This window comes from Ensifer sp. D2-11 (assembly GCF_054161295.1).
Genome location: NZ_CP096436.1, coordinates 1 through 115,343 on the forward strand (window position 1 = coordinate 1; position 115,343 = coordinate 115,343).

Below are 115,343 nucleotides of genomic sequence, written 5' to 3' on the forward strand. Positions count from 1 at the left end.
GTAGCTCAAGCAGGTCGCGCGACCGTCGTGCGCCGGGTCGCATCTCCGCCCGCCACGATCTCGCGCAGTTCATCCTCAGTCATCGTCTCCTGCTCCAGAAGCAGCTTCGCCGCCCGTTCAAGGGTGGGTCGCTGCTCCTTGAGCAGCGCAACGGTCCGGTCAAACGCGTTCTCCACGATCCTACGGACCTGCTCGTCGATGATGGCAGCAGTCGCCTCGGAGTAATCGCGCTCGCGGGGGCCATAGAGCGGCTCGGGGGTCAGGAGTGAGCGGCGATCCCGCTCGAGCGCTACATGCCCCAGGTCCTCGGTCATGCCGTAGCGGCGACGATGGCCCGCGCAATGTCGGTGACCTTGACCAAGTCGTCGGCCGCACCCGTCGACAGGTGGCTGAAGGCGATCCATTCCGCAGCGCGGCCGCCGAGCAGCGCCGCCATCTTGTTCTCTAGCTCCTCTTTCGTCATTAGGAAACGGTCTTCGGTGGGTCGCTGGATCGTGTAGCCGAGCGAACCTATGCCGCGCGGGATGATCGAGACCTTGTGAACGGGGTCGACCCCGGGCAACGCCATAGCGACGAGCGCGTGGTCCGTTTCGTGATAGGCGACAATCTCGCGCTCTCTCGGATTGAGCAGGCGATTGCGCTTCTCTAGCCCCGCAACGATCCGCTTTATGGCGTTGTTGAAGTCTGCCATGGTCACGGCTTCGGCCTTGCGCCGCGTTGCCAGTAGCGCTGCTTCATTGACGAGATTGGCGAGATCCGCTCCCGTAAAACCCGGCGTCAATGCGGCTATCTGCTCCGACTTGACGTCGGCAGCGAGTTTGGCTCGCTTCAAATGCACATCCAGGATTTGCATGCGGCCGTGCTTGTCCGGGCGGTCGACGAGGACCTGCCGATCGAAGCGTCCGGCGCGCAACAGCGCCGGATCCAGAATTTCGGGTCTGTTGGTGGCGCCGAGGAGGACGAGTCCGGCCGAGGGGTCAAAGCCGTCGAGTTCGACCAGCAGCTGGTTGAGGGTCTGCTCCTTTTCGTCATGCCCGCCTGCCATCGGGCCAATTCCCCTGGCACGGCCGAGCGCGTCGAGCTCGTCGATGAAGATGATGGTCGGCGCTTTGGAACGCGCCTGTTCGAATAGATCGCGCACCCGGGCCGCACCTACCCCGACGAACATCTCCACGAATTCAGAACCGGAGATCGAGAAGAAGGGCACCCCTGCCTCGCCGGCGACCGCTCGTGCCTCGGCGCGCGCTAAGTGTGATGCGAGCCGTTTCGCAGGCCGCCGTCAGGCACGGCAGCTTGCCCCCCGCGCGCGCCGGCGTCATCGTTGCTTTCCCTGGCGAAGGAGTCGTTTGATCCGCCAATCCAGGCAGCGGAAAGGGCGAGCGCCGCGGCGACGTATATCATGCTTGCCGGTACCCACATGATCAGACCGGCAAGCTGCTGATCCTCGAGAGCCGACAGGCCCCAGCTTGCAGCGCCGGCGCCCTGACTGCGGTAGAGCGGCTCACGCGCGAAAGAGAGCAGGATGCCAAGGAAGCCAGAGTGAAGCGTGGTCGCGAAAAGATAGAAGATGGCGGCGCCGTAATGCTGCCGGCCGCGCCCGAAAAGCAGCGCCCACCAGAAGATGAGGGCGGTGCAGAAGAAGCTTAGATGCTGAAGCCAGTGAACAGGCGTTTCGGCCAGTGCGGCATCGTAGAGGCGCGGCGCGTGCCAGAGCCACAGAGTCGCGCCATGCAGGCCGGTCGCGACGAGCTGATTGGTCGCCGCCTTCCGGATTGAAAGAAGGACGACGCTGCGAACGAGTGCTCGGCCGACCGACGCTCGGAGCTTCTGCGGCAAGGACCAGAGCAGAGGCGCGAGCGGCTTCGACAGGACGAAGAGCGGTGCGGCGATCACCATCAGTATCTCGTGTTCGATCATATGGGCGGTGAAGAGCTGCGTCGCCAGCCTATCCAGCGGCGACACGAGCGCAGCCGCCAGGAAGAGCCAGCCGACGGCAAAGCATACGGCCCGCTGTAGGTGGATCGTCTGGCCTCTTGCCGATGCGGACCATAACCTGCGCATGCCGACGGCGTATGCCAGGGCGCTTAGCGCGAGCGGCAGTACGACAAACAGATAGTTCCATGGATCTCCGGCTTCGGCGCCAGTCTCATGGGCTTGCGCATCGGCCGCCATGATCGTGAACAGTGCGGCAACGACGATCCTCATCGCTCGCACCCCGTGAGAAAGAGATTGGCCGATGCGTGCAGCAGAATGACCAGGGTGAAGAGCACCGCGGAAGCAGTCCCGAGCAGCGCCACGAATCCATAGGGGCGGTTTTCGTCCTGTCCGAAGGGGCGAGGGCCGTCCTTCGCCAGCCAGGCACGCCAGGACAGCAGGCCGGAGAGGGCGCTGACGAGTGCGAGCGCCAGCCCGGCGACGAGGACGAGAGGAATGCCGGTGCTGCAGGTGAGCCCTGGCAGCATGTAGTTGAGCTGGGTGCTGATCAGCCAGGCCGCAGGGCTGACATAAAGCCCGGAGGACGGAAGTCCCTGGCGAAGCAGCCTTGCGATCATAGCCTCGGCACCCAATAGAGGACGAAATAGGTAGGCAGCCAGGATAGGACGACGAAGTTCCAGTAGAACGCATTGTCCTCGACATCGCTGAAGCGTCTGCCGAAGCCGTGGCGGGTGAACATCAGCACCGTGACGATGACGGTGTCGACGACATCCGTGACGAGATGGGCAGCGTGGAGGCCGAGAATGGTCCAGAGCAGCGAACCGTAGGCGTTGAAGTCCCATCGCACCGGCAGCAGCGCGAATTCCATGACGCGGGCGCCGGTGAGCAGCACGCCGATGCCGCTCATCAGGACCAGCAGTATCCGCACTCTGAAAAGGTTTTCCTGGCGCGCGGCGGCCTCCGTCAGAAAATTGGGCACGAGGCTCGCCACCATCAGGAGGGTGAAAATGCCCGACCAGAGCAGGGGCGGAGGCGGCCCGAGGGGCCAGTCCGGATTGATGAAGGCGAGATACAGATAGCCTCCCAGGGCGAGCGCGAAGCCGGTTCCCTCCAATACGCAGAAAGCCAACGTACCCCACCACATGGTCATGCGCGGGCCGAAGGCGTAGCTGGGCAATTCGGCGAGGTCCCTGACGACGCGGTGCTCCATCTATTTGTCCTCCTCGATGCTCTTCGGCCAGAACCAGGCGATTATGACGAGGGCGGCGACGGGGGCGCCCCAGGCGACTGCCCAGGGCGTGAAGATGCTGGCGATGAAGATGACGCCCACCACGACTGCGGAAACGAACGGCCAGACAGTCGGATCCGGTGAACTCTCCTTCAGGTCGGGGAGTGCCTCGGTCGTGGTGGTGATGACCACTTCCCGCTTGTCGACGGCAAGTCCCGTCACAACGGGCAGCGTCTCGCGCTCGGCCCAGAGCGGCTCCCGGCTCGTCACAAACGGGATGCAGTCGAAATTATGAGGCGGCGGCGGGGAAGTGGTAGCCCACTCCAGCGTCGCGGCATCCCACGGGTTGTCGCCGGCGGCGTCGCCGGAGCGGGCGCTGACGGCCACGTTGTAGACGAAGACGAGGAAGCTCACGACGAACAGCGTCGCTCCCAGGGTCGAGACCAGATTGAGCGTGTCCCACCCCATTTCCGCCGGATAGGTATAGACGCGGCGGGGCATGCCCCTCAGGCCGGAGATGTGCATCGGGAAGAAGGCGACGTTGAAGCCGATGAAGGCCAGCCAGAAATGCCACCGGCCGAGACGTTCGCTCATCATGCGCCCGGTAAACTTCGGGAACCAGTAGTAGATGGCGCCGATGAGCGGGAAAACGGCGCCGCCGATCAGGACATAGTGAAAATGCGCCACGACGAAATAGGTGTCGTGAACCTGGGTGTCGATCGGTACCGAGGCAAGCATGACGCCCGACAGGCCTCCCGCGACGAAAACGAAGAAAAAGCCGAGGACGAAAAGAAGGGGCGTGCGATAGATCGGCCTGCCATCCCACAAGGTCGCGATCCAGCAGAAAATCTGGATGCCCGTGGGGATGGCGATCATCATGCTTGAGGCGGTGAAGAAGGTCGCACCGAGCTGAGGCAGGCCGGTTGTGAACATGTGGTGGACCCAGAGACCGAAGGAGAGGAAGCCGGTCGCTATCAGCGAAAGAACGATGGCCGGGTAGCCGAAGACGGGGCGGCGGGCAAAGGTCGCGACAATGGCCGAGACGAAGGCCGTGCCCGGCAGGAAGATGATATAGACCTCCGGGTGGCCGAAGAACCAGAAAAGGTGCTGCCAGAGCAGCGGGTCGCCCCCCTCGGCCTGATTGAAGAAGTGCGTGTCGAGCAGGCGGTCGAGGATGAGCAGCGTCGAGCCAAGCATCACGGCGGGCATCGCGAAGATGATGAGGAAAGCGTTGATGAACATCGCCCATACGAAGAGCGGGATCCGGTCGAGCGCCATGCCCGGCGCACGCAGCTTCAACACGGTGACGACGATCTCGACGGCGACCGCAAGCGCTGCAACCTCGGTGAACGTCACCATCTGCGCCCAGAAGTCGGCGCGTTTGCCGGGGGAGAATTCCGGCCCCGCGAGCGGCACGTAGGAAAACCAGCCGTTGTCGGGACCGATATTCAGCGCGAAGGCGACCCATATCATCAGGCCGCCGAAAAGATAGACGTAGTAGGAGAAGGCATTGAGCCTCGGAAAGGCGATGTTGCGCGTGCCGACCATCAGCGGCACGAGATAGACGGCCAGTGCCTCGCCGATCGGTACGCCGAAGAGGAACATCATCGTCGTGCCGTGCATCGTGAATATCTGGTTGTAGAGGTCCGGCCCGATCAGACCATTGTCAGGCACCGCCAGCTGGAGGCGCATCGCTACGGCTGCCAGCCCGCCGAGGAACATGAAGAAGAAGCCTGTCAGGATATAGCGCCGGCCGATGATCTTGTGGTCGACCGTGGAGAGGGCGCCGATGAGGCCGCCGGCCGTGCCCCAGGTGGCGGCGAGCCGTTTGGCCAGTTCGCCCTCAGCGACGTCGGAGTCGAGGGCTTCCTTGGCGTGAGGCTTGATAACCGTCTCGCTCACCTCAAACCCTCCAGATATCGCGTGAGCGGCTCGATCTCCTCGGGTTCAAGCGCGATGAGCGGCATATGCGCGCCGGGCTTGATGCCCTGCGGATCGACGATCCAGGCAGCGAGATTGCCGCGGCTATTGGGCAGCGTGCCGGCGGCGATATGGAGCCGGCTGCCAAGATGCGTCAGATCCGGCGCGACCTTGCCGGCTGCGGTGGTGCCGCGGATCTGGTGGCACATCACGCAGGGCCGTGACAGGAAAATGTCCATTCCGCGCTTGCGCACAAGGTCATCCGGCGGCTCGGCCGCCTTGATCTGGCTTTCGCGCCAACGCTCGAAGTCCGCGGTCGCATGCGCAACGACGGTGATGGCCATATGCGCATGTTGCCAGCCGCAGAATTCCGCACATTGACCGCGGAAGATGCCGTCCCGCGTGGCCTCGATCACGATGCGGTTCTCCCGCCCGGGAATGACGTCCATCTTGCCCGCGAGACTGGGTACCCAGAAGGAATGGATGACGTCCGAGGACTGCAATTTGATCAGGACCGGCTGGCCGACGGGAACATGGATCTCGTTGGCCGTCGTGAAGCGCCGCGAGGGTTGAGCGTCCTCATACGTCACTTCCCACCACCATTGGTGGCCCTTGACCAGCAGCTGAAGCGGAGCCTCGTTCCTGGAGAACAGGGCGCGCTGCGCTGCGTAACTCACCACGGTAAGCGCGATGACGATAGCGGCGGTCAATATGGTTGCCGCTGTGACCGCACGGGTCATGCCCCGTTCCGCCTGCGGCTCACGCATAAGCGGTCCCGCTCGCGCCGCATGCTCACGGCGGAGCGCCAGAAACAGGGCTGCCATGGTCAGGAGCCAGACTGCCGCAAGAATGGCTGTGAACACCCAGAATAAGTCCGCCAGCGTGTCCGCCTGGGGCCCCTGCGGATCCAGAGTGGATTGCCAGCCGTCACAGCCGGTGAGGGTGAGCGGGAAAATGATGAGAGCGGGGCGACAGCGCATCTCGGCCTCACTGCGGAGCCTGGCCGGAGGGCGGGGCGGTGCCGCCGGGCACCGGGGGCGTCGCAGGCAGGCGGTGCTCCGACGGCCGCGGCATCAGGTCGTCGTTGCGCCCCGGCGCGGCGTCCTGCGGGACCTGGCGCTCCATCGAGCGTACATAGGCCGCGATCTGCATCACCTGCTCGTCGGGAATTTTGCCCCGAAAGGAAGGCATTCCGTTTGGGCGTCCCTCGCGGATCGTCTGGACGATGTTCCGGAACTCGCCGCCGTAAATCCAGCGGTCGTCCATCAGCGCCGGACCGGAGCCGCCGCCGCCATTGGCGTGGCAGCCCTTGCAATTGAACCAGGTGAAGAGCCGCTTGCCCTCGCTAAGATGATAGGCGTTCTCTTCATAGCGCTTGCCGCTCTCTGCCGGTTGCCCCCACGGTCCCGAGCCTGGAGAGATAGTGGAGAGCGTGACCTCCGCCTCGCCCTCCGACGCAGCGGTAGGCGGGCGGAATTCACGGTCCTCTCGCTCACAGGCGCCGATCACGGCGAGTGCCGCCGCCATGGCCAGCAGGCGCCTCATGGCCTCGCGTCCGGCAGGCTGTCAGAAGGCGGGAGCCGCGGCACGTCGTACTGGGTCAGAATCACGCCGATCTGCGGGGTAAGGCGTTCCACAAGAGCGTCGATCTCCGAAAGAAGCGCGCCGTCATCCTCGCGCACGGCCATGGCGATATCCCAGGCCATCGGCAGGCCGGGTTCATCGAGCGGCTTTACGGCGCTGACATTGAGAGCCGGATGCTCACGTGCGGCGAAGTAGCCGCCGATGGGCCCCCAGGCCAGCGCTACGTCGATTTCTCCATGCGCCACGGCGGAGACGATCCGGGCGGTGGGATTGGGCTCGCGATAGTCCCCGTAGAGCGTATATCCCCGGACGTTGTCGACAATGCCTCGCCGCGTCAGCGCATGTGCCGGCGGCGTGTTCCAACCGTCGTCGCCGACCAGTTGTACGCCCAGCAACTTCCTTCGAAGCGCGGGATCGTCAAAGGACGCGACTAGAGGCTCCTTGGCACGCGTGACGAAAACATAGGCCGAGCGATAGTAGGGGCGGGTCGTGCGGACGCTCTCCAATCCAGCCGGGACGCCGATCACGAGATCGCAGCGTCCCGCATTGAGCGTCTCGCGAAGGAAACCGCGCCGCTGCGCTCTCCAGGTGTAGACGAGCGTCGCGTCAAGCTCACCGGCAAGCAGCTCGGCGATCCGGTTCTCGAAGCCTTCGCCCTGTCTGTTGGAGAAAGGCAGGTTGTTCGGGTCGGCGCAGACTCGCAGCTCGCGCGCCTCTACATCCGGCGCGATTACGAATACGAGCAAGGCGGCCGCCGCGTTAAGGCAGCGCGAAGACATAGAGGTTGCCTCCCTTGGTCGTGGCTTGCTTCAGGTCGGCCATGGCATTTACGAAGCCGAGTGCGGCGGTGCTGTCGCGCGGGTCCAGGTCGCCGGATACGATCGAGCCCGCCCAGCCGCCGACGCCTGACAGAACGGCGACATATTGCTTGCCGTCAGGACCGCGATAGGTCGTCGGCTGACCGATGATGCCGGACGAGGTCTTGAACTGCCAGAGCACCTCGCCCGTCTTCGCATCGACGGCCCTGAACCAGCCTTCCATGTTGCCGTAGAAGACCAGCCCACCGGCGGTCGTCATGGTGCCGCCCCAGACGGGGAAGCGTTCCTTGATGGTCCAGACTTCCTTGCCCGCGACGATATCCCAGGCGGAAAGCTCGCCGCGATGGCCGCCCGGCCCCGCATACATGCGCACTTCCGCGCCCACGTAGGGCGTGCCGGCGATGTAGTTCGCTTCCGTGCTTTCCCAATCCATGCAGAGATTGTTGTGCGGGATGTAGAGCAGGCCGGTCTGGTGGGAGAAGGAGGATGGACTCCAGTCCTTCGCGCCGGGCGCGGTGGGGCAGACGTTGCGGATCACCTTGCCCTCGTGTGGGTACTTTTCCTCGTTGATTCTGATGCGGCCGGTCTTCAGATCGACACCCCTATGCGCGTTCACCGGGTGGTAGAAACTGGCAGAGAGAACTTCGCCCGTGGTGCGGTCCAGCAGGTAGACCAGGCCGTTTCGGTCGGGATGTACCAGCGCCTTGCGCGGCTTTCCGCGCCATTCCACGTCGACGAGGATGTTTTCGTTGATCCCGTCCCAATCGTGAAGATCGTGCGGATTCCACTGATAGGCCCAGCGTGCCTCGCCGGTATCCGGATCGCGTGCGAAGACGGTATTGGTCCATTTGTTGTCACCGGGGCGCTGATTCGGATTCCATGGGCCGGGGTTGGCCGTTCCATAGAAGATTAGATCCAGATCGGGATCATAGCTGGCAAAGCCCCAGACGGTGCCGCCGCCGATCTCCCAGGCATTGGGGGGCCAGGTCGAGACGCCGAGGTCTTTGCCACGGTCCTCCTCATAGAACGGCTTGAAGTCCGCCCCTATCTTCACGTCCCGATCGGGTCCGGTGCTGTAGGCTTTCCACACGGTTTTCCCGTCCGCGGCATCGAGCGCCTGGATCCAGCCGCGCACCCCGTATTCACCGCCGGATATGCCGGCGATCACCTTGTCCTTCACGACCAGCGGCGCCATGGTCATGGTCTCGCCGCGATTGATCTCGCCGAGCTTCACGTTCCAGATTTCCCGGCCAGTGCCTGCGTCGAGCGCCACCACGTGAGCATCGAGCGTGGTGAAGAAGAGCCGTCCATTGGAATAGGTCGGCCCGCGATTGACGACATCGCAACAGGCGACACCTTGGGCGGAGGCGTCCTGCTTGGGATTGTACTGCCATTTCAATGGCGCGCCCGGCCGGGTGAGGTCGAGTGCATAGACGATGTTCGGATAGGGCGAGACGATGAACATCATGCCGCCGACAACGAGGGGAGCCCCCTCGTGGCCCTTGTTGACCCCCGTGGAGAAGGTGAAGGCGACCTGAAGCCGATTGACGTTTTGGGTGTTGATCTCCGACAGCTCGCTGTAACGCGTGGCCGCCGTGTTCTTTGCCGGGGTGGCCCAGTCCGCGTCTTCAGGCGAAACGGCAAAAGCCGGGGCGGCCGGCTTCGTTCTTCCGTCCTGCGGCTGGCTACGGGAAATCGACGGCGAAAGGGTCAAAACCGCTGCCAGAAAGCAGTATTGCAACAGGGAAGAACGCATTTTCTGACCTTAAATGGGCCGAATGCAGTCGTGCCGCCGGGAAAACGGACGAAGACGTTCTTTGTTCCTGCGGCGGATACGAGTGGGGAACCTGCACCGCATGAGCCGCGTTCGGCGTAAAAGAAGGAGAAATGCCGATGAGCCTGCGTCACGATTTGCGCGTTTTCCGCGAGCCGGGCTTTTATGTCTCTGCTGTGCTTACCGTGGTGTTTCTCGGCGGGTTGCTCGTCTTTGCGGGGCTGACGACGCCCTGAAGCGCTTACGCAATTTCTCCGAATCGGAACGCTCGGGAACACCTCTCCGGCTTCGCGGTTGGGGCTGCCTTCCGCTCAGTGTCAAAACGGAGAAAACCCCCATGCGAATGTTGAAGATAGCAACCGCCGTAGCATTCCTGGCCAGTGCGCCCTGCGTCGCCGCACAGCAGATCTCGTCCGAGGAGTTCGTTTCCATGGCGGCGAGTTCGGACATGTTCGAAATCCAGTCCAGCCAGCTCGCCGTAGCGAACAGCAAACAGGACAACGTTCGGCAGTTCGCGGAAATGATGATTGCTGACCACACCAAGGCCAGCCAGGAACTGAAGACCGCCGCGGGAGAGGCAAGCGTCACGCTTCCTGCGCAAATGGACGAGAAGCACGCGGCCGAGTTGGAGAAGCTCAAGAATGCGCAGGGCGAGCAGTTCGATGCGGCCTATGTGCAGGCGCAGCTTGCGGCGCACCAGGAGGCTCTGAAGCTCCTGCAGAGCTACGCCCAAGGCGGCGACAGCCAACCGTTGAAGGCGCATGCGGCCAAAACGGCGCCCGTTGTTCAGGGGCATCTGGAACACGCGCAGAAGCTCAGCGGTAGTTAAAGCGCTTCCGGGAAGCGGCCACTACGGAAGCGGCGCGCCTGCAGGGCAGATGGGGTACTACCGCCGCCCTATCTGCCCTCAAGCGGGATGAGGCAAGGCGGGTTTCCGCCTGCATTCCAGGTCCATCCTGACTGCCGTCAAAGCAGCCCATGCCGCACCAGAATCTGCGGTATTCTTGCGTCGTGCTCTTTGTTCGGGAACAAAGTCGGCTGGCGCGAGGCGCCGACCTAGGAATCCTGCAGATAGAGCGATCGCTTGCGGGCGGCAAAGCGAGAGCCTAAAGCTCGGTGTAGAGAGCCTGCCGACGCTCTTCGGATTTCGCCGCGAGTGATCGGTGGGGGCCTTCAGTACGCCATCATGGCCAGGACGGCCTATGGCTGATCTAGGCTTCGATTTCCAGACGATCCCAAGCGATGTTGCGAGGATTCTGTTAGCGTTTGCCTTGGCGCTGCCAATCGGTTGGGAGCGACGACACGGTCGGCGCAGCATCGCGTTTCGAACACTTCCGATAGTGGCGCTGGCGGCGTGCGGCTTCGCCCTGATTTATCGACACGAGCGCGCCGGCAGACAATGAAGCTAGGGCGCGTGTTCTTCAGGGTGTCATCACCGGAATTGGCTTCATTGGCGGTGGGGCTATCGTCAAGCAGGGCAGTAGCGTCAAAGGTCTGGTGACCGCCGCGAGCATCTGGAATGCCGGCGCCATCGGGGTGGCAGTCGGACTCGGTGCGGCAAACGTTGCAATCGTCCTCAGCCTGACCAACCTCCTCGGACTATGGCTGCTGAGCACGCTTGGCGTACACGGTCGCGAAGATGACGATGGGAACTCGCCCTCGTAACGAACGGGCACACTGAAGCATGGGAAGCATGCAAATCCTCTCAACAAATCGCTCTCGCAAAGCGAGTTTCATCTTATCTGCAGCCGAGCTTTACACGCGGTTTTTCGATGTCGGCTAAAAAGGCATCCGCGCGACCGCGCGGCGCACGGCCGCAGTGCGATACTAGGCCTAAACTGCTACGCGCGCTGGGGACGTGCTCGGCTGCGACTGGCGATTATGGTAAGCGGACGGTGATGACGGTGACGAAGGAACCGATAACCCATGCTCACGATAAAGGTGCTGCAGTAGACTGAACCCAGGGAACCATTCAAGGCGGCGAATGTTAGACTCCGTCGCTTGTCGAGCGGCTTCTGCACAAACTTCGGTCGACTAATCGTTCCCTCGCTGGTTCGCGGTAAGTCGACCGATCGGCAGCGCCCTTCACGCTCCCCTTTGGGCGCTGCCCACATTTGCCCAAGACTATTAGAAAGATGCCGCCGCCAACCTGCCGTTAGGTCGGAAGAAGGCGGGAGCTGGGTCGAGATCCTCGACAAGGATCTGCTCATAACCTGCGCGACATCGGCGCAAGGTCGAGATCGGCAGCGGCTCGTCGGACACGACTTGCCCCGTGAAGCCCCGTAATTGCTGAAGCGTCGGAACAAAGTTGCACGAGACGCGTTGTCGGTAGCGCCGCGTATTGCCGCGGCACCAGGTCCCCCAACCTGTTCAGAGTGCCCGCCCGTTCCCCTCGCGCGGGCACTCGCTTTTTTGTCTTCACTTGCCCTGAAGACACGCCATCACCTTCTCCCGGCCCGGGCCGGCTTCACGAATAGCCTCAAGGGCCTTCTGCCGCGTCTCCTTTGCCGTCCTCATCAGATAGGCGACCTCGTGCTCCTGTTCGGAAACGAGCTCGCGGTCGCGGCTGTTTTCTTCGAATTGTCTGCCATGTGGTTCCTCCCATGATCAAACAAGGAGGATAGGAGCCGACCGGGCGCCGACAAGGGCTGGAACCTCATGCCCGGTGACGTGTTCACCTGCCGAGGAGACGGATTATGGCCGACAAAGAGAAGATGAAGCAGCTGACTGGGATTGCCAGAAGGATATTGCCGCCTACCTTCCGCCGGCGAGCGGCATTTCAGAGCACCAGCTGTTCCGGATGTTCATCTCCCGCTCGACGGGCGCCAGGCGAAGGAAGCGCTGGGCGACGATTGGCAACGTTGGTGGTCGGATGACGATGATTGCGGGGGAGACGACCTCCCCTTCCCCAGAGCCGCTACCGGAGCCGGCCTGAAATTCGCCAACCTTGAAAAAAAGGTTTGTTCCGGAACATTCCAGCCAACACGGCGTTTGAGAGGCGTTCCTATTTCAGAAGGTTGTTTTCTCCCTCTGAATTTCGACTGGCGAACAATTGCACGTGTCGGACAACTGCAGCGCTCCATTCCATCTTCCCGGAGCGCTGCTTTTCTTGGGATAAACCCAAAACCTGGGAACCATCTGCGCGGCCGCCGGTTTGATTCGCGTCGCTGGCAGAGCGACTATCTCCGCGCGGAGACTTCGTGTCGGCTCGTTCATTTCTCCTTCCGCAGAAGCCGACCGAGTGGCAGCGTCCTTCAGTTCCCGCCCCATGGGACGCTGCCACATTCAGGAGTGAAGAAGGAGCTCGCAACGTCATCAACGCTTCATCGAGTTGGGGAATGGCCACGCCCCAAGGCCTTGGCGATCTTCCGCCAGCCATGTCCGCTCATCCAGGGTATTCGCAGCAATTCTGCAGTCGGCAGATTTTGCATATCTCCAACTATCTCATACCCGGTCTGGTTTAGCTCGCGGAGAAGCGAAGGCCAGAGTTTCAAGTCTTCCAGTTTCGTGTCCATTCCGGAGATTAATGACAGCCCGACACTCGCAATTGTTTAATTTTACACGCGGGGCATGTGCTTGCCGGACCTTGGCCGGCACCCAGGCGCAAGGCCCCAAATATTGGATTGTTGAGGCGGTCTGGTGTGCTCGTTTCGCAGAGGCCCGAACCACAGGAGAACCAATGCCGCTTCGAGCGGCAGGGCCATGACAACTATGAGCATTACGCCTGCCATTTACGTCAGACGGCTCCGTTAGTGTTTGGCGGTCGTCCCTGGCTGGTCAGCATTGTAACCCTGCTCTACCCTCGCGTCTGCACCCGTGCGCCGGTATGCAGATGGTCGGCCGGGGTGCCCATTGTCCCTTTTCTTATTTCTTGTTCTTGTTCTTGTTCTTGTTCTTGTTCTTGTTCTTGTGAACATAGAACTTGAGGTTGCCAGAAAGGTTCCTCAGACGGCTTCAGCAGAAATGCGCGGCGGCTTTGTTAGCGCTTCAACTCGACTTGTCAGCGCGGTGCCGGCGACAGGCTTCCTATCTTGCTGCGTCCACTATCGTCATGGCGGCCGTTAAGGCAGCAGCCCGGGAACATCTTCCTCGTTGCTCGGTTTGCAACGAATCAGCACAATCGTTGCGCAGGTGGAGGATCGAAATGGCTAATAACAGGCGGAACGCAGATCCGGCCGAGGGCTCTCGGGACACGATTGAACATGAATTGCAAAATCGTGACCAGGACAACAAGGCACCCACTCCGCCGAGCCAAGCGGAGGAGAACCGTTCAGGTGCTGTCGATGAGAAGGAAGAGCGTGTCCGACGGCGCGCTTACGAGATTTGGGAGCGCGAAGGCGGAATTGACGGTGACCACGAGCGCCATTGGGAACAGGCCACCAGCGAAATAGAAGAAGAGGAGCGGCTTGGCTCTTAGCCTGCGACGCGCGCAGCGGCGGCCGGTGAATGGCAGACTCACCCGAAAAGAGGTCGACCGGGGCGGTGGTCTTAGGACGCCATATTAAAGGGCCACGGGACCTCGGTTAAAATTCCGCCTGGCGAAGTGGCCGAGCGCCAGAGCGCACACCACGCGAGAAGAGGTCGCCGCCGCGGCCACCCGCTTTAGCGATCCAGGCCCCAATCGGCTGTAGGCTGACGTAAATTCGGCCGCGGCGGCCTGGCTCCTCCTCGGATGTCGCTGCAAGCGAATGACGCCTCGGTGCATGCGGCTATGAAGGAGTTTCTTGCCCAGTCGGCGTAACGTGGGTGACGCAAAGCTGCGCGACAGGCGCGGACGGCTTGGGCCTGGTGCTTGCCATGCATCGGCCACTCGTTCTCGAGGAAATCAAGCGCGTCGTACACGCCACAGAACTGTCGGTTCATGCCGTTTTGCAAGGTCACCGATAGTGGAACGCGCCATGGCACTTCTCTCATATCGGACCTCCTGGAAGGCCGTATGGAGAACCGCCAGCCCATCCACTTCGTTCCGCAGAATGGGTTCTTTTTCACTTATGCTAATAAAGGCGAAGCATCCGCAGGGCGCCTTATGTCTTTTTCTGAAAAACCGCGATCTCCAGCCGGGATTTCGTTGCTGGCGCAGGGCGGCGCTTCACCCTATGATGTGCTGTTGTCTCATCGACGCGCAGGAAACAATGACAAAAGTATCCTATCTCGGCAAATTCCCCATCGTCGGAATAGGGGCATCGGCGGGGGGCATTCCGGCCATGGAAGGCTTCTTCCGGGGATTGCCGGCACGGCCGCATATGGCTTTCGTCATCGTGACCCATCTCAATCCCGCACGGCAGAGCCTGCTTGACGAGGTGGTGAGCCGCTACACGGAAATGCCGGTCCTTGTCGCCGAAGACGGGATGCCGACCGAGCCAAACCACGTCTACGTGATGCCGGCGAACGCGATCCTAACCATCAAAGAGGGGCGTCTTCAAATTCGACGTCCAGACGCCGCGAATCGTGAACGCAAGCCGATCGACATCTTTCTTGGGGCACTTGCCGAAGATCAGGACGAGCACGCCGTTGGTGTCATACTTTCCGGCGGTGACGGCGATGGGACGCTGGGCGCGAAGGCCATCAAGGAGAGAGGCGGTCTGACGCTTGCCCAGGTGAGCGACGGTTCAGGTCCTCGCAACCCAGATATGCCACAAAGCGCCATCTCCAGCGGAATGATCGATCTTGCGCTGCCGGCCGATCGGATGGGCGAGCGACTGGTTGCTTTCGCACGAGCTTTCAGGGCGCCTTTGGAGGAGACAAAGAACGGTGCAGCAGATGATGGGTTGGAAGCAGACGTGCAGCGAGCACGGGTCGAGATATGTGCATTGCTGCGAAGCCATTCCGGCCACGATTTCTCCGGCTATAAATCGAAGACATTCATAAGGCGCGTCAAGCGCCGCATGCAAATCCTGCAGATGCCATCCGTCGAGAGCTACATCGGCTTACTGCAGCGCGACGCCAACGAAGTGACGGCCCTCTTTCGCGATCTGCTGATCAATGTGACTAACTTCTTTCGCGACCCCGATGCATTCACGGCCCTGGAAAACCTTGTAGTCCCGCGCCTGTTTGAAGGTCGTGGAGAAAGCGATAACATTCGTATTTGGGTGCCCGGTTGTGCGACAGGCGAAGAGGTGTATTCGATTGGAATTCTCATGCGCGAGCATATGGAAAAACTCTCCGAAGTGCCACGCGTGCAGATTTTCGCGACGGACATCGATGAGCCGGCTCTCAGCGTTGCCCGCGCGGGACGATATCCGGAAGCACTGCTGAAAGGCATCACGCCGGAACGAAAACGGCGGTTCTTCCACAATCACGGCTCCAGTTTCGTCGTCAGCCATGAGGTGCGCGAACTCTGCATCTTTTCTCCCCATAGCGTCACGCGCGACCCCCCCTTCTCGCGCATGGATCTGGTGTCCTGCCGCAATCTGCTAATCTATTTGGCACCCGACATTCAGAACCGTGTCATCCCTACGTTCCATTACGCGCTCAAGCCAGGCGGCTATCTGTTCCTTGGAACGTCGGAAAGCATCAGCCAGCACAGCGATCTTTTCGTAACCCTCGACAAGAAGAACCGCTTATTCCAATGGCGAGAAAATGCCGCGGCGACACCGCACTTCTCGACTCTGATGGGCCATCCGCGCGCGGCCGACACCGGTTTGGGCCGTGAGCAAAGGGGCACGTCCTATTCATTGCGACAGTCAGTTGAGAGCCATGTCCTCGAACGGTTCGCGCCGGCTCATGTTGTGGTCAATGCCGACGGCGATGCGGTATATTTCTCAGCCCGCACAGGAAAATATCTCGAAGCGCCGCAGGGGGCGCCAAGCCGGCAAATCCTGACCATCGCCCGACGAGGCCTCAGACTTGAATTGCGCTCAGCCTTGCGCGAAGCCGTTTCCACGCGAAACACGGTGGTACGCTCGAATGTCGTTGTCGAAGACGATGATGGCCGGGCTCAAGCCTTGACGGTAACGGTCGAGCCACTGCCGAACAAGAGCAACGGGGAACAGCTCTTTCTGATCGTCTTCAATCCGGTGGAGGCGACGCAAAGCCGGCAGGAGATTGATAGGCAAGGAGTGGAAGTTGATGTCGCCGCGGATCTCGATCGCGAGCTGCGCGACACGCGAGAGCGCCTGCAGTCGATGATCGAGGAATACGAGACCGCGCTTGAAGAGTTGAAGGCTTCAAACGAAGAGCTCGTGTCGGTCAACGAAGAGGCACAATCGACCAACGAGGAGTTGGAGGCATCCAAGGAGGAGATGCAATCCCTCAATGAAGAGCTGAACACCATCAATGCGGAACTCAGCGGAAAGGTCGAGGAACTCGATCGCGCCAACAGCGATCTCAAGAATCTCTTCGAGAGCACTCAGATCGCGACGGTTTTTTCTCGACCGGAATCTCGTCATACGAAATTTTACTCCTGCCGCCTCCTCTTTCTTCAGCCTTCGCCAATCCGATGTCGGTCGACCGCTGACCGAACTCGCCAATCAGCTGCACTACGCGGAGCTGAAACAGCACATCGCTTCGGTCTTCAATACCGGCGACCTCGTCGAGCACCAGCTTGCCAGCGATCAGGACGGCAAACACTATCTGGTTCGCCTAATCCCCTATCGTGACTGTGCCGGCCGCATTCAGGGGGTGGTGGTCACGCTCATTGATGTGACAACGCTCGCCAAGGCCGAGGAGCACCAGCGCATGCTGATCTCCGAGCTCAATCACCGGGGTCAAGAACATGCTGGCCGTGGTGATCAGCATCGCCAACCACACGTTGAAAGGCGCACCGTCTCCGAAAGACTTCAACACGGCGCTGAGCGGCCGCCTCCACGCGATGGCGCGCGCATTCGACGTCTTGACCAACTCGAATTGGACCGCCGCCCCCATCGAAGACCTGGTCAGCCAGGAGCTGGAGGCCTTCGGGTCCGATCGTTTCGAGCTTACCGGACCGAACCGGCGGTTGCAGCCCCAGCAGGGGCTGTCGCTTGGAATGACCATCCATGAATTGGCAACCAATGCGTCGAAGTACGGTTCGCTGAGCAAGCCCGAGGGCCACGTTGCTGTTGAGTGGGACGACTACGACCAACGATTGACGCTTACTTGGCGGGAAACGGGAGGGCCGCCCGTCAAAGAACCGCAGAAGGATGGTTTCGGCCTGACGTTGATCAGAGGCGAGGTCGTTTCTCGGCTTGGCGGCAACGTCGAAACAATTTTCGCTCCCGAGGGCTTGCAAGTGCAGATTTCATTCCCGCTGGGACGCTAGACGGACCAGCGTCGAGGCCTCGGTTTTGAACCGGGGTGAAATGAACATCAGCCCCCGACACCTGTTTGGTCGTCGTGGGCCGCAACTGCCCTTGAAGCCCGGCCGACCGGCGCTCAGACGCCCGCCGCGATCAGAGCCTTGATGTGCCGCATGTCCGAGCCGCAACAGCCGCCAACGACGCGCAGTCCGGGGAGCCGCTCTGCTATTTCGCTATTTCAGCGTAAAGCGCGCCGAACTCCTGCGGGTCACCGTCATCGAGCTCGGTGGCTTCGTCCAGTTCGGCATGGCTGCGGCGCGAGGCGTTTGGCCGTACCATGAGAAATCCGGTTGAGCCAGAGCGATAGAGCGATGGCAACTGTTCGCCGAATTGCTCGGGATGGGCGCAGTTGATCCCGTAATAGCGAACGTAGCCGCCAGTCGCGGCTTCGACCTCGCTGAGCGCGGAATCGAGGTCCTGCCCAGTCCGGCAACCGCCCGTCGGTCTCCACCGTGACTCAGGGTGCGAAAGGCAGGCTAAGATCGCGTGCCCGGGTTGACCATGCCGATGGCCTCGCCTGGATGGTGATGGTGAAGGTCGACGCGATGTCCATCACAAAGCCCCCACTGGCGACCTTGGGCCAAGTCGAAATACGAATCCGCGTAGCGCCGCAGCATCTCGCAACCCTCCGGGCTGTCGAGCAGAACGAAGGAGGCGAACAGCGGCATTTCGGCGGCCTTCGTGGAAGATCAGGTCTGTCTCCATGCCCCCGTCGCTGATGAATGGGTCTGGCGACGAAAACAGGGCGATCAAGTATACCCATGATCCTCCCCCAAGAACCCACTGTGGAAAATACCGGCGGCGCGGTCGAAACTTGGTAGCGAGGCGCGGCCAGCGTACTCGACGCTGCCGACGATCAGACGTCGAACTTATCACCCATCCAGATAATCCTGTCAGACGGCCTTCTCCCAATGGATCAGATCACGCCCAGGCAAATAGGACTGGATACCGGCCATCGCGCCCGCGTCCCACTTGGTACATTATGCGATCCTCTCAGCCCAGAACGTAAACATCCTGGGAACAAGCCCAGCATCGGGCTCGTGGAGGAAGGATGAACTCCCTTGGGTGGTAACTCACGTTGAGTGCCACATCCATTCAACGCCGATTGACACGCCCGGTTCGGGCACCGCCATGCGCCTCAATAGTAGAACTCGGTGAAGGACAGGTTCTCGGCCGAAATCTCCGTGAGGGTGACGCCCTCTATTAGGATGCCGGCATCATCGAACCCGTCGAGCGTGACGACGACGCCGTCCTGCGTGTCATGCGAGGCCGCCAGGAAATCCGCGTAGCTGCGGATCGAGGCGATCTCGCCATCGGCGTCGATGGCGAAGCTGAGGATGTCGCCCGCCAAAGCGCTGAAATCGGCAATGCGGTCGACGCTGTCGGTCTCAAGGGACGAGATGGACACTGGAAGATGTCAGCATCGCCGCCGCCGTGCAGATAATCGGCTCCCTCCTGGCCTGACAGCCGGTCCCTGCCCGTATGTCCGGACAAGTGATCGTCACCCGAGCCGCCGCTCAGATCGTCGGCTCCAGCTTCGCCCCGCAGATCGTCGGAGCCGGCGCCGCCAAGCAGGCGGTCGTCGCCAAAATCGCCGGACAGGAAGTCGTCGCCGTCGCCGCCGAGCAGGCGGTCGTTGTCATCGCCACCGAACAGGCGGTCGTTCTCCGGCCCGTCCCTTCCAGGAGATCGTCACCGAAAAAGGCTGAGAGCTGATCAGCGCCGTCGGCGCCACGCAGCGTATCGTCAAGATCGCCAAATCTCCCGCTCGACACGGTGAAGCTTCTCGATGTCGGTCCATGTCAAGCCCGGTCGAGATCGATCCACGCGTCGCGTCGAAATCGACAGGACCAAGCAGATGGGACACTTCGAACGCGAGGTGATCGTTGCCTTCCCCGCCGTCGACACTGCCCGAGCTCCCGCTCCGATCCGGTCATCCCCTGTGCCGCCGTCGACGCTGTCCGAGCCCCACGCCCGGATCTGGTCATTCCCGCGCCGCCGCCTGATCGTTGCCGGACCGCTGCCGGAGAAACGCGAAATCCGGTCGTCGCCATCGCCGCCGTCGATGGACGTCGCGACCGTCGAAGCTTTCCATGATGTCTTTGCCCGATCCGCCAAAAGAGGCGATCGTCTCCTGGCCGCCGTCCATTCTGTCATCGCCGGCGCCGCCCTCGAGATATCATTGCCGGCTCCCGCCTTGACATTGTCATCCCCGTCGCCGCCCGCCGGACATCGTGCGGCTCCGCTCCCGCCGGACAGGCCGTCATTCCCCGCCCCGCCGAAGAGGCGGTCATTGCGGCATCGCCGCTCAGGCCGTCATTGCCGTCTCCGCCCGACAAAAACGTCATTGTCCAGGCCGCCGTTCAGGTTGTCGTCGCCGTCTCCGCCTCGATTCGATCGTCACCCGCACCGGTATTGGCGATGGAGATGTCGAGTCCGCCGGCGATCACCGTATCGTCGCCGCTTCCGGTCCAGACACGGCCGTCTCGAGATTGCGCAGGACCGTGCCGGTCGATGCACTGCCCGCGGCGAAGTCGATGGTGACGCCATCCACGTCTTCGGAATTGTCGATTGTCACCAATTCCCGTCCCGCGCGCCCATCGATCACGGCCGAAGACAGCGTCGTCGTGATCGCGTCCGACCCGTCGCCGGTGACGATGACATCGTCGCGCGTACTGCCGTAGACGATGTCATTTCCACTGCCGGTGAGCAGCTCAAGGCGCTCGATATCCCGGAAGAAGACATGCTGGGCCGTCGAGGGATCGCGGCCGATCATGGCGTGACCCTGCGGACCGTTGAAGATCACGTCCTCCGTCGCCAAGGAGGCATTGACGGCGAGGGTATCGTGGCCAGCGCCGCCGGTGACCGCGCCGCCCGTCCGGGCCAGGATCAACCGGTCGTCGCCGTCGCCACCGTCGAGGCGGTCATAGCCGCTTGTGCTCCTGACGACGTCGTCTCCCGCACCGGCATCGACAAGATCATCTCCGCCACCGCCATCGATGTCGTCATTGCCGGCAAGACCCCAGATGCGATCCGTCTCGTCCGTCCCGCGCAGCGTATCGCCCCCGCCCGTCCCCACGATCTTCGTCATGAAACCGCTCCTCAGCTGAGACACGAGGCGTCCGGATAGATAAGCCGACACCTAATAGTTGATCACCGGAATATAGCACCCTTCCTTGCAAGTTTCCAATGAGACAATATTTCGATTAGTCTGATATTACCTTCAAATATCATCTAAATTTGAAACAAATTAACTGGCGGAAAAAGCACTCTTCCACTAAAGAAGCAGCCACACTTCAGAGTCGCTCCGGAGTTCGGGAAATCGACCTGTATCCCTCGCCTTGAAACGATCCGAACCGCCAGCCCTGTCATCTGCATTCAGGATCACTGGAAATTCCGGCTTTTGATCTTCCGCGTATCGATATGATGAGTCGCATTGGAAAACGGTCGCATAGAACCAGACCTGAGACGGAGGAAGCATGTGCAATGATTATCGGCTGATGGTGGATGTCGCCTCGATCGTCGAGGACTTCGCCGACCTCAAGATCGAGATCCGTTTCGGCGAAGGCGCGCCGAATCTTGAACCGCGGGAAGACATCAAGATCACCGATGTCGGCCCCATCGTCCGGACGATCGATGGATCCGCGATGAGGCCGAGCTCGTGCAGCGGCGCTGGAGCTGGCCTGGGCCGAACAAGCGGCCGGTCTATAATTTCCGATCGGAGGGTCGCGAGTTCACTTCCAATCGCTGCCTGATCGTCGCCGACGGCTTTTACGAGTTCACCGATCCGAAGGACCCGAAGAAGAAGCGCAAGGACAAGTGGCTATTCACCAAGAAGGACGAGCCAATCTTCTGCATTGCCGGCATCTGGCGCGAAACGCCGGGGTAGGTCAAGCCTTCACTATGCTGACAATGGAGCCGGGGCCGGACATCGCTCCATACCACGACCGACAGATCGTCATCCTGGAGCGGAACGCCTGGGCCGACTGGCTGGATCTGACCGTTTCTGCCAAGTCGCTCATCAAACCGTTACCGGCAGGCACTTTAGCCGTCGATCAAGTGGGTTAACGGCAAACAATCGGCAGTGTCGCTCTTTGCGGAACCCTCAGCGTCACGTAAGCTCGGCTCAAGTCAATCGCCCTCCGGCAAATTGGCCGGATTCCACACGACCTCCCACAGGTGACCATCGGGATCGGTGAAGTAGCCCGCATATCCCCCATAAAATGTCTCTTGGGCGGGCTTCACGATGGCCGCGCCCGCTTCGCGTGCCTGTTCCATGACGTCATCCACCTCGCTTCGTTGCGAGACGTTGTGGCCGATCGAGAACGATGTACTGCTGGCGGGCGCTTTCGTCAGGCCGCTATCGTGAGCCAGATCGGCCTGATTCCAGATCGCAAGTTTGACACCGTTCGAAAGATCAAAGAACGCGACGGCGCCATGCTCGAATTCGCGGCCCACGATCCCTGGGGTCTGCAGTCCGAGTCCGTCACGATAAAAAGCGAGAGACCGTTCCAGATCTGCGATACCAAGCGTCAGTACGGAAATCCGGGGCTTCATGAGCAATCCTCCCGTTAAATCGTGCACTGGCCCACCCAGTTTCGCGCTGTCTTTGCGTCCACCAGCATTGTCGCAGAAGCGCAGACCGTGAGCAGACCGACTATCACCAAGAGTTGTTTTTTTCTAGGGCCTTGGAGCCGCCAAAGACGTGCCCACTCTCGAGCGAAAGTGGCAAGTACCGCACTTTCGAAATGGAGGCCGAGTGAGGCGCCCGACATCGCCCGAAGGAAATCCGCGACGCGCTTGTCGATGCCGGTGATGTGACCCGGATGTCGAAGATTATGCTTGATCGGACGAAGCGAGAAGCGTTTACCTTGCCGATGTTTTGAAGGGGCGGACCGGAATCGCGGGATCAGACCTTCCTCTCTGATCAAACGGCAGATAGCGTCTCTGGGTAGCTGCATCTCTTGGCTACGTCCCCGCCTCCAACGAAGGCAACAGGATGCGGGATTGCCCCGCGATAGTGGCGGGGCTTTTCTGCTAGCCTTCCTACTCAGACCCATCCGCGCCGAGGTCGACATGCCGACCAATCGAGCGAAGGTAAGCAACGATTTCCAACTTGAGGAAATCACGATCGCCGTAAATATCCTCGATTTTCTTCAGCCTGCGCTTTGTTTTCTCATAATCACCCGGCGACAGGTCTGCGTCTCCAACCACGTATTTGTCGTGACCGACGGCGCAGATGTTACAGCCGATTTTGATCACCTCCTCGACGAAGGCAGGGATATCGCTCGCCTTCATCAGCTTTTGCTTGGTACTCTGCGCCATGTAGACTAGTCCGTTGGGGTCGACCGGCCGCAGCCAGCGCTGTCGTTTCGTCGACAACTACGCAAGGCCCACCCACTAAACTCGCTCAAGTGCGAAACCGTTGCATCCGTCGGAACGAAGCAGTCTCGGGAACGTTCTCGGGTGTAAGGATTGAACGCTCGGTTCAGAACATGGAGGCATGTCTTGAATCGGCGTGCCAAGAAACCGCGGCCACAAGCCGCCAACAAGCGGCCTCTCAGCGTCGTCTGGCCAATATGGCGCGAAGAAGGCCACCCGCCCCGCCTTCATTGAGCCTTGTCATCCAACGCTGAAGAAACGACCGCCCGACGGTCCAGAATGGTTGCATGAAATCAAGTTTGATGGGTATCGGGCGCAGCTACACATCCACAAGAGCGAGATCACCGTCTACTCGCGAACCGGGCTTGACTGGACGAAGGAGTTCAAAACCGATCGCAACGGCTGCGGAGGCAACTCGCGGGTCACGACGTGATCATGGATGGCGAGGCCACCGTCTTCGGCAAGACCGGCCTTCCCGACTTTCAAGCACTTCGGCGCGAGCTCGCGAAACCCGCATCGCCTCACCTGACGTTTCAGGCGTTCGACCTGCTCTATTTGGACGGATACGACCTCAGACGCATGCCCCTGGTCGAGCGCAAGCGCGTGCTGCGCGAGCTCATAGGAGACCGCGGTGGCGCCATCGCCTATGTCGACCATCTCGACATCCATGAAGGAGCGGAGGTCTATGAGCACGCCTGCATAATGGGTCCTGGAAGGAATCGTGTCCAAGCGCAAGGACGCGCCATACCGATCGGGACGGCAGGAAATTTGGACAAAGACGAAGTGCACGAAGCGCGCGGCATTTCCCATCATCGCCTTCGTCGAAAAGCTTGGTGCGCATCCTCGCCGGATCGCTTCGCTCTATCTCGGGCGTTCGGAGGGCGCCCGCCTTGTCTATGCCGGCAAGGCTCAAACAGGCTACACGCTTGCGGCCGCGCGCGAGGTGCGGGAGCGGCTCAATCCGCTGATCATCGGCAAGAGCCCCCTCTCCCATCCGATCAACAAGCCAAAGGCGACGTGGGTCGAGCCACGGGTCTACGCTGAGGTCGACTACAGCGGCGTGACCGATGACGGCCTGTTGCGCGAGCCGGTCTTCAAGGGCCTGCAGAAAACCTCCAGGGATGCGCCGAAAAAGTTAGCGAGCGTCACCCCGACCTCCGGCCCGGTTCCCCGCGAAAACATTTTGCAGTTACTGCCGGACGCGGTTGTGCCCTCGAAAGAGGAGCTTGCGGCCTATTGGACGCGCGTGGCCGATCGCGCCCTTCATTTCCTCGGCGGCCGTCCGCTGAAGCTCGTGCGGCACCTCCATGGCACCACCTTCTACCACAAGGGACCCTTGCCGCCGATCCCGCCAGAGGTCCATCAGCTCCGCATTGAGAAACGCGAGGGCGGCGAAGGTGTGCGGCTCTGGGTCGATGATCTCGCCGGTTTGCTGGGCCTTGTCGAAATCGGCGCGGTCGAACTGCATCCCTGGGCGGCGACGGTCGACGATATCGAGCACGCCGACACGCTGATATTCGACCTGGATCCCGGCGAAGGCGTGGCGTGGGAGTTCGTCGTCGAGACCGCGTTGCGGCTACGAGAGCTTCTTCAGGCGGAGGGCCTTCAGAACTGGCCGAAGCTCACCGGCGGCAAAGGCGTTCATCTGATGGCCCCTCTTCCGGAAAAGATGGCCCACAATGCTGTGCACGCGTATGCCAAACGGCTGGCGCAGCAGTTCGCCAGCAGCGATCCCGACCGCTACCTCACGTCGGCACAGCTTTCGCACCGGCCGGGCAAACTTTTCCTCGATTACCTGAGGAATGGCCGCGGCACCACCGCCGTCGGCACCTATTCGCCCAGAGCTCGTCCGGGCTTTCCCGTCGCGGCACCTGCGACCTGGGAAGAAATCGAGCGCAGGATAAAGCCGGACGCATTCACAATGACCCGTCCACCTAGACGACGTCGCGGCATGTGAACTCAACCCGAAAATTCCTGATTAGGTCGCAGGTTTCACTTGATACATTATGCGATCTTAGAAGCACATAACGGGAACATCCTCGCAACACGCCGTGTACCGGGCTCGTGAAGAACGGCTCCCATCGACCCCAAAGCGGACGCCGGCGACAAGCCTAGGGAAGTTCCCAAGTCGGCCCAAAGCACGTGTAATCGGGCGGTCCCACGAGGGGCAAGCTCCCGGTACAGTCCCGGTGCAAACGAGATGTTCCTTGTCCTCCCGAGACCACAGCCGGCGGAAGGCTCGATAGCGCTTGACCTCAAGACGCCGAATAGAGAAGTTCCAGAACTAAGCGCAGACATGTAAGCGACAAGCCTAGGCCGTTCAGCCGGCGTAGTTCCACGGCATGAGCGCGTCGATTTCTGAACTCGGCCAGCCATTAGCAATGCGCTCGAGGGTCTGAGTGACCCAGGCCAGCGGATCGACGTTGTTCATCTTCGCCGTTTATGCCGACCGGCGAACTATGCCGATTAATCAAGTTTTTGCCAACGTTTCCGGCACCATAGCGGTCGCCTGGTCGGCATAGCTTAGGGTCCCTCCGTCGCAATTGACGCGAAGGAGAGGACACATGAACGCAAGTGACTATTTGAATCGCAGCGCCCTATACCGGAAGCTGGTCTACGGTCCGCATCGGGAGTTTGCGGGCGTTTACGCCGCCAAAATGTCGAACGAAGGTTTGGGTCGGCAATGCACGTGGCGCTCGCTGAGGCTGTTTCGAGACCTGATGGACTGGCATGTTGGCAATGGACATGCTCCGCAGGATTTGAGCGAAGTTTATGTCGATCGTTTTCTTGAGCATCGTTTCAAACACTGGAGTCCCGACACGGGCGACCGATCGGCACTCAGACGCTTGCTTTCAGCGCTACGGGAGGAGGGCTTAATACCAGCTGCGCTTCCGGTTGAGCGCACTGAGCACGAGAAGATCGTCGATGTATTTGGGGCATATCTCTCGAATGAGAGAGGGCTCGCCGCCTCGACGGTGGGGAGCCACAAGCTCCTGTCACTTCGATTTCTGCGGGAGGTCTGTCCTGCCGGCGCGAATGGGTTTGCAGCGCTCACCCCGGAGATTGTCATCGGGTATGTCGAACGACATGCGCTCGATGGCTCCGCCGACAGCGGCAAGGCAATGTGCGGAGTCGTGCGTGCCTTTCTGCGCTACTTGCATTTGAAGGGCTTCATTTTAACGGCGTTGGCTGATTGCGTGCCGTCCATCCGACGCTGGCGACTTGCCGGCCTTCCAACATTCCTGCCGCCCGAGAAGGTGCAGAAGGTTCTCGATGCCTGTGACCGGACCACGGCAATGGGTCATCGGGACTATGCGGTTCTGATGCTCCTGGCCAAGCTCGGCTTGCGCGCCAGCGAAGTTGCTACCCTCAATCTTGACGATATCGACTGGCAGTCGGGCACGATTCTCGTACACGGAAAGGGACGGCGGCAAGCGAATATGCCGCTGCGTCACGACGTCGGAACAGCTATCGTGGCTTATATCCGGCATGGGCGCCCTGCTTCGGCGTGTCGGCGCGTTTTCTTGCGAACGCTTGCGCCGCACGTGGGTTTTGCCTCCGGTTGCGCCATCACGATGATCGCGAAGCAAGCACTCGAACGGGCAGGCATTGACGGCTATGCACATCATGGCGCCCATCTTTTCCGCCACAGCCTCGCGACCGACCTTTTGCGGTCGGGCGCTAGCTTTGCCGAGATCGGCCAACTGCTCCGCCATCGAAGCATCGACAGTACAAGAATCTATGCCAAGCTCGATGTTGAGAAGCTGCGTGAACTGAGCCTACCCTGGCCGGGAGGGGTCCAATGAGCCGGCTTCGCACCGCGCTTGAGCGCTATGTCGGCATGCGCCAAGGGCTGGGATACAAATACACGGGCCCTGCGCGACGGTTGTCGTCATTCATCACCTTCATGGAAGCCCGCGGCGCCGATACCATCACGACGGACCTGGCAATGGAGTGGGTGACGTCGATGGGCCGACAGCCAAGTTGGTCCATCCGCCTGGCTGATGTGCGCTGCTTTGCCCAGCACCTCAGCCATTTCGATCCTCTGACGGAAGTGCCACCAAGCGACGCAGTGCCGCCGGCACGGCGGACAAAGCCTTACATCTATAGCGACATCGAGATTCGAGCGCTTCTGGCGGCAGCACTGTCGCTGCCGCCAGCCAACGCCCTCCGCCGCTGGACGTATCACTGCCTGTTCGGACTGATAGCGGTCGCCGGACTGCGCCATTCCGAAGCGCTCGGCCTGTTCCGGGCCGACGTCGATCTCGACCAGGGCGTCCTCACTATCCGAGGGACAAAGTTCGGCAAGTCGCGGCTGGTGCCGCTGCATACCACGACAATCGCTGTCCTTTCAGACTATGCTGCCCGACGCGATGCACACCTCGGTACACCGCGCAGTCCCTATTTCTTCGTCGCCGAACAGGGCGGCAGATTGCTGCATCAATACGTGCACCGCGTGTTCTGGCGACTATCCCGGCAAATCGGATTACGGCAGGAGGGGGATCGCGATGGTCCTCGGGTTCACGATCTTCGCCACCGTTTCGCCGTCCAGACCCTGATCAACTGGCATCGCGCTGGCGAAGATGTGGGACGCGAGCTGCCGGTACTCTCGACCTTCCTCGGCCATGCCAATGTTCGCGACACCTACTGGTACCTGTCCGCTGCGCCTGAGCTGATGAACCATGCCGCACGGCGACTGGATAAGCGGTGGGAGGTTCGCTCATGAGACGCACGAACGACCTGGCCGTGCTGATCGAGCGGTGGTTCACAGATCGGCTCATGAAGCATCGAGGTGTAAGCTCCAACACCATTGCCTCCTATCGCGACACTTTCAGGCTCCTGTTTGCGTTCGCACAGGCGCGCCTTGGGAGGTCCCCATCTCAATTGACCCTGCGGGATTTGGACGCTCCGTTCATCGGCGCATTCCTGGAAGACCTTGAGACCCAGAGAGCGGCCTCGGTGAGGACCCGGAATCTCCGCCTCACAGCCATTCGATCTTTCTTCCGATATGCGGCGTTCGAGGAGCCGGCACATAGCGCCCACATTCAGCGTGTGCTCGCGATCCCCAGCAAGCGATGCGACAAGCGGCAGCTTCAGTTCCTAACCAGGCCCGAGATTGAATCGATCCTGGACTGCACGGATCGAAGCACGTGGCTGGGACGCCGCGATTACACTCTGCTATTGCTGGCCGTGCAAACGGGGCTGCGGGTCTCGGAGATCACCGACCTCGACCGAGACTCGGTAATGCTCGGCCGCGGTGCGCATGTGCAATGCGTCGGTAAGGGCCGCAAAGAGCGAAGTACGCCGCTCACAAAGGCCGCACAGCAAGCCCTCCGGCGTTGGCTCAAGGAACCAGGGAAGCGAGGCGCAACGGCTCTCTTTCCGAATATGCACGGTAGCAGGCTCAGCGCTGACGGCGTGCAGGCGCTGCTGAACAAATATGTCGCCAAAGCACGCCAGCACTGCGTCTCCCTTCGCTCAAAGCGGGTGTCGCCTCATGTCTTGCGGCACTCCGCTGCCATGGAGTTGCTGCAGGCGGGCGTCGACTGCTCGGTCATTGCCCTGTGGTTGGGCCACGAGGCGATGGAAACGACGCTGACCTATCTTCATGCGCATCTCGAACTGAAGGAATCTGCACTCGCAAAGCTGAAGCCGTACGAACGCGCCAAGGCCGAGCGATTTCGACCAAGCGACCGGCTTCTGGAATTCCTGAATGCTCTCTGAGCACGAGAACTATGCCGAGTGCCAACCAACGGCTCCCCGCCGAACTGGCCGGGAACGCACGGTGTGCCGCCAACATCAGAAGAGGCGTTCGGCATAGTTCGCCGGTCGGCATAAACCGCGTTATGCCGCGCGCGGCATAATGCCGTCTGCAGCAGCGTCGCAATGGTCGCCCAGGTCCTTCCGCCGCCGTCGCTGCCAGCGAAGAGCGAGTTCTTTCGCGTTATGGCCTGGGGCCGGATTGCTCGCTCGACGATGTTGGAGTCGAGCTCGATGCGGCCGTCGGTCAGGAAGCGTTCGAAGATGGCGCGACGCGAGATCGCATAACGGAGCGCCTCAGCCAGTTTCGATTTGCCGGAGACCCGCGGCAGAGTCTTCTGCCAGAGAGCGAAGAGCTCGGCGACAACCGCCGCACAGGCCTCCTGGCGCGCCGCGACACGAGCATCGGGGCTTTGCCCGCGGACGGTCTCCTCTATCTGCCAGAGCGTCGCCATCCGCTCGACCGTCTCCGTTGCGACCTTTGAGCTTTCCGCGACATGCAGTTCATAGAACTTGCGCCGGCTGTGCGATCAGCAGCCTGCCAGCAGAACGCCGTCATTGCCGCGATCGGAGCGGACCAGCTTGTTGTAGGCGGCATAACCGTCCACCTGCAGAATGCCGCGATAGCCGTTCAGATGACGGGCGACGCATTCGCCGGCTCGACTATCCTCGAAGCGATAGGCCACCATCGGCGGACCGCTGCCCCCGAATGTTCGGTCATCCCTTGCGTAGGCCCAAAGCCATGCTGTCTTCGTCGATCCGGAACCGGGAGCGAGCGTCGGCAAGGTGGTTTCGTCAGCGAAGATCCGTTCGGCCTTCTTGATTTCATCGAAGAGGTAGTCGGCGAGGATCTCCAGCTCGAAGCCGAGCTTGCCCATCCATTGCGCCATCAGCTTGCGATCGAGCTCGACCTTGTCGCGGGCGTAGATCGCTTCCTGCCGGTAGAGCGGCAGGCCATCGGCATATTTGGAGACGGCGATCTGCGCCAGAAGTGCTTCCGTCGGAATGCCGCCCTCAATGATGTGTGCCGGCGCCGGTGCCTGGACGACGCCGTCCTCATTTTTGAAGGCATACTTCGGCCGACGGGTGACGATGACGCGGAACTTCGCCGGCATGACATCCAGCCGCTCCGAGATGTCCTCGCCGATCAGCACCTTCTGCTTGCCGGCATGCTCCGGCAACTCCTCCGGCTCGATGACGACTTCGACCCGCTCCAGATGGGGTGCGAAGCCCTTGCGTGGCCGCGGCGGACGTTTGCCATCCGGACGCTCGCGGCCCTTGCTGACCTGCGCCCGGATCGCAGCGATGCCGGTCTCGATCTCCTCGAAGACAAAGGCCTGCTGCTCATCGTCGGTGCTTGCGGAGCCGAGCTTCTCCGACCGGCGGCCGAAGCGGGCGCGATCGAAGGCCTTCAGGATCTGCGTCAGCCGCTCGATGCGCTCATCGGCATCGGCGTTTCGTGCCTTGAGATCAGCGACCTCGTTCTCCAGGGCATCGGCCCGCGCCGCCTTTTCGGCCATGGCAAGCACCATGGCTTTCAGCGCTTCAACGTCGTCTGGAAGGTTGAGATCGGGCGGCGTCATCGGTTCGACCAGAGCACAATTTGCTCCGGTTTTCTTGCCCTTTCAGGCCACTGATTCACTTCGCCGCAGGGCTTTTACCCAACAATCTCTGGCGGCTTGACCGGCACGGCTCGAACCCGCTTCCAGTCCATGCCATCGATGAGCGCCAGAAGCTGAGCATGGTTGAGCTGGACCCGGCTGTGGCCGATGCGGGGCCAGCAGAACTGCGATTTTTCCAACCGCTTGGCGTAAAGGCAGACCCCGGAGCCGTCCCACCAGACGATCTTGATCCTGTCCGCCCGTTTGGCCCGGAAGACGTATAGCGCACCGTTGAACGGATCACTGCCGGCGTCACGCACCAGCGACAACAAGCTATCCGGGCCCTTACGGAAATCGACCGGATGACTGGCGAGGAACACCTTCACGCCGGAGGGGATCATGCCGACCGCACCGCCCGGATCACCCGCTGCAAGTGCGCCTCACTGACGTCAGCGCGAGCACGCACGGTCACGTCGCCGATGACAACCTCGATCACCGCTTCGCCATCATACGCCGCGACTACCTCACAACGCGCCGGTTCCGTGGAAACCTTCCGAGCGTCTAAGACCGCACGACGCCAGCCAAAGAGCTGCGACGGGTGAATGCTGAGCCGATGCGCGATCGCCGAAACGCTCGCGCCTGGCTCCAATGCCTCCGCCACCGCACGTGCCTTGAACTCATCCGACCAGCGTCGGCGAAGCTGCCGCGGCGCACCCTCAAGGCGGTCGGCAACAGCTTCGATCATATGGAAGGTTCTAGTTCCAGAACTAGGCGCAGACATAGAAGCTCACAGCAGTTCATTGTGGCCGCTACCAATATCCGACCGCTCACCCCCTCCGCCAGACGGGGTCTGCTTGCCGCTTACGCAGACATAGAAGCTCACAGCAGCTCATCGTGTCCGCTACCGATATCCGACCGCTCACCCCCTCCGCCAGACGGGGTCTGCTTGCCGCTTACTATCTTTTGGAGGACAGCAGCGGTGCTCTCGTCATCGACAACGGAGTCTGACCCTTCGCTCAGGTGAATGACGATCGGCCACCTGCGGTGCTCACCGGACGGTTACGATGCACCGATGCACCTACTCCCAGATCGATATAGATGAACGTGCCCTCACCGCCCAACTCCGTCATCGTTAGTGCGATTCAGCCTGCCTCGGACGAAAAATTGGCGGGGAATTCCGTCACCCGTTCAACTCGGGTGATGCGGTAGGCAATATCGGGCCGATGTCCCTCGCCAGCGAAGGGGCAGAAATCGATGCCGGGCTTAAGATCTTGCGGATCTCATTGGATGAGCGATTGCGTGATGTTGGTCCACCGGCTGTTTGGCGCGCCTCTCGGACTAGCGCGCGAAGAGGCTGATATGCCTCCGTGGGCAGTTGAGCGACGAACTGGTGCCTCTGGCTGTAGATGAAAGCGATCCCATCGTTGGCGCCGTCCCCGAGCAGTACACAGGTGCTGAGGGGAATAGACCCCCTCGACGTTTCAATCGAACCCTCTTGCAAGAGACGAAGAGACGTTATGATCAACTCGTCTCGTCGAGAGTCGAGAAATTGGCCGTCGAGCAGCCCTCGCGCTAAGATAAGACCGTCGAACAAACTCGTTAGAGCTGGACGGGTACGCTGAACGTGGCAATACTCATCTACAGTTAGCGGATGAGGAAAGAGGCACTGAGAACACGATGCCCTTGCGGAGCATGTACTGCAGCCGCGCTTGAGCCGCTCAGTCTCAAACATGGCAGTCGCGCGCGAGCGTAGAACTTGCAGCTTCTCTCCAACGCGTCCAATCGGTCCGCCGTTTAAGCACGGCTGTATCGACTTCGTTGCAGAAACCAAGAGGCGATTCAGTTTCGTCGCGGGACATGTCCCGCTGCACCACCGGCAACTATCTTGGAATGCAACTCTCGAATTAATGAGACCGCGATCTATTGAAAACTCAGCCTCCGTTCCCTGCGGCGCTAAATCGAGAACGGTGGATAACTCTTCCATGTCATCGATTGAGAAAATCACGGCTTCCTTGGCGTCAGTCTCTGCGTCATGATCATGGAGTACACCCGGCGTACCAGGAGGCATAACTTTTAGAACGCGTGTGTTGTACGCCGGTGCGGTTGCGCTGAACTCATTCACGCGAAATGCGCGCTTCGCGTTCGCCGCCTCGGTCTCTCGTAGCGCATTCAGTTCGGGAATTGGTACACCTGCTAAGTTGAAAAGCACTTGAACGTTTCGCTTTCTCTCCACCTGACGATGAATAAGCCACACGCTCATATATAAAGGCATAGTATCTGCCAGCCACTCGGCTGTTTCCTCATCTGCCGCAATCTCAGCGATACCAAGAACTGGTCCACTCTCCTCTAAAGGTGCTGCGACATCATCGTCGGGAAGTCGCCCGCTCCCGCCGCGCCCGAAACTTCTTGGACGTGGCGCCGAAATGGGAAGATGACCGACACCAGTGAGCAGCAGGGTCGCCTGCCGCAGCTCAAACCCGGTCATCGCAAGCCAAGCACGGTCATTCTTCAGAATTCGTAGCTGATGAACATCATACGGTAACGTCGTAACGGCTGGAAGAACACGATCAATCGGGTACTCAACTGAGATACCCCAGTCAGCGTAAGTCGCGGCGAGCTCTGTACCATCACCCACTCCAAGAAAATTATGAGCATAGGTGTCCACTTGGAGCTCTTCTACAAACTGCAAAGTTGCTAAACCTTCGGCCTCACTCTCATCCGGAGCGCCTAAGATAACGCTAACTGTAGTGCGTATCCCGCTCTCCCGGGATTGTCTCACAGCCCACGCGATCCGCTCAAGAAAGGCGCTCTCCTTTGCATAGGAGTCGCGCTGCCACCCCGATGAGCGAACTTTCTTCATAGCAGCCAGAACTTTAGGCGAGCCGCTTTCCAGGCCGAAATTGATCTCTACGAAGCCAGCCGCCCTTAACAGCCTGAAGCTCTCATCATTCATCGGCTCCGTTCTCATCTCTGCCCAAAATGAGAGGTTTCCGTAGCGCCGGTCCTTCATTCGCCTTAGCAGTTCGTGAAAGCGCTTGCCTTGCAGCGAGAAGTTGTCGTCGTTGATGGTAACTAAGGTTCGGCCTGGCCCTGTCAACTCGCTATTGAGGAAGTCAAACACGCGTAGTTGGTACTCGAGAGAATGAGTGGCAAACGATCGTCCCGACATTGCCGAAAAATTGCAGAAGGTACACGCAAAGGTGCAGCCGCGGGACGTGATCAGACCCACATCGCTCACGCGTTTCGGAGGAATGAAGCCGCCCACGTATGGATCAGGATAAGCATCAAGAGCTCCGCCAGTTTCCTTGAACGCACTTTCGTCCGAAGGAGCATCGACCAAGGTGGAAGCTGCGCTGACCGGCCGGACCGGCATAGGGCGGTCCCTGTTTCGAATGACTTGCCCGCCCGCTCGATAGCTTATCCCTTGGATAGACTGAAGATCGATCTCGCCCTGGCGCCAGCGAACGAGATCCAAGCAACTCTCCTCGGCATAGGAGCGAGCACAAACGTCGATAACATCGCAGTCTTGCATGATTAGCTGATCGGAGAATGTTGCGCTTGGGCCTCCGACTACGATCGGCACCTCTGGCCCCTGCCTCTTGATCTCCCGCGCAAGGATTCGAACAAGGTGATAATTTACATCATAACAACTGAACCCGACCATAAGCGGTTGAGTGAGCAGGACAGCCTTGGCTACTTCGGCTACCGAATGGGACCCATCAGACAAGAACTGGATGGTGGGGATGTTATAAAGGGCCAAGTATGCGCGAATGTACCCGGCCCCGAGGTGAAAGTCGAAACCATCGAAAAGGCGACCATTCAAAACACTGGGGAAGATGAAGGTGAAAGCTGGGTCGCGCTGCTCCACTTTGGGTCTCCAGCTCTGAGGCCGTCAGTAGCTCAAGATCCGATGCCGGGAACTAGGCCGTTCTCGTAGGCCGCGCCATTCGACAGCGTCTTGAGATCTTCCTCTTTCAATTCTATCGACTCCAGATCTTTCCCCGTTTCGGCTTTCACGATCCGTCGCTGCTCATCTGAGAGGATAAGTGTCACCCTGGGTGAGCCGGTGAGCGCCACCTTTTCGGTCAGCTTGTGGCCGACCGCCTCCTCGATCTTCCTCCGTTGGTCGCTTGTTAACGTAAGTCGTTGAGCCATTTGTCTTTCCTCTTCTAAGTTGTCTACGTGTTTGAGGCTGCGACGGAGCTCTCTTGGAGCAGTCCCTGTCGGACAAGCGATCTTACTAGCACTAGCTTGGCGTCATCGCTCAGCTTAGGTAACTCGGACACCTGGAATGCGGTCCTCCTTCTACCGATGAATCGAATAATCGGTTCGAGTATCGCGGGTGCTTCGACCCGGTTCGGTAGGATGCTCTCGTCCCGGATTACTCCGAGGCCTGGGAAGTTGAACTGCAAAGTGCCCTCTATGATCGCCGCTGAGATCACAGCTCCCGGCGTCCTTTGCACCCAATCGTCCAGCCGCAAACGTTCAGCGAGTTCCGCCCTGAAAAGCTGGCGACCCGGCAGCGCACGCAAGCTGCCGGCAAATCTTAGCCGCTGCCGTGCAAGCAGCGCTTCAATGGTCAGCTCAGCGCCAAGCAGATTCGCTAGTCTCTCCACCAAACTTGCAACTCTTGTATCAGAGATGTCCAAACTTTCTCGAAGCGAGCCATTCTGCTCGGCCGCGAGTTCGACACATGTGCTGATAATGTCCGCTAGCTTTGGAGGATGTAATCCGATCGACAAGTGCAGAGAATGGCTTTCGTCCGTGTGTGCAGCGTGAACAAGACCTCGCGGTATATAGAGGAGGTCGCCAGGTTTCAGAGTTATGCTATCGCTCGGTTCACCTATTTCCTCATGTGAAATAGGATAAAACTGCCTCTTGATTGGTAGGTGTGGCGAATTAGCATTTTTAAACAGGCGATAATGTTTTGTCCCTTCGACTTGCAGAATCAGCACGTCATGCGTGTCGAAGTGTACGCGAAATGCCCTCGCCTGCTGTGGCGTAAGATACGCACTTGCGGAAACGCGTGAGGAGAAAAGTTCTTCAAGCTCGCGTACGAATGATGCTAATGGGAGGTGGAAATCCTCCAAATTATTGATGATAATGCTGGCCCCAGTACTATAGGCATCAAACGCCCACTTGGAAAAATCCAGCGGGCTGCTGCTTCGCGGCGCAGCTATTTCTGTGCCGTTGTTGTGGAGGCGTACGAAGCTGGGGATTCGGCTTTCCTGCTGCCAGAGCACTATCTCTGCCGCTTCCCGAGAGAAAATGTGGGTGAAGTAGTTGTTGGTACGACCGCAGACGTGAAGAAAGGTCTTTTCGTAGACGTCTTCAAAAAAACCCGTGAGGGATATCGGAGCGAGAAGATACTCAAGCGCGGCAGAGCAGGAATCTTCGGCAGAGCCGGTCTCGGACAGACCGTCTTCCGCGACAGAACCACCCGCGTCTGTCATGGCATCCGTCATTGGGATGACCCCAAGTTGGCCCTCTAGCGTAAAAGTAGCAGGTCCGAGGCAGCGCGTCCACCAGGTTTTGCCTCGGTTAGACCGACAGGGCCGGAAACAGTTCGACGACGCCGTTCAGTAAACGAATAGGTTTTCTGTAGCGACCGCTCCGATCATCTGTAACGAGCTATACGACATCGCTGAGTTTTATTCTACTTTGCGGACCGACCTAGCTCGTGCACACAGCGATATCGCCGCTGACCTTGCCTCAAGTTTTAGCCAGTTTTGAGTTCGCTCCAGCGGTTTTTGGTTTCGGTGTTTGCGGCGGTAGCGGCGGATTGCGGTGCGGAGCCATTTCGGCTGCGCAGCACCGCATCACGTCGCGGGTTGATGGTCTGAGCGAACTCGGCAGGTGTCAGCCAGCCGAGGCCAGAGTGTGGTCGGTGATCGTTGTAATCGCTGCCCCAGTTTGAAAGCGCTGATCGGGCATGAGGCAGTAACGAGAAGAGGGTTTCATTCAAGAACTCGTCTCGCAGCCGCCCATTGAAGCTTTCGATGAAGGCGTTCTGGATCGGTTTGCCCGGCGCGATATAGTGCCAATCCACCTTGGTCCGATCCGTCCAGTGCAGGATCGCATTGCTGGTGAACTCGCTGCCGTGGTCACTGACGATCATCTTCGGCTCGCCACGCTGCTCGATGATCCAGTCAAGCTCACGGGTAACACGCAGGCCGGAAAGCGATGTATGGGCGACGAGTGCCAGGCATTCCCTCGTGCAATCATCAACGACTGTCAGAATCCGGAACCTGCGTCCATCGGTCAATTGATCCGACACGAAGTCCCGCGACCAACGATCATTGGCTGCCATCGGGATCAGCATCGGTGCGCGTGTGCCGATCGCTCGCTTGCGACCACCACGTTTGCGCACTGCCAGCTTCTCCTCCCGATAGAGAGCCGGAAGAGCCGTTTGTGATTCACAAGGTGACCCTCACGCCTGAGCAGCACGTGAAGACGCCGACATCCGAAGCGGCGGCGTTCATGCGCCAGCGCTTTCATCCGTTCGCGAAGGTCATGATCGCCGCCGCGCCTGCTTTCATAACGGATTGTCATCCGGCAAAAGCCGATGGCTTACACGCCCGCCGTTCGCTCATCTGGTGGTGATCCATCAGATGAGCGACAGCGTTCCGCCTTGCTGCGGGCGTCACCACTAATAGGGATGGTCCGCCCCGTCCTCCTCGCTCATCATGAGGAAGCCAGATCAATGGAGGAAAGTAGCATGGCGCATCGCAATTTGCCGCGGCCCGCGGCCGTCGCAAAGCCCGCGATCTAGCGGCATGGCTGGGATTGGTGCCTAGGCAATACTCGACCGGAGGCAAGCAAACGCTGCTCGGGCATCAGCAAACGCGGCAACCGTGCGAAAGCTGCTGGTGCATGGAGCGAGATCCTGCTTTCGACACCTCGATCGAACGCGCGATCGGATGGGAACCCGGCTCAATGGCCTTGAAGCGCGGATGCATCACCCACATAATAAAAGAGGGAGTAACGTCGAACAAGCGGTTGAGCGAACAACAAGTCTCCCGAACACGAATTATGCTCACTCAGCATGACTTGTTTACTATCACACCATTTGCGTATTGTTCATACATTAAGTAATACATCCCATACATGAGGTTGCTGCTCCCCTTGGCGGATGAGAGCATTCTCCTTGGTTTGTCGAAGATCTGAGGAGCAACCTCATGTATGGGATGTATTACGTGTGCAATTCAACTATCCATAGGATAATTTCACGTCGCTTGTCCTCGCGCCGCTATGTCCTGGTAGCCGTCAGATCACCTTTAGGCGGTGAGATGCCCGCGAGGACTTAATCGCCTCATTGTCCGTTATGACTATCAGGACACGGAATTACACTCGAGCCCACTCGGAGCTGTAGGCCTGCCCGTCGGAGTCGTTGTAGTAGCTCGCGCCTGTATACGATGTCGCGCCGCGAATCAGAGCCCGGCCGAGATTGGGTGTGAGCACCTTAATTTATCCATTGCTAAATTCGCAACTTTAACTATTATATTTCTCGCTCAACTAGATTCATAAAGAACCTCTCGTCACGCTGGATACGTCGAGGATCCGGCCTGTCTATTTTTTGAGCTCAGTTTAGGGGTCAAGCTGAGAATAATAAAGCAGTTTTAGACAAATGAGTTTAGAACAGCGGTGGCTGCGGGATTTTGTTCAAATAGCCGCCAATCTAAGCTCCCGAAGTATTTAAGTAACAGCCACAAATATGGGCTGAAGGTGCGTGATATGTGCACTCTCCCGGTCGCATTTCGTTCGAGCCAATTTGCGAACCGCGTCGGGCGCGCGATCGGGCATTTGATCGAAAATCGGAACGGCTTGCGGATACTTCCTGAGGCTGAGCCGGGCCCAATCGCTCCGGCCGTTGGATGGGGTTCACGCCGCTTGAAGAGAGCAGCAAGTCAGGTCGAAAGTGGATTGGATCGCTCTGGCCGCCAAGCTCGCCGTTGTGACTTACCATCTGCGCAAGAGGACTAAAATGCCCAAGGCATTTCGCATGATCACTCTGATCCTGCCGGAAGGCCTCTCGCCCGAGCAGTATCATGCGCTAGCGCAGCGCCTGGTCGCAAAATTGGCGGGAAGCACTCTAGAGCACGTCCACTTTAAACCGGGTCATATCCTGCTGCTGCGAAGTAGTTCGCACACTCTTGCGGCTCGAAGAGTTTGACGATGTCGCCAACGGTGTTCCACAGGGCGTCGACGGAGCGTTCGGCCCGTGCCCGCAGAAGCGCCTTGAGCTTTGAGAAGGCGTTTTCGATCGGGTTGAAGTCGGGGCTGTAGGGCGGGAGATAGAGCAGCGTGCAGCCGGCGGTTTCTATGGCCTGTCGGATGCCATCTGCCTTGTGGGCCGGCAGGTTGTCCATGACGACGATGTCGCCGGGCGTGAGGGTCGGCACGAGAACCTGCTCGACATAGGCCCGGAAAGCCACTCCATTCATCGCCCCGTCAAGGACCATCGGCGCGGTCATGCCGGAGAGCCTGAGCGCCCCGGTGAACGTCGTGGTTTTCCAATGACCGTGCGGAACGCCCGATCGGCAACGCTCTCCGCGCGGCGCGCGACCGCGAAGCCGGGACATCTTCGTGGAAAGACCCGTCTCGTCTATGAAGACGAGGCGGGCTGGATCGAGATCAAGCTGGGCATCGAACCAGTCCTGACGCCGCTTCAAGAGGTCTGGCCGCTCCTGCTCCAATGCATGTGCGGTCTTTTTTTGAATGTGAAGCCGCGCTTGCGCAGCCAGACGTCGAGGGTGCTGCGGCCGATAGAGACGGATCGGTCCTCTTCCAGACGCAAAACCATCTCGTTCAGCGTGATGTCCTTCGACGCCTCGATCATGCCGATGATGAAAGCCTCATGATCGTCGAGACGGGAACCTCCAGGTCGACCCTGCTTGGCAGCGCTCACCTGACCCTGCCGGGCGCTCGCGATCCAGGCAATCGCCGTCGAAATCCCGATCCCGAACCGCGCTGCAGCCGACCGCGCGGACATCCCACCAGCCGACGCAGCCAGAACCCGGTGGCGAAGATCATCACTCAATGCTCGGGCCATGTTCCCTCCGACAAATCAAAGACAGGAGGAGGGAATCACAGAACGCTCTGAAAAGGAATCCTCACGCCGATTCCGCTTTCATCGGACGCGCTCTAGCCAGAGCCAGAGCTGCGGAATCAAAAGATAGCAGGAGTTTCGTGCTGCTGTCTGAAATCGAAGGTGCGCCTCCAGAGATGGCCGCCGTGCTCAATGATTCGACTTGGACTCTGACGTTGCCCGTTTCAGCCAATCTCGGCGCGGATACGCTTACCGCGTCGGCGCAATCTGTGGCGGGGGGTAGAGAAGTCCAAATAGAGGTTCCGCCCGATTACCAAGCGGAGTGATGATCCCGTAAGCGCACAAGTGCGACGGGACATGCATTGGTCAACAAGGAGGGATGCAAATGGCGAGACCAGGATTTTCCCGCGCTCAGGAACAGGTTAACATCCTGCTCAAGTTCCCGTTGGAACAACAGGTCGGCAGCGACACGATCGCGGCATTGACGGATCCCGACCGAGGCGTACGTCGAGAAGCGCTCGCGCGAATTGAAACTTATGAGCAGGATTACCGACAGAACGCAACCGATGTCGTTCGTCGGATCGTTGATCGCGTCGCGCCGGTGGCGCCATCTTTGGGCATTGCAGCTGAAGCGTCCGGTGCAAGCTACCTTTCGATCGATGATCTTGATCCGAACATCGGTCCGCCGGAGGGCGTGCCCATTTACAATCCCTATACCGGCGTGTTGTCCGTATATCCGGAGTACGGTATAGCAGCTGAAGACGCCGTCCAGAGCATCGAGATGGCGGTCAAGGACGATGACGAGGTCGAGGGCGTGGAGCCCGTGGCCATCTATCGGGCCATCGCGGCGCTCGACGCAAACCTGCAGACAATTCCGGAAATTTCGGGTTTCGACCGTGGCGGATACGGCATGGAAGAAATCGAATTCCGCGAGGCCGACGCCAGCCTTCTAGCCGAGACAACGGGGGAACACATTCCTTGGGGTATCGACCAGATTGGCGCACGTGCAGCCTGGCGGCGGGGCTACACAGGTCAAGGGGTTTTTGTAGCCGTGGTAGATACTGGCATCTCCCCTCATATTGATTTGGCGGAGCCTGTGCGCGGGGCAACCCTCATCCCCGGGAGCAATTCATACAATGACGACCACGGCCACGGCACACATGTCGCTGGAACGATCGCTGCACTGAAGGAAAACTCGCGCGGCGTCGTGGGTGTGGCCCCCGGCGCCCGGCTGCTGGCAGTCAAAGTGCTGGCGCGGGACGGGTTTTCACGTGGGGACTCGGTTGCGCACGGCGTTACCTGGGCAGCCAACAATGGTGCTCGTGTCATTAATCTGAGCTTAGGGAGCCGTGCCGCTTCGAATTCGCTGCGCCGGGCTGTCGTTTACGCTCGCTCGCGCAACGTGATTATCTGCGCCGCCGCTGGAAATGACTATGGGGCGCCGGTCTCCTATCCCGCCGCGTTCGATGACGCCTGTATTGCAGTCGCAGCAACCGATCGCGAGAACCGAAGGGCTCCATTCAGCAATCGCGGGCCGCAGGTCGATTTGTCGGCACCGGGCGTCCTAATCCGTTCTACCCATCTAGGCAACGGTTACCGGGAGATGAACGGCACTAGCATGGCCACACCGCACGTATCCGGAGTGGCGGCAATTGTGCTCAGCCAACATCCTGACCTCACACCACTTGCCCTTCAGCGACACCTTGAAGCGACTACCACGCGGCTTGGCGCGCCTGATCAGTACGGACGTGGTCTGGTTCACGCGGAGCGCGCAGTTGCGAGGCCTGTGTCAGCTGCGACTACAGTTGTCAGCGAGCCGCCTCAGCCATTGGGCGGCACGGCCGTTACGGCGATCCGTTCACGTGGACGCCGTTCGGGTGCGCGTTCTGAAAAATCAATGGGAGCGGAAAATGTCTAAATTTGATTGGGCCCCTGTAGAGAGCTCTTCAGCCGGCTGCGGTTGCCGCCAGACCCATAGTGCTTTTAGGGCGACGGACATTGTGTTCCCCATTGGAGCCGCTGAAGCGGCGCAACCCCTAGTTCATGGAACTGACTCATGGAACGCACGCCCCGCGCGTCAGCCGATCACTCTCTTGAACCGGCGTCCCACGGGTATCGTCATTCACCATACTGCGAGCGCCAACGTGGCGGACGGGTCGCTTCCACACGCCAAACAGCTCGCACGCAACATCCAAGCGTTCCACATGGGGCGAAGAGGCTGGATTGACACGGGGCAGCATTTCACAATCAGCCGAGGAGGCCATGTTCTTGAAGGCCGTCACCGCAGTTTGGAAGCTGCGCGAAGTGGTCAGCGTCATGTCCTGGGCGCGCACGCGGAGAACTGCAACACTGAGTTTGTCGGAATCGAAAGCGAAGGCACTTACATTGAACGGCTGCCCACAACCGCGCAATGGGGAGCGCTGGTTCAACTATGCGCTTGGCTATGCAAACAATACAGTATGACCGCTGACAACATAATCGGGCACCGTCAATGCAAGAGCACGGAGTGTCCAGGCGAGAGATTCTTCGGGAAACTCGACCGGTTGCGAGAGGACGTTTCCGCTGCTTTGTAGGATGGCTGGGCCACAAGGGCTTCCGGCCGAAACATGCAAACGAACCAGCGGAGATTTCCGTCCGCTGGTCACAATGGCCTGGCTATGTTGCTTTGCAGACTATGCCGGATGGGACCGCGACGCAAGAGCCTCAGGATCCGTTAGCGGTTCCTCATGTAACGGGAGGGGCACACAAATGCAGGAGGCCGAACTCAAACCAATCCAGAAGCGGAAACCGCAAAATCGGAACATTGCTCCGGAAGACGCAACTTCGGTCAAACGCAGCGATGCCATCGAAGCTTCCTCTCCTGCAGTGATCCTGGAAAAGGATCCGGCGATCTGCCTTGTTTACCACGTAAAGGACAGGAGGAACCGCTATCTTCAGAAGGAGGAAGCACTGCGCCTTTATGGGGCAACCTCGCGCGACGCCGTCGTAGCGCGTACATCTGCCGTCCGTATCTGCGGTGACGGGGACTCGTGGATAAACATTCTATGGCCTTTGTCTGGTCTGGCTGGCTACCACCCTACCCTCTACGACATCCTCGAAGGCCGGTACTACGCGCCGAACGTGGCTTATCCGGGCGACACCTTCGAGCAGATGCTGGTGAAGAAAGACTACCGCAGCTTGATAAAATCCGCATCGTTCGACTTCTTCATCTTCTCAGGAGGTGGAAACGATGTCCTTGGAGGTGGTGCACTCACGCAATTGCTTAGATCCCGCGGTTCCGGAACGCCCAGCGATCCGAGGAGCTTCCTTCGCCTGGACATTCTTGAGCGAACGGTACGCAAGCTCGAGGATGGCTACAACGAGATCGCGCGCGACGTAGCGATCCTTTCCAGCCCCAAACGAACGCAAATGCTTGTGCACGGCTACGACGTGCCGAAACCGGTCCAAGGAGGCGTGTGGCTGGGCGGACCTTTCACCCGCCGCGGTTTCAGCCTTACCCAAGATGCCACCATCATCAAATCCATTCTCACATATCTCGTCGACCGCTTCTACGACATGCTTGAACGTGTTGAACGCGCGCAGGATAACGTCACTGTGGTTCACCTCAAGGACGTGGTCGGAAACCGTTGGAACGATGAACTTCATCCCAAGCGGGCAGCGTCTCAGGATCTCGCAAAGAAGTTCAGTAGAGTCATCGACGCACTGTCAGCCGTGCCAGTTGCGTAAATTGCTGTGTCAAGAAGAATGCTAACGCCGCATCGAAGAAATGCGCCGGTAGAGGCGAGAGATTTGGGCTGACCATAAAGGCCCAGATGGAGGGACGCCAAGGAAGGCGAGATGGACACCCGCTGTGGCTAGGGCAGTGTGCCCTTGGCCCCGCGATCCTGACGAAGAAAATCGAGAGGTCTGTGATGACGGTCCGAGCTCTTTTGATCTCCGGCGGAGTGTCGCTCTTAAACGCGACCTTTTCGGTTTCTCAAGGTGTTACCACCACATACGATGGTCTTTGCAAAGCCTCCGCGGCAGTTTATCTGGATTCGGACCGTTTTGTTGTTGCCAGCGATGAGACCAATGTTCTTCGTATTTATCTGCGTGGTGATCGCTCATCAGGCATCCCCTTGGATTTTCAAGCGCCAAGCGGCGTGAGTTGACGCCGACGGCGATGATCACGGCGACGGAGACGATGCGGCCGCCGCGGCGCACCTTCAGGTAGGTGGGGATGAGTAGGCGATACGCGCCTTACCGCATTACGGCGGCAGGTCTCGCATCGCCTCTCGCCGAACCGGACGTGCGCCTTTCGTTACGCATCCGGCTCTCCAGAAGACATGGCAAAGTCAGGCGTATCCATCCACGCGAGACGATATCTTTCGACAGGTGTCCAGCAGAGCACGTGCTGCTCAATGGATCCCTCTCCCCAAACTCGCCTCGTCGCCCGGCGTTTGCTTGGCTGTTTTGAGCCCCACAGTTCGCTCGGTGTTGCCTTTGGACGTTTCTTACGTAGCCAGCAGTACAGACGCAGGCCAATGTACCAGTCTAGAGCGACAAATACCCGGCCGGCACCTACACAGTAGCGATAGTAATTCGCCCATCCGCTAGTGATGGCATTCACCCCTCGAAGCTTTTCGCCAAGACTGACGGATATGCTATCACGTTGCGTCAGTTGCTTGACTTTGTGACGCAGGTTCGCGGCCTTTGTCTTGGGTATTTCGACGCGCGGGCCGTAGCCGTAGCGTTTGTCCCAATGCACGCTGAAGCGGAATCCGAGAAACTCGAAGCCCTCTGTCATGGCCGTAACCTTCGTCTTTTCCGGCGACAGCGTCAGTCCAGTTGTCTTGATCAGGTAGTCGGCCAGAGCAGATTTCTCTGCCATTGCCTCCTCCAGCGACCCGGACACCAGAACCACGAAGTCGTCGGCGTAGCGCACGGGGAGATATATACAGCGTCCTGCTATACGATCGCTGTCCCGGGCGCTCGCCGCTGCCGCCACCCCGTTGCTTTTGCGACGGGCTTGGGTCTTTTTGCGGTGATAGGTCCACCTTTCATACCGCTCCTCGATCGCGCTAAGGGCGATGTTTGCGAGCAAAGGTGAGATGATCCCGCCCTGAGGGGTACCGGCGTCCGTCCGGAGGAACTGATCCTCCGTCAAAACACCGGCCTTGAGGAATAATCCGACCAATCGCACCACTCGTCGATCACCGATGCGCTTGCGCATCCGCTGGAGCAGGTGATGGTGATTGATATTGTCGAAGCATCCTTTGATGTCCCCTTCAATAACCCAAGGATATGGCAACCGGTCTCGCCGGGTGTCCTTGTCCCGCTTCTGCGGCAGGGCTGCCCGGCGAATGTACTCCAAGGCACCATGGGTGTTTCTGCCAGGTCGAAACCCGTAAGAGACATGCCAGAACTGTGCCTCGAAGATTGGCTCCAAAAGGATCTTAACCGCGCCTTGCACGACGCGGTCCCTGATGGTGGGGATGCCCAAGGGCCGGAATTGCCCCGGTTTCCCGGCCTTTGGAATGAGCTTGCGTCTGGCCGGACTTGGCCGATATGCGCCGCTGCGCAGATCCGCTTGGAGATCGACCAAAAAGCGCTGTTCACTCCTGTTCCGGATGCGCCCCACCGTCATCCCGTCAACCCCAGCCGTGCGCCCACCTTTGTTGGAGGCAACGCGCTGCCAGGCGTGCCGCAGCACCCTGAGGTCGGTCAACCAACCCCACATGTCGCGCCACTGGTCGTCGGGATTAGCCTTACTCCACTGATAGAGTTTGCTTTGAATGCCGAGTACCCAGACCTTATCGGTCCGATGATCCGTGTCCACAGATCACTCCTCCGTCGTTACAAGCCTATCGTCTTCCTGCTTCCCTTCGCCCTGTGCGTGGCTTTCCCACACTCCGACTACTACGAAAGCTCCGCCCTTGGTGTTGTCCATATCTGGCCGTCGCAGCGAGCCGGGCAGACAATCCAAGTTCCCGTGTTCCGACTTCCAACCTTGTGCCGTTAGGCGGTGAGCTCTACCCCGTGCGATGCGGGAGATGGGGCATAGGAGCCAGTCCCATCTCGGGTCTCGTCGAGAACCCGGCCGTAAGGATCGATGAGCCTTACCGCCTCTGATCGCTTTTTTTCGTGCTCCCACGCCATCACGCTAATGGAAGCGATATCTGTGTTTCGAGGCTTCTGACGCTCACTTTGTTGTCTCGCCATGGGCATTGCGGTAGCCCGGCCCGCGGTTGATGGCCCGCATCCGGTACAGTTAAGGCCAATCTGCTTATGCAACCCAACCGACGACGCCCGGTCGAGCTTCTTGGCCCCCTTCAATCCACTGCTCCTGTAAATCGGGCGGCATCGCAGCCGCCGGTTAGAAGTCGGCAAGCTTGAGAGGTCACGCTAACTCATGCGCACCTCCCGCGCCGCACGGCGCACCATCGATCCACAGATACGGCCAGTCGCCCTCGATCGGCCGCTCGAGGAAGGCCTTGATCTTGCCGTCGATCTCTTCGCACAGCCGGCTGACCTGCCTCTCGGAGATGCCGCTCATGCCCATGGCCTTGACCAGATCGTCGACCGAGCGTGTCGAGATGCCCTGCACGTAGGCCTCCTGAATGACGGCGGTCAGCGCCTTCTCGGCCATGCGCCGCGGCTCCAGGAAGCCCGGAAAGTAGGAGCCCTTCCTGAGCTTCGGAATGCGCAGCTCGACGGTTCCGGCGCGGGTCTCCCAATCCCGCTCGCGGTAGCCGTTGCGCTGCGCCGTTCGCAGCGGGTTCTTCTCGCCATAGCCGGCACCGGTGGCGGCACCCACCTCCAGTTCCATCAACCGCTCGGCGGCAAAACCGATCATCTCGCGCAAAAGATCGGCGTCGGGGGACTTCTCACGAGCGCACGCACGTTCATCATGTCGTCGGTCATCGGTGGTTCCTTCGAATCAGGTTGGTGTCAGCAACCCGACCCTACCGAAGAACATCGATGACCACCGCTACGTCGCCCGCCCACTACGGCGCTGTTGAGGGCGCGCTCGCGAGCGGCTTCGCTACCGCCGAGCTACACCACCTGTAGGGACACGACCGGCCACTGGTAGAACCTGGTCGAGTTGTAACCGGTGTTTAACCCGGCGTTGTCCCGTTTGCCGTGATCTGGGATAGGCTTCTCATGGATGAATAAGGGAGGCTCTCCTGGGAGACTAAATTGGTGGTTCTCACGACCGGGAAAGCCAGACGTAAGAGGCATCGCCAAGGCCCGGATGAGGTAGGCGCGGATGCGTCGGATAGTCTGCGGCAGGGCGTGACGTTGAATCGGGGTGGCAGGGCGCTACGGAGTCAAGCCGAACCGCTTATCTTGGTGGCGAACGATGGCGCGGCATGGCAAGGCAGTTGGCCGCTCCGCAGAATGCCGTTGAGTTTGCGGCATGGTTGTCGAGGGACGTCTGCCGCCGAGCCGCCCGGGAGGTCAGTCGTCCCGCGACCATCGTCGGTGCTATCACGCTCCGCCTTGAGGAGGGCCTGTCTGCTGCTCGCATCGTTACGATAGAGAACGGCAGTAAAACCACTTTTACTTGCGTGCCGAATATGGGATACTAAATTAGCAATCGCATAATTTTGGGAAAGCTATTTTTAAAATTTCCTCTAACAGGCACTTCCACACGGGGGACGGCGGTGGGTCTGGCGATACCCAGCAAACGTGCTTCTTTGCTCAATGGCGTCGTACCGGCGGTGGTTTCAGCATTGTTTTCGCTGCTGACGATCGCACCGCAGACCGGGCACGCGCAGCCGAGTGACTTTCCCGCAGCGTCCCTCGTACCGCGATCACAGCCGGGCTGGGACACTGCGCCCGATGGAGCTGATCTTGCGGCTCCCGTCGACGAACCCCAGGGCGGAATGACGGAAGCCGGTACTCCACTTAGCAAACGTGATGAAGATTGCTTTCCCGCCGAGGAACGAAATCTCTTCGGCGATGTCGACTTGGTCGCTGGATTCGACGGTAGGCTCCATCCGTTCGACTACCGGACCAATGGTTCGATTTTGCCTGACGCACGCAATGCGATCAGGGGAAAAAACACGTGGATCCTCTGGGGCGAAGGCAATGACGTCTTTTGGAATTGGGTGCAGCAACACGGCTTCGGCCTGACCGATTTTCTCGTGCTGGTGGATTCCAGAAATCGCGCCGTGCGATTTGCAAGATTTGGCCTCGTCAATCAGCCGGGAATGAAGTCGCGGACCGACAGAAACAAGCGGGTTCTTGGGCTCTATATCGACCAGGCGGACGGCGACAAGATCACGCTGAAGCAACCCGACAGCGACATCGATCCGAAAACGCAGGCGCTCGCCGCCCGCCCGGCGTCCGGCCTACACTGTCAAGCGTTCGAGCCATGGGACACGGATCAGTATGGCAAGGTAATGACACAACTTCCCGACGACGGCCTCGACCCTAACGTCTATGGCTATCCCAGCGGTATTGTCGGGCTTCGGTTGATGCCAAATCCGGATTTCTTCGGCAAGACGGACGCTGCGGCGAAAGCGCGGCGATATTGGAAGGAGCGCGTCGAAGATGCTCCCGGCGACCCCTATTATACGGATATATCAGTCAACGCAGACCCGCAGCTTGTCCGGCCCTTTCGAGCGAGCATGTCCTGCGGCTTCTGCCACGTCGCCCCGCATCCTCTCAATCCGCCGACCGATGTGGAAGCACCGCAATGGAGCAACCTGTCGACGACAATCGGCGATCAATACTGGAACCCCGTTGCGACGTTCGGCAACCTCAAGACGCCCAAGAGTTTCCTGTATCATTTCCTGGCCAGCCAGCAACCGGGCACCATCGACACCTCGCTGGTCAGCACCGATCACATCAATAATCCCAACACGATCACCCCGGTCTTCAGCGTGCCGGCGCGCTTGGAGCGGGCCTTGCTGAATCCACCCGAAATCCAAAGCCGATACAATCTTCTCGTCCCCCAGATCGAAGCCCTGCCAGCGGGCGCCAACCCAAGGCACACGCCGAGAGTGCTGCTGGATGGTTCGGACAGCGTCGGTATCTTCGGCGCCTTGTCTCGCGTCTATCTGAATATCGGCGCCTATTCCGAAGAATGGAAACGCGTACAAAATTCCATCGTGGGGTTCAGGCCGCAGCGTCCCTTCGCCGTCGCGACGGCTTTGAAAAACTCCGTTTACTGGCGAACGGGCGATAGATACCGAATTCCATATCTGACCGCGTTCTTCACCTATCGAAGCAAGAGCGACGGCGAAAGCGTCACACGTCCCATGCACCTTGCCGATATCCCCATCGGCAAGGCCATCATCGATCGGGAGCGAGAGGACGCTAAGTATGGCCGGAGAGTGTTCGTCGAAAACTGCGCTATCTGTCACTCGAGCAAGCAACCCGCAGGCTTTGCGCTGCAATTTTCTCGCAACTGGGCCAGTGAAAATAAGCGGAACCTCGACCGCTCAGCCACGCTGATCCTGCCGATGGATTTCGACGACTGGGAAGGTTTCACGAAAAGCACGCGTTATCGTGAATATGTCAGAGACATAAGCGCGCTTGCGGGGCAGCCGCCGGCCCTTCAGCCTGATTCTTTCCTCAAGGACAATTTCCTGTCGACGGACATAAGGGTGCCGATCACGCTCGTCGGCACGAATTCCGCCCGTGCGGTCGGCACCAATGCGATGCGAGGCCAGGTTTGGGACAACTTTTCCTCGGAAACGTACAAGTCGCTTCCACCGGTCGGCGAGGTCAGGTTTTTCAACCCCTTCTCCGGCAAACCGGTCGATCGCTGGGGCAACAACGACAGCTATGCGCCTCCACCCGGCGGACCGGGATACTATCGTCCGGCCTCTCTGGTCAGCCTTTGGGCGACTGCGCCTTTCCTGCACAACAACACATTGGGGAAATATACTGGCGATCCATCGGTCGAAGGTCGACTGAAAGCCTTTGACGATGCGGCCGACAAGATCCTGTGGAAAGAGAAACGGGAGGCGAGTTCGTTCCGCCTGCCGGGCGATCTGCGCGGCCGGATGACGCTGGCCGATGGCGATCGTGGCTTCATATATCGGACTGACCGGCCGACATGGGTCGATTTCCCGGGCCGCTTCATCCGCCCGCTCGTGACGGGGGTGATCGGCCCCTTCTGGACGTCCTTTCTGGCGACATACCTCTGGGGTGGCGTTGCTGTGGTGTCGTTGGCTTTGGCGGTTGTCGGGCGCCCGCGCCATGCAGGCTTCGTGTTCGCACTAATAGCGGTGTTCGCCGCCGCGGGCCTGCTTGCCAGTCGGGCGGACACGATCTATCCGCTGTTGTGGCTGATCCCTTCGCTGACCGCCTTAGCAGCGGCGCTTCTGTGGTTCGTCGCTGCGCGCCATCTGTGGGCGGGCCGGATAAGCTTCATCGTGTTTGCCTTGGCAAGTGTTGCGGCTGGCGTGCAGGCAAACGCCTTCGTCGATGGCAGGAAGGGCGACCTGACAATCGGTCCCCTCCCCACCGGCACGCCCGTGAGCCTAATCATGAACATGAATCCGGAAGCCCCGACAGGCGATTTGATGCAAGCGGTCTTCGGCATGACTCGCGGCATCCTGCGAATCCGCAAGGATTCGCTTCCCGACGGCTCTGCCTGGGAGGCCTTCAGGGCCGAGGCTGCCGACGCGCTCATGCGCGTGAGCAAGTGTCCCGATCTCGTGCTCGATCGCGGTCACTGGTTCGCCGACACGTTGCCAGACGAAGAAAAGCGACAGCTCAAAGCATTTCTGAGAACACTCTGATTTTCGTCTACGGGGAGGATCGCGCGGACAATGACGACGGAGGCGCGGCAAGCAGCGATAAAGGCAGCCATCGCGCAGGCGAGCGATCCCGGCACCACGCCGTTCGACTACATCGTCATTGGGTCGGGGGCTGGCGGCGGTCCGTTGGCTGCGCGCTTGGCATTGAGCGGCCGGCGCGTCCTCGTCATCGAGGCAGGCACCGATCCTGCACTCGACGACGCGAAAGGACTGAGAGAAATCTATGAGCTTCCAGTCTACCATGGTGCGGCGACAGAGGATCCGGCAACAAGCTGGGATTTCTCAGTCCGCCATTACGAAGATGACGAAAAGCAGCGCGCGGACACGAAATACGACCCAACCCGAGATCCCTCCCGGGTGGACCGAACAGGCAAGGGCGGCATTTTCTATCCGCGCGCCGCCGCCCTCGGTGGCTGCACTGCGCATCACGCCATGATCGTCATTCGTCCGAACGACTCCGATTGGGACGAAATCGCTCACCTCACCGGCGACGACAGCTGGCGCTCGGAAAACATGCAGGGGTATTTTCCGAAGATCGAGAAATGCCTCTACTATAAGGTCTACAAGGGCTTTCTCGGCAGCATCCTCGGCGGCCTTCTGGGGCTGGTACAGGCAATCGCCACCTTCATTAACCCGCGGCGCCATCTCGATCCGAACGGCCACGGCTTCAACGGCTGGCAACCGACGAGCTTCATCGATCCGCTCGTCATCGCCGGCGTCGCTCGCCGCGACCTCACCTTCCTCGGCCTCATTTTCGATGTCGTCTGGTCGGCACTTGCCAGAAGGAACACGCGGTCGATCCTGAGGCGGGCACTCGCGCATCTGCAGATCATCCAATTTCTAGATCCGAACGTCCGCGCGAACGAGATCGACACCCGCGCCCGCCTGTCGCTGATTTCGATTGGAACGGATGGCAAGAGACGTTACGGATTGCGCGAATGGCTGCTGGAGGTGGCCGGCAGGCATCCGGAACGCCTTGTCTTGAAAACAGGCGCCCACGCGACGCGCCTAGTCTTCGATAAGGACGAAAATGATGACGCCCCACGGGCGATCGGCGTCGAGGCGGTCCTGGGGGAATATCTGTATCGCGCGAGCAAGCGCAGCGGTGAGACCAGTGCCGGAGATATCGTTCAATATTTTGCGCGCCGGGAAGTCATCGTCTGCGGCGGATCGTTCAATACGCCCCAACTCCTAATGCTGAGCGGCATAGGCAATGCCCGAAAGCTCGAAACGCTCGAGATCGCCGGGCTGCGCGACAGGCACGGAGCGACGCTCGCTCCGGTGGTCGACCTTCCGGGCGTCGGGGCCAATCTCCAGGACCGCTACGAGGTCAGCGTCATCAGTGAAATGCGCCAGGATTTCAGAACGCTGAAGGGAGCGACATTCCGGCCCGGCGATGACGGCGATCCCTTGCGGGCCCAATGGCTGGCGGACAGGACGGGGCTTTACGGCACAAACGGGGGGGCCTTGGCGATGATGCTGTCGTCATCGGCGAACAGGAACGAGGGCAATCCCGACCTATTTGTATTCGGCGTGCCGGCGGCTTTTCGGGGATACTACTGGAATTGGTCGGAAGAACTCCTCAGGCCAACCAAGGGAGCACTCCAGGACCAGCGAAATCTCTGGACGTGGGTCATACTCAAGGCCTACACGGACAACAATTTCGGCACGGTCGAACTCCGCACGCGCGATGCCTTCGACGTGCCCAACATAAACTTCCATTCCTTCTCGGAGGGCTCGCCCGACCATGGGACCGATCTCGACGCGATTTGCGAAGCGATCCGGCGCGTGCGCGAGATCAACGGAAGGATCACCGGCATGAAAGGAGAGATCCAGCCGGGCAGGAGCGTGGGGAATGAATCGGCACTCAGGAAATGGGTGCAGGATGAGGCATGGGGGCATCATGCTTGCGGAACCTGCCGCATCGGTTCGGACCGTTGGCAATTCAACGTGGCGCGACTGCGTGACAGGGGCGCTGTTCTTGACAGTTCCTTCCGGGTCCACGGCATTCGCAATCTCCGTGTCGTCGACGCGTCGGTGTTTCCGCGAATTCCAGGCTATTTCCTGGTCACTCCGGTATTCATGGTCGCCGAGAAGGCGGCCGATACGATCCTGGCTGACTCGCCGGCATATCCCAGTGAAATGGAGCAGCGCGAAGCGGCTGCGATCCACCTGCGTCGTCAACAAGTGGACAAGACGAGAGGCGCGGGCGAGCCGGCCCCGACCTCGCTACCGGAGGATTGCATCGGGCTGGCGTTGTCAGGGGGCGGCATCCGCGGCGCTACCTATTCGCTTGGCGTTCTGCAGGCTCTCGCGGCTACGAGGATCTTGCGCCGCATCGACTTCCTATCTTCAACATCTGGTGGCGGCTATGTCGGCGGGTTCCTGGGACGGCTCTACACGCGTTTTGCTCCGCACACCCCGGACAAGATCGATCGAGTCGAGGCCACCCTTGCCGATCCGAACTCTCCGGAAATCTGGTGGCTGCGCCGCTATGCGGACTATCTCGTCGGCAACGGCCGCTCCGATGTGCAAACGGACGTCGCGATCATCGCGAGGAATCTGACAGCCGTGCTTTTTTGCGTGGCCGCGCTCTTCCTCGGCTGCCTCGGGGCATTGCGGTGGGCATCGGCGGCGCTATTGCCAGTCGGCATCAATGGCTGGAAGATTGCATCCGTGCCTGTCTCGCCCTGGTGGCTTGCACCGACGGGGGTGCTCCTCCTGACGGTCCTGCCGATATCTATCGGTTATTGGCTGATTTCGAGTTCAGGGACGAGAACGCCCTATTCACGATTTGGTGCTTTTGGATGGGCGGTATTGTTGGGCTGCGCAATTGCCTTGATCGGCGGCGGTCTCGGCGGCGAGGCCATCATCGCCACGGCGGTCCTGTTGCTGGCTTGGGTTTGGCAGGAAGGAGTGCACTGGAAGATCTCGCCGCATACCAACGGCAGCGGTTTGGGCGCCCTCTACCGGAACCGGCTGTCTCGCGTACTCGGCAGCGCGTTGCTGATATTTGCGGCGACTGTGGGCTTTGTCCTCATCGATAGCCTTGCGCGGTTCATTGCGGCTGGAGACGACATACCGCTCATGGTGGGATCCATGCTGGCCGCCCCTCCTCTTCTGCTATCGCTTCGGCCGCTCGTCCTCCGTCTGTTTCGGCGCGACGACTCACCGATGGAGGCAAAGACCGGCGTCAGGGTGCTATTCGGCGCGTTTGCATTTTCGTTTGCCGTCCTGCTGTTTCTTGCTCTCGATATCTTGGCGCACAGCGCGTTCGATCGCGACCTTTCGACGGGCGTTTGGATGACACTCGCGGGACTGGCCATTTCAACGGCGGCAGGCCGGGCCGTCAACTTCCTCAATCTCTCGTCCTTGCAGCAATCCTTGACCCAGAAGGTGATCCGGACATTTCTTGGCGCATCGAACGATCGGCGTGTTCACCCTACGGGCACTGATGCACCGGTGCCGATTCAAGTCTTCGAGGACGATGACGACGTATGGTTCGACGATTATCATCCCGAACTGACCGGCGGGCCGCTGCATCTTATAAATGTCTGCATCAATCAGACGGTCGATCATATTTCGGGACGCCAGCTTCGCCAGAACAAAGGACTGACAATGTGCCTCGGGCCGGGCGGCATCAGTGTCGGCCAGCAATACCATGCAGTATGGGAGGCTCGAGGTGATGATCTTGCCGCCAACAAAGCGGTCGTGCGCGCGCTGCCCGTCGCGCCTGACCCGCACAAGTTCCATACGCTCGGCCAGAGGTCGGGCGATACGGCTATCGTCGAGCAACTGACGCTCGGGCGTTGGCTCGCGATTTCAGCCGCTTCGGTGTCCACCGGAGCTGGCCGCAACAGCAGCCTGCCGATGTCCCTATTGCTGGGGCTGTTCAATGTTCGCCTCGGATATTGGTGGGATAGCGGCATCGATGCCGGCAAACGCCCCGGCAGATATCCTCCCGATCTGTGGCGGCGAATAAAGTCGCTGCCATCCGTCATCTTCGCCGTGCAGGCCATGCTACTGAATGAATGGCGTAACTTTTTCCACGGGCCGTCCGCGCGGCGCTGGTATTTGAGCGATGGCGGGCATTTCGACAATACCGGTCTTTACGAACTCATCAGGCGACGCCTGCCGTTCATCATCGCCGTCGATGCATCGCAGGACGAGCGGTATCAGATGGACGATGTCGCGACCCTGATGCGGCAGGTGCGCCTCGACTTCGATGCCGAGCTCGTCTGGCTTGATCCTGGCCCGGCCGCATCCGTTTCAGCGGCCTGGCAAGGTCTGGATAGCGCCGCATCGCCTGCGATCATACCCGACTGGATCAAGAGCCTCGTTTGTCGGCCCGACAGGCTGGGGAGCCTTACTGAGATCAAAAGCAATAATCATGCCTGTGGTGCCTTGGCGCGCATCGTTTATCGCGATCAGCCTGCTAGGAGTAGCTGGCTTCTGTTAATCAAGGCCAATCTTGCGCCCCCAATCCCGGCCGACGTCCAGAACTACGCCGCGACCCATCCGAGATTTCCCAATCAGGCAACGATCGATCAGTTTTTCGATGACGATCAGTGGGAGAGCTACCGGTCTCTCGGAGAATGTGCGGGCAAGGCAATTTTCCAGGCGTGAGGCGTCACCCCCTTCAGATCGCAGCCAGTGGGTATCGCGAACAGGGAGAAACGAAATGGGCAAATTTCCGGAACCAACTGCCGAGGAGATCAGGCTAAGACGGAGAAAGGTCTTCGCCTTTCTCTATGGAAGCTTCGTCTACATTATCGGCGTCTGGGGCATACTGCTCTACACCGTTGGCTTTGTTGGCAACTTCTTTGGGCCGATCATCGACAGCCGATTCGGCAATGTCTTTCCTTGGAAATCGATAGACATGGGTGCGGTGGAGCCCTTTTGGACCGCGCTCACCATAGATATAATGCTGCTTGTCGTCCTGGGTCTGCAGCATTCCGGCATGGCAAGACCGACCTTCAAGAACTGGTGGACAAGGATCGTCCCGCAACATCTTGAGCGATCCACCTACATCGTCATCGCGATTGCCGCTCTGGCGCTGCTGCAATGGCAATGGCGGCCGATACCAGACATTATCTGGCACGTCGAAAGCCCCTTCTGGCGGCAGGTGCTGGGATGGATATCGTTCGGTGGCTGGTTGACGGTGCTATGGGCGACAATTCTGGTCGGCCACTGGAAAATCTTTGGCGTCGATCAGGTGATCGATTTTATCGAAGACCGACTCTACACGAGAGCGTCCCAAACCACGCCAGAATACTACAAGGTAGGCTGGCCGATTACCATGAAGGGCCTCTGGTATCATTCGCGCCACCCGGATTTCCTCGGTTTCATCATAGCGTTCTGGATCACGCCGACCATGACCGTGGGACACCTCGTATTCGCAATCGGACTGACGATATACATCATGATCGGGATTTATTTCCTAGAACGCAACCTCATTCAGCTGTGGGGTCCGGATTACGAAGAATATGTGAAAACCCGATCGAAGATCATCCCCTGGTTCGTCAGGCGTCGCCCGGTTTCGACACACTCGTGACGGTCGAACCTTCTAACGCCGAGCTGCAAGAAAGCGAACAGGCGTGTCCCGAACGTTGCAACGACAGTGGCGGTCGTTGCTACACCGTTTTTTTAAATGCCGCCATCACTAGACCTAGCCCCATAGAGGGTACCAGAGAAATGAAGCGCAACCGTTTCACCGAGGAACAGATCACGGAATGTCTATCAGCACTGACCTTTAATTCGGCTCTTTAGCTCGCGAGCGGTTCTTGAGACGCAAGGATACGTTTCCGGCGTCGACGATTTCGGCGTGAGAAGTGCGGTGATCATCTTGGCATCGCCGAACACGCTCCGCGACGCCAGCATGGTTCCAAAGGTTGCTTCCGCGGAAGCCAAACCCACGCTCGACCGAGGGAAGATTTGACCTTGCAGTCGTGACGCCGGGCTGAACGTGTCGGTCCCGCGACCTCGATGTCGGTATCGTGGCTGCGACGTCAGGCTCTGAGTGCGCTAATGTGATCCTTTCTGCGGCAGCTGTCGCAATGGTGACCAGACTATCACCCCCGGTGGCGCGTCATTCAACCCGTAAATGATTTGGGACCGCGGCCCCCTACATTCCGGTCGTCTCGCTTCTGCAACTCGCAGTAAACATTAGTTGTGAAAAGCAAGAAGTGAAAATAAAATCCGCGTTAGAGTTTTGTGCTTCCAGATAATGCGGTCAGGACGGTTGAAATTTGGCACGGCCTCCAGCTTCTACTACGCAGGATGATCTCAACCGGGCACTGATACATAAGGCCGGTTTAGAAGCACGTCTCCTTGAAAGGCAACTTGATCCCAAGTTCGATCGTCTAGAGCGTCTCAAGACCATTGCGGGCATGAGTGGAGCGGTTCTGGCTGCAGTTGCCATTCTGAGCGCCGTTGGTTCCGTCGCTGGATGGCTTTGGGATCAAAATCAAGTGCGCCAGACGCAGGCTGAAGAGAGACTACAGCGCGGGCTAGCTGCCTTGGGCGCTGATGCTCCATCTACGAGGGTCGCGGGTTTATCGAGCCTCCGTTCATTTAGTGGAGCGAATGATCCGCGAGCGACACAGATGCTTGTCTCTGTGGTTAATGCGTTGACGGTGGAGCCAGATGCTCGAGTCCGTGCGGCGATTGTGGCGTTCTTCGAAGAAGTTCAGGAACAGTCATTTCCCCCCGAAAGGTTGATCCCATCACTCAAGGCTCTCGTTCGCGCCAATCGATTGGCTGTTTTAAGAACGGGTAGTTGGCGATCGAACCCAGAAAATCCTCCGGCCGAACTATCGGCAGGCGGAGAATTGGACTCTCAGGCGAAAGTCCTTGCGTCCTTGCTTCGGGCGGGAGCGCGGGGTGATGTCTCTGGGACCTATCTCCGCAACGTCAACCTATCCGGGATAGACCTCCAGGGCTCTAATTTTCGAGGAGCGGATCTATCGCATAGCGCGTTCAGGCGCAGCAGGTTAGATGCCGCGGACTTTCGAGAGGCCCGCCTTTCCCGAACCGATTTTTCTTATGCCATTCTCGAGCGCGCCAATTTTTCAGTCCCTCCACTTGGGGACGAATATCCTAGGACCAACTACATCCTCTTTGACCTGCAAAACACCCCTGATCCGACAGCCTTGCCGTTCGAGTCTCCAAACTTTCATTGCGCAAAGCTGGCGGGCGCGAATTTTGAAAACCTCCTCGTGTTCGTGGATGTCGGGGAGGGCTATGAAGATAAAAAGTTCTTCAATTTCGATGGCGCCGACCTGCAGGATGCGAGTTTCGGTACGAAGCCGCTGCTTTGGCGGGTCGCGCCCAAAATTGAAAACCGGGCGATTGCTCCTGGCATTCACGGCGGTTGGACCTATGACGTAGCTGGCAAAAGCATGGTCGACATCGGCTACATCGCACCCGAGACCAAGCTCTCGACGAAGGCACCTGAGAGCGATTTTGCGTCGAGATCGGGTTTCGACGCACTGAGTGTGACCACGCGTCTCGATGAGGCGAACTGGCACAATGCCGCCCTTCCGGTATGGATGAAACAACTGCTGCGAAGTAGTGCGACATCTCCGTTTTTCCGACCCGTGGATTGCGGGCGGTAAAGGGCTGACAAGCAGCTAACCGCACCTGCTCCGTTCCTGCTTCGGAAGACATGATCGCTTCTTGGGTGGCATGGTCTTCGCGCACCTTAAGCCTTAACGCATTCTGAGGCTCGATAGATTGCGACTACGCGGCCCCTGTGGTGCCCGCGATGAGTTCCACCTCGCCGCCATTGCCCAGAACCTGAGGAAGTTGGCCAAGATCTGCAGCCGGCTGTCAATCGGCACTGAACTTTTGCATGCCGGTTCACAGCCGGCGGACGGCGATCCGGGCCAGTTAGGGCGAGGAGGTCACGTCGACCTCAATCGCCACGTCCTGAGCGAGCTGCTCTACCGGCTTCAGCCTGGCTTCTTCAACACCATCGACCCAATGCAGAGTCTCCACGGCGGGAGTCATGGTGGCCGCTTTGCGCCCCCATGTCGGTCGTAGAGCTCAGCTTGTCACTTCCCGTAAGTAGACATTGCCCGCGACGAAGCCGGAGGTCTCGGTTGCGGACTTTCGAGACATTCGGATTCGCGATTGGTACGGACGCGTTCGACCCGACTGAGACGATCGCAAGCCGGCAACATGCCCCAGTCGGGGATGTCGACTCCTATCCTCGCCTTGAACAGAATCGAAACGTCGGTGACTGAGTTCAAATGTGGCTCCGGTAACGGTTTGGCTGCGTTCACTTCGCACAGAAAATTTTGAGCTGGACGCCGACGGATTGACATGCAGAAAACGCCGACACGATCAAATGATAGAATTGCAAAACATGCGCCTTGGGTTGCGGACGCTTGAACTCTTTTTCCAACGCCTTTTTAGATAACATCCCCCCGGCGCATACCAGCCAGATCGATCGTTCCGCACCCGGTGATCGCTTGACCTGGTCTAACATACGTCGGAACGCAAGCGAGTCTGGCCCTATGCGCGTTCGAGGCACAGTGTCGGTCAAATTGTCTTTGGTCATGCTCCAATCGTTGTCGAATTTCAGTTTTTCGCCAGGAACACTTAAGCCATCGCTCTTCAAATAAGCTAGGTTTTTCAAGCCTTGACCGGAAACATCGTAGAAGCCGGAAGTCGCCACACCGACCTCGTTCGCCTTGGGATGTTTGTGCTTACAGACGACGAAGACTACGCGCTGGCTATTTGATCTGTCATCTACCGCAATAAAGTCGCCAGCTTCGGTTCCCAGATCGTCGCAAACCAGAGCGGGGAACGTAACTCCAAATGCATTCCGTCCCTTGCCTTCAATCAATTGCTCGTCCACAAAGCGAAACAAAGATCCCTCTCTCCGTGTCGCCAAGGTCTCACCACCGGGCGTGCCCTTTTCCGAGGTGATTCCTGCGAGTTCGTCGATCGGCGTGATCAGGTCGAGAACGAGCCCAGCCGCGCCATTCGGCTTCCTCAGATCGAGGTCGATCACATAGAAGGCCCCGTCGACATAGACATGACGGTGATCGGACGTGATGATCCTAAAGGCTTGGCTCCGGTTTAGACGTCGCGTCAGCGATACTTTCGGATCACTGGTCGACTTGATCTCGCTGAGCGTGTTCGAGATTAGCCAGTATTTTTTCTTTTGGCTGTCCCATTTCAACCAGATCGCATGTGCCGTGCCCCCTATCATCAGCTCAAACTTGAAGGGCCCTGGTGCCTTTGGTGTTGCATCCGGGATTACGTCAACGCACATCCCATCTGGGTCGACCTCAACACGGCCCCCTGCCAAGGTGAAGGCCTCAGTGAACTCCTGCATGTCTATCAAAATGTTGATCGGCGTCTTGTCGTCGGGAGCCGAAGCAGCCAAAGCAAAGCGGTCGAAGATCGGCATTGAGGGCCTTGCAAGGTCGATCGTGTTGCTGACCTTGTCGGTCCATTCTGCGAACTCTTGTGCAGTCACGGTATAGCCGGACCCATCCCTCACCCTGCTCCGCGAGAAGCCGATCGTGCGCCGCGTTTTGTCGACTGTACCTGTAGCACGCGTCACGACGTTCATATGCTCACCCATGAAGGTGCCTGAGCGATCGAGCGACTTCGCCGCCAATGTACGCGACCGGAGCGCCAACGGGCCAAGATCAGTGTTCTTAACTGCAAGAAAGGAGATCGAATTCGATTCTTCCTTTGGTAGGAGCGACCGTAAAAATTTTGGAGTTAAACGCGTCCCTACATTCTCGATTTCGTCGAACCATAGACCCGCACTATCATACAAAAAGAGCCGGTTGCCCGATCGTGCATAGATCGTGACATCAAGCGAAACCGACTGGAATAGTGCCTCAGAAAGAAAAGGCGACTGCGTCAGACCCAGCGAGACGTGAAACCGGCAATTGCCCCCTGCAGCTGTACCGACAAGCTTTTGAAATCGGTCCTCTTGCTCGAGCAGCGCGGATACATCGGACTGAAACTGGTCTATGTCGAAACCAGGCAGGATCTCGTAGACGACCGCCGCCTTCGGAAAAAGGAGATCCTGCGCCAGACCATCGTCATCTTCAAGATCCAGCCGTGTGCGAAATTGACCGTCAATGAAGTCCATTTTCGGAAGGGCGTCGACAAGCTTGCGGAGAACCTGCTCACTATTGCGCATCGGTGGCTTGCCGCCGTTATCAAGGCACGCCTTGTCGTAGGTAAGGAATGATCCCCACTGCTCCCTCACCCCGTCGTCGTGTCTGGCCAGGACGATCGCGTCCGATACTTTCTTTCCGATCTGATCGGCAGGCTGTCGGGTCAGCCTACCGATCTGTTGTACCAGCATTCGGGTGCTGTTGAAGGGCTCGTAAAGCGCAAGTATCGTGCAGGACGGATCGTCTATCCCCTCGACTAGCATGAATTGATGGATAAGGAACTTTTCTGGGCGCGTCCGAAGCGGTGGAACGTCTCCACGTCGCTGGGCACCGATCTCGCCGCTTTCTTTGAATGTATTGTGCATCGCCAACACGCCGTCGTCGCGACCGTTCAGCACCCTGCTGAATGCCGCAAACAATTGGGTGACGGTTGCCTCATTCGCCGCCCTGACGATCACCTTGCTATTCCCGGAAAAGGTACCATCAGCAACTAGTCGATCCCGCACGGCCACGATTTCGCGGGCGAATTCCAGTGGATCTGAGCTTAGATTGCGCTCGTCGATTGTCACGCCGCGGATCAGCGCCTGCTCAACGGCACCTGCAAAAGGCAAAAAGTAGATGTGGTCGTCATCAATGTCGAACACCTTCATGTCGCCTCGGAAAGGCGTGGCGCTGAAGAGTACAGTCGGAACGGCGAAGCCACGAACGACCTTCGCCCAAATCGGGGCTGGCTCGCGGTGGCCCTCGTCGAAAAGTATCGTTCCAACATGTGCCGTCAGGCGATCGATCGCATGAGCCGCATAAATTTGCTGGACGGCTTGTATCGTCGCGACAACGATGATCCTCTTGCCTGCGCCCTCGGCAATTTTTCTTGCGAGATCGTCGATCGAGCCAGGAAGCGCCTGCAACACGAGGTCCGGACGCCAATCCGCGGATGCCGTAATCCTAGCCCAGAACGCGCTTTCGAACTCGGTCTTTAATTGATCCACAAGGGCTGCGGACGGGCAAATTACGAGCACGGGCCTGGTCTCGGCGCGTAGCGCAGCTAACACCGCCATGACGCCTGTCTTACCGGTCCCAGTCGGCATATGAACCAAACAGCCTTTGTCGCTTCCGGAAGCAAAATATGCGTGACATTTCGCGACAGCAGCCAGCTGATGAGCCCACAACTGTAAATCTAACGGGTCCCTTGCCATTCGCCCCCCTGAAACCGACCAATGTGACCGAACTCGCTTAGTGTCTCCCTACACGCGTCGAGGATTCCAATACAACTAGAATGAGAGCCTTTCCCAGTTATTGTCGATTGAAGTGGATGCGGACACGCCACCTTGCAAAATGCGGGGGTGGCTTTTAAATCGTGAAGTACCTGACGGAGGGGATCGATTTGGCGGTTCTGGGACATGGGGTTGACCTCGTCGATGTGACGGAAGTCACAGCATTGCTGAAGCTGTCTAATGACTTTCTTAATCGGGCCTTCACCGACGAGGAACGCAGACGTCTTCTAGAGATCGCCGCCACGCCCGAGCGCATCGCCGCGCGATTTGCAGCAAAGGAGGCGGTCCTCAAGGCACTCGGATCGGGATTTGGTGGCGGACCGTCATTTCAAGACGTCGAGGTTTTCACCCGACCGTCTGGAGCACCGTACGTGATCCTTCACGGTCCGACCCGGAAACTGTCTGACAGCCTCGGTGTGAGTTGCTGGCTAGTTAGTATTAGCCATGACGGCGGCAAGGCTATCGCCAGTGCCATTGCCACCTAAAATCTCGATAGGCCCTGATCGTCTAGACATTCGATCGGCGGTTCATATTCTATTGAACTGTCATCCAAGTCGATGCGAACATGGCCGCCGCGGTTTGCAACCATCTGGCGCCAGATTTGGAACCCTTTTAAGATCGCAACTTCCCAGCTGGCTAGGGAGCACCGCCCCACTTCCAGATGGCGCACCATGCTCTTGATGGTCCTCAACAGTTCATAGTCAATCTTCTCAATGCTTGCGAGAAAGTTGTGGGCGCGCGCATAATCGAACGCGAGCGCCACGACCGCTTCCTCAAGAATCCGGGCACGTCCACCGTCCTCTACCTCATCCAGCAACGGCTGGCTCTTGCGCTTACGTTTCAAGAAAGCTCGCAAATTGGGCGACCAACCTAGCAGTGCCGCATACGACAGGTGAAACACATCGTGGTACCGGTAGCCGTCTGAATCGTAGGCGTTATCGCCAAGCGGCGAACCGATGCGTTCCCCATTGACGGATATCTGCACCAGAGGTCTGCCATCAACCAGCAACTCGGTGAACAATACATCCATTTGTCGTGGAAGACGCTCTGTCTCTAAGCATGTTCCGTCAAGCGGCAGGCTTTCACGATGGGTTGCCCAGCGCTCCTGAACCTTGGCGAGGTTGGACTTGGCAACATTGTCGACGTCGAGATCGAACTTGCCGGCGACATTGGCGAGATACCAAAGCAGTTCGCCCAGTTCCTCCCGAACCCTGTCCTTGAACAGCTTGTGCGCGTCACCGTCGCGCATATGCTTCTTGTATTCGCTCAAAAGTTGGCCGGCTTCTCCAGCCAAGCCCAACATCGGTACGATCAAGGCGTCGGGTCCGTCCTTTCCTGCAGCAGCGGAAACATCAGTACGAAGCGCTTCAATTTGATACGCCCGAAAGTCCATTCGTCACTCCCACTCCTTGCACCGCCGGCGTCTGCCTCACTGACCGAAGGTCGGAACATTTAAGGCGCGGCGCCGGAAACCTCATTTGGAAAGGCTCCTGCCTGGATACGCTCGTTCAATCCCCATTTCGGCGGATAGAAGAAATCGATCGGCTCGGACGCCTGGCTAAATTTCTGCTTGATGCGCGTGCGTCCGGTCCTTCCGGCAATTTCCGGATGAGCGACACGCGAAAATTTGTCGATCTCGCAGAACAGATTTTGGCAGTCGATAAGCTGCAGTCGCCGCCCCCAGAGGGAAGGGAAGTTGATACCAAGCCGCTCGAATTCTTCTTCCTGCTTGTCAGCGACAAATCTGATGAGTTCCGGCTCATTCAACCCGCCGAAGTCTACGAAGCACTTGCGGAGACCGTCGCGGGCCCCTGGACCGGGAATCACAAAATCCATCTCCGAGAAGTTCGTGATCGTGCTGTAATTGATGTCGGTCGCGAACTGATAAGCTAGGAAATCGCCGATCGTGGGGTAGGCCCGAAAAAGCTCGAAGGCGGACTGCATCGAGCTTGCATCCTGCATCTTTATCGGAAGTTGGTCCTTCATCATCTCTTCCAGCAGCCGCAAATGGTTCTGGTGTTTAGCTGGATAGCCGAATGCCGAGCTTCCCGGAGGCATGATGTACGCGGCCGAGTAAATGGTTTCGCCACGCTGCATGGCGCGTCCGAGAACATCGCAATAGAGTTCAAAGTTGTACTCCGAGTAGGCAACCGCCCCTAACTCGGCCTCAAGTAATTTCCAGGTTTCGATCTTGTTGAAGAGCTTGAATAGGATGATCCGGAAAAATATCTCGGCGTTCGAACTTGGCAGGTCGTCGCGATAGATAACGTTGCGGATCAAATACTGGCTTACGCGATCAGATGCACGATAGGCATTCGTGAACTTATATGTCGATAGCACGGAATTGCGCGTCCAAGGTTGAGGCATTCGTTTCGCGCGCTTGAAAAAGATGTGTTGGCGCTCGGCAGCAAACCTCCAGTAGCTCTCATACACGGCCGTCACTTTGAGTGGGCTGAGATGCTGAACGATGATGCTCGGCGCCGGTCGCCATTCTTGTTCGCTAAGGGTTGTCCCCCACAGAAGGCTCTTTCCGGCGCCGTCGATATCGAGTGGCAGCTGCGCCATGACTTCGCTCGCCTTGCGGCGCGAAGGCGTCGATACTCGCGTTCTTGGTTTTCTGGTGTCACTCTTCACGTGCTCAATTCGCTGCGGCGGCAAGATTTAGATTTTGTTCCGCAGTGCCCAATTTTTGTCGTTTGCTGATTGCGGCCTCAGCGGCCGCGATGACGGGGATCAACCCGATATCCGTCTTAGAGATTCGCTCGAGCTTTGCTACCCCGACCGTAACGTTGAGGCGGACAAAAGGCATTTTCAGCTCAGATGCCATAAACTCGCCCAGCTGCTTCAGCCCAAGGTAGTTGCCGTAGGCTTTGTCGAAGATCTGCTGAGTTGCATAGAATGCATTGAGTACAAGTCCGCTCTTCGTGGGAACGAAGGTGACATGCTGCAGACAGGGAAAACCAAGCTGAGCGCTGGGCGTGTGATCGCGCTCCGGGTCGAACGTTGTCACCTGCATCATGGAATCGCGAACTCCGTCACGCCCATCATACTGCGAAATCACATACTCGAGCTGATTGCCGTCGCACGGCCCCCGCCCGTACATCATCATCCTCTCGAAATACAGCCCCCGACCATTAGCGGTGCGGTTCATTGCTTGATAGGCGGGAAAGGCCATCTTGTAAAAGCTGAAAAGCTTGGCACGATCGCCCTGCGCCATCCGCCAGAGACGTTCTGGGAAGATCGTGTAAGCCACGTCCTCCACAACGCACTTGCCTTTGCTCTGCAACAAAGTGTCGAGCGATTTTCGGAGCTTGTCGTCTTCCTCATCGAACTCAGAGATCGACAAAACTAGCGGGCTGACCTCCTTGCCGCGCCCCTGGGCAACACGAAGCAGAACCCTCGCATACGCACGCGAGACGCTCGTCTCATTGACAATGAACGGCTCCATTGCGACGCTGTTCGACTTACTCATCAGTATCCTCCTCGAGGTGACGAAACTCGGCCAGCCCTACATATTGCTTGCGGGCGATGCGCACGAAGACCGCCCAGCCGGTGTCGGGCTGGATAACTCTAACGATACCAGGATGGCGCGCTTCAAAAAGGCGACCGTCGGGCAGATCCGTGACGAAGGTGATTGCTTCATTATCTGGTTCGCAATCCGTGGGCAGAAGGAGGCTCATACCGACTTCGACATCGACGATAGAAGTGCTCCAAGCGGTGTCGACGATGACGAGCGGCTCGGCGGACAACGACCCAAGCAGAGCCGCCCGGATCGCAGCAGGCTTCTGCTTCTTCAGGACAGTCGCCCGTGGCCGCGAGAGCATGTTCAAGGACTGTGAAAGGTGGGTGATCAGGGTCGTGTATCCGACCCCATATTCGCAGGCAATCTGGAAGATCTGGAGCGGCGTCGCCGAGTCTGGCTTCCAGCCGCGCTTTGCGAAAGCTTGACGCATTCCAAGGATCGGCATCAAGACAAAACCAGCAAAACTGTCCGCCAGAAATTCTTTCGGATCCTCCCAGGGATTTTCCTTTGCGTCTTCACGCAATTCGTCGATCGACGAACCATGCCCGAAGACGTGGTGACCGAACTCATGGGCACAATTGAAGGCCCGCCGCGGGAGGGGACGACGCGCCGAGAGATGTATCCGCGAAGGTGTGCCTCGCTGATACATGCCTTCCATGTTAATATTGTTGAAACGCACCTGAACCTTATGCGCCTTGCAGAGTGCATAGATGCAGATCGGATTGACTAGGTTCAGGCCAGCTTTGGTGCGAGCGGCAATCGACGCCGTCATGGCCTGGTTTGCCAAAGCATTGCGATCCGGCATCGTATTTTCGCTCCTGAGCTTCATGGACTTACTGTTCCTTCGGGTCAGACGTGTCGTCACGCATCGCCGCAAGCAGCTTCAGCAGACGCTCAAGATCTTCAGGCTTTAATTTGGTCAGCTCGCGCGCCGCGAGTTGCAATCTCGGGTCGGCTGCGTCCACCGTATCGGGAACTTCGCCCATCAACCAGGCGACGCTCACGTCATAGAGCTCGGCCAATTGCGACAGCTCTTCGGCCGAGACACGCCGATGGCCGGCTTCAAGCTCCGATACGGAGGGGCGATGCAGCCCGAGGAGTTTCGCGACCTGGCCTTGCGAAAGCCCTGCGAGCTTGCGCGCTTCCTTCAGACGTTCTGCCAGTTGTGCGCGGAGTTCGGTCGGGTTGTCTGTCATGCCGCTTCCACCGCCGCCTGAGCATCGAGCTGCTTGATCAGCGTGCAGACCAGCGCAACTGTTTGAGCGATCGTAAGGGCCTGCTTCGTGGCATCGTCGACGAAGATGTTGACATCCGGCGGTATCTCCTTGCCGAGCGCGGCGCCGAGCATGCCGGCTGCGACCGGCCAAACTTTACTATTGAACTTTGGCAACTCCTCCGCCGGTCGGACGGTCGGATCGAGCGTCGGGCAGGCTTCCTGGCTAATGGCCTGGATCGTCGCCAAAACGTCCATCAGGTGCTTTTGAACATCGGTCGGGTCCATCGCTTCCTCCGTTTCTTACATCCGGTAAGATAATCTTACGCAACGCAGAGTCAAGGGGTGACGTTCGCCACTCTCCGAAAATACGCAAAGCGGCCGGAAACTTGGACCCTGACAACTTATCTGTGCAATCTTTCCGGGAGAATTCACTTCTCGCATTGCTCCGACGTGCGCCGGGCATGTAGGTTTACGTTGTTGAATTCTGCTTTGAAGGTCGCCACTTAGGCCACGTGACCATAATCCCATATGTGGGATGGTGCGGGAGAAGATGGAAGGTAGTCGAATGAGCCAGGCATACGATTTTTTGGCTATGCAACAGGCGCAGTTCCGCCACGATCAACGGAACCATTCAGATATCATTTGCCTTCCGAAGTCGGATCGGCTCAAGCACTACGGCCTCCACTTTGCCAAATATGTGGGTCGGCTTGCACGGGGAAGCGCCGAGCAGAAGCCCACAGATCAGACCCTTGTTGACATGACCTTGGTCTGTTTGAGCGCTGCCAACGCTCTGCATCAGCGCATTCAAGACGATATTGAGAAACATTCGCAGGACCGAAGTGACCAGGTCGATCCGCTTCGTTCGCTAGCGGATGCTGCTGGTCGGTTCGCCGACGCCTGCGAGAAGATCGACCACTTGGAAGATTTTCTGCCGATCGCCCGGCTAGCGAACATCGACGTTTTGAGCTGGACGGTGCGCCAGGCAAGGGAGCGCGGGATCGATCTCAACCAAGCCATCAACGAGCGGCGTAAGGAACTCGTTGTCCGGCAATTCTACATCGCGGATTGACGCCAATGGCATTTTGGAGCAGCCAGACACTCGAAAACCGCCTAAGTGAGTTAGTGGTTGGGACAGGGTCACCCAAGGTTGACTGCAATTCCATCGAGTTGACAGTTGGGCGAGAGGTCTATGTCACCCCCAATCTCACCGACATTTATACCACTACAAAACAGCAGCTACAGGACGAACAAGCCTTTCAAATCCCTCCGGGTCAGTTCGCGTGCAAATTCCGAGGCAATCCGCCCCCTGATTCCGAAATGATCTCGCCCCCCAATTCCGAGAAATAGTCGCCCCCTGATTCCGAGATGATGCCGCCCCCATCGGAAAGCATCTGGCGTGGGTGTTCTGCTGGTGTGAAGTTTCTTCCTTCGACGTGACGAGGAAGGAACGGGATGCCTGCGGAGAGACTGGAGATGCGGCGTGTCCGCGAGATATTGAGATATCGCTTCGAACAAGGACTTGGCCACAAGTCGATCGCGGTTCGGGTTGGAGCTGCGCCATCGACGGTGCGCGAGACGCTTCGGCGTGCGGCCATTGCGGAGCTATCGTGGCCGTTGGGTGACGACGTCAGCGATGCAGTCCTGGAAGCGGCGCTTTACAAGGCAGCCGGGACGAAGACGGGTCATCGTCGGAGCCCTGAGCCGGACTGGGCGCAGGTCCACCGCGAGCTGAAGCGCAAGCATATGACGCTGCAGATCCTTTGGGACGAATACATCAGCCGTTATCCGGAGGGCTATCGCTACAGTCGCTTCTGTGACCTCTACCGCGGCTGGGCGATGAAGTTGCCTGTGACGATGCGGCAGGATCACGCGGCCGGCGACAAGCTGTTCGTCGACTACGCCGGCGACACGGTCACGGTTGTCGTTGATCGGCTGTCCAGCAAGACACGGCAGGCGCACCTGTTCGTGGCGGTTCTGGGAGCATCCAGCCTTTCATATGCGCAGGCACGTTGGAGCGAGACGCTTCCCGACTGGATTGAATGCCATATCCTGGCCCTGGAGTACTTTGGCGGTGCGCCAGCCTTGCTGGTTCCCGACAATGCCAAGGTAGCGATCATCAAGGCCTGCCACTTCGATCCCCAGGTCAACCGGACGTATTGCGGGATGGCGGCCCATTATGGCAGCGCCGTCTTGCCGACGCGGCCGCGACGCCCGCGGGACAAGGCGAAAGTGGAAGCTGCGGTTCGTATCGTCGAACGCTGGCTATTGGGCCGGCTGCGCCATCGCATCTTCTATAGTTTGGCCGAGGTCAATGCGGCGATTGGCCAATTGCTCCATGATCTCAATGATAAGCGCGTTCTGCGCCGTGTCGGCGCCACGCGCCGCCAATTGTTCGAGGAGCTTGATCGTCCGGCTTTGCGACCGCTGCCTGTCGAACGTTATGTCTTTGCCGAATGGCGTATCCGGCGCGCCGGGCTGGATTATCACGTCGAGATCGAGCGGCACTATTATTCCGTTCCCTATCGCTTTGCCCGCGAGCAGGTCGAGGCTCGTATCACCGCCAATACGATCGAGATCTTCCACAAGGGCGAGCGAATTGCCGCTCACCGGCGCTCCAGCGGCAACGGCAAGCACACGACGATCCCCGATCATATGCCCTCTGCGCATCGCCGCTTTGCCGACTGGACGATTGAACGGATTCAACGCGAAGCCTCTGCGATGGGGCCGGATGTTGCGCTGTTGTGCGAGCGCATTCTTGCCGACAGGCCTCATCCCGAGCAGGGCTTTCGAGCTTGCCTCGGCATCATCCGCCTCAACAAGAGCTTCGGCCGCGACAGGGTCAATGCCGCTTGCGGCCGTGCGTTGGAGATTGGCGCACGAACCTATGGCTCGGTGCGATCCATCCTCGACAATCACCTTGACCGGACGGCTGCCTCAAATGGAGCGGCGCCGCATGAACCGATCCATCACGCCAACATCCGCGGACCTCGCTATTACCACTAAGGAGAACGAAAGATGCTTGCCCATCCAACACTGGATAAATTGAATGCCATGGGCCTGGCCGGCATGGCAAAGGCCTTTGGCGAACTTGTTGCCAACGGCGAAGCCGAACATCTCTCGCACGCCGAATGGCTCGGACTGCTGCTCGAACGGGAGTGGAGCTCCCGTTACGATCGGAAGCTTGCGGCACGCCTCAGGTTTGCCAAGCTTCGCCACCAGGCCACCCCAGAAGATGTCGACTATCGCGCCGACCGCGGCCTCGACCGTGCTCTCTTCATGAAGCTGCTCGGTGGCGACTGGATCAACGCCCATGACAATCTGGCCATTTGCGGACCCTCGGGTGTCGGAAAGAGTTGGTTGGCTTGCGCTCTCGGCCACAAGGCTTGCCGAGACGATCGCTCAGTTCTCTATCAGCGTGTCCCAAGGCTGTTTGCCCAGCTTGCGCTCGCGCGTGGTGATGGCCGCTACGCCCGCCTGCAACGAACCTTGGGCCATGTTCAGCTCCTGATACTGGATGATTGGGGGCTCGAGCCGCTCAACGAACAGGCCCGCCACGACCTGCTGGAAATCCTCGAAGATCGCTATGGACGCAAATCAACGATCATTACCAGCCAACTTCCCGTGTCCGCATGGCACGGCGTCATTGGCGACCCAACCTACGCCGATGCCATACTCGACAGGTTGGTCCACAATGCCCACCGCATCGAATTGAGCGGCGATAGTCTGCGCCGAAATCTACCGCGCAAAGCTTGACACCTCGCCTGAATGAACTGACAACAATCATCGCCTGCAGACCCCACTAAACAGGGGGCGAGATCATCCCGGAAACCGGGGGCGCAATCATCTCGGAACAAAGGGGCGGCTTCATCGGAATCGGCAGTTCGCGTTCCTGCTCACTGAAGAGACCGTGAAGGTCCCACCGACAGCAATGGCTTTCATTTCCATGAAAGCGACATTCAAGATGCGGGGCTTGATCAATGTGTCAGGATTTCACGTCGATCCAGGTTGGACCGGCCCGTTGGTCTTCGCCGTGTTCAATGCTGGACCTTCGCCCGTTCATCTGCAGCGTGGCCTACCCTTGTTCCTGATTTGGTACGCCGAACTCGATCACGCCTCCGAAAAGCGGAAGACACAACCCGGCTCGACTTCCATACCTCCAAGCTTCATCAGCAGCCTAACAGGCGGGAATGATACGCTGCATGCACTTGATCAACGGCTAAAAGACGGCGTCAAGAAGCTAGAAGACGAGGACAAGAGGCTTGACCAGCGGCTTCATGAACTAAGGAATTCACAGACGAAAAACACGGTGATTCTCACGGTCTTAACAACTATCGTGATCGGATTAATCGGGTTCGCCTTTAGGGAGTCAATCCTGTCCATGGTGCCACTGCGGCCGCACGCAGCGGAGAGTATCACGGCCCCGCTTCCAACCCTCCCAGAACTACAATCGCGCAAAAATTAGAAGCCGTGTCGCGCCATCCATTCAGTCTTCCCCTGAGACCGACTGACCGAATAACTTCAGAAATGTTTTCGCTTAATAACTCGATTGCCACCATTGGAAAATGCCATTCCGAGGAGATGGTGGGAGGCTTGCAGCCGCTTGCTCACTTTTCTGGCTCGCAAGCCGAAAAGAAAGACAAAATCCTAGTGTGCTTCATCTCACGAAGCAGTGCGGGCCGACGTCGGCCGAAGTGCTCATAAGCAGAAGCCACCATATCGCTTTCATCCAGTTTGGCCATCTCCACGATCAACTCGGTATCGGTCAACTGTGGTTCGAGCCACTTCAATCGAAACACCTCCAAGGCTCCACGTAGAAAGCTGTCATCGAAGAGTTGTAGTTCTGCAATCGGCTCTCTGGGTTGAGTTCTGACCCTATGTTCCAACTCGAACCATTGCGCCAATCGATCGGCAAGATCAGACCAACTAACTGAGAGCGGCAGCCGCGGGATCCCGAAATCGTACGGCGAGATACCATGAAATCTTGAGACGATGGCCGGCGCAGTCTTGAAGTGGCGTTCGTAAAGGTGGAATGAAGCGGCAAAGAAGGTTGCAGACCCGACCTCGGTACCAGTCCATCTCGCCATCAGTTCATGGAGTACGCTCCACTCAAAGGCATTTGCGCCGGAAAAGCCCCACATAGCATCGTTGCTGCGAATGGCGATGCTCATGTTGAGGCGGCCGTCGCGGACAAGCCAGCTGATCCAGTTGTTGCACGGAATGTCCTTGCTATCGACGTAGTCGAGTCCCGGATCGAACAAGCCCATGACCGCTCGACGAGTGGTTTGGTCATTGATGAGTAACTTCCGAACTTCTTCTACCTGATCCACCCTGTCGTGCCACCGACGCAGCCTCGGGCCGTAGCCCGCTCGCCATACTTTTCGATCATCGGAAAAGTCAGGCGCGCGCGGAAGGTAGTGGGTGAGCCAATCGATGTCGTTTCGACCGGCCAGAACCCAGATTGACTCGGCTATTTGCGCAAAGCAGTCGTTCAAGCGGCCAGGAAGGAATAAAAAGCGTTCCAATGGCCGGTCGAGCACCGTGACTTGGTTGAGGATCTCGCGGGTTAATTGACCACGGACGGTGACCTGATCCCCCTTCCCCATGATTTCCTCGAAACTGCCAGCCGCAGCGAAGCTGATGTTCCTATAACGATTAGACATTTCGGGTTACGGCTCCGGAGAATTCTTCCGTCGTAAATGTAGCCAATGAGCGCGGCGCGCAAGCCCCAACCGAAGGGCTGATGTCACAATCGACATCAATAACGACCACAGCCAAAAACCCGTCCCGGTTACCAGCAACTCCCATTTTCGCTATCTTAAGCGCCAATTAACCATATGAATTAACCTCCTTAATCGCTCAAACGGAAGTCATATTGCGTCATTTTTCCGTCATTCGGACGCCTCGTTTCCCAGGCATCTCACTATCGATAGGGACCCAGTATCGATAGTGAGATGGTCTACAGGTTGACCAACCGGTGAGTGCGCTCTATTCTAGCGCAGAACGTCAAATTCCCGATCGTCCGCATCCGCGCGGCGAGAGACTTTGTTCAACGGAGTTTCCCATGAGCGTCACTGTCAAAGTCGCCGAGGCAAAGGCGCATCTCTCCGAACTCCTGGCCCGCGTTGAAGCGGGTGAAGAGGTCATCATATCGCGGGGAAACGACCCCATCGCCAAGCTTAGCCGGGTCCGCAAGGACAATGAGCTCGGAGTCCTGATGGCAGAAGTTAGGGCGGCTCGCTTGCGCGCCAAACCCGTTACCAACGACGAGATCCTTGACTGGAAGCGGGAAGGACAACGATTTTGAGCATCTTCGTTCTCGATGCCTCGACCGCAGCAGCCTGGCTGCTTCCGGAAGAGCACAGCGAGATCGCCGAACAACTGATCGCAAGCATATCCGGCCAGTGCCCGGTCCCGGGCTCTTCTGGCACGAAGCCAGGAGCATCCTTGTAACCGCCGAGAGGCGCCAGCGCATCGCGGCGGGTCAGGCATTGACGGCAATGACCAGATTGCGGCGCCTTCCACTTGAAGACGCCGGCGCCGGTCAGGACGGATCGGTGATCGAGCTTGCGACAGTGCAAGGGCTCAGTGCGTACGATGCCGCCTATCTCGAGCTCGCGATCGCCCGATCACTTCCGTTGGCGACCCTCGATCGAAAGCTGGCGGCTGCAGCGCGGGCAGAGAAAGGGCCGGTCCTGGGGCCGTTCGGCAATGAGCACTGAGGCCGGCCCGATCGAGCGCCTCAACGGCGAAATCAAACGCAGGACCGAGGTCGTCGGCATCTTCCCCAATGATGACGCCATCGTCCGCCTCGTCGGCGCGATCCTGATCGAGCAGAACGACGAATGGGCTGTGCAGCGCGCCAGATACATGACGCTGGAAACCAGCAGCCAGATGAGCGATGATCCGCTCATCAGCCTGCCAGCCGTGGCGCGCTGATCATCCCGGCCCATGCCGGAGAACGCGGCGACCCAGCCGCCACCTACACCACTCCCTGGGACATGATCTGTTTGGGCCGCGCCACCCTTGATTTCGCTTCAATAATAATCAATAATAATCATTGTGATTGAGAATGAATCGGCAGGAGTCAAACATGGAAACGAAGGTGCTGACGGCGCACGTACCACTGCCGCTCGCCGAGAAAGTCGATCAGATCGCGGCCCGGCTTGAGCGCTCGCGCGGGTGGATCGTCAAGCAGGCGCTGACCGCCTGGGTCGATCAGGAAGAGGAGCGCCGACGCTTGACGCTGGAAGCGCTTGCCGACGTCGACGCTAGCCGCGTTATCGATCACCAGGCCGTCCAGGCCTGGGCCGACAGTCTTGATAGTGACAAGCCGCTATCCTTGCCGCTGTGATGAAACTTGAGTGGACGAGTAAGGCAGTCGCCGATCTCGGGCGCCTCTATGATTTCCTGGCACCGGTAAATCGGCAAGCTGCGGCTCGTACTGTGCAATCGTTGACGAGCGCTCCAGCACGCCTGCTCGAACAACCGCGCATCGGCGAACGGCTGGAGGAATTCGACCCTCGAGAGGTTCGGCGAATTCTCGTTGGCCATTACGAAATACGGTATGAGATCCGGCAGTCGACGATCTACGTGCTGCGGCTTTGGCATACGCGTGAAGACCGCTAGGAAGGTGCCAAACGGAAAGGCGTCTTGTGGCAAAGGGAAACTGTCCTGTGACAATCGGCGAGGATGCGATCCTGCGCCGCGCCGAGGAACTCGACGCGCTCGACGCCATCCTGCCCTTCGACCGCCGCGACCAGCTCGCCGCGCTGCTGACTGACGACGACGTCGCCACACTCAAGCATCTGGCGCAGGAGGGCATAGGCGAGAATACGCTGCGCGCGCTGGCCTCCGACCTCGGTTACCTCGAGGCCTGGTGCCGCCTCGCCACCGGTGACCCCCTCCCCTGGCCGGCGCCGGAAGCACTGCTCCTGAAGTTCGTCGCCCATCACCTCTGGGATCCGGCCAAGCGCGCCGAGGACGCGGCCCACGGTATGCCGGCCGATGTCGAGGCGGGACTGCGCGCCGAACGCCTGCTCCGGTCGCCCGGACCGCACGCGCCGGGCACGGTCCAACGGCGGCTGACCTCCTGGTCGATCCTGACGCGCTGGCGCGGGCTCTCTGGCGCGTTCGGGGCGCCGTCGCTGAAGAGCGCGCTCAGGCTGGCGGTCAGGGCGAGTAACCGGCCGCGCCAGCGCAAGAGCAAAAAGGCAGTGACCGGCGACATTCTGGTGCAACTCCTTCAGACTTGTGCCGGCGATCGGCTGGTGGATGTGCGCGACCGAGCCCTGCTCTTGGTGGCCTTTGCCTCCGGCGGCCGGCGCCGCTCGGAAGTCGCGGCTCTGAGTGTCGAAGATCTCGCCGACGAGGAGCCGGTCCGCGCTGATCCCTCCGACAAGGACTCCCCTCCCCTGCCTTGCCTGTCGATCCGTCTCGGCCGCACCAAGACGACGACCGCCGACGATGACGAACATGTGCTGTTGATCGGCCGGCCGGTGACCGTGTTGAAGCGATGGCTGTCCGACGCGCAGATCAAGGACGGCCCGGTGTTCCGGCGCATCGATCAGTGGGGCAACGTCGACCGACGGGCGCTGACGCCGCAGTCTGTCAATCTGATCCTGAAAGCACGCTGTGAACAGGCCGGCCTCGATCCGGCGCTGTTTTCGGCCCATGGATTGAGAGCCGGCTATCTGACCGAGGCTGCGAACCGCGGCATCCCTCTTCCAGAGGCGATGCAGCAGTCGCTGCACAAGTCGGTGACCCAGGCGGCCAGCTATTACAACAACGCGGAACGAAAGAATGGACGAGCGGCCCGGCTGATCGTCTAAACGTAACTAAGCACCGAAGAGTGCATCGGCTCGCTTCTCAAATTCTGCCGGCTCTACATCCGCCTCTGATGTGTGGTGCTCGTCAGCACCCGATGCTGCCCTGCCCCAGGCTTCAGCACGCTGCGTCGGCGACGCCATCTCTTCCTTGAGGCGATGCGAGCGTTGCAGGTCGGCGGCGTGCGCGGCGTTCTGGCGGGGATCGTAGAAGACGCCGATCGCCTCGCCGGCTGGCTGTCGTGCCGCCTCCAGTTGTGCTTTCAAGCTCTCCAGCTCGGCCTGGCCTGCGCCGTCGCGTGCGGCCCCGACAGAACTCAAGTTCGCCGGAGTCGACCTCCTCACCGGCGATCCTTGTTTCGCAAACATCGGCGCGGTATATGTAGAATTCCAGGTGTTCTATGGTTCAGGAAGATGTCGATTGTTGCAGTAAAGGTTCTGTCCACTGTCAACGCCCCTTATGGGACGACCCTTTCGGCTGAGCAGCTGGCGGCGAAGATTTCCGATCCTGCCAGCGCAGTCTCTTTCGATCCTTCAGCATTTGCCTTCTTTTCCGAGGTCGACGAGAGTCTTCAGATCTCGTTCCTGGACGAAATGCACGTTGATCCGACGGCTGCCTCCGATCTGGCACGGAAGTTCTCCGTACTTGCTGGATACCCCCTCCCCTTGGCGCGGGCGGCGTAGTTGGTCGAACACCCGGTCAGCAGATGGAGCGACCTATTTGAACAGGCTTGCCGGATCATCGAACAAACAAACTCCGAACTTACTATGATCGACAGTTGGACTTTTGGGGGCGGTACAGCCCTGATGCTCCAGATCGATCACCGTGAGAGTTTCGACGTCGACATTTTCCTAGATGATCCGCAACTTCTGCCATATCTGAATCCGAAGACACAGGGATACGCTCTCGACATCAACCCTGACGGCTATGAGTCCGATGGATCGCGGACATTGAAGATTGTTTTCGAGAATGTTGGCGAGATCGACTTTATCTGTGCCCCTAGCCTGACCGGCAATCCGACGGTGAGAGCGGAGGTGCGCGGACGACACGTTCTGCTCGAGACCCCCGGCGAGATCATCGCAAAGAAGGTTTACTACCGCGGCGCCGCGATGCAGCCCCGCGACATGTTCGACATCGCTTGCGTCATGAAAACTCACGGCGTGGAATACCTCGATGAGGCCTTAAAGGCCTTCCAGGATAAATGCGAGGCGGCGCTGAAAGTTGCTCGCCAGATGAACCCGCAGTTCGCGGAAACCATCATGACGAGACTTCTGTACCGAGAGAGCTTCTCCGATATTCCGCGTTTGGCTCAGTCAATGACGATTGAACTCCTGGAAACCATCTGCACTGGCGCAAAGAACCTAGGGGAACCTACGAAGCCTTACGGCCCGGGGCGCCGTTCGCCCGCAACAACGCCATCAACATTGGCCCAAGCGAGAACTCGCCGCAGGCAGCCTTGCGTGTCAGATTGCGCAAGTAGCCGCCGGCGTTCTCTATGTGCCCTGCCCTTTCGAGGATACAAGCGATAACCGCCGCGGCGTTCTGCGGCCCAAGGGTCTCGCAGGCGTCCTGATAGGCGCTGGGGCTGACGCCGAGCATCGATCGGACAACCACCGCAGCCGACATCAGGTCTCGCCAGCTTTCGACATTACCGCTCGGCCCATAGTCGCGGATACCTGGGCATGCCTGCAGCACCATACCGAGCGGAAATGCCTTTATCGGCTCTTTTGTCGGCCGGATGGCTTCGCTCAATTTCGCCCCCTGCTCCTTTCCAGAGCTAGGTTCAAGTTCATTGCTGGATTCGGTATTTGAATTCTGTATGTGACGTTCATTTTGAACAGCATTGCTGTCCATATTCTCGGAATCTGGCTGAACTTCCAGCCGGTTGATGATTTCCTCGCGCAGCATCTCCATTTCCTCGAGGATTTGCTGTAGATCGGCAACCGTCGGCGTGCGGGGGATGCGCCCGGTCAGGCCGAGGAACATCTCCTCGATGCGTCCCCAGTCGCCGGCAGCCCCCTCCTCCATCGCAGCGCTGATTAACTTGCGGACGTCGCGCCGGCAGATCGATAGCGCTTCCTTAGTGATGCGGAACCGCTTGCGCTCGGCCGCCACCTGCTGCGCGGCTTGCGCGAGCTCCTCAGCTCGCGCAAGCAACGGCGCGAGGCTGAAGCCGAACGCCTCTTCGATTCCGCCAGTTTTGTCCTTCCGGGCGTAGCGCTTACCGTTGGCGCTGTCCTTGCGCTGGATCAGGCCAGCGTCGACGAGCGCGGCAAGATGCCGGCGCAGCGTCGTGCCGGCGATGCCGTGTGCGCGGACCGAGAGCTGGTCGTTCGACGGGAATACGACCAGGCCGCGGTCCTCCGAGAGCTCGTTGTCCGGATAGAACGTCAGCAGCGCGTCCAGCACCGCCAAGGCGCGGTCCTGGACGCCAAGCACCACCCTCGCCTCGCAGGCGTCGCGAAATACCTTCCATTTGTCGGCTTTCTTGCCGGCCTTGATTTCTGCCGTCCGCATCTGCCCTTTAATTTGGGCAAGCGTAACCGACCGCCGCCCGAAGGGCGTCGTCACATTTCCAACCTGCATTTCACTTCCGCCTTTAACTAGGCAAAAGAAATCCGCTCACCAAAATCGGTGCCAAAGACTCTTGACTGGGATTCGGGGAAATGCGATTCTCAGATTGCTTAGATATGAGAGAGGCTTCCACGACGGCGACGTTTGGGGGGCCTTTTTCTTTTGCGGTTGTCTCCTATTTGCTCCGATTGTCAGCTGACAATTTGATTAGCCCGCTGATTTTCCGTGTTTTTCCTGCTCAAACCTCGCAACTAACTCATGCATGTGTGAGGAAAGGAATTCTGCGAACTCTGCCGATGTCACCGTGATCTTCGAACCGCGGGCATTGCGTTCGATTGATGCGAGTGGCAAGCCCTTTTTGGTTCGCACCGCTTCAACATCCTTCGATCTTTTTTCGGTTGCCGTCATAGTTTTCCATAGACGATCGAATCGCTTGTTGGTCTCGTCCGCCAAAAAATCAGGCGCCTCAATTTCCTTCTCGAGTCGTTTGGCGGACGCGCCGTCCTTCAGCCTCTCGGCGAAAGCCAGCCAGCGCGGCCGCCCGACTTTCGGGGCCGGGCCTACAGCCAGGATAATTTCAGATGGGACACCTTCAGCAACTTGCAACAGCCGGGAGATCTCCGGCTTGTCGACAGACAATGCCTTGGCAATCGTATCGCGGTCGAACCCGTGTTCCTCCAAACGGCGTGCAAAGAGAGCCCGTTCAATGAAACTGAGGTCAACACGAGGGCCGTTCTCCTGGCCCTGTGCGAGAATGACTTGCTCATCAGTCAGGTTACGGACAATCGCCTTGACGGGCCGGCCGAGGTCGGCTGCAGCACGCAGACGTCTGTGGCCGTATGCCGCCTGATAGTTGCTCGTCCTAGTGGGGTGAGGCCTGACGAGGATGGGAACCTGCTGGCCGCTGTCTGCGATCGACGCCTTTAGCTCGTCAAATTGCGGATCGGCTTCAAGCGGTATGCGATCCCGAATGAATGAGACCTCTACGAGAGCGGGATCGAGTTCGACGACCTTATCCCCCGCAGCGATCGCCTCGCGCAATTCCTTGGCGGCCGCCGCCTCTTCATTCAAACGCCCGAGCGACAGGTTCATGGCACGGACAGCGCCGGCTGGCTTGTGTGCCACCGGCGCTTGCGGAGCTTCCGTCTTGGTGTGCTCGGCCGAGTTCACCATGCTCTTGAGGATGTCTCTGCCTTTCATGCCCTACCCCATGCAGTTCGGATGAGCGCCTCGACTTCGGAGTTCACGCTGTCCATAGCTTCAACGGCCCTGTCGTATGTTTGTCGGTGCATCGTTTCGCGGCCCGCCTCGTAGATCGTCTGCTTGGATAGGCCAGCGTCAGAGACAGCGGTCGACTTGACCATCATCGAAGTCAGAACGCGTTCGCCAAAAAGGCTTCTGAGAAACGCAACGATTTGTGCCTGAGGCCCGTCGTTGGGTTCGTACCTGGTCACCAGGTACCTCATCCAGTCGTAGTCGAGATTACCTCCGGCCTCCTTCACCACCCCGAGCAGATCCGAGGTCATCGATAGGAACTGGTTCATCGATGCGACATCGAGCATTTGCGGGTGAACGGTGATCAGCACCGAAGTTGCCGCACAAAGTGCCGAAAGCGTGAGGAAGCCAAGTGTCGGCGGGCAGTCGATGACTACGACATCATAGCGGTCCTGTAGATCCGTGAGCGCATTGCCGACGCGCATGAAGAACATGTCAGTATCGGCGGAGTCCCTGGATGCGAGAGCCCGCGGCGTGTCATGTTCAAACTCGTGAAGCTCCAGGTTCCCCGGTATCAGATCTAGCCCGGCGAAATAGGTTTGCCGGACCACCTCCCCCACAGGGCGTCGTTCTGCGTCATAGCGGATAGCACCATAGAGCGTCTCATTGTCGTTCACATCGAACTCAGGTTGGAAGCCGAGCATGGCTGACATGGAGGCTTGAGGATCGAGGTCGACCGCCAAGACGCGATAGCCGCGCAACGCAAGATACTGGGCCAAATGCGTTGCGGTCGTTGTCTTGCCAGAGCCGCCCTTGAAGTTGGTCACCGCGACCACCTGAAGGTGATCGCCTTCGCGCCGGCCAGGCAAGTAGGCCGGTTTCGTTCGTCCGAGAAGCTGCCGGATTGTGTTCACTTCTTCAAGCGAGAAGGTCCGTCGGCCCGCGGACGTCTTTTCGGATGTTACCGCCTCTTCCTGCGAGGCGATATGCCGGACGTAGCTGTCAGTGACACCGAGAAGCTTAGCGGCCTCCGTGCTACTGAAACGCCGAAGCATTTTCTTTGCGTTGGGCGAAAAAAGCTTCTCGAATAAGATCTGCAGCTGGCCACTGAGCGAGGCCGAGTCGTGCGCTATGGTTTCGTCGATTGAAACACGGACGCGCTTCTGTTGGTTTTCAACAATCGCAGCTTTTGTAGCCATTCACGCAAAATCCAGAAATTCATTGAAGTTTCCGCAAATGATCTTGAATCGCGTGTTGGCGTCAAGGAGTTTTTGGTTAACTGAAATTAACGGTTGTGGCTAACCAGATTCGACGCAGAATATCAGAGACTTACCTGAATTGTCAGCTGACAACGCCAGTAGATAAAACGTACCGATAACCGCCGTCGAATTCGATTCTGCGAACGAATCGGTTGCAGGTGTGGCGACTCACCAATGAGTCGAACGGCCACAAGCGGCCGGTACTGCATTGCCCTTCCCCAGGAATAGGCTCTCTCCCGAGGCAGTCTGGCGGGATGCAACGTCGCGCAGGCACTCGCTCGATCAGGCGCGAAGGCGAAGGAACAAGGCCGCTAAGGAGCCTTGCCCTCCCCTCGCGCCTGCAACTCGTGCAGGTAGTCGGCCGCTGCCTGGGCTTTGGCGGCCGCGGTGATGATCGCCCGCTTGTCGTTCTTCAACGCTTTGAGCCAGCTTTCCAGATAGGTGGCGGTATTATCGCGAGGATCGTGGGCCACTCCGAGGTCGGCGCAGAGAAACGAAGCGGAGAGCTCAGCAACCAGCTCCTCGATGGCGTAGCTTTCACTGCCGAAACGGCCGCTTAAGTCACGGTCGAGGCGATGCTTTGCGCCTGACCAGTGCGACATTTCGTGAAGCAGGGTCGAGTAGAGGTGAACCTCGTCGACGAAGCGTGCCCGATCGGGCATGAGGATGTCGTCAGGGGCGGGACGATAGCAGGCGGTCGTTCCGCCGTAGGTGATCGCTGCGCCGGTGTTGCGGACGAAGGTTTCGACAGTCTCAAGATGCGGAACTGGCGTCGCCGGCAGCTCCTCCGCCGGCCGATAGAACCGGTCTGGAAGGTTCTCGATCTGATCGACGTTGAAGACCGTGTAACCCTTGAGATAGGGGATTGCGCGCTCGTCGTCATCTTCGCGCTCCTTGGGGGTGAATGTACCGTACTTGACTACGAGGGATCCTTTCTCGCCCTTTCGAACCTGGCCGCCGAGATCCTGAGCTTGGCGGTAGGTCATCCAGGTATTTTCCTCGTAGCCGGCGAGCTCGCTTGCGAGCCACAGCATCAGGACGTTGATCCCGCGATAGGCTTCGCCTGTTGCGCGGCGCGGAACGAGGGAGCCGCGGCTGTTTCCGCGCCAGGGCCGGATCCACGGCTTTGTGCCGGCTTCAAGCTGCTCGATGATGGTATCGGTGATGCGCTGGTAGGTGTCCTTGATGCTCTGCATTGCCGTCTCCTTCCGTTGGTTGACGGCAAAAAACGGAGATAGCAGAAGCGAGCCCATGCACCCGAAGGGCCGCAACAGAGTGGAGGACCGCGCCAGCGGTTGCGTGGGGGAGGGGCTATCGTAGCTTGTGCGTCAAATCACCCAACGGAAGGAGAGGGCGCAGAACATCGGCGCCTCCTGCTCACGGATAGCTCTTGCAGCTTAAAGAGCCGGTGGGCAGGTTACCGCTCGCGATCGTCGTCATCACGCTCCCGACTGCGCTGTGCCGCCATTTGCGCCTCGATCGCCTTCAACTCCGGGTTATGGTCCTGCTGTGGCTGCCGCGCTGGCGCCGGCTGCGATTGCGCCCACCTGGGCCGACTGCTCGCGCCTCACTCGGGAAAAGTCCGACCGGGCAGTGAAGGTAATTTCCTCGTCGTCCGGCAACCTCTCCGGCAAATCCGTGCGATCGGCGACGACAATCCCTTGGTCGGTCACAAGGCTGGCAACGCGATTGTCGTGGCCGAGAACCGTTCCTGTGATCTCCTCGCCGGCGCGGGCGGTGCGGACATGGTGTTGCAGGGGCTCTTCGCCGACCTCCCGCAAGTCTTCGAATGCGGATCGGAGAGCCTCCCGGCGCCCGGGGTTCATCGCGTCCTCAATCGCATGCTTCATCGCGGGACTGGACGGGTCGTTCGTGGTCTCGATTGACGCCTCGATCATGCGCGGCCTTGTGATTACGGAAAAATCGATCTCTTGGCCGTAATGGCGGCCCAGCTCGGAAATAAAAGCCTCTTGAGCACGCCCGTTGCCCTCTCTGAACGGATGCACATAGTTCAGCTCTGAGAGGACGCTTCCGGCCCGCTCAGCGAACCTTCGGGCGTTGCAATGCGAAGGGCCTGCGGGTCTCGGATCGGCTTCAGCGCCTCGTCCAGACCGATTTCTAGGCGCTAGCCGGGCAGGAAGGACGTGCCGCCTTTAGAGAGGCCGCCGATCGGCTCTACTCGCTGACCCTCAACGACGGGACTTTCGTTGCGCGTATGACCGGCCCATTCGTACACATCCTGAAAAATGTAACCGTGAATCGCCTTCAGGTGAGCTTTGTCGAAATTGCCTTTCGGGGCCATCGCCTTCAGCAATTTCCCCTAACCGCACGGCGGTCGCGCGATACTCTTTCACGCGCAGCTCCGAATGGGTTTCAATGCCCCATCTGTTTTTCAGAATGTTCGTCCGGTCCGGATCGTCCGACGTGTTGGGTAGGTGTAGGAACCCTTGGGGCGCTCATCAGCCATGGCGAAGCTCAACAAAAAGCCGCCAGCTCTAAGCAGGCGGCCTTCTGCTCTTGAAGGTTGATCGGGAGATTATCTGACAGGCGGCTCGATCATGAGCTGCCGGTATTCCTCGCGGGTGATGTCGCCGGCGACATACCGCGCGGTCGCCTCCTCGAGGGCAGAATCGTGAACATAGCCCTGCCGAATATTGGCAGCGCGCGCCTGCTCGGCGGCCTTGCGCCGCTTCTCGATAGCTTCCGGGGAACGATCCGGACGGCGGGAATGAACGTTCATCGGCAAATCTCCAGTCACGGGCCACCCTAGCAGGAAAAATGCTGAAAATCCAGCAATTTGCCGGTTTTTCCGACCTTTCGAAGGTGAGCGCCCGGCTACTCGCCGGGCGCTGTGAGCGGATCAATCGCGGGGTTCCCATTCGATGATCGCCTGCAGGGAGGCATCGTCCTGGCCGGGGAACCGGCCGAGATTGGCATTGTAGCGAAGCTTGCGGATCGAGAGGGTGTAGTACGGCTTGCCGTCCTGGTTCTCTTTCTTCCAGATGCCGCCGACCTCGATGTCATGGCCGCGCGGTGACTTGGCGTAAACGCGGTGCGTCGGAGCCTTTTCATTGTCGGACGCGAACGGCACAACCTTGATGTCCATGTCGCGGTCGATGGTGGAGATGAGGCCGGCGCCCTTTGCGGTGTCGAGGTTGTCGCCGTCGAACTGGATGTAGTTGGTGATGTTCATGTCTTTCACTCCTCTTTGGTGGTTGCGATGATCGTTCCAAGGCACGGCGGAAAGCGGTGCGCACCGTAGGCCGGAGCGTGAGCGGAGGAGGCGAGAGGACGCAAAAATTTGCTTCGCGAGGAAGCCGAAGGCGGGGAAATTTTTGTGGCGTCCGCTTTGCGTAAACCGGCGCCGACGTGCGAACGAGCGTCAAAAGCAACCGCCTTGGAGGAGTGTGGCTTGAACCGTTTTGGCAACGTTTCCCCGTTTGTCAGCGACGTACCAACCGCACAATTTGCGCCAATATGCTGCAATTACGCGAGCTGATCAACGTTTTCCGGCGATTCCGACGGCTACACTGAAGCAAAATGCTTCGCGCGCCGTCGGCGCCACTGCTCCGTATTGGCTATCTCGCGGTCACGGAATCCGGGAAGATTTCGAACGGCGGTATTCGTGCGGGCTTTCGATCTCCGCGGACCACATGCCAAAGCCGCTATCTCGGGCGCGGTTCTCGGCCTGGCCGTACTCGACCTCGCTAATCGCGTGTGTCGCAGGTAGGTACCGTAGCATTGCCTCCGCCAGTCCTGCCTTCACCATCGCAAACCCGATATCGACGTCTCCAATGAAGCACTGGCCCACCAGGCGGCGATACTGATCCTGATCGATGATGTCGCAGCGAACGTGCTGGCCGTCGATCATTTTCCCAAGATAGCTGCGAGCTGCGACGCCACAGCGCCATAACTTCCCGTTTTTCAATCCGGTCTGGTCGCGCTCGCAAGCATCGATCGCCGCTATCCTGATTCGCTGATTCCTTATGCCGATGGTGTCGCCATCGATCACGCGGGCACGGCCGGAATAATCCGCGGCCTCTGCCGAACCGTGAACGATGACGAGGGCGGCGAAAAGCGCCGGCAAAGCGTTAGGTCTCAATGTCTGAACTCCATGGAATTTCGGGCGGCGAGCCCGAAGACAGAGCGGGCGAGATGCAATTCGCCCGCTCTAGCGCGGTCCGTCATAGCCCGCAAATAGCCTCCCGGCGAGCTGACTTCCTGCCGGTCGTATTTCTCAAGTGTCACGGCGACGGCGACGGCGGCTTGCTGCTCGCCCATCTGCTCGACGGCGCGGCCGCGGGCATCCTCGGAGATACCGGCAAACCGGCACATCAGCGGCACGGCCCGCGCTAGGTCGGCCCAACTGCTGGGGGCAAACCCATAGGTCTTCAGCGCTGGCACCGCCCTAAGCACGTCTTGCAATGCCACCATTGCCTGCGGCAAGCGCCGTGGCTGGTTGATTTCGCTCCGGCCTCGCCTCAGGCCTTCTTCAAAAGCCCATTTGCTGGCGGAGCCAGCCTTAGGTGAACTGAGTTGTTCGGCGTTAGCCGAACGCCGTTCCTCACTACTATCGTCAAAGGAATGAGGGGTTGTAATCTGTGTGTGCATGCCGTTTTCGACATGCGGGCATGTCATGTTGTTGGTTTCTGAGACTTCTGCAGATCGGCGGGGGAGCTGCATCAGCCGCTCCACAAGCCACTCCAAAATGGCGGTTGCGCGGCGCAGCATCCCGCTCGAGCCCTTGCCGGCAGCTTCAACAACATCGCTTACGCGCTCGATGCGGGATCCGATGCGATCCAATACCTGCGCAGAAAGCTCTGCTGCTGCCGAAAGGGCATAGCGGGCATTGCGAAGCGCCCCACGATAGCGTCGCAAGGCCGCATCGGCGGCTTTCTTCTCAGCCCGAACCTGTCTCACGAGCTCGTCAAGTTCGGCATATCGGACGATCAGGATGCGAAGGTCGATCCCGCAACCGTCCGTGATCTCGCCGTCGCCATTGCGGATCGGATAGCGCTTGTAGTTGCCGCTGTCCTGCATCGTGATCAGACCAGCGTCGAACAGGCGCGACAGCATCCGGCTGACGCGACCGATCGACCGGCCGATCTCAAAGGCCAGTTGCTGGTTGGACTTGAAAACGATCGGCCTGCCGGACTTGTCGAACGATTCGGCGGCGGCCGTATTGATCAGCGCCACCAACAGGTGGCTTTCGGTTCCGTTGATTAGCCTTGTGCATGTCAGGCTTTGCGCAAGCACGGCCAATTGAGCACGCGTCACGGTTCCGATATCCGCCGACTCTGCCAGACGCCTGAATTGCGCACGCTGCGGCGTTATCCTGCGGCCGACTGGCCGCTGGTGCGTTCGGATATTCCCCATTCCTCGTCTCCATTTAGGGACCAGGCAAAGCTTCGCCGTTCACCGACAAGGTGCTTTTGCAATTGACAGGGAAGGGAGGGTCTGCGAGAAAGGATTCGGCTTATTTATCTACTCTTTGACCCCCGCTTCCGGACTTGTTCGGGAGCGGTTTTTCTTTTCTGGTCGGGCCTGTCATCTCCGTGAAATTTGATCAGAATGCGTGAGCGCCGGAATCACGAGTGATTCCGCCATTTGAAAACTAACCTGATAAACCAAAAGGGTGCAACAACGTGCTACACGCAAAAGCCTGTAAGGCGCGCGGTAGACCGAACATACCCTTATTTATTAATGGTTTTCCTTGTTTCTGCTGATCTTAAGACGCCGCCTTTGAGTCACAAGGCTGAAGCAATTTGATGCATACCAGTTCCTGAAACGCAAGAACACCCGGGCGGGAAGGGGAGTTTGAGGGGAGGGGGAGGCGGGCCTCCCCTCAACATGGATTGGGGGCCAGGTCGATCCTGGCCCACGGTCATTGGCGGTTGTGAAGCGAGAAGGGCCGATCAAGCGGGAGGAACGTGAAGCGGAAGTTAGACTGCAATTCGAGGTGCACCCGTGGCGTTGGCCGCTTCCATGAATGAGACTCATCAAAGCTATCGCATCTCGGCGACTAATATCATTGCCGCCGAGCCATTATCCTTTCGGGGTCAAAGTCGAACGAAGGGAATGGAACATGAAACAACTGATCCCAGCAGGTGTTCTCGCAGCCATGCTGTCTGCCGGCACAGCTTACGCGCAGGAGGCGGTTGAACCGGTAATGTCGGATCGCATCGGCCAGGTCGCGCCGGCACTCAAGAACTATACAACAGAGGGACTTTTCGGGAGCGTATGGTCCAACGACGCCCTGTCGGCGCGAGACCGGAGCCTGGTGACGGTGGCCATCCTGATCACGCGCAATCAGAATGACGAACTCGCAGAATATATCGGACGCGCCCTGAAGACGGGCGTCAAGCCGGCGGAAGTCAGCGAGACAATCACGCATCTGGCCTTCTACACTGGCTGGAGCAATGCCATGTCTGCCGTGGACGCAGCAGCAGAAGCCTTTGAAGCAGCCGGGGTCAGTAAGGACCAACTACCAGCGGTAGAGCCCGAGCCTCTGCCGCTCAACAAGGAGGCCGAAGATGCCCGTGAGGCACAGGTGCAAGGGAATTTCGGTGAGGTCTCGCAAGGTGTCGTCGACAACACGCGCGAGTTTCTGTTTCTCAATCTGTGGCTTCGGCCGGACCTTGCCCCCCGTGATCGCAGCCTGATCACCGTCGTCGCATTGATTGCTTCGGGCGGGGTCGCGCAGATGCCGTTTCATCTCAATAAGGCGATGGACAACGGCCTGACGGCGAAGGAAGTCGATGGCGTTCTCGCTCATACGGCGTTCTACACCGGCTGGCCGAGCGTGTTCACGGCGCTACCGGTGGCTAAGGAAATTCTCGCTGGGCGTGCCAATTGACAACAATGAGCCGAAGCGTCCGCTTTGAGCCCATTCGCTTCCAAGTCTCCAGCCGGCTGACGGCCTCGTCAGCCGACCTTTCGGCGTCGGTCCGTTCGAGAATCTAGCGCCGTATCGCGGTCGTCCGATCAGGAAAGCAAGGACACGGGCGGTATCCCCGTGCTGCGGCACCAATCGGGTCTGCATGACCGAGTGCTCCAGGTTCGGCACCATCCTCCGGAATGAGCGTGCCTGGCCCAATCCGAATTGGCGACGGGGGATCGCCGCACTTTTTCTCCGCCATGTAATGCTCGAAGCGGTCGTTGCGTGCGCGCTGGCGACCGGCTTCCGGAAAGACCGACACAAGAGCCGGAATCCGCGTCTCCGGGTGGCCGCGATCGTCTCGATCATCCGTCGCCATCGTTCGCTTGAGCGCTTCGGGTGGACCCCACGTTGTACCCTAATCTGAAGCTTTTCAGGGGATGGGCATCAAGCAAGAAAAATCGCCGTTTGCTGGGAAGCAAATTTGAGCGGCCTACATAGATCACTCCCGATGTCTTAGCGCCTCCACAATCAGTGCGAAGGCGGGTGATGTTTGCCGACGATGGGGATAGTAGAGGAAATATCCCGGAAATGGTGGACTCCATTCGCCCAGGACGACCTGGAGACGGCCTGCCGCGACATGTTCCTCGGTCAGGCTCTCGGGGACGTAGGCGATGCCGAAGCCTTCAACGGCCGCTTGAAGGCAAGGCACGATGGTGTTGAAGGTGAGCTGCCCGCCTACCCGGACACGGATTTCGCGACCGTCCTGTTCGAACTCCCAGGCGTAGAGACCGCCATGAGTGGGAAGACGCAGGTTGATGCACTTATGGCTGGTCAGATCCTGGGGGGTATTAGGGACACCGTGCCGGGTGAAATAGTCGGGTGAGCCGATGGCCACCATGCGGAAGTCCGCGCCAACGCGGACCGCGATCATGCCATCGGAGATCTGTTCCCCAAGGCGGACACCGGCATCGATCTTTTCGCCGACGATGTCAGTCAGGGCATAATCCGTGATGATCTCGATCTGAATGTCACGATGCTCTTTAAGCAGATTCTTCAGCTTCGGCCACAGCACTGTGTCCGCTGCAAAGTCTGTCGCGGTGATGCGAAACGAACCTGCGGGACGATCCCGCAGGTCGATGAGGGAAGCGAGCTCTTCCTCTGCGCTATCGAAATGCGGCGCGATCCTTTGCAGGAGCCGCTCGCCCTCGGGTGTAGGGACGACCTTGCGCGTGGTACGCGTCAAAAGACGGATGCCGATGCGCTCCTCCAGGCCCTTCACGGCATGGCTGATGGCAGACTGCGAAATTCCGAACTTGGCGGCGGCCCGAGTGAAGCTGCCTTCACGGGCGACAGCCATGAAGGCGAGGAGATCGTTGACGTTCTCACGCAGCATTCATGAATTCCTCTCATCATAATTGTGAGATTGTAGGCAATCCAGATCGAAAAGGAACAGGCTACGAGTCCATTGGGCCGTTTGCATCGGCCGGAAGGGAGCTGACGATGAAAATCGCGATCGTGGGATCGGGCCTCATGGGCGGAAAACTTGGAACGCTGTGGGCACACGTAGGACATGATGTGACCTTCAGCTATGCGCGCAGCACCACCAAGCTTGCGCGACTGGCAAGCGAGGCGGGAGCCCGGCAGGGCAGCGTGGAGGACGCTGTCGCAGAGGTCGATGCCGTCCTTCTGGCCGTGGATTGGTCAGGTGTTGGAGATGTGCTGGAACAGGCAGGAGACTTAGCGGGGAAGCTCGTGGTCAATTGCTGCGTGCCGCTCGACATGCAAAACCGGGACCTCGTCGTCGGCGTCACGACTTCGGGGGCCGAAGAACTGGCGAGGATGCGGCCGAAGGCGCGCTGGGTCTCCGCCTTCCACACCAGCCCGAGCGAGGCCTTCTTTGACGTGTTCGCTCGCAAGGGCCGCGAGTCCCGCCCGCAACTGCTATATTGCGGCGACGATCACGAAGCCAAGGCGACTGCTGCCGGTCTGATTGAGGATATCGGCTATGAACCGCTCGACGCAGGACCTCTGCGCACGTCGCGTTTCATCGAACCCTTCGCAATGGTCACGGCCGAATTGGCCTACGTGCAACCGGGCGGCCCCAAGCTGACCTATCGTTTTTCCAGGCTTTGATCGTGCTAGTCTAGTGCCCGTCCATAAACGGTAAACTGCTGAATTTATTGGGCGAATCGCGATATCTGCGCGGGCAAAGCCCGGCGGTTTCAGGTATACTTTAGATCAAGCTACTGATTCTAAAGACAAACCCGTAACCGCCGGAACCGACAATGCGCCAAGAACGCACCGTCCAAGCCAGCATATTTGATCTTTTCGCCGAACACGAGATCGGTCGTGAACTGAAGGCGATGTCGGAATGGCTGGATGAGCATGGCGATTTGCTCGGGCTGGTGGCGCGGGACCTGCGCCGGCATGGTCTCAGACAGACCGGCCGCGAGGGGCTACCAGCCGAGGCTGTGCTGCGCTGCGCGCTGCTCAAGCAGCATCGCCAGTTGAGTTACCAGGAACTGGCCTTCCACCTCGAAGACTCCGCCTCGTTCCGGGCGTTTGCCCGGCTGCCGTGGGGCTGGAACCCGAAGAAGTCGGTTTTGCACAAGACGATCAGCGCGATCCGGGCGCAAACCTTTGAAGAGATCAACGGGGTGCTGCTGGCGAGCGCCCGGCAGGAGAAGCTGGAAAGTGGCAAGGTCGTGCGCGTGGACAGCACCGTTACCGCCGCACTGATCCATGAACCGAGCGACAGCAGCCTGTTATGGGACGCTGTGCGGGTGACGGTGCGGCTGTTGCAGCAGGCCGAGGCACTGGGTAGCGCCATTCCATGGCACGACCATCGCCGCGCGGCAAAGAAGCGGGCTCGGGCGATCGAATATATCCGCGGCCGCCCCAAACGGATCAAGCACTACCGCGAACTGCTCAAGATCACGCGCACGACCTTGAGTTATCTGCAGCAGGCCAGTGAACAGTTGCCGCTGACGGCGGGCCCGGCCGGCGAACTGTGGCAGGCCCAACTCCGCCACTACCGGCCGCTGATCGAGCGGATCATCGCCCAGACCGAACGGCGGGTCCTGGCCGGGGACCCGGTTCCGGCCGGCGAGAAGCTGGTGAGCCTGTTCGAGCCGCATGCCGACATCATCGTCAAGGGCAGCCGCGACGTCGACTACGGCCACAAACTCAATCTGACCACCGGCAGAAGCGGACTGATCCTCGACCTCGTCATCGAAGCCGGCAACCCGACCGACAGCGAGCGCTTGCTGCCGATGCTGGAACGCCACATCGCCTTTTACGGCGAGCCGCCGCGTCAGGCGGCGGCCGACGGCGGCTATGCCAGCCGCGAAAATCTGAGCGGAGCCAAAGCCCGCGGCATCCGCGACATGGCCTTCCACAAGAAGCGCGGCCTCAGCATCGAAGACATGGTCAGCAGCCGGTGGGTCTATCGCAAGCTGCGCAACTTCCGCGCCGGCATCGAGGCCGGCATATCTTGCCTGAAACGCGCTTATGGCTTGGGGCGCTGCACCTGGCGTGGGCTCGACCACTTCAAGGCTTATGTCTGGTCGTCGGTGGTCGCTTACAATCTCGCCCTCTTCGCCCGCCTCAGGCCGACCTGACGCTCCTGATCCAGTGGCGTTCAGAGCAAGCCCGGCGAGCGTCGGCCGATACCCTATGACCTATTGCCGCCAGATCGCTCTTCGGGCCATAACCTGCGCCGCCTTGTGCCATCACGCGTCCCAAGAAACGGTGTCAGCCGGCAAACAACCTTTCAAAACCGCCGAAAAACAGGCGTTTATGGACGGGCACTAGTCTAGGTTTCATGAGCTCAATTCATAACCATCTTCAATGAAATCAACCTAATCTCTCGTTCCGTGATCGATATACTTACCGGCAGATCGCTGAGCCTAGAAAAGGGAGAGATTCATGAAAATCACCCGCGCGGGGTCTACCCCTTCCACCAAAGGACCGGCGGACTGGTTCACCGGCATCGTCCGCATTGATCCGGTGTTTGCAGCCGAGGAGCCCGGCCGTGTGTCTGGGTCCGCGGTAACCTTCGAGCCCGGTGCGCGCACTGCCTGGCATACCCATCCGGCCGGCCAGACTCTCATTGTGACCGCCGGTCTGGGCCGCGTTAAGCGCGAGGGCGGGCCGATCGAGGAAATTCGTCCCGGCGACGTCGTCTGGTTTCCAGCCGGCGAAAAACATTGGCACGGCGCGGCACCGGACGTCGCCATGACACATCTGGCCATTCAGGAGTCGATCGACGGCAGCCCCGTCACCTGGATGGAGAAGGTCACTGACGAGCAATATCGCGGCTGAACCACTCAAAAGGCCGTTTGCTGTCCCGCCTGGCTTGTGTGCCCGCCGGGCGGTCGCATTTGCATTCTTTGATCGAGAGCCAGATAATGCACCCCAAAATCACCTGTCATATGATTGCATCGGTCGACGGGCGACTGCTGCCCGAACGCTGGTCTCACGGAACCATCAAGGAGACGAGCGATCTGATCCATCGGGCCTACGATCAGTCGGCCGAGCGCCTGGGCGGCGACGGCTGGATGGTCGGGCGCAACACGATGGCCAGCTATGCCGATGGTGAGCGGGTTCCCGCACCAATGTCGACCCTCGTTGTTCGGGAATCGTTCAAAGGCAAGCGCGGCAAGCGCAAGCTGGCAATCGCGATCGATCCTTTCGGCAAGCTCGTTTTCGCCGGTCACGAACTCGATGGCGACCATGTGGTGATGATTCTCTCCGAATGCGTGGAGGACACTTATCTCGCCGATCTTCGTAGCAAAGGCATCTCCTATGTCTTTGCCGGTCCGGACGGCAGGAATTTGCGCAAGGCAATGAAGACGTTGCACTGCCTGTTCGGCGTCCGCGAAATCCTTCTGCAGGGAGGCGGCCAGATCAACGGCGCTTTTCTGGCTGCAGGACTGATCGATGAATTCAGCACCCTTGTCTTTCCGGCAATCGACGGGATGCACGCCACTCCTTCTATTGTCGATTACCAGGGCAAGGACACTCAAGAACCAGCCGCGGGCCTGCGGCTGCGCCTGATCCCAACGAGACGCTGGAAGAGGGCGTGGTGTGGCTGCGCCATGCCGTGGAACGCAGTCATGACACACCAGAACATGCCTGAACCTCAGGCTGATCACGCGACCGGGAGGCTGGGTTTCGCTGCAACCGCGACGATGCCCAGCCAGATCGCCGGGAGAAGGAGCAAAAGATGATGAAGACATTCCTTGCCAGCCCGGCACTCGTCCTGATTTCGGTCGTGTGCCTTGCCTCCGCAAGTTTTGCCCAAGGCGCCACCCCGATTCTCGATCGTGGGCAGAACGGCTGGACGACCGAAACCGTTGCGGATGGGCTCGACTATCCCTGGGATGTCGTGCGCGACGGGGACCGGCTGATCCTGACGGAGAAGGCAGGGAACGTCGTCATCGTCGACAACGGCGAAATCCGGCGCTTCGCCGTCGAGACAAGCGCGCCGCTGCGCGCCGAAGGTGGCGCGGGGTTGCTCGGCCTTGCGCTTGCATCGGACTTTTCGGAAAGCGGCCGGGCCTTCTTCTACTATTCCTACGAGGCGGAATCTGGGCCAGCCAACCGCGTCGTTTCTGCGAGCTTCGACGGGAGTGCCTGGCGAGAGACCGGTATCCTGGTCGACGCGATCCCCGGCCACCGCCTCTACAATGGCGGCCGTATCGCCATCGGGCCGGACAGCCATCTCTATGTGACGACAGGCTGGACCGAAAATTACGACCTGCCCCAGAACCTCGACAGCCTCGCCGGCAAGGTCCTGCGGGTAACACTCGACGGTGAAGTGCCGTCGGACAATCCTTTTGCAGGGTCTCCGATCTATTCTTACGGGCACCGCAATCCGCAAGGTCTGGCATGGAGCCCCAAAGGCGAGCTGTTCGTGTCGGAGCACGGTCAGGCCGCGCTCGACGAGATCAATCTGGTCGAAGCCGGCGGCAATTACGGCTGGCCCGAGATCCAGGGCAATGAAACCCGGGACGGGATGCAGACGCCCTTCGTCCATTCCGGGAACTCGACCTGGGCGCAGTCGGGCATTGCCTTTGCGGGCGAAGAACTGCTGGTGGCCGCGCTGCAGAGGCGTGGGCTCTACGTCCTCGATCAGGAGAACCGGACCCTCCAGCCGGTGTTCGAGACCGGCGAACGCTACCGACAGGTGCTGCCGGTCGGTGACGACCTTTATGTCATCACCACCAATCGCTCGCCGCGTGGCGAGGGCCCGTCCAGCGACAGCCTGATCCAGCTGTCTCCTGCCCCATGACCGAAGCAGCACCGCAAAATGCAAGGAGGGAGACATGAGCCCGTGGAGCAACGAACTTCTGCAGCGGATCACGCAGAGCGATGATCTCCATATTGCGCCGCTCCGGGACGACCTCGCCACTTCGGGACACCGACTTGGATCTGGCCGGTGGTCGTCGACGGCAATCTGTACGTGCGTGCGTAACTCGCGCTGGTACCGGTCGGCCATGAAGAACAAGGGGGGCCTGATCGAAGCGGCCGGCGAGACGATCAGGGTGACCTTCGAGCCGTCCGATGGCGACGGCATCAATGACGGTATCGATGCAGTCTATCAGGCCAAATACAGCGCGAGCCAGTATCTCTCCCCCATGGTCGGTGCGCGGGCACGGGCCGCGACGGTCAGGATCACACCACGCGTTGAAGGAGGATCATCATGAAGAAGCGGATGCTCGGGCAGGGTCTCGAGGTCTCGGCGCTTTCGCTTGGGGCCATGGGATATGGCAAGACGCGTGACATTCCTGATCGGGTCGAGATGATCGCGCTGTTGCGGGCAGCTGTCGAGCGCGGCATGGATTTCTTCGATACTGCCGAAGTCTACGGCCCCTGGACCAACGAGGAAATGGTCGGCGAAGCGTTTGCCGGCATGCGCGACACGGTGAAGATCGCCACCAAGTTCGGCTGGGATATCGATCAGGTGACGGGCGAGCATCGCGGTGGTGTCAACAGCAAGCCTGAACAGATACGTAGCGCCGTCAATGGAAGCCTCAAACGTCTGCGAACCGACTATATCGACCTCCTTTATCAGCACCGGGTCGATCCCGACGTGCCGATGGAAGAGGTCGCGGGCGTGGTCAAGGATCTAATCGCGGAAGGCAAGGTGCGCTGGTTCGGCCTGTCGGAAGCCGGTGCGAACTCGATCCGTCGCGCCCATGGGGTCCAGCGTGTCGCCGCCCTCCAGAGTGAATATTCGCTTTGGACCCGCGAGCCGGAAGCCGAGATCATTTCGACCGTTGAGGAGCTGGGGATCGGGCTTGTGCCCTACAGCCCCTTGGGCAAGGGCTTTCTGACCGGCAAGGTCGATGCCGGCACCGCTTTTGCAAGCAACGACCTGCGTTCGCAGATTCCACGTTTCGAGGCGGCGGCGCGGGAGGCGAACCGCAAGGTTGTCGACCTGATCACGGCGATCGGCCGACGCCGCAATGCGACCCCGGCGCAGGTCGCGCTGGCTTGGCTGCTGGCACAGAAGCCGTGGATCGTGCCGCTGTTTGGCACACGCAAGCTGGAACGCTTCGAAGAAAATATCGGCGCTCTCGACGTCGATCTCACGCCGGACGATCTGGCCGAGATCAACGATGCCGGTATCGCCATTCAGGGTGCGCGCTATCCGGAGGCCATCCTTCGTAGATCGGGTCTCTGACCCGGCACGCCCGCCTGATGCGGATCGATGTCCTGAACGACGCTCCGGTCGCTCACAGGCAGCATAATCCGACAAGCAAACATGCGGATTTGTGGCCGCGAAAGGTCGTAGTCTGTCATATCTGCGTGTTTTTCAGAAACACGGTTCATAATTGCAATCGAAATTCCCTGTCTAGTCGTTGTCCAGTCGATCTGATGGACTGGCTTTCATTCGTACCGTGTCAACCAACTTGCGTGAAAGGAAGACTGATGTCCGAGAATAACAGGGATAAACTTCACCTGGCCGATCACAGCCGTCGCAATCTTCTGAAAGCTGGCGCGGCATTGGCCGCCCTGCCGGTCGCAGCCGGCTTCGCCGGTAGCGCTGTCGCACAGGAAGCGGCAGGGGCTTCAGGCGCGAACACCCAGCAAATCCAGATCACCCCGAATCGTTCGACGCCTTCCGTCATTGGCGACCCGGCTCAGTTTTCCGGCCATGTCGTGATCGACCCGCTCTTCCCGGCCAACGAGTTCACCGGCGCGACGGGTGGACTGGTGACCTTCGCTCCGGGCGCGCGCACCGCCTGGCACACGCATCCGGCCGGTCAGATACTGATGGTGACCGAAGGCAGGGGGTGGATTCAAGAAGAGGGCAGCGAGAAGCGCGAAATTAATCCCGGCGACGTAATCTCGATCCCGGTGGGCATCAATCACTGGCACGGCGCCACCGACACGTCCGGCATGGCGCATATCGCCATCACTTACATGCGCGACGGCAGCAACGTCACATGGGGCCAACTCGTCACGGACGAAGAATTCGCCAACTGACGATACCCGGTGATGCGCACTGAGAAGGAGGCTAGAATGCATGTTGGCAGGATATTTCATGCAGAACCGGCGCGCCTGCTCGGTCGCTCTTCTATCCGCGGTTGCCGCGCCCTTCGATATCCGGGCGCGGCATCGATTATCAGCGACCGTCGCTCTCAGGCCGTAGGACTGGACCAGCTCACCTCCGCGATCGGAATCAGAGTTCCTGCGCCGTCGGCCGGAAGAGGATCTCGTTGATGCCGACTTCGTCGGGCTCGTTGATGGCGAAGGCAACCAGTCGAGCGAAGGTTTCGGCGGGAACGCCGACCTGAGCCACATAGTCCTGGTTCGCTTGCTGAACGTCCTTCTCGCTGATGTGGTCAAGGAGCTCGGTCTTGACGGCGCCAGGCGAGATAATGGTGGTGCGGATGTTGTAACACGCCATTTCCTGTCGCAGCCCCTCCGAAAGGGCCCGCACGGCGAACTTGGTCGCGGAATAGACGGCGGAGCCGCCGAAGAGCTTGTGGCCGGCGACCGACGAGAGATTGATGATGTGGCCCGACTTCTGCTCTTGCATATAGGGGAGCGCGGCGGCAATGCCGTAGAGCACGCCCTTGATGTTGACGTCGATCATCTTGTCCCACTCGTCGACCTTCAGCCGATCCAGGGGCGAAAGCGGCATCACGCCGGCATTGTTGATGAGAACATCTATCCTGCCATAGGTCTTGACCGCCCTGTCCACGAGATTCTTGAGGTCATCTCTTTTGGTGACGTCCGTCGTGACCGCAGTGGCCTTACCACCCGCTTCAGCGATTTCTGCTGCGAGCGCATCAATGCGGTCGGAGCGACGCGCGCCCAGGACAACGCTCGCGCCTTTGGCGGCGAGATGGCGGGCAGCCGCCGCGCCCATGCCGCTGGAAGCGCCGGTGATTACGACGATCTTGTCTACAATATTGTCTGTCATTTGGATCTCCCATGCTGATCAGGATGGCTTCCAGCCTCGGACGCGGGGGAATTGGGTCAGAACGCGTCGCATGCGGCAGCGGGCTTATTCAGGTGATTGCAAGATAAGGGTCGAGGACCATGGTCATAAAACCGCTCCCATTGCATACTGTCATGAAGCCTCTTCATGAATCATGGCGGCTGTCAGTGACTGCTTATTGCCGCAGTGCGCGCCGCCAGCAAGGCGGCAAGCAGTAGGATCCCGGCGCTGACGGCAAAGGTCATCTGATAGCCGCTGAGATCGAAGAAGGCCCCACCGACGACCGCCCCGAGCGTGATCGCAAGCTGGATGACGGCCACCATGAGCCCGCCGCCGGCCTCGGCATCCTCCGGTAGCGAGCGCGCCAGCCAGGTCCACCAACCGACGGGTGCCGCCGTGCCGATCAGCCCCCAAACGCCCAGGGCGGTCGCCGTGACGGGCAGGCTGTAACCGAAGCCGATGAGGATCGCGGCGATCACCGCCATTCCGACGGGCATGACGATCAGGGTCCGGTAGAGGTCGTTTTTCAGGAACACGCCGATGAGGCTGGTTCCGACAACGCCGGTGAGACCGATGCCGAGCAGAATGAGCGAGAGCGTCGGGATGTCAACCTGCGTGACCGCCTCGAGGAAGGGCCGCACATAGGTGAAGAGCGCGAACTGGCCCATGAAGAACAGTCCGACGGAGGCCATGCCCAAGGCAACCAGCGGCTGCTTGAGCAGCTTGAACACGTTGCCCGAACCGGGCCGGCGCTCAGCCTTCATCAAGGGCATACTGACCATCTGCCAGACGAAAACGATCACCGCGACCGGGACGACGCAGAAGAACGCGCCGCGCCAGCCAATGTTCGAGCCGAGGAATGCCCCGAGCGGCGGGGCAACCACCGTCGCCAGCGCATTGCCGCCATTGAAGATCGCCAGCGCTTTGGGAACATGCCGCTCCGGCACCAGCCGCATCGCGGTTGCCGCCGACATGGCCCAGAAACCGCCGATGACGACGCCGATCAGCGCGCGTCCGATCATGAAGATCACATAATTCGGCGCGATGGCCACGATTGTCCCCGATACTGCCATCACGCCGGTCAGCGCGAGCAGCAGAATCTTGCGATCGAGGTGCCCGGCGACCGAGGAGATAAACAGGCTCGTCAGAACGGCGAAGGCGCCGGAAATGGCGATCGCCTGTCCGGCCTGTCCCTCGGAGACGTTCAGCTCGGAGGCAATGGGCGTCAGGAGGCTGACGGGCATGAACTCGGAAGCGATGAGTGCGAAAACGCATAGCGACATGGCGAGGACACCGCCCCAATAGGCTGGGCGTTCCTCGGCATCGTTCGTCGCGGCAGAAACCTGGGCGGACATTTCTATTGTTCCTTCAAAGCTGCAGTGGCTGCAGAACGCAGCCTTGCTGAGCGGACACGGGGCTGCCCGGCAATATCCTCGCTTATGATCGAAGGTGGCGCCGGCTCGTTTGGTTTGCACCGTTTGGCAGCACCGTTGTGTCTGAGACAGCACCTTCAGCCGTCGAAGCCGGACGAATCCAATGTGATCAAAATAGGGGAAGACCCGATCAGCAACTAGCGGGCTAAAATCGCATGCTATCATGAGGAGGATTCATGAAACCCTTCCGAGACCTGCGAGATGCGACGAACACTCGGGTCGCCCGCAGGGGCGAAAAGCGTCGTCCACCACAGATCGAGACCAGATCCGACCACCTTCACGCCTGTGCTACGCCCTTTTTCGGTTCTTTTTTTCGTAGGCTGCGGAGATGATCGTCGGACTGGTTGCGCCTGCGATCGCGCCAGAGGGTCATCGAATAGCGGGTGAGGATTGCTGGAAGGGCGCCGACGCCGGTCCAATGGCCGAAACGGCGTAACCGACGCAGTGAAATCCAAAAATCCAGACTGTAGGTAAAGGTGAGCTTGTTGAGGACATCAAGCACCGAGAAGCTCCACGCGCCGCAGATTGCGATCAGAGCCGCGACGACACGCAATATCAGCGTCCGGCCAGCGTTCTCCTGCGACAGACCCAGGCTAGAATGGGTCATGGCCATGACGCGCGCCCGGTGAAGCCCAAGATGAATGCCTACGACGACATCAGCCAATAGGCGGAGAGCCAGTGAACATCGCGCATGCGGCTGCTGTCCGGCATCGGCAGGAACTCGAACACCGAGCGAGAGATGATGATGCTCGTCATCAGAAGAACAACCATGTTGGCGATCAGCAGCAGATGCAAGGCGAGCGTGACGATGCAGCGCGCATCGTAGCGCCCGCGGAACAGGTTCCTGAACCACAGCCGGTTGACGTTGATATGTCAGGCCAGCACGGCAAACACTGCCGTCCCAAAGGCCTCGTGCGGCAGGTTGTCCAGCCACCAGTAGGCGAGCGACAGCAGGAGCAGGATTGCCATCGCGCCGGGCACGGCTAGCCGGTTGAAAATTACGGTGTACTTCATGACGAGCTCCAGTCGAACAGATAATCAGGAGTCATCGCCGAAGCGGAGCGCGTCGCTGAAGGTGAACATGAACTGCCGGTGCCGGCGAGAGCGCTGATGACAGGCATAGCATCGGGCCACGTTCTCATCGGCCTTGATCGATTGGTCGGGCAAGAAATACTGGTATCCCCAATCATCGATGCCTTCGCCGAGCTTCTGAGGGACGAGGTATCGGTCCAGGACGTCGCTCTGGTAGTCGAGGAACACGGCATGCGTGCCAACGCGATTGGGCGGCGATCCCTCGAGTTTGCATTTCGATTTTTTCGATAGTCTGTCATCAGGTGACTCGCCTTCCGGCGGAAACCGTTCACCGCGCGTCAATGCCCTGTCAGATGCCGGATCGATCCGTGCGGCAGAGATAGTCGATGCTTTGATCCACAACTAGACGGCGGAAACTGCATGTCGTCATGAGTTGGCATTCCTGAGTTTGTCGATAGCGAGGTCCCTGATCGAGACTCGTCGAACACCCCCCAGCGTAAAGTGGCCGGGTGAGCAATTCATGAACGTCGCTCATAACAACATCCAGAGTTCATAGGCTAATCAATAGCCCATCTTTTTGCTTTATTTTTGAGCGAGATGGCGGGCGTGCCTGACCGTTGTTGCGATCCGCTCGACCATCATCCGTTTGAAGCTCTGCATCGTCACTCACGGCCGAGCTTACAGAAACACGCACACACCGACCGGAGGGATCATGGTTCGATGGAAGACACTCCTGGCATCGGTGGCATTGGGGGCCGCGTTTGTCTACCAAAGCGGTGCGCAGGCCCAAAGGATCAACGCCGGCGATCGGGCCCCGAGCGCCACCGTTGCTTTCGGCACACAGGCCGTGGCGGGTTTCGATACGCCCTGGGCTCTCGCGTTCCTCCCCGATGGGCGGCTGCTTGTAACCGAAAAGCCGGGACGGATATTCCTCGTCACCCAAAACGGCGAGAAGATTGAACTCGGTAACGCGCCCGAGGTCGCTGCTTCCGGTCAGAACGGCATGCTCGACATTGCGGTTGCACCGGATTTCGAGACCAGTTCGACGGTCTACTTCACCTATGTCGAGCCCGACGCTGGTAGCAGCCGACTTGCGCTATCGCGCGCGACGCTTTCCGTTTCGCGTAGTGAAGCAACGCTCGCCGACGCCAAGGTGATCTGGCGGCAGACGCCGGGCGGCGGAGGCGGCCAGCCGGGCGGCATCATCGCCTTTGACCCAACCGGAACGCATCTGTTCCTGTCGGTCGGCGAGAGGATGCGGCCTGACACCGCCCAGGATCCTGAACAGGCGCGCGGCAAGGTGCTACGTCTTAACCTGGACGGCAGCACGCCGCCGGACAACCCTCTCGCCGCACACGGCGGCGTGCAGGCCGAGACGTGGACGACGGGCCATCGCAATCCCTATGGCCTCGCCTTCGCGCCCGACGGCCGGCTCTGGCAGCATGAAATGGGGCCGCGCGGCGGCGATGAGTTGAACCTGATTGAACAGGGCCGGAACTATGGCTGGCCAATTGTTTCCAACGGCGACGAATATAGCGGCGCCGAGATTCCCGACCACGATACGCGGCCCGAGTTCGCCGCCCCGGCCGTCTATTGGAACCCTGTCATATCGCCCGCCGGTCTTGCCTTCTACGACGGCGCGATGTTCCCGCAATGGCAAGGTTCCGCGCTGATCGGTGGCCTCTCGGTGCGCTCGCTCGTTCGCGTTGCCTTCGACGCCGATGGCAACCCTGACGAGGCCGAGCGCTGGGACATGGGCGCGCGCATCCGCGATGTCGCTGTGGCCCCCGACGGCGCGGTCTGGATTATCGAGGACGCCGAACCCGGCCACCTTCGGCGCCTGACACCGGCCGACTAAAGCCGCAGAATACAGATTTCCCGGTCCCGCTTCGGCGGCTTTGATAAGGAAGGAAGCGACAAAGAGATCGCCGGCACGGTTGTGTGGCCCTGCTCGGATCTCGCGCCTTCACCACTGGCCTCGTCGACGGTGGGTAGACCACCAGACCGCTGCCGGCAAGGGCCGGGTTGGTGAATATCTGGCTAAAAAGCGCAAGCGACGCAGGTGTTTGATCCGGCTGTTTCAATCACCCCGAATCGTCAACGATGGAAAGGAGGCCAGACATGAGCGAGAACGATAAATCAGAGAGCTTGTGACTGCCGTGCCGTTTGGACCTGAGCTGATATGCGCAATCCTCCAATCCTGAGATCTATCTGGGCTCGTATCACCGCCCTGCCAGAGCATGTTCCGCGAGACCTGGCGCGCTATTACATATACTGGAAGTTCTTCTACATCCTGGCGGGCATCGAACACACGCGGATGCTGGTGTTCTTTCTTCAGTCCGGCGTATACCTGATGGCGGTCTTCAACGTGTTCAGCGTGACCGTGTTCCTTGCCGCCTTCCTTCTGCTGAAAGCCGGCCGGTACCAGGCTGCCTATTGGAGTGCAATCGCCGAATTGCTACTGCATGGCATCGCCGCCACCATTTGCGTTGGTCCGCAGTTCGGATTCACCAATTACACCTATCTTGTAGTCGTCCTTGTGTTCATCCAGCCCTTCTATTCGTGGCGCGTATCATTTCTTTTGGCGGCGCTCGCACTGGCGAGCGCTGCCGTGGTGACCGTATACGGCCTCGACAACCCACCACTTTATGTGATGCCCGAAGAATGGGCGCGGTCAATGATCGTCGGCCAGGTCGTCGCTTGGCCTATCTCCGTCCTGATCATGGTGCTGCCATTCATTCGCGCGTCCGCGCGGGCAGAGAAAGAGCTTGCGGCGGCTTATGCCGAAAGCGAACGGTTGCTCCTGAACATCCTGCCGCAGAAAATTGCGAAGCGCCTGAAGGCCACACCCGACATGATCGCAGACGATCGCGAGAGAGTGGCCATCCTCTTTGCCGATATTGTCGGCTTCACGTCTATGTCTGGGCGCCTGCCGCCGACCAAGGTGGTTACCCTGCTTAATGACGTGTTCAACGCGATCGACGAGCTCGTTGAGAAACACGGCCTAGAGAAAATCAAGACGATCGGCGATGCATACATGGTTGCCGCGGGGTTGCCTGATCCGATCGACGATCCCGACGAAAGGATTGCGAGGTTGGCGTTGGAGATCATCGAGACTGTTCCTCGCTTCAATCCGCCCGGATCCCATGACCCCCTTGAAGTACGGATCGGAATCAATGCGGGCCGCGTCGTCGCCGGCGTGATCGGCAACCGCAAGTTCGCCTATGATCTGTGGGGCGATGCCGTCAACGTCGCAGCGCGCATGGAAGAGACGAGCGAGCCTGGACGAATCCAGGTTACCAACACTTTCGCAAGCCGCTTGCGTGAACAGTTTGTGTTCGAGGCGCGTGGCGAGACTGAGGTTAAGGGGAAGGGACTGGTCCGAACCAGCTTTCTCGTCGGCGAAAAGACACATTGACCTCCCGTACCCTGACGCCCTGAGCGTTTGAACGGAAGGCAACGCAGGCCGGCCCATAGCGGTGAACACCGTTCCGCAGTCCGATTAGACTGATGAATCCACCTCATAACAACATGCGAAGCAAGCGGCCTAATCAATGAACCGCTGACCGATTAAATTGACGGCATCAATTTATCGCCTGAACGGAGTTCTGTGATGAACGACCAACATGAAGCCAGCGCTGTAATTCGGCAGCAGGATGAGCCGAACATCGGTCGGCGCGATCTTCTCAAGCTGACCGGGGCCGGCGTCGCAGCCATCGGTGCTGCATCGCTTTTCAGTCCTTCCAACGCAAAGGCTCAGAACATGTCAAACGAATGGGACAAGGTCTTCCCGCGCAACGAGAACGTCGATCACGAGAAGGTCACGTTCAAGAACCGCTACGGCATCACCCTGGCGGGCGATCTCTATCTGCCGAAGGACCGGCCTGATCGACGGCTGCCGGCCATTGTCGTCGGCGGTCCGTTCGGCGCAGTTAAGGAACAGTCCTCGGGCCTTTATGCGCAGACCATGGCCGAGCGCGGCTTCGTCACGCTGGCCTTTGACCCCTCCTATACCGGGGAAAGCAGCGGCGAGCCCCGCAACGTCGCCTCGCCCGACATAAGCACCGAGGATTTCATGGCAGGAGTGGATTTCATCGGCCTGCACAACTCCGTGGACCGCGAGCGGATCGGCGTCATCGGTATCTGCGGCTGGGGCGGCATGGCGTTGAGCGCCGTAGCTGTCGACAAACGGGTGAAGGCTGTTGTCGCCAGCACCATGTACGACATGACCCGCGTCATGTCGAAGGGTTACAACGACAGCGTGACCCTCGAACAGCGCACGCAGACGCTGGAGCAACTGAGCCGGCAACGTTGGGACGATGCCGCTAGCGGCGCGCCGGCTTACCAGCCGCCCTACAACGAGCTTAAGGGTGGCGAAGCGCAATTCCTGGTCGACTACCACGACTATTACATGACGCCGCGCGGATACCATAAGCGTGCGGTCAACTCTGGCAACGCGTGGACGCAGACCACGCCGCTGCCGTTCATGAACATGCCGATCCTGACCTATATAGCGGAAATCTCCCCGCGCCCGATCCTGTTCGTCCACGGCGAAAATGCCCATTCCCGTTACTTCAGCGAAACCGCCTTCGCGGCAGCAGCGGAGCCCAAGGAACTGATGATCATTCCGGGCGCCAGCCACGTCGATCTCTACGACAAGGTGGATGTGATTCCGTTCCACAAGCTACAGTCGTTCTTTGAGCAGCATCTCGCCGCATGACGAGGCCGATGGCGTCTGTGTTAGGGGCATCGGCGCCACCCCAAATTGAACAGGAAGTGGAAGACATGCGGAAGCTGTTGCTGATCGTCGCGGCCATCTCATTCGGAATGGTTGGAACTGCCGTGGCTCAAGAGCGTATTAACATTTCCTCCGACTGGGGCGAGGTTACGGCCGAGCTTGAAGACAACGATGCCACCCGCGCGCTTGTCGGCATGTTGCCGCTCACCATCGAGATGAGCGACCATCTTCGCCAGGAAAAGACTGGCAATCTGCCGTCCACTTTACCCGCCGTGGGACGGCAACGCGACTTTTCAGCCGGCACGCTGGGGCTCTGGGCCTCCGGTGACTTCGTGATCTATTATCGGAGCGGTCGCGTGCCGTCGCCCGGCATCGTGGTTCTCGGACACATTACTGGTGATGTTTCGATCTTTGACCGCCCAGGCCCCGTCACTCTTAGAATTCAGCGCGTCAACTGAAGCCGATTTAGAGCAAGGGAGCTATGGCGCGCGTGAATCAGGGGCGCGACCCCTATGCGCCGCAGTACAGCATCGATCACTGTACCTGCCTTGGCCTCCTTGCTACAATCGTGCCTTATTTATAAGAAGGATTCATGAGTGACGCGCCAGAATGTCAACGACCTGCTTGCGTTCATTGCCGTGGCACGCGAAGGCAGCTTCACCAAGGCCGCGGCCCGGTTCGGCATCTCGCAATCGGCACTCAGTCATACCATTCGCCAGCTCGAAGCGCGACTTGGCATTCGATTGCTCACACGTACGACACGTGCGGTCGCACCGACAGAAGCGGGCGAGAGGTTGCTTGCCAGGATCGGTCCGCACTTCGACCAAATCGAAGTTGAGGTCGACGCACTCAACGAGCTGAGAGAGAGACCCGCCGGAACGGTTAGGATCGTCGCTCCGGACTATGCGATCAACAATATCCTTTGGCCGAAGCTGAAAAGCTTTCTGCCTAAATTTCCGGACATCAAGGTCGAACTCCTGCTCGACAACGGCCTTTCCGATATTGTCACCGAGCGCTACGACGCCGGAATCCGTATGGGAGACCAACTCGCCAAGGACATGATCTCCGCTCGCATCGGACCGGATTTCCGGTTCGCCGTGGTCGGGGCCAAATCCTACTTCAAGGATCGTGCCGTCCCCGAGGTCCCGCAGGACCTCATGCAGCACGACTGCATCAACTATCGCTTTCCCTCATCCGGTGCGCTTTACGTGTGGGAATTCGAGGATCAGGAAGGTCGCGAACTCAAGATCCACGTCGACGGGCAGCTCGTCTTCAACAACATCTTCCATGTGCTCGATGCGGCGCTCGCCGGCCACGGCCTAGGGTATGTTCCCGAGGAAATCGCGCTGCCGCACATCGCAAAAGGGCGACTCCAGCGCGTGCTTGAGGGCTGGTCTCCCTTCTGGGATGGTTATCATCTTTACTACCCGAGCCGGCGGCAATCCTCGCCAGCCTTCGTCGCCCTGGTGAACGCCCTGCGCCATCGCGACTGACAAACCGTCACGAAGCGCCCAGACGATGCGGCGGTTCTGCCCTTCTACCACACTCTGAGGAGTCGCCCAATGCGTCCCTACATCATCTGCCACATGATCACCTCCATCGACGGCCGTCTGCATCCGAGCCGCTTCACGGAGGCGGCTGCCGGAGTCTCCGCAGACGCGCTGTCCAGCCATTATGAAGAGGTCGCCGGCCGATTTGAGGCCGAGGGCTGGATCGTAGGCCGCAAGACCATGTCGGAACTGGCCACTGGAGCGAAACGCGTCATTACAAACGCTCCGAGCGTGGCGCGTGAACCGCATGTCGTCGATCGCAACGGCCGGAACCTCGCGATCGCCATCGATCCCTCCGGCCGCATTCACTACGGTCAGGATCATATCGGCGGCGATCATATAATCGCGGTGCTGAGCGAGCAGGTTTCCGATGCTTATCTTGCCGAACTGCGCGAGGACGGCGTTTCCTATATCTTCGCCGGGCCGACGGGTGACGACCTTCCCGGCGCCATGGCACAGCTTGCGAGCATATTTGGGATAAGGAGGCTTCTGCTTGAAGGAGGCGGGACCATCAATGGCGCTTTTCTTCGCCATCGTCTGATCGACGAATTCAGCACATTGATCCAGCCGGCCGTCGACGGCGTCGCCGGGTCACCGAGCATCGTCGACTACAACGGGGTAGACGGCGCGCATCCAGGTGCCGGGCAAGCGCTGCGTCTGATCGGTTTCGAAGCACTCAAAGGGGGAACGGTGTGGCTGCGCCATGCGGTTGAGGAAGCGCCCGGCCCAAGGCCCTAGAGCCAAACGCCGCGAATGGAAACGTCCATGACACGTACATTCATAACCGGCAGCACAGATGGGCTTGATTGCGGAATTGGCCTATGTTCAGCCCGGGCCCAAGCTCACCTATCGCTTCTCTAAGTTCAAGGATGCTGCCGACCTTCGGGACGGCAATGTCGAGGAAGCTGCTTTCGGCTGACGCGTCAAATGGCTCGTTACCGGCTTATGACGGAGCCGGAGATATAGACGGAATGAAGGACGTGAGCCTCGATCGCGGCCGAAATGCTCTCTCCGCAAGCCGCCGTTCGAGCCCAAGAACAACGATGACATCGGCAGGCTGGTCACAGAATGAATGGCGCCCCGCTGCCCGATGATCGGGCCGCGCTTCGCGTTGAAGTTGGCGCCATGGCTGCCGCCCGGCGGCACGCAACACCTCAGACTTCGGCACCGAGCGAACGGATCGGAGTGAGCGAGGCAATCGGCTTATGCCGCATTGATGAATCTGCCTCATAACGACATGCAGGTTTAAGCAGATAATCTCCTGAGAAAGGGAGTCCTATGTTGATGCGGAAACCATGAAAGAGGGTGAACCGCATGACCAAGATGAGCAGACGCACACTCTTTCTGTCTGCCACAGTGTTGGGCATCGGAAGCATCCCCCTTTCACGGCGCGGATATGCTGAATCGCCCGCTGATCTCACCGCCGCCGGAACCGGGGGGGACGGTCTGGTGCCCAGTGGAGATCGGTTCGGCGTTGGCCTCTACAATACGCAGGAAGTCGCAGACGAGTTGCGCTATATTGAAGAGAACATCCATCCACAGGGTGCGGCGGGAAGCAAGCGCATCCTGATCACCGGGTCAACAGGCGGGCTCGGTCAGCTTGACGCCGCGTATCTGCTCCGGCGGGGCCACCGCGTCGTTGCCCATGCGCGCAACGCGCAACGCGCCGCCGACGTGCGGCGCGATCTGCCCGGCCTCGAAGCAGTCGTCATCGGTGATCTCCTGAACCTCGAAGAGGCCCGAGCACTCGCCTCCCAGATCAATGATCTGGGCGCGTTTGATGTCATCATGCACAACTCCGGGGAATACGGCCTCGCCAACACTGAAATACTCAACGCCAACTCCCTGTCTCCCTATCTGATGACATGCCTCGTCAACGCGCCTCGCGAAGCGTTGGTCTATCTCACATCGGACCTGCACCTGGGCGGCAACCTCAAGCTGGAAGAGCTTCGCGGCGGCGGCACGAATGTCACCTACGACGACAGCAAGCTCCATATGGCAGTGCTCTCGGCGGCACTCGCCCGGCGTCGCCCCGACCTGCGGGTCAACGCGGTCGCTCCGGGCTGGGTGCCAACAGTCATGGGATTCCATAACGGGCCCTACGCACCCGACGATCTGCGCGCCGGCTACATGACGCAGGTCTGGTTGGCCGAGGGCATGGATGCCGCCAGCCGGACTACCGGGAAGTTCCTCTTCCATCAGGAAGAAGAAAGCCGCGTTCACGCCAATGTCTACGACGAGGCAGCACAGGATGCCTTGCTCGCCGCTTTTGCGAAGCGGACGGGAGTATCGCTTGGATGAGACGGCAAGATGAGGATTCCACGAAGGCTGACGGGGTGGAAGATCTTAGCTGGTTTCGGTGGAGTCCTCCTTGGGCTCTGGGCGATCGGACATGCAAAAGCGATCGTCGCAATCAAGGGATGAGCGGATTGCTGAGCCCGCCATCGCCAAAAGCTAGGCGCCGAAACTATGAAGGTAGTGTTCATTCGGTGGGGACTGAGAGGCTGGGACCGATCATAGTCATGAAAGGAAGGATCAAATGAAGAGCGTAACCTTGCACACACCCAGGGGCATGCGGGGTCTAAGACTATTAACCACTATAGGCATTGCTGCTGTGGTCGCGCTGGGAGCCGTCCTGCTTCGGGTGCCTCCTGCTGCTGCACATCACGGGTGGCCCGGCTTCCATACCGACCGCCTCGTCTATGTCGCGGGAACGGTTTCTTCCGATGGTACCTGGGGCAACCCGCACTCGCTTTTCGATATAACCCTGGACAGCAACCTGCCTGCCCACACTCCCGAACTGGCGATTCCAGAGGAGTTGCAAGATCCCGAGGACAGTGTCCGGGTCAAGGCCGCTCTCTCCTACAATGGCCCCCACCCGGAGTTGGAGATAATCATCGCGCCGCCGGCCTGGTCGGGCAGTTGGGGCCTAGGCCGTCCGCTGAAGATCGGGGAGCGCTTCCAGGCGGTCGGCTACATCAATCGGACAGATGACAGTCTCTTTCGTCCAGTTGTGTTCTGGTATGGGGATGACAACGTGCCGGTAAACCAGGTGCTCGGCAACACGCTCCCGGTACGAGCGCCGCTGCCGCAATAGGCTTGCTGAACGACGGATGCGAGCACCACGCCGATCAGCAGGTGGAAGCTGAAGTGTAAGACTTCGTGTCGGGTGGCGTGTTCGGGGTCATCATCATCGCAGCAGGCGCGGGTGAGTTCCTCCACCTGCGCCATCCCACCGGTCGGAATTGAACGGAGTATACTTGATTTGCTTAACTCGTTGCTGATGCTGTTGCAGAGCTCTGCGCTTGGCGAGGCGGTACGAAATGCCCAATACCTCTATCCTGTGCTCGAAGCCATCCATATAATGGGGATTGCTCTGCTTGTCGGCCCCGCTTTCACCTTCGACCTGCGACTGCTGGGAGTCGGACACCGCGTCGTGTCAGTAACCACAGCCGCGCGCAATCTGCTGCCCGTCTCCCACATCGGCATGGCCATCGCCGTTACCACGGGCATCGCACTGCTCAGTGCGCAGGCGACCGTGGTCGCTGGTACGGGAGCTGCACCGTGGAAGTTCGCCCTGCTGATCTTAGCTTGCCTAAACGTGCTGATGTTCCACTACGGCATCTACCGCCGCGTCGATGAGTGGACGGATGCCGCCGTGACTCCGGTCGCCGCCCGCGTGGGGGCAGGAGTGTCACTGATCGCATGGACGGGCGTGATCTTCGCCGGTCGGCTCCTCGCCTACACCTGATCCTGGGAGCGTCAAGCTACCTTGGAACGCACTGACTGACGGTGGTTGCAAGACCAATCCACCTTCAGCGGAGCTCCCCGAATGATCGGCGCGGCGGGCGACCTGCCCGCTTACCACTGATCCAACCCGCCCGTCGATGGCACAGCGGGTACGCCTATCATCGACTACAACGGAACGGCCGGAGTGGACCCGGCACAGGACTGACGCTGCGCGTGATCAGCTGCGAAACGCTTGAAGGTGAAACAGTGTGGCTGCGCCATGCTGTGGAGCGCGCGCCGGGTTGAGTGACATGGGAACTCCCCGAACATTTGGCAGCGTGTTCGACCTTCAATCAGACGCCGGGCGCCGGATCTTGGGCAATTACATCCTCGCCAGCATGGCAGGCCTATTTGGGTCGGCGTACAACGACCGAATCAACTCACGAACCACTCTCATCGATAGTAGGCGCAGGTCCTTCCATAGTTCGAGTTTCAGTCGCCACGGTGTTTTCGTCCAGCACGTATATCGCAACTGGCTGGTCCCGATTGCGAACAGAGTGAGGGCCAAGAGGCCGGAGCCCGCGAACGCGGTCACGCACAGCATGGTACGTCGCGCCGCAAATGAGGCAGCTCGTCCCCAGTTCCTTGTTGAGAGCTTCGAGCCGTTGAGCGAGATTGACCGTATCTCCGTAAAGCGTGAAAGACAGCCGTTCGTCGCTGCCAACCGTGCCGGCGGCAATCGGCCCCGTGGCTATGCCGATCCTCAGTCTCAGGTGATTGCCAGTGAAGTCACGAGAAGAGACCAGGGTCAGGATATCACGCGCGGCAAGTACCGCTTGAAGCTCGTGATCGCTCGACGGCAGCGGGGCGTTGAAAGCTGCAATGACAGCATCTCCAAAATAATTGACGATCATTCCACCATGCCGAGTAACGACCTCGCTTACAGCGGAAAAAAGCTCGTTCAAAAGGTTGATGATCTCGGCGGGCGGTAGTTTCTCGGAAATCGCGGTAAAACCCTCCACATCGGCGTAGAGCAGCGTCGCATCCCGCAGTTGCGGGGCAAGCTGCCCATCTTTCTCAAGGTTCGCAATGACCGATGCCGGCACGTATCTCCCAAACTGCCGTTGCAGGTTGCGGCGTCTCTCCTCTGCTGCCACCCTTGCGAGGACGACCGAGCGAGCGCGGCCTACGGCAATTGCAACAATGCTCGTAACGGCCACCAGGATCAGCGCCTCTTCGAGGCGCGACGCTGTGCCAAGGAAATTGGGGCTCAAAACGGTTTGAAAGAAAATCTCCCGCGACGGTGCATAAGGAAGGTCGCTGAACGTGACCACCCGTTGCATGCCCTGGGCAATCCAGTACGTGGCCAGACCCAGGCCAAAGGCGCAACAGAAACCTGTCCAAAGAACCAGTCCGGGCGAGAGGGTCAGGACAGAGGCGGCGACAATCAGATAATAGTAGTCGGCCCGGCTCGTCAGGAAAACAAGATTTTGCGGAATATCATCACCACTGCTCAGTGGCGCAAATGCTATGAGCGCGGAAACCACGGCCACGTCCACTGCGAAGTATATATGGCGTGCCGCACGCTCCCACGGCCGTCCCAAGGTCGTGAGGACAGCCAGACCACCGAGGCCCAGCAATAAAGTGACACCCCAGATTTGGACGTTGGCAGGATATTGGTAGCCTGCGAGGAATGTGAACGCCAATACAGTGACTGCGATCGACCTGCCGATGACGGCCAGCCGAAATCCGTTTCGTTGCGCCGCTGCAAGGACGCGGTCGCCGTGGCTTGCGTGAAAAGCAGTCTGAATGGCTTCCTCTGACATTCGATCTCCGATCCGACTGAAGGAAACAGCCAGGTTTTCAGGATCCTCCTCGCTCGCCATTATTCAGCAGCTGACAAATTGTGGCGGCCAGCAAGGAGTTAGCGTCAGTTTAGCAATTCGTTGGCGCGACACCATCGAGGATCAGCAGCGCGCAGAACTCGACCTCCAGTCCAATGGGTTCGGCGGCGGCTTCAGTTCAGCGAGAACGGCCGCAAAGCCTGGGCAAACACCTTGGCATGAAAGATCGTAGCGCCCTCACCGCCGCTCCCGTCGCTGGTCACGGTATAGAGATCTTTCGTGCCGGGCCGGATGGCCATGCTGGTGGATTGTAGATTGTGGCCTCCATCCCGGCCTGGCAGCAGCACTTGACCGATGGGAATTCCGTTCTGGTTGAGGACCAGAACGCGGCCCTGGCCGTAGATCGCCACATAAAGGTTGCCATCGGCATCCGCGCGCATCGAGTCTGGCGCAGGGCCTGTGAAATGGTACGCGATTGCCGAACCGATCGGTGCAATGGTGGAGGCGTCGGCCAACTCGATCCGGTGCAGGAGGTTGCGCCCGAACTCCGTCACCCAGAGCGCCTTGCCATCTGGCCGTAGCGCCACGCCGTTGGCCATGGCAAGGTGCGGCAGCACAGGTCTGATCGTATGGAGATCGGGCGACGTATAATAAACTCCACCTTTCGGATCGGTCGTGGTCCCCTTGAAGTCGGTGAAGTAGAATCCGCCGTTGGCGTCGAATACGAGATCGTTCGGCATGTAGCCGGCCTCCGGTGGAATGATCGCTTGGAGCCCCGATCTATCGAGATTGACCGCCATTATTGCGCCGACCCCGTTAGGAATGTCCAGGGCGGCGACGAAGAGCCGACCGTCCGGGTGAAAAGCGAGGCCACCCGGAGAGAGACGGTCCAATGTCACGACGGTCGAGAGCTGCCGGTCCGGCGTCAGCCGCAACACGCGCCGGCCCGGCACGTCGCAGAAATACATGTTGCCCCTTTGGTCGAAGGTGGCGCCTTCGAGCACGATCCCCTCGGCCGATACCTGAAACCAGGGCGCCGCCATGACGCTTTGCAGCTCGCGCTCCGAGGGCGGGATCGGCACCGGACCCTGCGTCCGGGCATCATAGGTCAGCTGCTCGGACAGCGGCTGCTGGGCCAACGCTGCGTGGCTGAAGCCGAGCCCGGCGAGGGCAAAGGCAAGCCCGAGCGTGGCCATGTGTTTCCTTGCCGACTTGGGTTTTCCGCACGTCATTGGGCCGTGAACCCGCCGTCGACGAGAAGCGCATGGCCGGTCACAAAGCCCGATCCAGAACTGCACAGCCACAGCACGGCGCGCGCGGTCTCATCACCCGTGCCCAGCCGTTTCATCGGCAAGTCGCGCAGCAGGTCGTCCATGTTGAGCATGCCTTTGTCCAACATGTTCGACACCATGGGCGTGTCGATCGTGCCAGGGCAGACGGCGTTGATGCGGATGTCGCGGTCGGCGTATTCGAGCGCCACGCTCCGCATCAGCCCAATCACGCCGCGCTTGGTGCCATGGTAGGCCGCGATCCCCGCGCGGCCGACGACGCCGCCGGTCGAGGGGCAGTTGACGATCGCTCCGCTGCCTTGCTCTCGCATCTGCCGAGGCCCATGCTTCATGCACGCCCAGACAGCGGGCTGGTTGATGGCGCTGAACCGGTCGTACTCCTCGGCCGACTGGTCCGCCGTGTCTGACGCAGGAACCTGGATGCCGGCATTGTTGAAGGCCGCATCGAGACGGCCAAACTCCGCGACCGCACGTGCGACCATATCGGCGAACTGAGCTTCGTCGGCGACGTCGCAATGGATGCCGATCGCCTTTCCGCCCGCCGACCGGATCTCCTCGACGGCCCGGTCCAACGGCTCCTGATCGAGGCCTGTCACAGTGGCTGCGGCGTCAGCGCGCGCGAATGCCTTCGCCGTGGCGAAGCCCATGCCCGAATTGCCTCCGGTCACCAATTGGACCTTGCCTTCAAATTTATACGTAACGTCCATGGAGATCCTTCCTGAGGAAAGGCACGCCGTGGCTCACCTTGAGAGTGAGGCAAGGCCGTGTCTGCGCCGCTGGATCATCGAACCGACCAGCGAGTGACGGTGGTTCGCTTAATCCTGGCCGATCTGGGCCATCTGCTTCGCATCCATGCGGCCGCCATAGATCTCGAGCCGCGCGAGGCCCGTCTCGATCTCGTTCAGGTCCTCAGGCGTAAGTTGGACGTTGACGGCGCCATTGTTCTCGCGGAGGTGGTCCATGTTGCCGGTGCCGGGAATTGAGACGATCCACGGCTTCTGCGCCATCAGCCACGCAAGGGCGATCTGGGCGGGCGTTGCATCCTTCTTAGCGCCGAACGTCCTCAGAAATTCGATGACTGGCTGGTTGTTCGTCATGACCATCGGCGAGAAGCGCGGGAACGTCGCTCGCAGGTCATTCTTTGGGTCCATGGTCGACTGCACGCCCACGTCCAATGTTCCCGGCAGGAAGCCTTGCCCCAGCGGCCCCCACGGAACGAAGCCGATACCCAATTCCTCGCAGACCTGAAGCACGCCGTTGCGCTCCACGCTGCGCTCGATGAGCGAATATTCCGTCTGAATGGCTGACACCGGCTGCACCGCGTGCGCACGACGAAGGGTAGCGGCGCTCGGTTCCGACAGGCCGAAATGGAGCACCTTTCCTTGCTGGATCAGGTCCTTAATCGTGCCGGCCACATCCTCGATCGGCACCGTCAGATCGACCCGGTGCTGGTAGTAGAGGTCGATACGGTCGGTCCTGAGGCGCTTGAGCGACTCCTCGACGACGCGCCGGATGCGCTCCGGACGGCTGTCGAGCCCATTGGTGCCGTCGATCGCGAAGCCGAATTTGGTCGCGATCTTGACCTCGTCTCGGACAGGCTCAAGCGCTTCGCCAACCAGTTCCTCGTTAAGGTAGGGGCCATAGACTTCAGCGGTGTCGAAGAATCTGACGCCCTGCTCGTAGGCCTCTCGAATGACACGGATGCCTTGGACCTTGTCCACGCCCGGACCGTAATGACCACCGCTGAGGCCCATATTGCCAAAACCCAGTTCGGATACTTCCAGGCTGCCTAGCTTTCGGGTTTTCATTGTGCTTCCTCCTGTAGCGCGGTCTGCAGATTGGGCGGCGGCCGGGCTTGTCCACGACCCGGCGCCGAAGGGTAGGGCGGCGCCGGCGACGGTGGCCCCGGCTGCCATTAGGAACCGCCGGCGATCGGTCGACACATCCTTCTCCTTTTTGGCCATTCGATCGTTGTTCGGTTCCATTCTCATACTCGATACCTCTTGGTCGCTATTTCGAAGTGTCTCGCCGGTGTTGGCGTCAGACTCGCAGAAAGCCACCGATAGCTGAACGCCTTTCTCTTCCAGTCGGCGCGCGCCAATAGCGAGGGCTTTAATGACTATCCTACGCGGCGGCCGCGTCTGTGATTAGACGGAGAAAATCGTTTGCCGTCATGAACCGTTCTCATAAATTCGAGTATCCCGTGCAGGCAAAAGGCGGACTGCTCTATAGCGTCAGAAGCGTTTCTGCTTCGCGACAGCTCCCCTTGAGAGCGCCAGCGCATAGTGCGGCTGGGTGCCTTCGAGGATGGGTGGCGCGTGCACCGGACGACCTCGAAATGGAGCATCTGACCCAGACTGGCTCGCAACGAGCGAGGAACCTGCCGAGAAGGTGAGCGGCCGTTACTGGCACCAACGACGGCAAGAGACAACGGCGCGCGAAGTGTCTGATCCGAAGTTTCACGACCAGCTCATGGCCAAGCTGGCTGAACCGAGCGGGATCACCATCTTCTGAGACGACCTCCAGCAGCGTCAGTTCGCGAAACAATGGCTCTAAGCCCTTCGCGGGAACGCCTTCGGGCGGCTCGGCCACAAGTGCCATTGCCCGCCGACTCGCTCATGAATCCTGCTCATAACCTCATGCGAAATAGCTCATGAAACCTTGCCGGAGCTCCTCCGTTTGAGGAACTTGCGGGTACTCCGATCCAACTGCGTCAATTGCCCGGCGGGCGTGTCTCCAGCATCAGGAGTGCTGCCCCTCCGCTCGAACAGATTCGCAAAAGACAGGAGGCATGCCGATGACCAGCCCCGATGTGACCCGACGAGAGTTGCTGGAGTACACCGCATTGACAGGCGGTGTTCTGCTGGGAGGACAGTTCATGCCGGGAGCTATGTCGCTGGCGGTCGCACAGGAAGCCCGGCCGACGTCCTCTCCGCTCGAAGTGGTCTTGCGTGTAAACGGAGAAGAGCATCGGCTCTCCCTTGATCCGCGCACCACGCTGCTTGACGCGCTCCGTGAGCATCTACAACTGACAGGCTCGAAGAAGGGCTGTGGTCTCGGACAGTGCGGCGCCTGTACGGTGCTGATCGATGGCAAGCGCGTCAAATCGTGCCTTAATCTCGCCGCGCTCTCCGAGGGGCGCGAGATCACCACTATCGAAGGCCTTGCCCAAGGTGACAAGCTCCATCCCCTGCAGACCGCCTTTATTGAGCGCGACGCCTTCCAGTGCGGCTACTGCACGTCCGGGCAAATCATGGCCGGCGTAGCTTGCATCA

The 115,343-nt window shown here is 59.5% G+C and carries 94 protein-coding genes and 19 pseudogenes (1 of these 113 running past the window's edge); 51 read left to right on the forward strand and 62 right to left on the reverse strand.

The annotated features are described in order from the left end of the window. Positions 1–5 precede the first annotated feature (5 nt). From M1D34_RS31215 to M1D34_RS31255, 9 genes and pseudogenes are all read right to left on the reverse strand, one after another. Positions 6–1,234, reverse strand: a pseudogene (locus M1D34_RS31215) (ATP-dependent metallopeptidase FtsH/Yme1/Tma family protein); the annotation flags it as partial. A gap of 11 nt (positions 1,235–1,245) precedes the next feature. Continuing rightward, the gene (locus tag M1D34_RS31220) at positions 1,246–2,205 is read right to left on the reverse strand and encodes a cytochrome c oxidase assembly protein (protein ID WP_498786475.1); all 960 of its coding nucleotides are present in this window, start codon (positions 2,203–2,205) and stop codon (positions 1,246–1,248) included. Beyond that, positions 2,202–2,552 carry a hypothetical protein gene (locus M1D34_RS31225; RefSeq protein WP_498786477.1) on the reverse strand — a complete coding sequence of 117 codons (351 nt, stop codon included), beginning with the start codon at positions 2,550–2,552 and terminating at the stop codon, positions 2,202–2,204. The genes M1D34_RS31220 and M1D34_RS31225 overlap by 4 nt, the downstream gene beginning before the upstream one ends. After that, positions 2,549–3,145, reverse strand: coding sequence for a cytochrome c oxidase subunit 3 (locus M1D34_RS31230; RefSeq protein WP_498786479.1), 597 nt, complete (start codon positions 3,143–3,145; stop codon positions 2,549–2,551). The genes M1D34_RS31225 and M1D34_RS31230 overlap by 4 nt, the downstream gene beginning before the upstream one ends. Beyond that, positions 3,146–5,065 carry a cytochrome c oxidase subunit I gene (gene ctaD, locus M1D34_RS31235; RefSeq protein WP_498786481.1) on the reverse strand — a complete coding sequence of 640 codons (1,920 nt, stop codon included), beginning with the start codon at positions 5,063–5,065 and terminating at the stop codon, positions 3,146–3,148. Continuing rightward, a complete protein-coding gene (gene coxB, locus M1D34_RS31240) occupies positions 5,062–6,063 on the reverse strand; it encodes a cytochrome c oxidase subunit II (RefSeq protein WP_127510786.1) in 1,002 nt (333 codons plus the stop codon). Before coxB ends, ctaD begins: the two co-directional genes overlap by 4 nt. Before the next feature lie 7 nt (positions 6,064–6,070). Then, positions 6,071–6,628 (reverse strand): c-type cytochrome, encoded by a 558-nt coding sequence (locus M1D34_RS31245; RefSeq protein WP_498786483.1) that lies wholly within the window; start codon positions 6,626–6,628, stop codon positions 6,071–6,073. Further along, entirely contained in the window at positions 6,625–7,446 is an 822-nt protein-coding gene (locus tag M1D34_RS31250; protein ID WP_498786485.1) for a substrate-binding domain-containing protein, read from the reverse strand. The genes M1D34_RS31245 and M1D34_RS31250 overlap by 4 nt, the downstream gene beginning before the upstream one ends. Continuing rightward, positions 7,427–9,241, reverse strand: a complete 1,815-nt coding sequence (locus tag M1D34_RS31255; protein WP_498786487.1) for a methanol/ethanol family PQQ-dependent dehydrogenase — start codon at positions 9,239–9,241, stop codon at positions 7,427–7,429. The genes M1D34_RS31250 and M1D34_RS31255 overlap by 20 nt, the downstream gene beginning before the upstream one ends. 361 nt (positions 9,242–9,602) lie before the next feature. Here M1D34_RS31255 and M1D34_RS31260 point away from each other — a divergent pair, with 361 nt between their 5' ends. Continuing rightward, the gene (locus M1D34_RS31260) at positions 9,603–10,088 is read left to right on the forward strand and encodes a DUF4142 domain-containing protein (RefSeq protein WP_498786489.1); all 486 of its coding nucleotides are present in this window, start codon (positions 9,603–9,605) and stop codon (positions 10,086–10,088) included. Positions 10,089–10,225: 137 nt separating this feature from the next. Here the strand turns inward: M1D34_RS31260 and M1D34_RS31265 are convergent. Continuing rightward, positions 10,226–10,372 (reverse strand): annotated as a pseudogene (locus tag M1D34_RS31265) (dihydrodipicolinate synthase family protein); the annotation flags it as partial. Between the two features lie 351 nt (positions 10,373–10,723). On the opposite strand from M1D34_RS31265, the gene M1D34_RS31270 reads away from it, so the two are divergent. Further along, entirely contained in the window at positions 10,724–10,924 is a 201-nt protein-coding gene (locus M1D34_RS31270) for an MgtC/SapB family protein (protein ID WP_234834279.1), read from the forward strand. Positions 10,925–11,677: 753 nt separating this feature from the next. On the opposite strand, the pseudogene M1D34_RS31275 reads toward M1D34_RS31270, so the two are convergent. Both M1D34_RS31275 and M1D34_RS31280 read right to left on the reverse strand, forming a co-directional pair. After that, a pseudogene (locus M1D34_RS31275) lies at positions 11,678–11,850 on the reverse strand (DUF3606 domain-containing protein). Positions 11,851–12,574: 724 nt separating this feature from the next. Beyond that, a pseudogene (locus M1D34_RS31280) lies at positions 12,575–12,774 on the reverse strand (hypothetical protein). A gap of 629 nt (positions 12,775–13,403) precedes the next feature. Between M1D34_RS31280 and M1D34_RS31285 the strand changes: the two are divergent. After that, positions 13,404–13,676, forward strand: a complete 273-nt coding sequence (locus M1D34_RS31285; RefSeq protein WP_498786491.1) for a DUF2934 domain-containing protein — start codon at positions 13,404–13,406, stop codon at positions 13,674–13,676. 185 nt (positions 13,677–13,861) lie between these two features. On the opposite strand, the gene M1D34_RS31290 is transcribed toward M1D34_RS31285, so the two are convergent. Then, positions 13,862–14,215 carry a DUF982 domain-containing protein gene (locus M1D34_RS31290; protein WP_498786493.1) on the reverse strand — a complete coding sequence of 118 codons (354 nt, stop codon included), beginning with the start codon at positions 14,213–14,215 and terminating at the stop codon, positions 13,862–13,864. A gap of 176 nt (positions 14,216–14,391) precedes the next feature. On the opposite strand from M1D34_RS31290, the pseudogene M1D34_RS31295 reads away from it, so the two are divergent. Beyond that, positions 14,392–17,498: pseudogene (locus M1D34_RS31295) on the forward strand (CheR family methyltransferase). Positions 17,499–17,611: 113 nt separating this feature from the next. Here M1D34_RS31295 and M1D34_RS31300 read toward each other — a convergent pair. The 8 genes and pseudogenes from M1D34_RS31300 to M1D34_RS31335 form a co-directional block, all read right to left on the reverse strand. Then, on the reverse strand, positions 17,612–17,704 hold the full coding sequence (locus M1D34_RS31300; protein WP_498786631.1) for a homocysteine S-methyltransferase family protein: 93 nt from the start codon (positions 17,702–17,704) through the stop codon (positions 17,612–17,614). A 122-nt stretch (positions 17,705–17,826) separates the two neighbouring features. Beyond that, positions 17,827–18,018, reverse strand: a pseudogene (locus M1D34_RS31305) (hypothetical protein); the annotation flags it as partial. Next, positions 18,012–18,203 carry a hypothetical protein gene (locus M1D34_RS31310; protein ID WP_498786495.1) on the reverse strand — a complete coding sequence of 64 codons (192 nt, stop codon included), beginning with the start codon at positions 18,201–18,203 and terminating at the stop codon, positions 18,012–18,014. The gene M1D34_RS31310 and the pseudogene M1D34_RS31305, both read right to left, overlap by 7 nt. Positions 18,204–18,673: 470 nt before the next feature. Beyond that, positions 18,674–18,943: a hypothetical protein gene (locus M1D34_RS31315; protein ID WP_498786497.1), complete on the reverse strand. Its 270-nt coding sequence runs from the start codon at positions 18,941–18,943 to the stop codon at positions 18,674–18,676. A 53-nt stretch (positions 18,944–18,996) separates the two neighbouring features. Continuing rightward, positions 18,997–19,191, reverse strand: a pseudogene (locus tag M1D34_RS31320) (calcium-binding protein); the annotation flags it as partial. 328 nt (positions 19,192–19,519) lie between these two features. Then, positions 19,520–19,684, reverse strand: a complete 165-nt coding sequence (locus M1D34_RS31325) for a hypothetical protein (RefSeq protein WP_498786499.1) — start codon at positions 19,682–19,684, stop codon at positions 19,520–19,522. Positions 19,685–19,773: 89 nt separating this feature from the next. Further along, positions 19,774–19,830, reverse strand: a pseudogene (locus tag M1D34_RS31330) (hypothetical protein); the annotation flags it as partial. Positions 19,831–19,981: 151 nt separating this feature from the next. Next, positions 19,982–20,626 carry a hypothetical protein gene (locus tag M1D34_RS31335; protein ID WP_498786501.1) on the reverse strand — a complete coding sequence of 215 codons (645 nt, stop codon included), beginning with the start codon at positions 20,624–20,626 and terminating at the stop codon, positions 19,982–19,984. Positions 20,627–21,014: 388 nt separating this feature from the next. Between M1D34_RS31335 and M1D34_RS31340 the strand changes: the two are divergent. Beyond that, positions 21,015–21,603 (forward strand): annotated as a pseudogene (locus M1D34_RS31340) (SOS response-associated peptidase family protein). A gap of 63 nt (positions 21,604–21,666) precedes the next feature. Here M1D34_RS31340 and M1D34_RS31345 read toward each other — a convergent pair. Together M1D34_RS31345 and M1D34_RS31350 are read right to left on the reverse strand one after the other, a co-directional pair. Beyond that, positions 21,667–22,092 carry a VOC family protein gene (locus M1D34_RS31345; protein ID WP_127509547.1) on the reverse strand — a complete coding sequence of 142 codons (426 nt, stop codon included), beginning with the start codon at positions 22,090–22,092 and terminating at the stop codon, positions 21,667–21,669. Between the two features lie 489 nt (positions 22,093–22,581). Further along, complete coding sequence (locus M1D34_RS31350; RefSeq protein ID WP_127509541.1) at positions 22,582–22,860, reverse strand: Y4lK-related protein; 279 nt, start codon at positions 22,858–22,860, stop codon at positions 22,582–22,584. 183 nt (positions 22,861–23,043) lie between these two features. Between M1D34_RS31350 and ligD the strand changes: the two are divergent. Then, positions 23,044–24,874 (forward strand): annotated as a pseudogene (gene ligD / locus M1D34_RS31355) (DNA ligase D). 363 nt (positions 24,875–25,237) lie between these two features. On the opposite strand, the pseudogene M1D34_RS31360 reads toward ligD, so the two are convergent. After that, positions 25,238–25,357, reverse strand: a pseudogene (locus M1D34_RS31360) (transposase domain-containing protein); the annotation flags it as partial. 124 nt (positions 25,358–25,481) lie between these two features. Between M1D34_RS31360 and M1D34_RS31365 the strand changes: the two are divergent. Genes M1D34_RS31365 through M1D34_RS31375 form a run of 3 tightly spaced genes read left to right on the forward strand, consistent with a single transcriptional unit; the run spans position 25,482 to position 28,641 of the window. Continuing rightward, complete coding sequence (locus tag M1D34_RS31365; protein ID WP_498786503.1) at positions 25,482–26,723, forward strand: site-specific integrase; 1,242 nt, start codon at positions 25,482–25,484, stop codon at positions 26,721–26,723. Beyond that, entirely contained in the window at positions 26,720–27,643 is a 924-nt protein-coding gene (locus M1D34_RS31370; protein WP_498786505.1) for a tyrosine-type recombinase/integrase, read from the forward strand. Before M1D34_RS31365 ends, M1D34_RS31370 begins: the two co-directional genes overlap by 4 nt. Further along, positions 27,640–28,641, forward strand: coding sequence for a tyrosine-type recombinase/integrase (locus M1D34_RS31375; RefSeq protein ID WP_498786633.1), 1,002 nt, complete (start codon positions 27,640–27,642; stop codon positions 28,639–28,641). Before M1D34_RS31370 ends, M1D34_RS31375 begins: the two co-directional genes overlap by 4 nt. 140 nt (positions 28,642–28,781) lie before the next feature. On the opposite strand, the pseudogene tnpC reads toward M1D34_RS31375, so the two are convergent. The 7 genes and pseudogenes from tnpC to M1D34_RS31410 all read right to left on the reverse strand — a co-directional run. Then, positions 28,782–30,260 (reverse strand): annotated as a pseudogene (tnpC, locus tag M1D34_RS31380) (IS66 family transposase); the annotation flags it as partial. Between the two features lie 74 nt (positions 30,261–30,334). Next, the gene (tnpB, locus tag M1D34_RS31385; RefSeq protein WP_113515211.1) at positions 30,335–30,679 is read right to left on the reverse strand and encodes an IS66 family insertion sequence element accessory protein TnpB; all 345 of its coding nucleotides are present in this window, start codon (positions 30,677–30,679) and stop codon (positions 30,335–30,337) included. Further along, positions 30,676–31,023 (reverse strand): transposase, encoded by a 348-nt coding sequence (locus M1D34_RS31390; RefSeq protein WP_498786507.1) that lies wholly within the window; start codon positions 31,021–31,023, stop codon positions 30,676–30,678. The genes tnpB and M1D34_RS31390 overlap by 4 nt, the downstream gene beginning before the upstream one ends. A 435-nt stretch (positions 31,024–31,458) precedes the next feature. Beyond that, a complete protein-coding gene (locus M1D34_RS31395; RefSeq protein ID WP_498786509.1) occupies positions 31,459–34,146 on the reverse strand; it encodes a B12-binding domain-containing radical SAM protein in 2,688 nt (895 codons plus the stop codon). 32 nt (positions 34,147–34,178) lie between these two features. Beyond that, positions 34,179–34,433 (reverse strand): hypothetical protein, encoded by a 255-nt coding sequence (locus tag M1D34_RS31400; protein WP_498786511.1) that lies wholly within the window; start codon positions 34,431–34,433, stop codon positions 34,179–34,181. 23 nt (positions 34,434–34,456) lie between these two features. Beyond that, the gene (locus M1D34_RS31405) at positions 34,457–35,731 is read right to left on the reverse strand and encodes a JmjC domain-containing protein (RefSeq protein ID WP_498786513.1); all 1,275 of its coding nucleotides are present in this window, start codon (positions 35,729–35,731) and stop codon (positions 34,457–34,459) included. A gap of 266 nt (positions 35,732–35,997) precedes the next feature. Continuing rightward, positions 35,998–36,928: pseudogene (locus M1D34_RS31410) on the reverse strand (IS3 family transposase); the annotation flags it as partial. A 112-nt stretch (positions 36,929–37,040) separates the two neighbouring features. Here M1D34_RS31410 and M1D34_RS31415 point away from each other — a divergent pair. Next, positions 37,041–37,174 (forward strand): annotated as a pseudogene (locus M1D34_RS31415) (transposase); the annotation flags it as partial. Positions 37,175–38,386: 1,212 nt separating this feature from the next. On the opposite strand, the gene M1D34_RS31420 reads toward M1D34_RS31415, so the two are convergent. Then, a protein-coding gene (locus tag M1D34_RS31420) for an IS630 family transposase (protein ID WP_498779537.1) occupies positions 38,387–39,330 on the reverse strand; the annotation gives its coding sequence in 2 pieces (ribosomal slippage) (positions 38,387–38,994 and positions 38,994–39,330; 945 coding nt in all). Positions 39,331–39,712: 382 nt separating this feature from the next. On the opposite strand from M1D34_RS31420, the gene M1D34_RS31425 reads away from it, so the two are divergent. The 4 genes from M1D34_RS31425 to M1D34_RS31440 all read left to right on the forward strand — a co-directional run bounded on the left by M1D34_RS31425 (position 39,713) and on the right by M1D34_RS31440 (position 43,478). After that, positions 39,713–41,245, forward strand: a complete 1,533-nt coding sequence (locus M1D34_RS31425; protein ID WP_498786515.1) for a S8 family peptidase — start codon at positions 39,713–39,715, stop codon at positions 41,243–41,245. After that, the gene (locus M1D34_RS31430; protein ID WP_498786517.1) at positions 41,238–41,900 is read left to right on the forward strand and encodes a peptidoglycan recognition protein family protein; all 663 of its coding nucleotides are present in this window, start codon (positions 41,238–41,240) and stop codon (positions 41,898–41,900) included. The genes M1D34_RS31425 and M1D34_RS31430 overlap by 8 nt, the downstream gene beginning before the upstream one ends. A 175-nt stretch (positions 41,901–42,075) precedes the next feature. Continuing rightward, entirely contained in the window at positions 42,076–43,053 is a 978-nt protein-coding gene (locus M1D34_RS31435) for a hypothetical protein (RefSeq protein WP_498786519.1), read from the forward strand. Positions 43,054–43,238: 185 nt separating this feature from the next. Continuing rightward, positions 43,239–43,478 carry a hypothetical protein gene (locus tag M1D34_RS31440; protein ID WP_498786521.1) on the forward strand — a complete coding sequence of 80 codons (240 nt, stop codon included), beginning with the start codon at positions 43,239–43,241 and terminating at the stop codon, positions 43,476–43,478. A gap of 149 nt (positions 43,479–43,627) precedes the next feature. Here M1D34_RS31440 and ltrA read toward each other — a convergent pair whose 3' ends face one another. Then, the gene (gene ltrA / locus M1D34_RS31445; RefSeq protein ID WP_498786523.1) at positions 43,628–45,145 is read right to left on the reverse strand and encodes a group II intron reverse transcriptase/maturase; all 1,518 of its coding nucleotides are present in this window, start codon (positions 45,143–45,145) and stop codon (positions 43,628–43,630) included. Positions 45,146–45,748: 603 nt separating this feature from the next. Next, positions 45,749–46,230 (reverse strand): annotated as a pseudogene (locus M1D34_RS31450) (transposase); the annotation flags it as partial. A 743-nt stretch (positions 46,231–46,973) separates the two neighbouring features. Between M1D34_RS31450 and M1D34_RS31455 the strand changes: the two are divergent. The 4 genes from M1D34_RS31455 to M1D34_RS31470 all read left to right on the forward strand — a co-directional run bounded on the left by M1D34_RS31455 (position 46,974) and on the right by M1D34_RS31470 (position 57,700). After that, positions 46,974–50,066, forward strand: coding sequence for a hypothetical protein (locus tag M1D34_RS31455; RefSeq protein WP_498786525.1), 3,093 nt, complete (start codon positions 46,974–46,976; stop codon positions 50,064–50,066). A 30-nt stretch (positions 50,067–50,096) separates the two neighbouring features. After that, complete coding sequence (locus tag M1D34_RS31460; RefSeq protein WP_498786527.1) at positions 50,097–54,710, forward strand: GMC family oxidoreductase; 4,614 nt, start codon at positions 50,097–50,099, stop codon at positions 54,708–54,710. 55 nt (positions 54,711–54,765) lie between these two features. Continuing rightward, complete coding sequence (locus M1D34_RS31465) at positions 54,766–55,638, forward strand: methyltransferase family protein (RefSeq protein WP_498786528.1); 873 nt, start codon at positions 54,766–54,768, stop codon at positions 55,636–55,638. Between the two features lie 1,051 nt (positions 55,639–56,689). Next, positions 56,690–57,700, forward strand: coding sequence for a pentapeptide repeat-containing protein (locus M1D34_RS31470; RefSeq protein ID WP_498786530.1), 1,011 nt, complete (start codon positions 56,690–56,692; stop codon positions 57,698–57,700). 665 nt (positions 57,701–58,365) lie between these two features. On the opposite strand, the gene M1D34_RS31475 is transcribed toward M1D34_RS31470, so the two are convergent. Then, positions 58,366–61,428 carry a DEAD/DEAH box helicase gene (locus M1D34_RS31475; RefSeq protein ID WP_498786532.1) on the reverse strand — a complete coding sequence of 1,021 codons (3,063 nt, stop codon included), beginning with the start codon at positions 61,426–61,428 and terminating at the stop codon, positions 58,366–58,368. Positions 61,429–61,589: 161 nt separating this feature from the next. Here M1D34_RS31475 and acpS point away from each other — a divergent pair, with 161 nt between their 5' ends. Next, positions 61,590–61,991, forward strand: coding sequence for a holo-ACP synthase (acpS, locus tag M1D34_RS31480; RefSeq protein WP_498786534.1), 402 nt, complete (start codon positions 61,590–61,592; stop codon positions 61,989–61,991). Here acpS and M1D34_RS31485 read toward each other — a convergent pair. The 6 genes from M1D34_RS31485 to M1D34_RS31510 form a co-directional block, all read right to left on the reverse strand. Further along, entirely contained in the window at positions 61,988–62,899 is a 912-nt protein-coding gene (locus M1D34_RS31485) for a nucleoside triphosphate pyrophosphohydrolase family protein (protein ID WP_498786536.1), read from the reverse strand. The two genes, acpS and M1D34_RS31485, sit on opposite strands and share 4 nt — an antisense overlap. A gap of 59 nt (positions 62,900–62,958) precedes the next feature. Further along, the gene (locus M1D34_RS31490; RefSeq protein WP_498786538.1) at positions 62,959–64,071 is read right to left on the reverse strand and encodes a nucleotide kinase domain-containing protein; all 1,113 of its coding nucleotides are present in this window, start codon (positions 64,069–64,071) and stop codon (positions 62,959–62,961) included. Positions 64,072–64,144: 73 nt separating this feature from the next. Next, positions 64,145–64,978, reverse strand: coding sequence for a thymidylate synthase family protein (locus M1D34_RS31495; protein WP_498786540.1), 834 nt, complete (start codon positions 64,976–64,978; stop codon positions 64,145–64,147). Further along, positions 64,971–65,858 (reverse strand): ImmA/IrrE family metallo-endopeptidase, encoded by an 888-nt coding sequence (locus M1D34_RS31500; protein ID WP_498786542.1) that lies wholly within the window; start codon positions 65,856–65,858, stop codon positions 64,971–64,973. The genes M1D34_RS31495 and M1D34_RS31500 overlap by 8 nt, the downstream gene beginning before the upstream one ends. Before the next feature lie 4 nt (positions 65,859–65,862). Then, positions 65,863–66,225, reverse strand: a complete 363-nt coding sequence (locus M1D34_RS31505) for a helix-turn-helix domain-containing protein (protein WP_498786544.1) — start codon at positions 66,223–66,225, stop codon at positions 65,863–65,865. Next, the gene (locus tag M1D34_RS31510; RefSeq protein WP_498786546.1) at positions 66,222–66,530 is read right to left on the reverse strand and encodes a hypothetical protein; all 309 of its coding nucleotides are present in this window, start codon (positions 66,528–66,530) and stop codon (positions 66,222–66,224) included. Before M1D34_RS31510 ends, M1D34_RS31505 begins: the two co-directional genes overlap by 4 nt. Before the next feature lie 280 nt (positions 66,531–66,810). On the opposite strand from M1D34_RS31510, the gene M1D34_RS31515 reads away from it, so the two are divergent. From M1D34_RS31515 to M1D34_RS31530, 4 genes are all read left to right on the forward strand, one after another. Continuing rightward, entirely contained in the window at positions 66,811–67,314 is a 504-nt protein-coding gene (locus M1D34_RS31515) for a hypothetical protein (RefSeq protein ID WP_498786548.1), read from the forward strand. 404 nt (positions 67,315–67,718) lie between these two features. Then, positions 67,719–69,248, forward strand: a complete 1,530-nt coding sequence (gene istA / locus M1D34_RS31520) for an IS21 family transposase (protein ID WP_498786635.1) — start codon at positions 67,719–67,721, stop codon at positions 69,246–69,248. A 12-nt stretch (positions 69,249–69,260) separates the two neighbouring features. Further along, entirely contained in the window at positions 69,261–69,998 is a 738-nt protein-coding gene (istB, locus tag M1D34_RS31525) for an IS21-like element helper ATPase IstB (RefSeq protein ID WP_012477343.1), read from the forward strand. 34 nt (positions 69,999–70,032) lie between these two features. Continuing rightward, positions 70,033–70,707 (forward strand): dCTP deaminase domain-containing protein, encoded by a 675-nt coding sequence (locus M1D34_RS31530; protein ID WP_498786637.1) that lies wholly within the window; start codon positions 70,033–70,035, stop codon positions 70,705–70,707. A 142-nt stretch (positions 70,708–70,849) separates the two neighbouring features. Here the strand turns inward: M1D34_RS31530 and M1D34_RS31535 are convergent, their stop codons facing one another. Then, the gene (locus M1D34_RS31535) at positions 70,850–71,905 is read right to left on the reverse strand and encodes a thymidylate synthase (RefSeq protein WP_498786551.1); all 1,056 of its coding nucleotides are present in this window, start codon (positions 71,903–71,905) and stop codon (positions 70,850–70,852) included. Positions 71,906–72,306: 401 nt separating this feature from the next. Here M1D34_RS31535 and M1D34_RS31540 point away from each other — a divergent pair, with 401 nt between their 5' ends. The 6 genes and pseudogenes from M1D34_RS31540 to M1D34_RS31565 all read left to right on the forward strand — a co-directional run bounded on the left by M1D34_RS31540 (position 72,307) and on the right by M1D34_RS31565 (position 75,073). Then, entirely contained in the window at positions 72,307–72,549 is a 243-nt protein-coding gene (locus M1D34_RS31540) for a type II toxin-antitoxin system Phd/YefM family antitoxin (RefSeq protein ID WP_498786553.1), read from the forward strand. Beyond that, positions 72,546–72,964: pseudogene (locus M1D34_RS31545) on the forward strand (type II toxin-antitoxin system VapC family toxin). Before M1D34_RS31540 ends, M1D34_RS31545 begins: the two are co-directional and overlap by 4 nt. A 7-nt stretch (positions 72,965–72,971) precedes the next feature. Continuing rightward, positions 72,972–73,181, forward strand: a pseudogene (locus tag M1D34_RS31550) (transposase); the annotation flags it as partial. 154 nt (positions 73,182–73,335) lie between these two features. Continuing rightward, a complete protein-coding gene (locus M1D34_RS31555; protein WP_128203975.1) occupies positions 73,336–73,596 on the forward strand; it encodes a CopG family ribbon-helix-helix protein in 261 nt (86 codons plus the stop codon). Then, positions 73,596–73,871: a type II toxin-antitoxin system RelE/ParE family toxin gene (locus tag M1D34_RS31560; RefSeq protein WP_024325581.1), complete on the forward strand. Its 276-nt coding sequence runs from the start codon at positions 73,596–73,598 to the stop codon at positions 73,869–73,871. Before M1D34_RS31555 ends, M1D34_RS31560 begins: the two co-directional genes overlap by 1 nt. Positions 73,872–73,918: 47 nt before the next feature. Further along, positions 73,919–75,073 (forward strand): site-specific integrase, encoded by a 1,155-nt coding sequence (locus tag M1D34_RS31565; protein ID WP_498786556.1) that lies wholly within the window; start codon positions 73,919–73,921, stop codon positions 75,071–75,073. Between the two features lie 6 nt (positions 75,074–75,079). Here M1D34_RS31565 and M1D34_RS31570 read toward each other — a convergent pair whose 3' ends face one another. Then, positions 75,080–75,412 carry a hypothetical protein gene (locus tag M1D34_RS31570; RefSeq protein ID WP_498786558.1) on the reverse strand — a complete coding sequence of 111 codons (333 nt, stop codon included), beginning with the start codon at positions 75,410–75,412 and terminating at the stop codon, positions 75,080–75,082. A gap of 69 nt (positions 75,413–75,481) precedes the next feature. On the opposite strand from M1D34_RS31570, the gene M1D34_RS31575 reads away from it, so the two are divergent. Then, entirely contained in the window at positions 75,482–75,751 is a 270-nt protein-coding gene (locus M1D34_RS31575) for a hypothetical protein (RefSeq protein WP_498786560.1), read from the forward strand. A gap of 84 nt (positions 75,752–75,835) precedes the next feature. Further along, positions 75,836–76,426 (forward strand): annotated as a pseudogene (locus M1D34_RS31580) (nucleotidyl transferase AbiEii/AbiGii toxin family protein); the annotation flags it as partial. 13 nt (positions 76,427–76,439) lie between these two features. Here M1D34_RS31580 and repC (M1D34_RS31585) read toward each other — a convergent pair. The 9 genes and pseudogenes from repC (M1D34_RS31585) to repC (M1D34_RS31625) all read right to left on the reverse strand — a co-directional run bounded on the left by repC (M1D34_RS31585) (position 76,440) and on the right by repC (M1D34_RS31625) (position 85,492). Next, a complete protein-coding gene (gene repC, locus M1D34_RS31585) occupies positions 76,440–77,654 on the reverse strand; it encodes a plasmid replication protein RepC (protein WP_498786562.1) in 1,215 nt (404 codons plus the stop codon). Between the two features lie 195 nt (positions 77,655–77,849). Further along, positions 77,850–78,842, reverse strand: a complete 993-nt coding sequence (gene repB / locus M1D34_RS31590) for a plasmid partitioning protein RepB (protein ID WP_208180158.1) — start codon at positions 78,840–78,842, stop codon at positions 77,850–77,852. Further along, positions 78,839–80,056: a plasmid partitioning protein RepA gene (gene repA / locus M1D34_RS31595; protein WP_088204109.1), complete on the reverse strand. Its 1,218-nt coding sequence runs from the start codon at positions 80,054–80,056 to the stop codon at positions 78,839–78,841. Before repA ends, repB begins: the two co-directional genes overlap by 4 nt. Before the next feature lie 371 nt (positions 80,057–80,427). Beyond that, positions 80,428–81,312 (reverse strand): ArdC family protein, encoded by an 885-nt coding sequence (locus M1D34_RS31600; RefSeq protein ID WP_498786565.1) that lies wholly within the window; start codon positions 81,310–81,312, stop codon positions 80,428–80,430. A gap of 221 nt (positions 81,313–81,533) precedes the next feature. Continuing rightward, positions 81,534–82,583: pseudogene (locus tag M1D34_RS31605) on the reverse strand (Fic/DOC family protein). A gap of 69 nt (positions 82,584–82,652) precedes the next feature. Further along, positions 82,653–82,856, reverse strand: a complete 204-nt coding sequence (locus M1D34_RS31610) for an antitoxin VbhA family protein (RefSeq protein WP_498786567.1) — start codon at positions 82,854–82,856, stop codon at positions 82,653–82,655. A 120-nt stretch (positions 82,857–82,976) separates the two neighbouring features. Next, positions 82,977–83,309 carry a DUF736 family protein gene (locus M1D34_RS31615; RefSeq protein ID WP_127514751.1) on the reverse strand — a complete coding sequence of 111 codons (333 nt, stop codon included), beginning with the start codon at positions 83,307–83,309 and terminating at the stop codon, positions 82,977–82,979. Between the two features lie 396 nt (positions 83,310–83,705). After that, positions 83,706–84,203 (reverse strand): thermonuclease family protein, encoded by a 498-nt coding sequence (locus M1D34_RS31620; protein ID WP_498786569.1) that lies wholly within the window; start codon positions 84,201–84,203, stop codon positions 83,706–83,708. 11 nt (positions 84,204–84,214) lie between these two features. After that, positions 84,215–85,492 carry a plasmid replication protein RepC gene (gene repC, locus M1D34_RS31625; protein WP_498786571.1) on the reverse strand — a complete coding sequence of 426 codons (1,278 nt, stop codon included), beginning with the start codon at positions 85,490–85,492 and terminating at the stop codon, positions 84,215–84,217. A 709-nt stretch (positions 85,493–86,201) separates the two neighbouring features. Here repC (M1D34_RS31625) and M1D34_RS31630 point away from each other — a divergent pair. Continuing rightward, entirely contained in the window at positions 86,202–86,972 is a 771-nt protein-coding gene (locus M1D34_RS31630) for a carboxymuconolactone decarboxylase family protein (protein WP_498786573.1), read from the forward strand. A 523-nt stretch (positions 86,973–87,495) separates the two neighbouring features. Here M1D34_RS31630 and M1D34_RS31635 read toward each other — a convergent pair. Continuing rightward, the gene (locus M1D34_RS31635) at positions 87,496–88,389 is read right to left on the reverse strand and encodes a LysR family transcriptional regulator (RefSeq protein ID WP_498786575.1); all 894 of its coding nucleotides are present in this window, start codon (positions 88,387–88,389) and stop codon (positions 87,496–87,498) included. Between the two features lie 107 nt (positions 88,390–88,496). Here M1D34_RS31635 and M1D34_RS31640 point away from each other — a divergent pair, with 107 nt between their 5' ends. The 8 genes from M1D34_RS31640 to M1D34_RS31675 all read left to right on the forward strand — a co-directional run bounded on the left by M1D34_RS31640 (position 88,497) and on the right by M1D34_RS31675 (position 95,492). Continuing rightward, positions 88,497–89,129, forward strand: a complete 633-nt coding sequence (locus M1D34_RS31640) for an NADPH-dependent F420 reductase (protein WP_498786577.1) — start codon at positions 88,497–88,499, stop codon at positions 89,127–89,129. Positions 89,130–89,281: 152 nt separating this feature from the next. Further along, positions 89,282–90,616: an ISNCY family transposase gene (locus M1D34_RS31645; RefSeq protein WP_088218251.1), complete on the forward strand. Its 1,335-nt coding sequence runs from the start codon at positions 89,282–89,284 to the stop codon at positions 90,614–90,616. Positions 90,617–90,923: 307 nt separating this feature from the next. Further along, complete coding sequence (locus M1D34_RS31650) at positions 90,924–91,319, forward strand: (R)-mandelonitrile lyase (protein WP_498786580.1); 396 nt, start codon at positions 90,924–90,926, stop codon at positions 91,317–91,319. Between the two features lie 68 nt (positions 91,320–91,387). Continuing rightward, positions 91,388–92,227 carry a dihydrofolate reductase family protein gene (locus M1D34_RS31655; protein ID WP_498786582.1) on the forward strand — a complete coding sequence of 280 codons (840 nt, stop codon included), beginning with the start codon at positions 91,388–91,390 and terminating at the stop codon, positions 92,225–92,227. After that, on the forward strand, positions 92,227–93,291 hold the full coding sequence (locus M1D34_RS31660; RefSeq protein WP_498786639.1) for a PQQ-dependent sugar dehydrogenase: 1,065 nt from the start codon (positions 92,227–92,229) through the stop codon (positions 93,289–93,291). The genes M1D34_RS31655 and M1D34_RS31660 overlap by 1 nt, the downstream gene beginning before the upstream one ends. 34 nt (positions 93,292–93,325) lie before the next feature. Then, positions 93,326–93,706 carry a DUF2255 family protein gene (locus M1D34_RS31665; RefSeq protein WP_498786584.1) on the forward strand — a complete coding sequence of 127 codons (381 nt, stop codon included), beginning with the start codon at positions 93,326–93,328 and terminating at the stop codon, positions 93,704–93,706. Next, positions 93,703–94,686: an aldo/keto reductase gene (locus M1D34_RS31670; RefSeq protein WP_498786586.1), complete on the forward strand. Its 984-nt coding sequence runs from the start codon at positions 93,703–93,705 to the stop codon at positions 94,684–94,686. The genes M1D34_RS31665 and M1D34_RS31670 overlap by 4 nt, the downstream gene beginning before the upstream one ends. Before the next feature lie 248 nt (positions 94,687–94,934). Continuing rightward, positions 94,935–95,492 carry a (R)-mandelonitrile lyase gene (locus M1D34_RS31675; RefSeq protein ID WP_498786588.1) on the forward strand — a complete coding sequence of 186 codons (558 nt, stop codon included), beginning with the start codon at positions 94,935–94,937 and terminating at the stop codon, positions 95,490–95,492. Between the two features lie 196 nt (positions 95,493–95,688). Here the strand turns inward: M1D34_RS31675 and M1D34_RS31680 are convergent, their stop codons facing one another. The 5 genes from M1D34_RS31680 to M1D34_RS31700 all read right to left on the reverse strand — a co-directional run bounded on the left by M1D34_RS31680 (position 95,689) and on the right by M1D34_RS31700 (position 99,146). Then, positions 95,689–96,435, reverse strand: a complete 747-nt coding sequence (locus M1D34_RS31680; RefSeq protein WP_498786590.1) for an SDR family oxidoreductase — start codon at positions 96,433–96,435, stop codon at positions 95,689–95,691. Positions 96,436–96,617: 182 nt separating this feature from the next. Next, positions 96,618–97,808, reverse strand: coding sequence for an MFS transporter (locus M1D34_RS31685; protein WP_498786592.1), 1,191 nt, complete (start codon positions 97,806–97,808; stop codon positions 96,618–96,620). A 355-nt stretch (positions 97,809–98,163) separates the two neighbouring features. Further along, positions 98,164–98,499, reverse strand: coding sequence for a hypothetical protein (locus tag M1D34_RS31690; protein ID WP_498786594.1), 336 nt, complete (start codon positions 98,497–98,499; stop codon positions 98,164–98,166). A gap of 260 nt (positions 98,500–98,759) precedes the next feature. Continuing rightward, a complete protein-coding gene (locus M1D34_RS31695) occupies positions 98,760–98,900 on the reverse strand; it encodes a hypothetical protein (protein ID WP_498786596.1) in 141 nt (46 codons plus the stop codon). 24 nt (positions 98,901–98,924) lie between these two features. Continuing rightward, positions 98,925–99,146: a hypothetical protein gene (locus M1D34_RS31700; RefSeq protein WP_498786598.1), complete on the reverse strand. Its 222-nt coding sequence runs from the start codon at positions 99,144–99,146 to the stop codon at positions 98,925–98,927. A 514-nt stretch (positions 99,147–99,660) separates the two neighbouring features. Here M1D34_RS31700 and M1D34_RS31705 point away from each other — a divergent pair. The 10 genes from M1D34_RS31705 to M1D34_RS31750 all read left to right on the forward strand — a co-directional run bounded on the left by M1D34_RS31705 (position 99,661) and on the right by M1D34_RS31750 (position 108,957). Beyond that, a complete protein-coding gene (locus M1D34_RS31705) occupies positions 99,661–100,776 on the forward strand; it encodes a PQQ-dependent sugar dehydrogenase (protein ID WP_498786600.1) in 1,116 nt (371 codons plus the stop codon). 324 nt (positions 100,777–101,100) lie between these two features. Continuing rightward, positions 101,101–102,336 carry an adenylate/guanylate cyclase domain-containing protein gene (locus tag M1D34_RS31710; RefSeq protein ID WP_498786602.1) on the forward strand — a complete coding sequence of 412 codons (1,236 nt, stop codon included), beginning with the start codon at positions 101,101–101,103 and terminating at the stop codon, positions 102,334–102,336. A 195-nt stretch (positions 102,337–102,531) separates the two neighbouring features. Further along, positions 102,532–103,638, forward strand: coding sequence for an alpha/beta hydrolase (locus tag M1D34_RS31715; protein WP_498786604.1), 1,107 nt, complete (start codon positions 102,532–102,534; stop codon positions 103,636–103,638). Between the two features lie 65 nt (positions 103,639–103,703). After that, positions 103,704–104,114 (forward strand): cyclophilin-like fold protein, encoded by a 411-nt coding sequence (locus M1D34_RS31720; protein WP_498786606.1) that lies wholly within the window; start codon positions 103,704–103,706, stop codon positions 104,112–104,114. A 138-nt stretch (positions 104,115–104,252) separates the two neighbouring features. Further along, positions 104,253–105,149, forward strand: a complete 897-nt coding sequence (locus tag M1D34_RS31725; protein ID WP_498786608.1) for a LysR family transcriptional regulator — start codon at positions 104,253–104,255, stop codon at positions 105,147–105,149. Between the two features lie 69 nt (positions 105,150–105,218). After that, positions 105,219–105,944, forward strand: coding sequence for a dihydrofolate reductase family protein (locus M1D34_RS31730; protein ID WP_088196166.1), 726 nt, complete (start codon positions 105,219–105,221; stop codon positions 105,942–105,944). 58 nt (positions 105,945–106,002) lie between these two features. Beyond that, a complete protein-coding gene (locus tag M1D34_RS31735) occupies positions 106,003–106,125 on the forward strand; it encodes a hypothetical protein (RefSeq protein WP_498786610.1) in 123 nt (40 codons plus the stop codon). A 395-nt stretch (positions 106,126–106,520) separates the two neighbouring features. Beyond that, complete coding sequence (locus M1D34_RS31740) at positions 106,521–107,507, forward strand: SDR family NAD(P)-dependent oxidoreductase (protein ID WP_498786612.1); 987 nt, start codon at positions 106,521–106,523, stop codon at positions 107,505–107,507. Between the two features lie 238 nt (positions 107,508–107,745). Then, entirely contained in the window at positions 107,746–108,303 is a 558-nt protein-coding gene (locus M1D34_RS31745) for a hypothetical protein (RefSeq protein WP_088196164.1), read from the forward strand. 159 nt (positions 108,304–108,462) lie between these two features. Then, complete coding sequence (locus tag M1D34_RS31750; protein ID WP_498786641.1) at positions 108,463–108,957, forward strand: hypothetical protein; 495 nt, start codon at positions 108,463–108,465, stop codon at positions 108,955–108,957. Positions 108,958–109,375: 418 nt separating this feature from the next. Here the strand turns inward: M1D34_RS31750 and M1D34_RS31755 are convergent, their stop codons facing one another. The 4 genes from M1D34_RS31755 to M1D34_RS31770 form a co-directional block, all read right to left on the reverse strand. Then, positions 109,376–110,761 (reverse strand): adenylate/guanylate cyclase domain-containing protein, encoded by a 1,386-nt coding sequence (locus tag M1D34_RS31755; RefSeq protein WP_498786614.1) that lies wholly within the window; start codon positions 110,759–110,761, stop codon positions 109,376–109,378. A gap of 191 nt (positions 110,762–110,952) precedes the next feature. After that, a complete protein-coding gene (locus M1D34_RS31760) occupies positions 110,953–111,975 on the reverse strand; it encodes an SMP-30/gluconolactonase/LRE family protein (protein WP_498786616.1) in 1,023 nt (340 codons plus the stop codon). A gap of 32 nt (positions 111,976–112,007) precedes the next feature. Next, entirely contained in the window at positions 112,008–112,775 is a 768-nt protein-coding gene (locus M1D34_RS31765) for a glucose 1-dehydrogenase (RefSeq protein ID WP_088196161.1), read from the reverse strand. A gap of 108 nt (positions 112,776–112,883) precedes the next feature. Further along, entirely contained in the window at positions 112,884–113,876 is a 993-nt protein-coding gene (locus tag M1D34_RS31770) for an aldo/keto reductase (protein WP_164831250.1), read from the reverse strand. A 989-nt stretch (positions 113,877–114,865) separates the two neighbouring features. Here M1D34_RS31770 and M1D34_RS31775 point away from each other — a divergent pair. Continuing rightward, a protein-coding gene (locus tag M1D34_RS31775; RefSeq protein WP_127627010.1) for a (2Fe-2S)-binding protein crosses the window boundary here: on the forward strand, positions 114,866–115,343 show its 5' portion. The gene runs 137 nt beyond the window's last position; the window shows 478 of its 615 coding nt (coding positions 1–478); its start codon is at positions 114,866–114,868; its stop codon lies beyond the right edge, outside the window.

What these genes read in the sequence shown, in the direction of transcription:
- M1D34_RS31475 (WP_498786532.1), bottom strand. Translation starts at nt 61,428, where the DNA reads ATGGCAAGGGACCCGTTAGATTTACAGTTGTGGGCTCATCAGCTGGCT.
- M1D34_RS31710 (WP_498786602.1), top strand. Translation starts at nt 101,101, where the DNA reads ATGCGCAATCCTCCAATCCTGAGATCTATCTGGGCTCGTATCACCGCC.
- M1D34_RS31770 (WP_164831250.1), bottom strand. Translation starts at nt 113,876, where the DNA reads ATGAAAACCCGAAAGCTAGGCAGCCTGGAAGTATCCGAACTGGGTTTT.
- M1D34_RS31335 (WP_498786501.1), bottom strand. Translation starts at nt 20,626, where the DNA reads ATGACGAAGATCGTGGGGACGGGCGGGGGCGATACGCTGCGCGGGACG.
- M1D34_RS31465 (WP_498786528.1), top strand. Translation starts at nt 54,766, where the DNA reads ATGGGCAAATTTCCGGAACCAACTGCCGAGGAGATCAGGCTAAGACGG.
- M1D34_RS31535 (WP_498786551.1), bottom strand. Translation starts at nt 71,905, where the DNA reads ATGTCTAATCGTTATAGGAACATCAGCTTCGCTGCGGCTGGCAGTTTC.
- M1D34_RS31680 (WP_498786590.1), bottom strand. Translation starts at nt 96,435, where the DNA reads ATGACAGACAATATTGTAGACAAGATCGTCGTAATCACCGGCGCTTCC.
- M1D34_RS31560 (WP_024325581.1), top strand. Translation starts at nt 73,596, where the DNA reads ATGAAACTTGAGTGGACGAGTAAGGCAGTCGCCGATCTCGGGCGCCTC.
- M1D34_RS31695 (WP_498786596.1), bottom strand. Translation starts at nt 98,900, where the DNA reads ATGAAGTACACCGTAATTTTCAACCGGCTAGCCGTGCCCGGCGCGATG.
- M1D34_RS31615 (WP_127514751.1), bottom strand. Translation starts at nt 83,309, where the DNA reads ATGAACATCACCAACTACATCCAGTTCGACGGCGACAACCTCGACACC.
- istA (WP_498786635.1), top strand. Translation starts at nt 67,719, where the DNA reads ATGCGGCGTGTCCGCGAGATATTGAGATATCGCTTCGAACAAGGACTT.
- M1D34_RS31765 (WP_088196161.1), bottom strand. Translation starts at nt 112,775, where the DNA reads ATGGACGTTACGTATAAATTTGAAGGCAAGGTCCAATTGGTGACCGGA.
- M1D34_RS31310 (WP_498786495.1), bottom strand. Translation starts at nt 18,203, where the DNA reads ATGCCGCTGTTCGCCTCCTTCGTTCTGCTCGACAGCCCGGAGGGTTGC.
- M1D34_RS31245 (WP_498786483.1), bottom strand. Translation starts at nt 6,628, where the DNA reads ATGAGGCGCCTGCTGGCCATGGCGGCGGCACTCGCCGTGATCGGCGCC.
- M1D34_RS31630 (WP_498786573.1), top strand. Translation starts at nt 86,202, where the DNA reads ATGAAACAACTGATCCCAGCAGGTGTTCTCGCAGCCATGCTGTCTGCC.
- M1D34_RS31425 (WP_498786515.1), top strand. Translation starts at nt 39,713, where the DNA reads ATGGCGAGACCAGGATTTTCCCGCGCTCAGGAACAGGTTAACATCCTG.
- M1D34_RS31740 (WP_498786612.1), top strand. Translation starts at nt 106,521, where the DNA reads ATGACCAAGATGAGCAGACGCACACTCTTTCTGTCTGCCACAGTGTTG.
- M1D34_RS31220 (WP_498786475.1), bottom strand. Translation starts at nt 2,205, where the DNA reads ATGAGGATCGTCGTTGCCGCACTGTTCACGATCATGGCGGCCGATGCG.
- M1D34_RS31430 (WP_498786517.1), top strand. Translation starts at nt 41,238, where the DNA reads ATGTCTAAATTTGATTGGGCCCCTGTAGAGAGCTCTTCAGCCGGCTGC.
- coxB (WP_127510786.1), bottom strand. Translation starts at nt 6,063, where the DNA reads ATGCGCTGTCGCCCCGCTCTCATCATTTTCCCGCTCACCCTCACCGGC.
- M1D34_RS31505 (WP_498786544.1), bottom strand. Translation starts at nt 66,225, where the DNA reads ATGACAGACAACCCGACCGAACTCCGCGCACAACTGGCAGAACGTCTG.
- M1D34_RS31225 (WP_498786477.1), bottom strand. Translation starts at nt 2,552, where the DNA reads ATGATCGCAAGGCTGCTTCGCCAGGGACTTCCGTCCTCCGGGCTTTAT.
- M1D34_RS31325 (WP_498786499.1), bottom strand. Translation starts at nt 19,684, where the DNA reads ATGGACGGCGGCCAGGAGACGATCGCCTCTTTTGGCGGATCGGGCAAA.
- M1D34_RS31650 (WP_498786580.1), top strand. Translation starts at nt 90,924, where the DNA reads ATGAAAATCACCCGCGCGGGGTCTACCCCTTCCACCAAAGGACCGGCG.
- M1D34_RS31575 (WP_498786560.1), top strand. Translation starts at nt 75,482, where the DNA reads ATGTCGATTGTTGCAGTAAAGGTTCTGTCCACTGTCAACGCCCCTTAT.
- M1D34_RS31495 (WP_498786540.1), bottom strand. Translation starts at nt 64,978, where the DNA reads ATGAGTAAGTCGAACAGCGTCGCAATGGAGCCGTTCATTGTCAATGAG.
- M1D34_RS31690 (WP_498786594.1), bottom strand. Translation starts at nt 98,499, where the DNA reads ATGGCCATGACCCATTCTAGCCTGGGTCTGTCGCAGGAGAACGCTGGC.
- M1D34_RS31390 (WP_498786507.1), bottom strand. Translation starts at nt 31,023, where the DNA reads ATGATCGAAGCTGTTGCCGACCGCCTTGAGGGTGCGCCGCGGCAGCTT.
- M1D34_RS31720 (WP_498786606.1), top strand. Translation starts at nt 103,704, where the DNA reads ATGCGGAAGCTGTTGCTGATCGTCGCGGCCATCTCATTCGGAATGGTT.
- repB (WP_208180158.1), bottom strand. Translation starts at nt 78,842, where the DNA reads ATGAAAGGCAGAGACATCCTCAAGAGCATGGTGAACTCGGCCGAGCAC.
- M1D34_RS31375 (WP_498786633.1), top strand. Translation starts at nt 27,640, where the DNA reads ATGAGACGCACGAACGACCTGGCCGTGCTGATCGAGCGGTGGTTCACA.
- M1D34_RS31510 (WP_498786546.1), bottom strand. Translation starts at nt 66,530, where the DNA reads ATGGACCCGACCGATGTTCAAAAGCACCTGATGGACGTTTTGGCGACG.
- M1D34_RS31500 (WP_498786542.1), bottom strand. Translation starts at nt 65,858, where the DNA reads ATGAAGCTCAGGAGCGAAAATACGATGCCGGATCGCAATGCTTTGGCA.
- M1D34_RS31490 (WP_498786538.1), bottom strand. Translation starts at nt 64,071, where the DNA reads ATGGCGCAGCTGCCACTCGATATCGACGGCGCCGGAAAGAGCCTTCTG.
- M1D34_RS31555 (WP_128203975.1), top strand. Translation starts at nt 73,336, where the DNA reads ATGGAAACGAAGGTGCTGACGGCGCACGTACCACTGCCGCTCGCCGAG.
- M1D34_RS31670 (WP_498786586.1), top strand. Translation starts at nt 93,703, where the DNA reads ATGAAGAAGCGGATGCTCGGGCAGGGTCTCGAGGTCTCGGCGCTTTCG.
- M1D34_RS31435 (WP_498786519.1), top strand. Translation starts at nt 42,076, where the DNA reads ATGCAGGAGGCCGAACTCAAACCAATCCAGAAGCGGAAACCGCAAAAT.
- M1D34_RS31260 (WP_498786489.1), top strand. Translation starts at nt 9,603, where the DNA reads ATGTTGAAGATAGCAACCGCCGTAGCATTCCTGGCCAGTGCGCCCTGC.
- M1D34_RS31660 (WP_498786639.1), top strand. Translation starts at nt 92,227, where the DNA reads ATGAAGACATTCCTTGCCAGCCCGGCACTCGTCCTGATTTCGGTCGTG.
- M1D34_RS31730 (WP_088196166.1), top strand. Translation starts at nt 105,219, where the DNA reads ATGCGTCCCTACATCATCTGCCACATGATCACCTCCATCGACGGCCGT.
- M1D34_RS31460 (WP_498786527.1), top strand. Translation starts at nt 50,097, where the DNA reads ATGACGACGGAGGCGCGGCAAGCAGCGATAAAGGCAGCCATCGCGCAG.
- M1D34_RS31405 (WP_498786513.1), bottom strand. Translation starts at nt 35,731, where the DNA reads ATGACAGACGCGGGTGGTTCTGTCGCGGAAGACGGTCTGTCCGAGACC.
- M1D34_RS31640 (WP_498786577.1), top strand. Translation starts at nt 88,497, where the DNA reads ATGAAAATCGCGATCGTGGGATCGGGCCTCATGGGCGGAAAACTTGGA.
- M1D34_RS31760 (WP_498786616.1), bottom strand. Translation starts at nt 111,975, where the DNA reads ATGGCCACGCTCGGGCTTGCCTTTGCCCTCGCCGGGCTCGGCTTCAGC.
- M1D34_RS31485 (WP_498786536.1), bottom strand. Translation starts at nt 62,899, where the DNA reads ATGGACTTTCGGGCGTATCAAATTGAAGCGCTTCGTACTGATGTTTCC.
- istB (WP_012477343.1), top strand. Translation starts at nt 69,261, where the DNA reads ATGCTTGCCCATCCAACACTGGATAAATTGAATGCCATGGGCCTGGCC.
- M1D34_RS31285 (WP_498786491.1), top strand. Translation starts at nt 13,404, where the DNA reads ATGGCTAATAACAGGCGGAACGCAGATCCGGCCGAGGGCTCTCGGGAC.
- M1D34_RS31715 (WP_498786604.1), top strand. Translation starts at nt 102,532, where the DNA reads ATGAACGACCAACATGAAGCCAGCGCTGTAATTCGGCAGCAGGATGAG.
- M1D34_RS31610 (WP_498786567.1), bottom strand. Translation starts at nt 82,856, where the DNA reads ATGAACGTTCATTCCCGCCGTCCGGATCGTTCCCCGGAAGCTATCGAG.
- M1D34_RS31540 (WP_498786553.1), top strand. Translation starts at nt 72,307, where the DNA reads ATGAGCGTCACTGTCAAAGTCGCCGAGGCAAAGGCGCATCTCTCCGAA.
- repC (WP_498786562.1), bottom strand. Translation starts at nt 77,654, where the DNA reads ATGCAGGTTGGAAATGTGACGACGCCCTTCGGGCGGCGGTCGGTTACG.
- repA (WP_088204109.1), bottom strand. Translation starts at nt 80,056, where the DNA reads ATGGCTACAAAAGCTGCGATTGTTGAAAACCAACAGAAGCGCGTCCGT.
- M1D34_RS31755 (WP_498786614.1), bottom strand. Translation starts at nt 110,761, where the DNA reads ATGTCAGAGGAAGCCATTCAGACTGCTTTTCACGCAAGCCACGGCGAC.
- M1D34_RS31600 (WP_498786565.1), bottom strand. Translation starts at nt 81,312, where the DNA reads ATGCAGAGCATCAAGGACACCTACCAGCGCATCACCGATACCATCATC.
- M1D34_RS31515 (WP_498786548.1), top strand. Translation starts at nt 66,811, where the DNA reads ATGAGCCAGGCATACGATTTTTTGGCTATGCAACAGGCGCAGTTCCGC.
- M1D34_RS31250 (WP_498786485.1), bottom strand. Translation starts at nt 7,446, where the DNA reads ATGTCTTCGCGCTGCCTTAACGCGGCGGCCGCCTTGCTCGTATTCGTA.
- M1D34_RS31350 (WP_127509541.1), bottom strand. Translation starts at nt 22,860, where the DNA reads ATGGCGCAGAGTACCAAGCAAAAGCTGATGAAGGCGAGCGATATCCCT.
- M1D34_RS31230 (WP_498786479.1), bottom strand. Translation starts at nt 3,145, where the DNA reads ATGGAGCACCGCGTCGTCAGGGACCTCGCCGAATTGCCCAGCTACGCC.
- M1D34_RS31365 (WP_498786503.1), top strand. Translation starts at nt 25,482, where the DNA reads ATGAACGCAAGTGACTATTTGAATCGCAGCGCCCTATACCGGAAGCTG.
- M1D34_RS31675 (WP_498786588.1), top strand. Translation starts at nt 94,935, where the DNA reads ATGTCCGAGAATAACAGGGATAAACTTCACCTGGCCGATCACAGCCGT.
- M1D34_RS31745 (WP_088196164.1), top strand. Translation starts at nt 107,746, where the DNA reads ATGAAGAGCGTAACCTTGCACACACCCAGGGGCATGCGGGGTCTAAGA.
- M1D34_RS31255 (WP_498786487.1), bottom strand. Translation starts at nt 9,241, where the DNA reads ATGCGTTCTTCCCTGTTGCAATACTGCTTTCTGGCAGCGGTTTTGACC.
- M1D34_RS31370 (WP_498786505.1), top strand. Translation starts at nt 26,720, where the DNA reads ATGAGCCGGCTTCGCACCGCGCTTGAGCGCTATGTCGGCATGCGCCAA.
- M1D34_RS31440 (WP_498786521.1), top strand. Translation starts at nt 43,239, where the DNA reads ATGACGGTCCGAGCTCTTTTGATCTCCGGCGGAGTGTCGCTCTTAAAC.
- tnpB (WP_113515211.1), bottom strand. Translation starts at nt 30,679, where the DNA reads ATGATCCCCTCCGGCGTGAAGGTGTTCCTCGCCAGTCATCCGGTCGAT.
- M1D34_RS31290 (WP_498786493.1), bottom strand. Translation starts at nt 14,215, where the DNA reads ATGGGCTGGCGGTTCTCCATACGGCCTTCCAGGAGGTCCGATATGAGA.
- M1D34_RS31470 (WP_498786530.1), top strand. Translation starts at nt 56,690, where the DNA reads ATGCTTGTCTCTGTGGTTAATGCGTTGACGGTGGAGCCAGATGCTCGA.
- M1D34_RS31400 (WP_498786511.1), bottom strand. Translation starts at nt 34,433, where the DNA reads ATGGCTCAACGACTTACGTTAACAAGCGACCAACGGAGGAAGATCGAG.
- repC (WP_498786571.1), bottom strand. Translation starts at nt 85,492, where the DNA reads ATGGGGAATATCCGAACGCACCAGCGGCCAGTCGGCCGCAGGATAACG.
- M1D34_RS31665 (WP_498786584.1), top strand. Translation starts at nt 93,326, where the DNA reads ATGAGCCCGTGGAGCAACGAACTTCTGCAGCGGATCACGCAGAGCGAT.
- M1D34_RS31735 (WP_498786610.1), top strand. Translation starts at nt 106,003, where the DNA reads ATGGGCTTGATTGCGGAATTGGCCTATGTTCAGCCCGGGCCCAAGCTC.
- M1D34_RS31635 (WP_498786575.1), bottom strand. Translation starts at nt 88,389, where the DNA reads ATGCTGCGTGAGAACGTCAACGATCTCCTCGCCTTCATGGCTGTCGCC.
- M1D34_RS31345 (WP_127509547.1), bottom strand. Translation starts at nt 22,092, where the DNA reads ATGAAGCCCCGGATTTCCGTACTGACGCTTGGTATCGCAGATCTGGAA.
- M1D34_RS31645 (WP_088218251.1), top strand. Translation starts at nt 89,282, where the DNA reads ATGCGCCAAGAACGCACCGTCCAAGCCAGCATATTTGATCTTTTCGCC.
- M1D34_RS31685 (WP_498786592.1), bottom strand. Translation starts at nt 97,808, where the DNA reads ATGTCCGCCCAGGTTTCTGCCGCGACGAACGATGCCGAGGAACGCCCA.